The sequence below is a fragment of the Wolbachia endosymbiont (group A) of Udea olivalis genome (assembly GCF_964028365.1).
In the GTDB taxonomy this organism is placed as follows: Bacteria; Pseudomonadota; Alphaproteobacteria; order Rickettsiales; family Anaplasmataceae; genus Wolbachia; species Wolbachia pipientis.
This window is the reverse complement of record NZ_OZ034773.1, coordinates 461371-576713: the sequence shown is the minus strand read 5'-3', so window position 1 is coordinate 576713 and position 115343 is coordinate 461371. Positions and strand designations below refer to the sequence as shown.

Sequence of the window (115343 nt, the reverse complement as noted above, 5' to 3'; positions counted from 1 at the left end):
TTAATGCTGGCGCGGATGATTTTCTGACTAAACCAATAAACAAAACTGCTTTATCTGCACGAATTAAGTCTCTCACACGCTTAAAGATGATTATCGATGAATTGCGTTTGAGAGGAGAAACTAACGCTGAGATTGGTGGAGTCGCAGGAAACAGTATTATGGATTATTCCAATCAGATTTTTGATGCTAACATACTTGTTATAGATGAGGATGTTCATCAAGCAGAGCAGATATATAATATATTAAAGCAACGCTTTAGGTCAATTAAAATACTGAGTGATCCAATAGAAGCATTGAAGGTTGGTATTGAGAATGGTTACGACCTGATCATTTCTGATATGCAATTTTCAAAAACTGACGGCTTGCGTTTGTGTTCTGAGTTTCGTAGTAAGGTGGAAACACGTTATACACCAATTCTGATTCTTTCTGAGGATTATGATAAAAACAATTTAGTAAAAGCACTTGATGTAGGTGCTAATGATTATTTAACAGTACCTTTGGATGAGGGTGAGTTAATAGCAAGGGTTAATTCGCAAGTGAAACGCAAAAGATATCAAGATGCCTTGAGAATGAATTTATTTAATAATGCGGAAATGTCTATAAAGGACCCATTAACTAACTGTTATAATAGAAGATATTTTGATGCACACTTAAGAAACATTGTTAAGGACTCTGTGGAAAAGGATAGAAGGTTGTCTCTTATGATACTTGATATAGACTATTTTAAGATGGTGAATGACAGTTTTGGGCATAGTGCTGGAGATGAACTTTTAAAGCAAATACAGAGAAGAATTTCTGAAAATATTAGAGTGACAGATTTGTTAGCTAGATTTGGTGGTGAGGAATTTGTTGTTGTAATGCCAGATACCGATACATCAGATGCGTATACTATTGCGGAAAGAATACGCAAAATTATTGCTAAAAAACCTTTTATACTTGCGGATAAAAATACAACCCACGATGTAACTGTGAGCATTGGAATTGCAGAAATGCAAGAATCTGACCTTGACAATATTAAAGAATTTATAGTACGTGCCGACAAATATTTATATAAAGCAAAAAACAGTGGTAGAAATAGAGTGGTTACTGGCTATAGCTAAAGTGGCTTAAGTTTGCCGACAACCGTCATTCCGCTACTAGTTAGCGGAATCTATGCTGAGATACCGCGAATGAATCGCGGTATGACGGTTCGCGGCAGCATGACGATAAGGTTTATACCTTGTCATTCCAGTGCTTGACACTGGAATCCAGTTTTCCATATAATCTCATCGAAAACGTTGTAACCACTTTCCATGCTAGTTTGCTTGTTCACAAGCAAATTTTTCTGGATCCCAGTGGGCTTTGTTGCATCGCTAGCTATGATGGATAAAGATAAAAAAGGTAGAGAATATCAGTAGCTTATTATTCTGGTATTTATAACAAGAACGGTCAGTGAATACCTAAATTTGAGTAAAAGAAATTTCACTACCACTCACTAATCCGGCTAAAATTCAAGAATTTCAATGCTTTAGCTATTTTCAATAGAATTAAATTTATTAATATAAATAATAAATTACTATTCTTAAATTTGATCAGATTGATTGCAAAAAAACAAGATTTTCAATAGGTTGCTTATAATCCTAACTATAGTTAGCCTTTCATAAGTAGCGATGCAACAAAGCCATCCCAGTGTCTGGGCACTGGGATGACATCATAGGGGCGCTGGGATGACATCATAGGGGCGCTGGGATGACACCCTGACAACCGTCGTCCCGCTGCTTGTTAGCTGGATCTATGCTAAGAGATACCGTGAATAAATCACGGTATGACGGTTCGCGGTGGCATGACGATAAGTTCGTCATCCCGCTACTTGTTAGCTGGATCTATGCTAAGAGATACCGCGAATGAATCGCGGTATGACGTAGGACTGCTAAGATTAAAGCGACAACATGAGGTTTCTCAGCTCTGGAAATTTCACGTTTAACTGCAAAAATAGATACTTATTTAAAAAATATCCTGTGACTTTCAGTCCTAACTGAAATTCTTGGAATGAGTAGCTGTTTTGTAGGGTATTATTGTATACATCATGCAACATTTGTGGAAAAGGTAGGAGTTTATCTGCATAATAATCTCCTACTTTTTTTGACACTGCTCTACCAGTTTTTGGAGAAATAAATTGTAAATTTTCCTTAACACCTGTTACAGCGCATTTGGATAAGTCTAATTTGAATCCCAATTGCGTAAGAAGCAGAAGCTCTAAGTTAAGATAATGGCTTTGCCAAGACTGATTGTTGTGTTTAATTACATCGATGAAATATCGAAAATTGTCATACAGCACGGCACAGGGTTCACTTTCTGGAAGCACTTTTTCTAAAATAGAGGAGAAAGAAACAATAGTAATGCTTTTTAACCTATCTTGAAAGAAATGATGGAATGGAGATTCGATTAATTCGCACTTAAAAAAACCTAGATTTTCAGGTAACTTAGCACTCCATTCTGCATGTAATAGATTACTTATCTGAAACTTATAATTGCTATTGTTTGTTAGCTTAGTTAATCCCCTGCGCTTTCCATGATTTTTTGTAAACAGAGAAAGAATTAAGTTTTTATCGCCGTATTTTTTAGCAGCTATAATGATGCCTTCATCTTTCCATCTCATTTAGAGTGTATTGACCGTATGATATATAGGATAGTGCACCTAGAGCGTGTAATCCATAAAAATCACTTACTCCGTTACTGTTTGCTTCCAAAGTTTCAAGGCTATGAGAGAGTAAGTTATTGGCTGCCACTCTTCTTCCTGAGCCTGATGCATTTCATACTGAGCTTTTGGTTTGCTAAATAATTGTTTGAATGATTTTAGTAACATTACTTTTCCTCGTCTGAAATTTTGGATAATTCAGCTTCTAATTCTTCTATCGTCGGTAAAGCTGTTTTTATGTTCTCTGGTAGATTTTCAGTTATTCGATATTCTGCTAGCCCTATTGGCTTGTTCATGTCTCGGAGTGTATATTTAGCAAGTACATCGTCTTTAGATTTACATAAGATTAACCCTATAGAAGGTTGATCTGTCGAGTGCTTCAGTAAATCATCAACTGCAGAAAGATAAAAATTCATTTTACCAGCATATTCCGGCTTAAAATCCTTATCTTTTAGTTCAATCACTACGAAGCAACGTAACTTTAAATGATAGAATAATAAATCAATATAAAAGTCTTTATTACCAACATCTAAATGAAATTGTCTACCAACAAATGCAAATCCTTCACCGAGTTCTAACAGAAATTTTTCCATATGCCCTACGAGTCCTTTTTCTACTTCTCTTTCATGAGAATCCTTACCTATACTTAAAAAATCAAAAATATACGGATCTTTTAATGTGTAATGTGCTAGATCGGATTGTGGAGATGGTAATTTTTCTTTAAAATTAGTTATTGCTTTTCCTTGACGTTTATGTAGTCCAAGTTCTATCTGCATCACCATAATGTTACGTATGTTCAATAGCTTTTTTTACATAAAATAATCTTATTTCATGACTTTCTATTTTTTCCAAAAGAGTGATATTGTGATACCAAGTTAATTGTGCAAGAGGCTCCTGCACAAATTCAACATCAGGATATTCTTCGGCAAACTTACGCATATACTTCAGATTTCTCGTGCTAAAGCCTTTCATTTCTGGAAATGTACTTCTCAAATCCTTACTTAATTGATCAATTACCTTAACTCCCCAGCCGTGTTCTCTTTGCCGTTTTAAGATTTCTGTTCCAATATAATGGTAGAGCAAGATAAGCTTACTATTTACTGCAAGCGCTGCCTTATAACGGCTTGTTGCAATACGATCTTTCAACTGCTCTAAAAATTCTGTATATTCTTTTCCTATAATTTTTGTCATACGGTTCCTTTTAATCCATTATACAATTCTTTGTCTGTCGAGAAGGCAATCTTTCGCTTGCCTGCAACTTTGAAGGGATTCCTTATTTACTTCAAACTTGTCCATCAACTAAAATATATTGACTTTACATGCAATATTAGCTTTAAACCAGTAAAACAAGCTGCTTAACATATGCGTTTTTTCTATTCTAATTACATTCTTTTTTTATCTTCATGTGGTTTTCTGCTTTTTTCGTTACCTTCAACAAAAGCCCAAACGAATGATACGTCAGTTGTTTCTATACCACAAAGGAAAAAAGAAACAGTTGGGCACACTGTTGTAGCACAACCGAGGCAAATTATCGAAATGCAAGAAGAAGTCATTATTAACGAGGGTAAAGAATTTATTCCTGTTCCAAAAAGAAAAAAAAGTGTAGAGAAGAAACTAAGAAGGGATGTTAAAGAGGCAAAGAATGAAATAGGAAACGAAAAAAGCGTTGAGAGCAAAAAGGATGAATTAGTTGTAACAGAAATTATTAACTCTATAAGAGACAAACTTACAAAATGCTGGAGCATTCCTGAAAGCATAGCTTACAAAGAAAATTTTAGTATAAAAATCAACTTATTATTATCCAGTCAAGGTGAGATAATTATGGCCGATATAGCAGACAGTAGTTCCTATCGAGATAATCCACTTTTCAGGTCGATAGCAGATAACGCAATGCGTGCAGTATATAAATGTAGCCCATTAACCGGCTTGCCTATTCAGCACCACCACATTTGGCGTGAAGTAACACTAGACTTTATTCTATAGCTAAAGTAATTGCAGCTGCATGAATGTTGTGAACGTCACATTTCACACGAAAATGTAATTCAATGATGGAATTGCGTACAAAATAGATTCCAGATACAAGTGTCATGCTACTTGGGTAACATCCTTCCTAGTGGACTAAAATCACAATATTCGTACAGTTATGGAATGAACCGCGGTATGACGTAGGAAGATCTGAGCAAACTTTCAATCAGAAACAGCCAAAGATCTCTCTAAGATGTCAGTTTCTTTTGTATCTTCAACTTTACCGTCCTGGTCGAATGAAATTTGCAGAGACTTACTACTATACTTCCTTTTTCCTAAAAAATTGGCTTGTTTAATTTTATATGAGACATAGTACCAAACATTGTCATCGAACTTTGATACTAATGTTGGTGATCCTAAAGTGTGAACCACTTTTTCTTTATCGTCACCTACTTTTATCTTGCTCCACAATTCAACACTAATGCCAGGAGCTCCGTGATTGTGAATAGTGTGAGTGCAGCTCACTGTAAATAATAAAATAAAAGATATTAATACTCGCATTTCTGTTGATAAATTACTTGAAGCTATAATACACTAATAAATTATCTGCCGTCAAATTTCAAAAAAGTTAAATTGACTGATTCTCAATATCACTTAATATAATATTTACTTTAGAAAATAATAGGTGTCTTATGTCATTGTTAGAAGCAGATCCAATATACAAACCTTTTAATTACCCTTGGGCGTATGATGCGTGGCTGCAGCAACAAAGAATCCATTGGATACCTGAAGAAGTTCCGCTCGCTGATGACGTGAAGGATTGGAAAACTAAACTTTCAAGTGTAGAAAAAAATCTACTAACCCAGATCTTTAGATTTTTTACTCAGGCAGACATTGAAGTAAATAACTGCTACATGAGGCATTATTCAAATATATTTAAGCCAACAGAAATATGCATGATGCTTGCAAGCTTTTCCAATATGGAAACCATACACATTGCAGCTTATTCTTATCTTTTAGACACAATTGGCATGCCAGAAAGTGAGTATCAAGCATTTTTAAAGTATGATGCTATGAGAAAGAAATATGAATATATGTTGGAATTCGAGGAAAGCAAAAAACACGATAAAAAACATGTAGCTAAAACTCTAGCAGTGTTTGGTGCATTCACTGAAGGGTTGCAGTTATTTACATCATTTGCAATTTTGCTCAATTTCCAACGTTTTGGAAAAATGAAAGGAATGGGGCAGATAATCGCCTGGTCAGCCCGTGATGAAACTTTGCACACCAATTCAATTATCATGTTATTTAATACATTTATTAAAGAGAATAATGAAATTTGGGACAACGAGTTTAAAGAGGAATTATATTCTGCATGTCGCACCATCGTTGAACTTGAGGACGAATTCATAAAGCTTGCCTTTGATTTAGGAGATGTTGAAGGACTATCCGCAGAAGAAGTGCGCAATTACATACGCTACGTAGCAAACAGACGGTTAATGCAATTAGGTCTTGAGTCCATATATGATGTCAATGATAATCCTATTCCGTGGCTTGATGAAATACTAAATGGCGTGGAACATACGAATTTCTTTGAAAATAGAGTAACAGAGTATAGCCGTGCAGCAACTCAAGGCACATGGGAGGAGGCTTTTACTGAAAACGACACGAATAATAAGTGAGTGCTAATTTCACTCTTCTTTGTCATTCCAGTGTCAGCTACTTTCATTACACCATTTGCTGTGCAGTTTAGGCAGTTTTGCTTTACTTAACAACTAACTTACCATATATATGTCCATAGAACATTGGTATATAAGAACGTGCTACAACTACTAATCTTACTCACGGTCATCACTTCAGCTGCATTCTTTGGTCATTTAGTTCCAATGGAAATAAAAACCTTCTTGTACTCAGTGAGCCTTAGTATAAAAGAGGTTTTGCTATTTATAATGCCTTTTGTTATTTTTGCGTTAATCTTTAGCAGTGTTAACAATCTTAAGCAGTCAGCTATAAAGTTTATATTATTACTTATTATAATGATCTTCTTATCGAATCTGGCTTCAAGTTTAATAGCTTATTCTGTTGGGCATTTTATCATACAAAACACTTATTCAATACAAGATATAACGTATGAAGAAACAATTGTTCCTTTATGGTCGTTTAGGCTGCCGCTACTCCTTTCTAATTTTTATGCCCTTGCTTGTGGATTTGTATCCAGCATAGTAGTGTCCACATTGCTACCCAAGAAAAGCAAAGAGCTTTCGAACAAAATGTTAGATTTAACTCTCTTTATTTTGAAAACGTTTTTGACGCCGATTATTCCAATATTTGTACTTGGGCTTGCTTTAAAAATGCAGCATGATCAAGTTTTATCTATAATATTTAAGGATTACTCAATAATTTTCATTATTATAGCATCTGCAACCTACCTTTATGTTTTCCTCTTATATGGAGCAGCAAATTCATTCAAGGTTACAAGCTGGATAGCTAGTATAGGCAATATGATACCGGCATTTATTACTGCAATGAGCACAATGTCTAGTAATGCAACTATGCCGCTTACTCTTGAAGGAAGCAAAAAAAATGTAAAGCAACCTGACATAGCATCGTCTGTTGTACCAATAACTGCTAGCTTTCATTTAGTAGGTGATTGCTTTTTTATTATAATATTATCAATGATAATTGCCTCCGGTTATTCATTATTCACAATAGATTATGTAACTTTTCTTCTCTATTTTTTGTTATTTAAGTTTGCTATCGTGGCAGTGCCGGCAGGAGGAATTATGGTAATGCTACCTATTCTTGAGAAACATCTCAAATTCTCTCCAGAAATGCTTTCGTTAATTACAGCATTGTATATAGTGTTTGATCCAATAATCACTTCAGCAAATGTTATGGGTAATGGTGCCTTTACTATGATGTTTGCAAAACTCTATGATAAGCTTAAGTAATGTCTATTTTAGCGATTGATACTGTAGGTATTGGTAGTTCAATAGCAATAGTTGATTATGATGGTAATTGTTTTGTAGAGCGCAATTCCGCCAGCAATAGTCATGCAGAATCATTTTTTAAAACTTTAAATACTTTATTTAATAAGCACAATTATAACTACGATAAAATAGACCATTTAGCGGTAGTAGTTGGACCAGGAAGTTTCACTGGAATTAGAGTTGGTATATCAGCAGCACAAGGTATAAATCTTGCTACAAATAAGCCGTTATATGGAGTTAGTGCGCTGGAAGTTCAAGCCTATGCAATATCTTTGCTTTGTAAAAATAGCAAAAAAAATATCAGAGCTATAATCAAAAATGCTCAAGGGTTTTATACGCAGTTATTTGATTTCAATTTATTGCCGCTGTCTGGTCCAACTGCAGCATGTGACCCTGGTCACGCTACAAGCATTACACATATGGATTGCAATTTAAATGCTAGCCATGCAGGACTATTAGTTCATTATAGACTGAAGAACAAGCAAAAATTAAACGAAGTTGAAGCTTTATATTTAAATGAGCCTCAGTATATGAAATTGCTATAGATTATTCTTTTGCATACACGCAATTTGGCTAAGCTTGTGCATCTGGTTTACTATCTCTTGAGCTACTTCTTTTATACTCATATTTGAATTTTCTATCTCTATGGCACTCGGTGGTATAAATGAATCGTTAGTCCTCAATTTCTCTATAACGTTATTTACATTAATCACCCTCCTATTTTTTCTTTGCCTTTTTAATGCAATACGCTTTTGTAATGTCAGTAGATCGCACCTGAGTACTACAGGAAGGATTTCTGTGCCCATTTTTTTACTAAGCCTTACTATTGAATCATACATCCTCATGTTCTGGTCATTATTTTCCATCAACTCATCAATAAATATGTAATTTTTTGAGTGAATCGGATAATTTTCTATTACCTGAAGCATAATTTGCATAATGCCATATATTCTATCTTGAACTTCTTTAGGTATTGGATCACGTTCAAAGACACCATCGTATATAGAGCAAGCTTGAACATTGTTATAGAACTTGCTATTTACAATTAATGCGTCTATCATATTAGATAATTCTATTGCTGTGGAAAGTTTACCACTTCCCGAAAGACCAGAGAGATATATGAAAAATCCTGCTGGCTGTTTTTTTGTGTTAATATTTACCATATTATTTTCAATCTTGAAACTTACATTTATAATAACATAAAAATGAAGCTTTAAAACATATGAAATATTATATAGAAAATTATTTTTGTAGTTAAGATATTGTGTAATTTAAAAACATAAATTCTGTATATAAACTCTATAATAACGATAACTATTTTTAAGCAAGCTACAACACAAAAGTGTTTGGTATTCAGAAAGCAAGACAGAGTGGCATAGACTTATTAGTTTACTACAAGTCTCTTTTCGCGTATAAACCTTCAGAAGATTCTAACAGAGGATTGTGTTGTTAACAAAGAGCAGAGTAAAAAGGGATCTAGTCTATGCCTATCAGATTTTGTCCTACCTTAAGTTCGATGATCATACATATACTCACCTTTCAGTGCGTTCTGAAGATCAAAAGTCGTTTTATATTTATCCGTTTGGTATGCGTTTTGATGAAGTAGATGAACGTTCGTTAATGAAAGTATCATTTGATGGAGATGTAGTTGAAGGCAAAGAATATCAATATAATAGAACTGGCTATATAATTCATGGTTTTGTTTATCAAGCAAGGAAAGATATTCAAGCAATTTTTCACTTGCATACACCTTCTATTGTAGCGGTTTCTTCTCTCAAAGATGGGCTGCTTCCTATAAGTCAATGGGCACTGCACTTTTACAATAAAATCTCTTACCATAATTATAATTCCCTAGCACTTAGCGATACAGAAGGAAAGAGGTTAATAGCTGATCTGAAAGAAAATTTTGTCATGTTAATGCGTAATCATGGATCTATAACGTGTGGTCGGAGTATACAAGAAGCAATGTTTTACACGTATCATTTAGAACAAGCGTGCAAAACTCAATGTTTAACGTTAGCAATGAATAAGGAGTTATCAATTCCAAGTGAAGAAATTTGCTCAAAAGCTGTAAAGGATCTCCTATCTTTTGAAAGCAATCTTGGTGAGAGGGATTGGCACGCATGGGTTAGACTAATTAAAAGTAAGTTGTAAGTGACCTTACCCAGAAAAAGTAGAGAGAAAGTTAAGACGTTTTTGGAGTAAAATAAAACGTTTTTTCAAAATATGACAAATAGAAGAGAATATACAGCAGAATTCAAATTAGAAGCTGTTAAGCTGGTTAAAGAAACAGGTCAAGCAAGTACAAAAATAGCAAAAGATCTAGGTATAGATGGCAGTATGTTAAGTAAGAAAATATGATGGAAAAATGTCTGGAGCATACGCATTTCCAGGCAAAGGCTCCTTATGACAAAGAAAGATTTGATCTAAAAAAAGAGCTAATAAGAGAAAGAGACATCTTAAAAAAAGCCCTGGGCAAAGAAAAAGAGTAAAGTATTCTTTTATATAGAAATTGCTATAAAACACAGGAACTATGTAGGGTTTTGTACTGGTGGTATTGGTTGCTAAGGAAAAAAGCAGTAAAGAATTAGCAAAAGAAGGGCTTCTAGCAGATATTCAAAAAATACATCAAGCATTCTAAATGCAGATATGGAGCCCCTAAAATTCACGCTGAATTAAAAGCTTTAGGCAAAAATTAAAACAGTACAAAGTGTTATGCAAGAAAATGGCATTAAAACCAAGCTTAGACGAAGGTTCAAAAATAAAAAACAGCAAATAAGCAACCGAGTTGTGGCTCCGAACACATTGGATCAAAATTTTACTACTGATCAGCCAAATAAAGTTTGGGATTACCTACATAAAAACTAAAGAAGGTTGTTGGCGGCAATAATTGACCTATATTCACGCATGGTGGTTAATGAGTAACATGATAATTAGTTATAGATTCTTTATTGATGGCCGTTGATAAACGCAAACCCGATAAAAATCTGCTGTTACATAGCGATCAAGGGTCACAGTATACCTCTCAAAATTACCAATTTCTATTGAATACAAAAAACATCATTTCCAGCATGAGCCATAAGGGCTGTTGTTACGATAACTCTGTTGCAGAAAAGTTCACTTAAAAGGGAGCTGCTTATTGATACTTCTCGCTCAACAAACCAGAACTGCCATATTTGAATACATAGAAATCTTTTGTAACAAATAACGTAGACATTCTACTATTAACTATTGCATTCCTGCACAATTTATTCTCATGATAAAAACGTCTTAACTTTCTCTCTACTTTTTCTGGGTAAGGTCAATTTGGGTCTGCACCATTTTTGAGTAATAGTTTTACTTCTTGTGCATTACCATCTTCTACAGCTAGGAATAATTGTTCTTCCTGTGTTTTTACGCGTGTTTCCACATTAGATATAAAAAATAACAATACTAAACATGCAATACCAATAATGCTAATATATTTTATAACTTTTCTCATAAGATATTTTACAATGCTTCTAATAATATTAGATATCATCTATAAAATTAAAAAATCCATGAAAGGGGATGAAAATATGTAAAAAAGTATTATTGATTAATTAAAAACAGATTTTGATTTGATAATACTAATAAAATCGATTTATCTTAAATTTACGTTGATTTTTACCTGTTATTTTTTGTAGTTTATCCAACGTAAATTCCAGGTAAAACAAAGTCGTTATCTCCAACCGTTACAACCAACTCTCCTTCTTTAATTTTTATTTGATTAGGTGTATGGTCCCATACCATCACACTCTGGGATCATACACCTAAAGTACTCCGACACTGGGATGACACCCCGGGGTTTCTGGGATGACAAAAAAGAGCCCCCTGAGCAAAAATCTTATAGCCACTTGAATGATAATTGACTTTTTGCCTAAAATAACTAAGAAAGAAACTTCTCATCAAGATAACTTAAATATATACTAATTCTCTTATTTTTAAACGATTTCTCATCATGAATTGCACGATCAAAAACCTGAATTTGACTTGTTATAATGCTACAACTATTATTTGCAACTTCTAATACGCCACTATCAATTACAACCTTCTTTTCTATTTGGTTACTCATTTTAACAGTAATCATACCAGGCAATAAATAAATTAAGTAAGGAGCATGGTGAGCTAAAATCATAAGCTCCCCTTCGAGCCCAGTTACTGAAAGAGAAACCACTCCACTGAATGAAATTTGATCATCAGGAGAGAAAAATTGCACTTTAAAAGTATTCATAATCTTTAACTTTTATTTAGCTTCAGCTTGTATTAATTCAGCCTTTTTTATTGCTTCATCTATATTCCCCACCATATAAAAAGCAGCCTCTGGTAAGTGATCATATTTGCCTTCAACAATCCCTTTAAAACTGGAAACAGTATCAGAAAGTGAAACAAATTTACCAGGCATGCCAGTAAATATTTCTGCAACGTGAAAAGGTTGAGAAAGAAATTTCTGAATCTTACGAGCCCTATCAACAATAATTTTATCTTCATCAGATAGCTCATCCATACCAAGTATTGCGATAATATCTTGCAGTGATTTATAAGTTTGCAATATACGTTTCACCTCAGAAGCTACATTATAATGTTCTTCACCAATGATTTCAGCAGATAAAGACTGAGAAGTTGAATCAAGTGGATCAACAGCAGGGTATATTCCCATTTCAGCTATTTGCCTTGACAACACTGTGGTTGCATCAAGGTGAGAGAATGTAGTTGCTGGGGCTGGATCAGTTAAATCGTCCGCAGGAACATATATAGCTTGCACAGAAGTAATAGAGCCAGAAGTTGTTGAAGCTATTCTTTCTTGCATTGCACCCATATCAGTTGCAAGGGTTGGCTGATAACCAACAGCTGACGGTATTCTTCCAAGTAAAGCAGAAATTTCAGAACCAGCTTGTGTAAATCTAAAGATATTATCCACAAAAAATAGAACATCTTGGTTTTCACGGTCACGAAAATACTCTGCCATAGTAAGTGCTGTTAAAGCAATTCTAGCCCTTGCTCCAGGAGGCTCATTCATCTGACCATAAACCAAAACAGCTTGAGATTTTTCATGCTCATTTATATTTATTACATTTGAAGTGATCATCTCGTGATAAAGATCGTTACCTTCACGCGTTCTCTCCCCTACCCCGGCAAACACAGAAAATCCTTTATGAGCTTTTGCTATATTATTAATTAATTCCATTATTAGGACTGTTTTACCAACACCGGCTCCACCAAATAAGCCAATTTTTCCTCCTTTAAGATAAGGTGCAAGAAGATCTATAACTTTTATTCCCGTAACTAAAACTTCTTCCTGTATTCTCTGTTCAGTAAAACTTGGAGGTGCTCTGTGTATAGGCTCTAAGTTATACTTTCCCTTCAGTGGACCACACTCATCTATAAGCTCTCCAACAACATTAAAAATCCTTCCTAAAGTTGAACGCCCAATTGGCACCGATATTGGTGCACCTGTATCAACAAATTCATCCCCCCTTGACATGCCATCTGTGCTATCCATAGCAATACAACGAACTATATTGTCACCTATATGCTGCGAAACTTCTAAAACCAGCTCCTTATCCTTATATTTTAGTTTGCTTTTTAAAGCATTAAATATTTTAGGCAATTCACCTTCAAATTTTATATCAACAACTGCTTGAGTTACCTTAATCGCTCTACCTATATTCATCTCTTTATTTTTATCACCTAACACTATAATTCCATAAAAGAACTTCTAAAGAAAATAAATTTTATATTATTAATAGAAATTTTGCAACATTAAAACGCTTACTAGTTACGCTTCATTACAAACAATGCAAATGCATTTAATAGCCAAGTAATAATAAACAATACTAAACTAAGCGCATAAGCAGCAAGAGTTTGTACACTATTGAAATCCTGATCTCCGGTAAGTAATGTAGCGATCTGCACGGTAATGGTAGTAACTGAATTAAGAGGGTTAAAAGTCAAATTTGCGTTGATTCCCACAGCCATTAGCACAATCATTGTTTCACCTATCACTCTTGAAATTGACAATAAAATTGCACTTAAAATTGTAGGCATTGCATAAGGTATTGTTATATGCCATATAGTTTCCGCTGGAGTTGCACCAAGTGCCATGAAGCCATAACGCAAGCTTTTTGGAACAGATCTTATGGCATCTTCGAGTAAAGAAATAATAAAAGGAAGAATCATTATCCCAATCGATAAACCGGCAACTAAGGCACTTTCTGAGTGTATACTTAAACCAAAAAAATTTGCTACCTGCTTTATAAAGAAAGACAAAAACACAACCGCGAAATATCCATATACAACCGTAGGAATAGCAGACAAAACTTGCAAAGTTGTATTAACAATATAACGCACTTTCTCACTCGCATATTCACTAATATATATTGCAGAAAATAAACCAAGCGGAACGACAACTAACATTGCTATAATAGTTATAAGTAATGTACCAACTAAAAGCGGCGCTATACCAAAACATCCTATCTTCTCTTCATTGATAGTGACTACATTGTGGCCCCATTTCAAGCAAAACAAGAATTCTGAAATAGCTACTTTATTAAAAAAACTAATGGATTGAATAAAAATAGACAGCATTATAAATAAAGTGATAAAAAATGATATGGCCAAAGCCACAAATAACGAAAGTTTTATTATCTTATTTCTTTTATTTTTAAAGATAAAAGCAAGCATGAAAAAAAGTAACGCTATAGAAATAAAAGTTACAAAACAATTATTATAGAATACTAACAACCAAGTTAGCATCCATACACAACTAAGATATAGATAAGATTTAACCTTATTTACTTCTTGAAACCTACTAAAACAAAATAAAAGGATTAGTAAGACAGGTATGACTATCACCGAATTCATTCTTCCATGCATCAAATTTTATTCTACGAAAATGTCATACAAGTTCACCATTATTTGACAATAAAGTAAAACAATTTAAAATAAATAATTATATTAATATAAAAACAATGAAGAGAACATTTCAACCAAAAAATTTGATAAGAAAGCGCAGACACGGATTTCGTTCACGTATGGCAACAAGAGCTGGAAGAAAAATCCTTAATAGGCGCCGTTCATTAGGGTGTAACAAATTATGCGCATAGTAAGTATAAAAAAAAAGATTTTTCTTCTGCTTTCAAAAATAAGTTAGCACTCAACAGTCTTTTTTATCGTGGGCTTTATATATCACTGTACGCTATAAAAGAAAGAGAACCTGAAAAGTACATTCATACTATTAGAGTAGGTCTGGCTATCAGTAAAAAAACCGGAAAAGCAGCAAAAAGAAATAAAATAAAAAGGCAACTACGAATGCTTGCTAAAATTAGCATTTTAAATATAAGTAATATAGGGCACTACTACATAATACTAACTCATAGAAACATTATGCAAGCAAGTTATAAAAATTTACAAAAAGATCTAACTATTTGCTTAAAAAAGATAAAATAAAAAAAATCTCAATTAAGGTATTTACAACTATATTTTTTATGATAATATAGGTAAAATTTTTAAAAATAGTTAATGGGTGTGATGAATGGTAGAGCATATAAAAGAGGTAAATAACACAGGCTTTGGTCAGATGTATCAATTCTTATTTCTTCCTAAAGGAACAGGAACAGATTGGAGGTCAGCATTTCGCCAACAAGAAGAATTATTTAAAAAAGTGGGAGGTAATGTAATATTACCAGAAATCAGTAATTCTCCTTCAAAAGGGAATCAATTAGGCGAAGTAGGAACAATGCTAAATAATGTAGAAAATGACCAAGAACATATAAGAAAAAAAAGATATCATAGTTAAAGTAAAAACTTAAAGAATAGTAACAAAACAAGAAAGTTAAAATATAAGTATACCTACTGTCTAATTAACAAAGAAATTTTTATAAACTTGGCGGCGACCTACTCTCCCTTTTCAAGTACCATCAGCGCTAAAAAGTTTCACTTCCGAGTTCGAGATGAGATCGGGTGGTTCATTTTTGCTATAGCCACCAAGTCAATAAAAATTTCTAACTTAACAATTTTAACTTAATATTTAACACTGCATACACACATATAGAAAGCAAATAAATCAATCAGGCTATTAGTACTAGTTAGCTTCACATGTTACCATGCTTCCACACCTAGCCTATCAACGTGGTAGTCTTCCACGGCCTTAATTGGGAAATCTTTTTGAAGAGGGTTTCTTGCTTATATGCTTTCAGCAATTATCCCATCTATACATAGCCACCCAGCGATGCTATTGGCATAACAGCTGGTACACCAGAGGTATATCCATCTCGGTCCTCTCGTACTAGAGTCAGACCTTCTCAAATTTCCTTCACCCACGGCAGATAGAAACCGAACTGTCTCACGACGTTCTAAACCCAACTCACGTATCACTTTAATCGGCGAACAGCCGAACCCTTGGGACCTTCTTCAGCCCCAGGATGTGATGAGTCGACATCGAGGTGCCAAACGGTGTCGTCGCTATGAACGCTCGAACACCATCAGCCTGTTATCCCCGGCGTACCTTTTATCCGTTGAGCGATGACCCTTCCATACAGAATCACCGGATCACTATGACCGACTTTCGTCTCTGCTTGGCTTGTCAGCCTCGCAGTCAGGCAAGCTTATGCCATTATACTATCAAGCTGATTTCCGACCAGCTCTAGCTTACCTTCGCACGCCTCCGTTACTTTTTAGGAGGCGACCGCCCCAGTCAAACTACCCACCATACAATGTCCTAGTTCCAGATAATGAAACATAGTTAGATATCAAAAGTGTAAAGGGTGGTATCTCAAGGTTGACTCCATTATAGCTAGCGCCATAACTTCAAAGTCTCCCACCTATCCTGCACATCACACTTTTAATAGCAATGTAAAGCTATAGTAAAGGTGCACGGGGTCTCTTCGTCTAACCGCGGGTACCCCGCATCTGCACGGGGAATTCAATTTCGCTGAAGTGATGTTGGAGACAGTGGAGAAATCGTTACGCCATTCGTGCGGGTCGGAACTTACCCGACAAGGAATTTCGCTACCTTAGGACCGTCAGTGTTACGGCCGCCGTTTACTGGGGCTTCAATTCGGAGCTTGCACCCTTCCTATTAACCTTCCAGCACCGGGCAGGCGTCAGACCCTATACTTCCACTTACGTGTTTGCAGAGTCCTGTGTTTTTAGTAAACAGTCGCTACTCCCTATTTTGTGCCACCTACTCATAGTTGCCTAAAAGCAGGTTACCCTTCTTCCGAAGTTACAGGTATAATTTGCCGAGTTCCTTCAACATCATTCTTTCAACACCTTAGTATACTCTACTCATCCACCAGTGTCGGTTTGCGGTACGGCCTCATAAATATAAGTGCTATTTCCTGGAGCTTCTTTTAAGCATAGATCAATCCAATAAGATCTATACAAATACGAAACCCGTCACACTTAAGAGGTTTAGGAATATTAACCTAATTGCCATCGACTACTCCTTTACGGACTCGCCTTAGGAACCGACTAACCCTACGCAGATTAACTTAACGTAGGAACCCTTAGATTTTTGGTGAGAGTGTTTTTCACACTCTTTTACGCTACTTATGTCAGCATTCTCACTTCCGATATCTCCAGCAGTTTTCACAAACCACCTTCACAGACTTACGGAACGCTCCGCTACCGCGCCTATTGATCGAAATCAATAAGCACTCACATCTTCGGTATACAGCTTTAGCCCCGGTACATTTTCGGCGCAGAAAAACTTATTTAGACAAGTGAGCTGTTACGCTTTCTTTAAAGGATGGCTGCTTCCAAGCCAACCTCCTAGCTGTAATGGTTTTTCTACTTCCTTCCCCACTTAGCTGTAATTTTGGGACCTTAGATAGTGATCTGGGTTGTTTCCCTCTTCACCACGGACTTAGCACCCGTAGTGTGCCTGCTATATAATTAATTGTTGGTATTCGGAGTTTAGTTAGATTTGGTAAGACGGTGAATCCCCCTAGTCTATCCAGTGCTCTACCCCCAACAACATACATACAACGCTCTACCTAAATAGATTTCGCGGAGAACCAGCTATTTCCAAGTTTGATTGGCCTTTCACCCCTAATCACAACTCATCCAATAATGTTGCAACATTAACTGGTTCGATCCTCCAGTGTGTTTTACCACACCTTCAATCTGGTCATGACTAGATCACTTGGTTTCGGGTCTAATCCATAAAACTAAAACGCCCTATTCAGACTTGCTTTCGCTACGCCTACACCTAACGGCTTAAGCTTGCTTCATAGATTAACTCGCTGACCCATTATGCAAAAGGTACGCTGTCACTCTAAATATCAATAAATTGATATAGAGCTCCAACTGTTTGTAAGCACTTGATTTCAGATTCTATTTCACTCCCCTCCCGGGGTTCTTTTCACCTTTCCCTCACGGTACTTGTTCACTATCGGTCGTTAAGGAGTATTTAGGCTTGGAGGATGGTCCCCCCATATTCAAACAGGATTTCACGTGCCCCGCTCTACTCAAGGATTTAAAAACTTTCTACTTATACAGGACTATCACCTTCTATGGTTACTATTTCCAGAGTATTCTAATTCTTATTCTTAAATCACTAGCCTTTTCCGCTTTCGCTCGTCACTACTAACAGAATCTCGGTTGATTTCTTTTCCTTTGGCTACTTAGATATTTCAGTTCACCAAGTTTGCTTTACATACTTAGTACGTAATAACTAGCTAAACTAGTTGGGTTTCCCCATTCGGAAATCTGCGGATCAAAATTTGTTGACAATTCCCCACAGCTTATCGCAGCCTGCCACGTCCTTCATCGCCTCTTAACGCCAAGGCATCCATCAAGTGCTCTTAATAATTTATTTATCCGACTATATGCAGAATATGCAGAGTTAAATATTATTAAAATTGAATTGAGATTAAATTAATCTCTACCATAAAACTTGTCAAACATCTAAAAACTAAATTAATCTTTTATATGTTATAACCTAATAAATAATATGTCAACGCCTTTTTGCACAAAACATTTACTTATATTATCAACAACAATATACTAGCAATCCTAAACAGTATAATCTGAGAAATATGTGGTAAACTTATATATACAGTAAAAATTAATAAAAAAGATATTTTGTAAGATAAAATGTGTTAAAATCAATTGCCTAAAAATGATAACAAACATTCGGAGTATTTCTAACGTATGAAAAGTAATCTCTCTTTTATAAAAAACGTTGCTTTAAATTGTATGTCTAAGCTCATTGGCGTATTAAATATTAAGAAAGTAAAACACTTCATTGTGAATAAATATAATACTCTTCATAAAGAAATGACAGTGCTTCTTAAAAAATCTAAGAACCTGTTAAACACCAACATTGAAATCGGTTTATATCACTTTTATAAAGGTAGCATATCAGATGCAAAGTTACGATTTTGGTTAATTAGCATATTTTACCCCTATTTACCTATAGTCTGGTATAACATCGGAAGGTGTCATTTTGCGGTAGGGAATACTAACAAAGCTTATAATTATTTAACAAGGGCACTAAAATTAGATAATGACCACGAGGAGGCGTCTTACTATATAAAAAAAATGACAAACTCAGCGCCTATTACAGAATTGCCAAAAAACCTCATAAGACAATATTTTGATTACACAGGTGAATATTTTGTTGAGCATTGGTTGATTGCCAAACAATATAGAGGGCATGAACTTGTACACATGATAATTACAAAAATCTTCAACAACTCCACTTCTGAGCTCAATATACTCGACCTTGGTTGTGGAACTGGAATATGTGGTCATTTCTTGAAAATAAATAGTATTGGAAACCATATAATAGGAATTGACATTTCAAGTAGAATGCTAAATATCGCAAGAGGATGCTTTATAAAAGGTAAGCCTGTTTACAATGAATTAATACATATGGAAATGAAAGAGTTTCTTAAACAAGAGAAAAACCAGCAGTATGATGTAATTATCTTTGCTGAAGTGCTACATTATCTACATGACTTTCAAGAAGAATTGGAATTAGCAAAAAGATCTACGAGCAAAAAAGGGGTTATTGTATGTTTAATAAGAAGAAAGGAAGGTGAAGGTATTGACTTTGTAAATAAAGGAGACTATTTTCGTCACTCAGAAAGTTATGTTCAACATGTTGCAAAAGAAATAAATATGCAAATAAGTTATATGAGTTACTGTAAAATATATGGCAGTCAGGTTGACGGTATCTTGTTTGCATTACAGCATCAACAAGAAAATCCGAAAAACCTAACTTAAAAATCGCTCAAAATGACTTTTAAGTATCTATATATAATAAAAGAATAAAAGGAACTTTATGAATAACATTACCATTAATTACGCAAAGGACAGCAAATTAACCAACTTTGGAAAAGCAGTTCTATCAGACAGGTATTTAATAGAAAATGAAAGTTATCAAGACCTCTTTGCACGTATTGCTAATTACTATTCTGATAATAAAGAACATGCGCAGCGTCTTTATGACTACATGAGCAACTTGTGGTTCATGCCTTCAACACCAATACTCAGCAATGGTGGCACTAAGAGAGGGTTACCTATCTCTTGCTTTCTTAATGAAACCGAAGACAGCTTGCAGGGAATAGTTGATCTATGGAATGAAAATGTTTGGCTTGCTGCACGTGGAGGAGGCATAGGTAGTTATTGGGGAAATTTACGCTCAATAGGCGAAAGCGTAAAGGGTAGCGGCAAAACATCAGGAATTGTTCCATTTATTGTAGTGCAAAATGCTCTAACGCTTGCAATTAGTCAGGGATCCCTAAGGCGAGGAAGTTCAGCAGTCTACCTTCCTGTATCTCATCCGGAGATAGAAGAGTTTCTAGATTTACGCAAGCCAACAGGCGGTGACCCAAATCGCAAAGCGTTAAATATACATCATGCTGTAATAGTAACAGATAAATTTATGCAGGCTGTTGAGAATGATCAAGAATGGAATTTAATAAGCCCTCACAACAATAAGGTTATTTCAACTGTAAAAGCGCGGGATATATGGATCAAAATATTAACAGCAAGAGTTGAAACTGGAGAACCTTACATTATTTTCCTTGATGCAACAAATAACAATAAGCCAGAATCTTACAAAAAGCTCAACTTAGACATCAAGATGTCAAATCTATGCAGTGAAATAACTTTAACCACAGGTTATGATCACCTGAATAAGTCACGCACTGCTGTGTGTTGTCTATCATCCGTAAACCTTGAGTACTACGAAGAATGGAAAGACAATAAACTCTTCATAGAAGATATAATGCGCTTTCTTGATAATGTATTGGAAGATTTCATAAATAAAGCACCGAATGAAATGCAGCGAGCAAAATATTCTGCAGCCAGAGAACGCAGTATTGGTCTTGGTGTGATGGGCTTTCACTCATTTTTACAAAGCAAAATGGTTCCTTTTGAATCAGTAACAGCACAACAATGGAATAAAAAAATATTTAAGTATTTACGCGAGCAAGCAGATATAGTTTCTAAAAAATTAGCAGAAGAAAAGGGAGCATGTTCTGATGCCAAAGAAGTTGATCTAATGGAAAGGTTTACACACAAACTCGCTATTGCTCCTACTGCTTCGATCTCCATTATTGCAGGTAATACCTCTCCTGGAATAGAACCATATGCAGCAAACGTATTCATACAAAAGACACTTACAGGCTCATTTGTAGTGCGAAATAAATTCTTGCAAAAACTATTAGCAGAAAAAAATCAAGACAATGATAAAATATGGTCTTCAATTTCAACAAACGAGGGTTCCGTTCAGCATTTAGATTTTCTTAGTGAGCATGAAAAATTGACATTTAAAACAGCGTACGAGCTTGACCAAAGATGGATTATAGAACATGCAAGTGATAGAACTTCGTATATTTGTCAATCTCAATCAGTAAATCTGTTCTTACCTGCCAACGTACATAAACGTTACTTGCACAAAATACACATGCTTGCTTGGAAAAAAGGATTGAAGAGCTTATATTACTGCAGATCACAATCAATGCAGAGAGCCGATAAGGTCTCGCATGACATATTCAAAAAAAGTGAAATATTGCAACAAAAAACAGATATTGACTACGATGAATGTCTGTCATGCCAATAGCGGCCTTACTCAAAAAAGTAGAGAGAAAGTTAAGCAAATGGGTAAATAGACTTCTTGCATAACCATATAACGCACTTTTATTGGGAATAGAAACGAAAAAACTTTCTTGACAAACTCCGCCAGCCCTCTTATCATAAAATTGAAGCTATTTATTTATCTTCTCTGTACAGATTAAATGACAAAAAAACTCACGTATCTGGCGTCTCATGTTTAATTTTTTGCACTATGTGCACCTTATGTCTTTATCAAACTTCTACCTACATAAGCTGAAACGCGCTTATAAAGCGTTTAAAACATAAAAAAACGCCAACTTAAAAAATGGATAGTGAATAACTAGCTACCCTAGGGTTTCTTTTGCCTTTTTTTCTGTTTAGTAAATTTCTTAAACATTTATAGCTAAGGTTAGTTGCATTTAAAAGCAGCTGAGTCGCGGTTATTAAGCGTTTAGAATAAAAAAACGCCATACTTGAAAGTATAATGTAAGTAATTAGCCAACTACGGGGCTTCTTTTGCCTTTTTTTTCATTTGGTAAATTTCTTAAACATTTATGGCTAAACGACAATCGTCATCCCGCTACTTGTTAGCGGGATCTATTGCCGAGATACCGCGAATGAATCGCGGTATGACGGTTCGTGGCAGCATGAAGATAATCCCGCTACTTGTTAGCGGCTGAGATACTGCGGCGGTATGACGTAGATTGCTGTCATTCCGCTACTAGTTAGCGCCGCAGCGGTATGGTGTAGGAAAATTAGCTATATAGCTAACTTGTACCACGCGTTAAAGCTTTTAAACAGGTCTTGGTTTACTTACTCCATTATTTTCTTTATTATCAGATATCATTTTAAATAATATGGAGGAGCAAATTGTCAGCAATTGCCATTATTGATTTTGGTTCACAGTTTACACAGCTTATCGCAAGACAAGTAAGAGGAATGGGCGTTTATTGTGAGATATTTCCAAGCAACATCAGTTTTGAAACAATATCAAAATTCAATGGGTTTATTCTCTCTGGAGGACCACAATCTGTAAATGATGATTGTTCTGAAACAAGTAGAGTAGTACATGAAATTATAAAACTTAATGAGGCAACAAGCGTTCCTATACTTGGAATATGCTATGGACAGCAACTCATTTGTCATTATTTTGGAGCAAAAGTAAAAGAGAGTTTCAAACAGGAGTTTGGTAGAACTAAAATCAAGATACTAAAAGAATCCCCCATTGTAAAGGATACCTGGGATGTTAATTCTGAAGTGGATGTATTAATGAACCATGCGGACAGTGTTGATACTATACCACAGGGATTTACTGTTATCGCATCAGGTGTGATAAATCAAACAATTGCAATGATTGTTAACGAACAGCGAAAGATTTACTGTACTCAATTCCATCCTGAAGTGAGGCCCACAACAAATGGCAGTAAATTGCTCTCTAACTTCTTGGATATTGCAAATTGCGAAAGAGACTGGACAATGAAGTCGTTTATTGAGGAGCAAAAGGAAAAAATCAAAAATGTAGTAGGAGAGAAAAAAGTAATCGCTGCAGTAAGTGGTGGGGTTGATTCAAGTGTTGCAGCGGCTCTCACATATAAAGCTATAGGAAAACAATTAAACTGTATTTTTATCGATACTGGGTTGTTACGCAAGAACCAGACCATTGCTATGTTGAAAGAGATTCCGATAAACTACGTTGATAAATCAAATTTATTTTTGAGTAGATTGAAGGGAATAACTGATCCAGAAGAAAAACGAAAAATTATCGGTAACACTTTTATTGAAGTGTTTGAAGAAGAAGCAAAAAAAATAGGTGATGTGGATTTTTTGATGCAAGGTACCATCTACTCTGATGTAGTTGAGTCAGGGCATGCCTCAGACAACACTAGTACAATTAAGTCTCACCATAATGTTGGTGGGTTGCCAGAAAAGATGAATCTGAAGTTAGTGGAGCCTTTACGTTACCTCTTTAAAGATGAGGTAAGGCTACTTGGAAAGGAAATTGGGCTTTCAGACAAGATAATATTTCAACATCCATTTCCTGGACCCGGACTTGCAGTGAGGATTATAAGTGAAGTCGATAAAGAAAAGGTGCAAATATTGCAAGAAGTAGATGAAATATATATTAATACGATGAAAAATTACGATCTATATGATAAGATATGGCAAGCTTTTGCTGTATTATTACCAATAAAAACTGTAGGCGTTATGGGAGATGGTCGTACGTATGGATATGTTTGTGCTTTAAGGGCTGTAACATCATCTGATGGTATGACAGCTGATGCATTTCCATTTGAAAATAAGGATCAACACTTGCTAGTATTTTGGGATTTTTTACAGAATGTTGGCAGTATAATTGTTAATAATGTTCCCGGAGTAAATAGAGTTGTTTATGATATCACTTCTAAACCACCCGCAACTATTGAGTGGGAGTAAATCAAAAAGATCCCGCTGCTTGTTAGCTGGATCTAGAGATACCGCGAATGAATCGCGGTATGACGGTTAATTTTCTTTATTTTGCTTATAATTTCCACAAGCAGTGCAAACATAAATGAAGAATACAAATATCCTTTTGGTAATTCTATATGAAATCCATGAAGTATGAGGTACACACCGACAAGTAAAATAAATAAAATGGCGATTATTTTTAACCCTGGGTTAGATTTGATTAACTGGGCGGTATAACTTGATAAAAACAGCATTGCTAGCATGGAAAATGTAAATGCTGTAGCAATTATTACCATGTTATAAGTTAGTGCTATAGCAGTTAATATCGAATCAACCGAAAAAACTAAATCTATTAATATAATTTGTAGCACAACTAAAAAAAATTTTGATTTAACGTTTGCTTTCTTTTTATTTTTCTTACATACAAAGATGTCATCCCGTAACTCCATAGAGCTCTTAACAATAAGGAATAATCCCCCTGCGATCATAAGTAAATCCCTTGCTGATGCAGTGTGAAATATAGGTTTTTGCATTGACAATATAGATGATGTAAAAAATAGTATTACAAAACGCATTAATAGTGCTAATCCAAGGCCCATAAGGCGCACTCTTTCTCTCAGCGCATTTGGTACCTTATCTATTGCTAGAGAAATAAAGATTAAATTGTCTACACTAAGTATAGTTTCAAGTAGTGTAAGTGTCAGTAAAGTCCAAGCATCAGTTAGCATTTTTGTTTCAAATTCGGTTCTTCTTACTCTACAATAGATGTGTAAAAATTAAGTGACTTCACTCAGAAGTTTTATAGCAGTTCTCCAGAAAAACAGGATATATAAAGTTCAGCAGCTTCTTCTATTTTCGTTTTTGAGCAAAATCAATAATAAGAGAGTTTCTTATTTTCATGCACGCAAATAAGATAAAGCCTTATTTTCATTTTTGACTTTATTTGAAAATAATATATACTATAAAAATAGTGTGCTAGGTTGAATGAATGTATATTAAAGGATCACCATCAGGCAAAGTATTCGCTGGTTATCAGGCATTTATACCAAGCCCCTTGCCACCAAAATTTGAATGGGACAATGATTTAGTTAATAGTCTTTAAACCCTTACTTTACTATAAGGAAAGTGGTTGAAAACTTAGGTGTCGTATTTACAACAGCCCAAAGAGCAATCGTAAAGCTTGAAGATTTAGGCATCGTTTCACAAACTTCTCAAGGAAAGAGAGATCGGGTTTATTGTGCAACTGATATTTTGAATATTCTAGAAGAACCAACTAAGATTACAGAGAACTTCGATAGCACATTGTAGCTATTGTGATGAATAAATTCAGCAAACAGCAAGCTTAAAGAGTCTGATCCAATGGACATGCTGAACAAAAAGTAAGGAGCTCCTTTTGGAGGATTATATTAACTTATTAATTAATTGCTTGACTTTTAGCAGGATTTATTATATTATTTATTAATGAGCAATGCAATCAAACCAAGGAGGATAGCATGATAAATAATTTGGATTCAATAATTCTTGGAATAAAAGATGGTGAAAAGGCGATTGAAGATTTAAGGGTTGTTCTTAAAAAAAGAAAAGAAGAAGTTATTACTACACAGACATTTAATTACGCTTTACGATGCCCAAAAACTACAAAGGAAGCGATAGTACACGAAATTCTGCTTCATTTTATACAAAATCCTGGCGAGCAATCACTAGAACAAGTGATACAATGCTTAGATAGAGCAATACAATCTGGGATATATGCAAAAAACAACCCAATAAGAAATCTAGATGAAGAATTTCGTACTCATATAAACTTTAAAGATGAAGAGGGAAATACATTACTACATCATGCAGTTATAGGTAATAAAACTGAAGAAATAATCACCCTTCTTGTTACATATAGTGCAAATCCTTTGATACAAAACGCGGATAATAAAATTCCTTTAGATTTAGCTCAAGGAGAAACAAAAGAAGTGCTTATTAAAAGTATGAAAAAACAAGCTAATACGAAAAAAGAAAGCGCTATGGTAGGCAGTTTGGTGCCTGGCGTAATAATTGGTGGTTTTCTTGGTGTTGTACTTGGAGCTGGTGTGTGTGTTGCAGTAAGTCTTTCTGGTGGTATGATACTAGGTGTAATGATAGCATCTTCTCTTGTTGCTAGTATAGCTATTGGACTGGCCATGTATTTTTTGAGTCAAGACTATGAACAGGCTAAAGCGATAGAAAAAACTATTAGCACTGTTAGCTCTGAAATATCTGTTGATGATACAACTGCCGCTAATAAAAATAATAAAGAAGGGCCACAACTTACATATAGCTGACCCAAGCAACACGTCATACCGCGATTCATTCGCGGTATAGATTCCGCTAACTAGTAGCGGAATGACGAATGTGTCGTTTTTCAAATTGTCGTAAGTCACTTTAGCTATAATACACACAAGGAGGGTGTCATCCCAGCGCCCCTATGATGTCATCCCAGTGCTTGACACTGGGATCCAGAAAAGTTTGCTTGTAAACTAGCATGGAAAGTAGCTGATCTTACACTAAATGAATGTTTTTGATGAGGTTGCATAGAAGCTGGATTCCAGCGTCACGCGCTGGAATGACAACTGCGTTTTTTGTTTTTTTGTCATCAAATACTCCTACTCTTTATGTCATCCAAGTGTCCTGACTACTTGGATCCAAGAAATTTAATTGTTTTAAATTTTTCCCTCTATACACCTATTTAAAATTTATGTTATCCACATGTGCAATATAATCTATAATAACGTTTATCAATACAATATATTAAAAAATATTATGAGCTTCGTAAAAGAAAAAAACACCCCTGTGATGGAGCAGTATTTGAACCTGAAAGCTCAATACAAAGATCATCTGCTATTTTATAGGCTAGGAGATTTTTATGAATTGTTTTTCGATGATGCTATTAAAGCTGCGAAATTGCTGAATATAGTGCTCACTAAGAGAGGTAATTCGTGTGGGCAAGAAATACCAATGTGTGGAGTGCCAGCACACAGTAATGAATCTTACCTACACAAGCTAATAGATTTAGGATTCAAAGTAGCAATCTGTGACCAATTAGAAACTGCTGATGAAGCAAAAAAGAGGGGCTATAAATCCATAGTAAAACGTGATGTAGTGCGAGTTGTAACTCCAGGTACAATTATAGAAGATTCACTACTGGAGGATAAAAGCAATAATTATCTCGCGTCCATAGTTGAACAAAATGACGAATATGCTATTAGTTGGCTTGAATTATCGACGGGAAAATTTTTTCACACTTTAACGAGTTTGAAAGCTCTAGATAGTGATTTATTGCGTATATCACCAAGAGAATTATTAATTTCTGAAAAATTCACTGAGGATGAAAAAATTAGATCGATTTTAAAAAATTATAAAATATCAATTACGCAACACGCACAGAGTTTTTTTGAGTATAGTAAATCTCACAGAACGTTATGCGAGTTTTATAAAATCAGGGAACTTGGGAGTATAGGAAATTTCAGCAAAGTAGAAATCATGGCGTGTGGTGCACTGCTTGAATATGTCAGAGTAACGCAAAGGGGCTCCATTCCAAGGCTTGAATTCCCAAAAACCTATAAGCAACAAAATTTCATGCTTATTGATGCTTCAGCAAGGAGAAATCTTGAGTTGTTTTCAACTCAATTTGGTGAAAAGAAAGGTTCACTAATTTCAGTTATTGATCATACAGTTACAGCTTCTGGTGGACGCCTGCTCAAACAAATGCTCGCTTCACCCCTTGCTTGCTCCAAGGCAATCAATTTGAGGCTCAGCACCGCTCAATTTTTTGTAAATAATCATGAGCCACGCAGAAAAATACGAGAGATATTATCTAACATTCCAGATATTGAGAGGTCTTTATCGCGCTTAATACTAGGGCGTGGTTCACCAAAGGATATGAACCTATTGAAAATAGGCCTAGGAAAGACTTTAGAGTTGTCTGAGTTTCTGTCTACCTTGCATAATTATTGTTTAAGTGAAAAATCAGAAATTAACTCTCAGATGTCATTCCAGTGCTTGACCGGAGAAAAGGAACCAGTGTCTACTACTCAGGTGATAAGTAGTGACGAGAGTGAACTCAGCACAATACATAAGAGCCTTGGTAATCATAAAGACCTATTTGAACTGCTAAATAGTGCTATACTTGATAATAATCTCAGTTCCGTGAAAGAGGGAGGGTTTATCTACCCAAAATACAACTCAGAATTATCTGAGTTATCTTATATATTGAACAACAGTAACAAGTTGGTAACTAAGCTCCGTGAATCTTATCGCGACCTAACTGGCATTGCCGCACTCAAAATATTGCACAACAATATACTCGGTTATTACGTTGAAGTATCAGCAAATCACAAAATAACTTCGGATATATTTATTCATAGGCAAAGCTTAGCAAATAGCATGCGCTACACTACTAATGAATTGAAAGAACTAGAAAATAAAATTCTTACGGCACGTGATGCTGCAATCGGCTTAGAAATGAAAATTTTTAGTGAACTGTGTAGTGAAGTTGCTAAAGAGTCTGAAAAAATTGCTCTTGCTGCAAATGCTTTGGCAAAACTTGATATTAGAACCGCGTTTGCAGAGCTTGCAGTGCAAAATAATTACGTAAAACCCATTATTGATGACAGCAAAGAGTTCAATATCTGTAGCGGAAGACATCCAGTGGTTGAAGTTAACGATAAATTCATTGCAAATAGCATCAATTTAGCTGGTATACATCTAATTACTGGTCCTAATATGGCTGGAAAAAGCACTTTCTTGAGGCAAAACGCTCTCATTGCAATTTTAGCTCACATGGGGTCATTTGTGCCAGCAGAGAGTGTACATATTGGAGTGATTGACAAGATATTCAGCAGGGTTGGCGCAACGGATAATATAACAGCTGGTTATTCTACCTTCATGGTAGAGATGATCGAAACAGCAACGATAGTAAATCAGGCAACGGACCGTTCCTTGGTGATACTTGATGAAATTGGTAGGGGCACAGGGGTGTATGATGGATTATCTATTGCACAGGCGGTGATTGAACATATTCACAATGTAAATAAGTGCCGCGCCATTTTTGCAACTCATTATCATGAATTAACTAAAGTAAGCAAATACTTGAAGAACGTGAAATGTTTTTGTGTAAAAATAAGAGAGTGGAACGGAGAGGTTATCTTTCTACATGAAGTAATTGAAGGCATTGCAGATGAGTCATATGGAATACATGTAGCAAAACTTGCTGGTTTTCCTGATTCTGTTTTAAATAGAGCAAGTGAGGTATTTGAGGAGCTGAAGGCTTGAATCATTATTATAAGTGAAGAATTACCTATACAATCGTGGTAGTAGCTATAGAAACGAAAAACTTACTTGACACCCTTCGCCAGCGCCCTTATCATGATAGTGAAGCTATTGTATTTGCTTTCGCCAATCTGCAGATTAAAAGGTAAGGATTACTTAATGTATCGGCGTCTTATGTTCAATTTTTTGCAGTATATAGATACTGTATGTCTTTACAAAACTTCATCTACATCTAGATTTTTATCTAAATAAGCTGAACGCGCTTATAAAGCGTTACAAGACATCAAAAAATGCCAATACTCGACAGAGATAGTAAAAGACTAGCTAACTCGGGGATTCTTTGTCTTTTTTTCTGCTTGGTAAATTTCTTAAACATTTGCAGCGTAAGTTAGTTGCAATTAAAAGCGGCTGAATCTCGCTTGTCAAGCGTTTAAAACATAAAAAACGCCAATATTTTAAAGCGGATAATAACCCCAGGGCTTCTTTTGCCTTTTTTTTCATTTGGTAAATTTCTTAATGTTTGTGGCTAACATGAACAAACATTTGAGAGTAACTTCCGCTAGTAGGGTGTCATCCCAGTGTCTGGGCACTGGGATGACAAAAAAAGGAGGCTACTCGGATGACAGCTAGCCTGACAACCGTCATCCCGCTGCTTGTTAGCGGGATCTCTTGTTAGCGCCGCGGCGGTATGAAGTAGAATTTTACACTCACCAATTCAGTGTCCAATCTGGATTCCAGACTGGAATGACACCCTTTTGGATGGAAACCAGTGTCAGGACACTGGGATGACAAGAAAGAGGCTACTTGGATGATACCTATAGCCCTGTCATTCCAGCGCGTGACGCTGGAATCTAGTTCTTATTATATATCCAGAGATTTACTATATTAGTAATATCAAACTAGATCAATTCTTGCTACTTCAATTTTTCTTTCAGTTAATTCCTGCCTGGCACGTTAAGTCTAGCCTTTTATAAATGAACCAGAATTATAATTTATCTTTTAAAAATCTCAAATGTAATAAATTTATGTTTTAAAGGATTTGATATATCAAATTTTATTGTATTTACTTTCTCATCAAAAACTATAGTATTCTCATCTATGTGATATCTGTCTATTTGATATGCTAGTGAAAATGCGTCAAGCTTATCAGAAGTTGGAGGAGATTTATATACCACTACATTTAAAGTTTCTAAGTCTAAGTTCACTCTAACAGTCACAACACCTTGTTCAAACGAACTTTCAAACAAACCTTGAATAGATTCACCATGCATACATGGCGGGTCCATTCTTACAGCAGATATACATCGATTATATATTGCATCCCCTGAACCGTTGTGCATGCACATCGTAAAATCTTTACTTCCTTGAAAAAGGTCTATAAAATCTACCATAACACTTCACCACTACATAACAAACACTTTATAATATTATAAGTAACTAGCAAGCTCCATTACTAATTTCGTAGTGACTCTAATTGCAAAATTTAATATAAGTAGTAAAGTAGAACCACTGAATAAAAAACATATGTTAATTAATACAACGTCGGAGCTGGAGGACATATGTGAGGGGTTGATAGCAAAAAAGCCAAAATTTATAGCAGTTGACACGGAGTTCATTAGAAATAATTTAATCTACTACCCAAAATTATCGTTAATTCAAATTTCTTACGGAGAGAAGAGTTTTATTGTAGACGCATTAGTGCCAGAAATTGATTTATCATTCATTAAGAAAATAATGCTAAATCAGGGGATAACCAAAGTGTTTCATAGCTGCCGGCAGGATATAGAATCCTTACTCACTGTATTTAAATGTATTCCCACTCCCATTTTTGATACCCAAGTTGCTGCTATGTTTTGTCATTATTATCATGACTTTATTGGTTACTCAAAAGTAGTGGAGCAATATCAAGGAATAGCACTGGATAAAATTAAAGCTAAAAATTCAGATTGGTTAAGGCGTCCGTTGTCCGAAGATCAGTTAGATTATGCAGTAAACGACGTGGTACACCTATATGACCTATACCAAATATTGTGCAATAAACTTGAAGAAAATAATAGGATGGGTTGGTTTCAAGAAGAGATGGAATCAATAGTTGATATAAATAAGTATTTACATAGCCCAAAAGATGCATGGAAGAGGATTAAATTTAATTATGAAGTAAATCCAAGATTGATACTAACTGTTAAAGCAGTTAGTGAGTGGCAAGAAACCTTAGCACAGCGCTATAATATGAACCGTAATAAAATAATCAATAATGCTGTAATAGCTGATTTTATTGAAAAAAATGTAGAGCATGTTGATGAGATTTTAGATGATCTCAAGAGGAATACAAAAAATATAAAAGATGCGGATTTACTAGAGTTTGTGAATATTTTTAATGAAAATGAGAGAAATTGGATGCAGCAAAACAACACCTTATCGAGTAATTATGATAAATCTGTACTTGATATACTCTCAATTATTTTAGATAGTAAATGTAAAGAAAGTAACATATCAAGGAAATTAGTTTCTTCAAAAGATGAGTTAACCGGGTCAATATCTAGACAGACAGATAAATTATTCAAGGGATGGAGATATGATTTTTTTGGCAGGTCAGTTGAATCATTTTTGAACACAAGCTCAAAATTTGAGATTTCAGCAGTGAAATCCGCAAATAATATAACCAAAATTCAGAGTAATTTAGTGGAGAATAACTGTTGCTAAAGTAACTTAGATTTATCGACAATCGTCATCCCGCTACGTGTTAGTGGCTAAGAGATACCGCGGCGGTATGACGGTTAAGTAGGGTGTCATCCCAGTGCCTTGACTACTTCGATCCAGGAAAATTGATTGTAAACGAGCAAACATTTTCGATAAAATTACCAAAAAGCTAGATCCCAGACTGGGATGACACCACCTACAAATTGCAATGTTCGTATAGTTATGTGCTTGACACTGGGATCTAGAAAATCTAGTTAATATATATAGAGAAACCTTAGCTATAGTTTCAAAAGAAGTCGAATGTATTTTGTTATATGATTATAAGTCTAACAGGCGGAATTGGGGTAGGAAAGAGCTTTGTAGCTAATTGCTTTCAAGAGTTTGGTGCTGTTGTATTTGATGCTGATTCTGTTGTACACCAACTTTATAAAGTGGATAAAAGCATAATAAGTTATGCAGAGAAAAATTTTCCTGGAGTGGTAGTAAATGGTGAAATAGATAGAACAGTACTGTCTAAATATTTCTTAGCCTACGATGAAAATTGGAAACAATTTCAATCTTTGGTTCACTCTGCTGTGCTGCGTGAATTAGAATTTTTTATTGCCAAGGAAAAAAAGATCGATAGAAAACTTTTAGTTTTAGATGTGCCACTTCTATTAGAAACAAAATTTTATTTATATTGCGACCTTATTGTTTTTGTTCATGCAGATAGCGTTGTGCAAGCTCAAAGACTTAACGAACGCAACATAGATAAAGAAAAGCTTAATCTAATCTCCGATGTTCAGTTATCTATTGAGGAGAAAAGGAAGATGAGTGACTTTATTATCGATACCAGTGTAAGCAAAGAGTATGTTTTTTCTCAAGTAAAAGATATAGTGGATTCATTAAACCTAAACACGTAGCTCTACGTCATACCGCCGCGGTATCTCTAGATCCCGCTAACAAGCAGCGGGATGACGGTTGTCAGGATCCCAGCAGCCTCCCTCCCCTGTCATCCAAGTAGCCCCCTATGGTGTCATCCCAGTGCCCAGACACTGGGATCCAGGAAAATTGATTGTGCACTATAGCAACATTTTTGATCAAAAACTGGATTCCAGTGGGCTTTGTTGCATCGCTACTTATGAAAGGCTAACTATAGTTAGGATTATAAGCAACCTATTGAAAATCTTGTTTTTTTGCAATCAATCTGATCAAATTTAAGAATAGTAATTTGTTATTTATATTAATAAATTTAATTCTATTGAAAATAGCTAAAGCATTGAAATTCTTGAATTTTAGCCGGATTGGTAAATGGTAGTGAAATTTCTTTTACTCAAATTTAGGTATTCATTGACCGTTCTTGTTATAAATACCAGAATAATAAGCTACTGATATTCCCTATCTTTTTTATCTTTAATCCATCATAGCTAGCGATGCAACAAAGCCATTCCAGTGTCAAGCACTGGAATGACACCCTTCCGATGGGAACTGCTCTCAAACTACAACAGCATGAGTAGCTATAGAAGCTTTAATGATACAAGAAAAAATAAACAGCTATCATTTTTTTAGTAATTAAGTAAAATAGAGTGAAAGATTGCGAGGAAGTTTTGAAAAATAAGATAAAAAAGATAGTAATTTCAGGAAAGGAAGTGTGGCCAATCATCGAGGGCGGCAAAGGCATTGCAGTTAGTGATGGAAGATCAAGCGGAGCATTTGCTGCAGCAGATGCTGTGGGTACATTTTCTGGTGCAAATGCTAAGCTTATTGATGATAATGGCAAGTTAGTGCCACTAATTTATAAAGGCAAAACAAGAAATGAAAAGCATAGTGAATTGATTGAGTATAGTATTGAAGCTGGAATTAGTCAGGCAAGAATAGCAAATGAAATATCAAAAGGTCATGGAAGAATACACATGAATGTACTTTGGGAGATGGGAGCAGCAGAACGCGTGCTTCATGGCATATTAGAAGGAGCGAAAGGTTTGATTCATGGTATTACCTGCGGTGCTGGTATGCCTTATAGGCTTGGAGAAATTGCAGCTAAATATCAGGTTTATTATTACCCTATTATCTCATCGGTGCGTGCTTTTAAAGCATTATGGAAGCGTGCTTACCAAAGAATATCTTCCTATTTGCTTGGTGGAGTAGTGTATGAAGATCCATGGCTTGCTGGAGGGCACAATGGACTCAGTAACAGTGAAGATCCAGAGCTACCACAGGCTCCATTTGAAAGAGTTGCAGAGCTTAGATCTTTCATGAACGAGATCGGTCTTTCAGAAACACCAATTGTTATGGCAGGAGGAGTGTGGCATTTGAAAGATTGGGAACATTGGTTTAACAATCTGCAAATTGGACCAATAGCTTTTCAGTTTGGCACTCGTCCACTTTTGACGAAAGAAAGCCCAATTTCTGCAGAGTGGAAAAAGAAGCTACTCACTTTAGAAGAAGGTGATGTATTTTTAAATAAATTCAGTCCAACAGGGTTTTACTCATCTGCAGTAAAAAATAACTTCATACGTGAGTTGCAGGAACGGAATTCACGTCAAATAAAGTTTTCAGAAAATGCTAGCGAAGAATTTAATAATGAATTTGCAATGGGTAGCAGAGGTAGAAAGATCTACCTTACTGCAAAAGACAAAGAACTGGCAAATACATGGACTAAAGCAGGGTACACAGAAGCAATGAAAACCCCAGATTCAACTGTTATTTTTGTGACGCCAGATAAATTTAAACAAATAAGAGAAGATCAAATCAATTGTATGGGATGTTTGAGCCATTGTTTGTTTAGCAATTGGAAAGATCATGGTGACCATTCAACAGGACGAAAGCCAGATCCGCGTAGTTTTTGCATACAAAAAACACTGCAAAACGTTATACACGATGGTGATATTGAGAACGAACTCATGTTTTCCGGGCACAATGTGTACAAATTTAAGCAAGATCCATTTTATGAGAATGGCTACGTACCGGCAGTAAAAGAACTGGTGGAAAGGATATTGACTGGGTATTGAGTCAGTGACCTTACCCAGAAAAAGTGGAGAGAAAGTGTGGAATGTTTTTTACAAAAAGAATGATGCATCAAATTGTTCTGGAATGCAATAGTTAATAGTGACGTTGTTTGTTATAAAAAATTTCTATGTATTCAAATATTGCAGTTCTAGTTTGTTGAGCAGAGTGTTGTGAAGTATCAATAAGTATTTCTCTTTTCAATGAGCTAAAGAAGCTTTCTGCAACAGAATTGTCGTAACAACAGCCTTTATTACTCATCTATATTCTTTACAGCTAAGAGATATTGATACCCTTGCGCAGTATATTGTGAACCTTGGTCACTGTGCAGCAGTAGATTTTTAACAGGTTTACGCCTATTAATGGCCATTAATAAAGAGTTCATAACCAATTGTTTATTTATTGCACTACTCATTAACTACCATACGTGAGAATTATTGCTGCCAAATATAGCCATCCCTCCTTGGTTTTGATGTAAGTAATCCCATACTTTATTTGGTTGATCAACAATAAAGTTTTGATCTAGTATATTGGGAGCTACAGCTCTATTATCTGTTTGTTGTTTTTTAATTTTAAACTTTCTTCTCAGTATAGCCCTGATGTCATTTTTCTGCATAATACTTTGCACCGTTTTCAAATTGCAACTTTTACCCAAAGCCTTCAATTCAGCATAAATTTTAGGAGCTCCATATCTACATTTAGAAACTTGATATATTTTTTGAATAGCTTCTAGTAGCTCTTTATTTGCTGATTCTCTACTGCTTATTTTTCTTGTAGTCCACTTATAGTAGCCACTAGCAGAAAATCCTACATAATTCCTGTACTTTATAGCAGTTACTATATAAAAAAATATTTTACTCTTTTTGACTGGCCAGGGCTTTTTTTTAAATGTCTCTTTCCCTTGTTACTCTTGCTTTGTAAATCAAACCTCTCTTTGTCGTAAGGAGCCATGTTACCTCTACCTGGAAATGCATCTGCTGCCGACTTTTTTTCGTTGTGTTTCTTTATCCATTTTCCTAATAAACCACCCTTTATTCCTAAATCTCTTGCTATTTTTGTAATTGTTTGACCTGCCTTTCTTTGTTCATTTGCCAGTTTAACAGCTTCCAATTTGAATTCTGCTGTATATTCTCTTACCATTTCTAATCCTCCAAAATTTTATTTTACCCAAAAAAACTCTTTTCTTTCTCTCCACTTTTTCTGGGTAAGGTCAGTCTTTAGGCACCCAAACAAAGGGAAATGCTGGATAAAAAGAAAGTACTTTAAGAAGTATAATAACGAAAACTGGCGCTTTATGACAAGTAACAAGGTACGTCTTACTATACACAGCGATCATGTTATTAAACAAAGTGCAAAAAACCAGATCCCCATATGATGGTGATTGGGTATATTGGGGTAAACGTCTGAGAAAAATACCAGATAAGCCACTAGGAGTAATAAAATTATTGAGGTTGCACCAAAGTAAATGCGATAATTGTAGACTATGGTTTAAAAGTGATGATACAATAAAAATACATCACAAAGACCAGAATAGACGAAACAATATGATCACAAACTTATCTTTGTTACATGGACATTGTCACGATGAATTACACAGGAGGTGTGCATGAAAAGCACCAAATTAGAGAGAAGCCGTATGAGGCTCAAAGTCTCACGTACGGTTTTGAAGTCGAGTGAGGAGGGGCGACCTTCTTCACTTAGACAACAATATGCAGATGAAACTACGGAAGAAGACTTAAGGAAAATAGCAGAAAAAGCACCAATAATAAAGTTAGCCTACGATGAATTAGACAGGTTTAGCTGGAATGAAAAAGATTTAGTAGCATATGAAGAAAGAATAATGGATCTGCTGAAAGAAGAAGGCATCCTCGCTAAAAAACTTGATGAGGGAAAGATTGAAGGAAAGATTGAAGTAGCAAAAAACCTACTTAAGGCTGACATCTCTATTGATATTATCTCTCAGACAACCGGCCTTCCTCAAGCTGAGATTAAACGACTTCAGGAAGAAATCACCTAAAAGGCTAATGATCAACGAAAAAATTGTAAGAGAGAACTTAAAAAAAGTCATAGAGCAAAAAAGCGGTAAAGATGTGATCGCTCTTGGCATAATATCCTCAATTATTATTAAAGGTCAAGATGTTGGTTTTGTGCTTGAAGTTGCCGGTAACACGCAAGCAAATGAAGAATTAAGAAGAAATTGTGAGCAAGCTGTTAAAGCTATACCGGGGGTGACAAAAGTGACCGTGGTTGCTACTTGTCAAAAACAAACTGGGCAACAAAAAGCTAAATTACATATCGAAGGAGTGAAAAATATAATCGTTGTGGCCTCTGGTAAAGGCGGTGTGGGCAAGTCCACAGTTGCGCTAAATCTTGCTCTCTCATTAGCAAAGTTAAAACACAAAGTTGCGCTGGTTGATGCAGATATATATGGTCCTTCAATTCCTAAAATGCTTGGCGCTGAAAAATTAAAGCCAGAAATACAGGATAGTAAAGCAATGCCTATAGAAAAGTATGGACTGCATACTATTTCAATTGGCTATTTTATCGATAAAGATCGTGCAGCAATATGGCGCGGACCTATGATTACAAAAGCACTTTATAGTCTGCTAATGGGAACAAAATGGTCCGATATAGAGTATTTGATAATTGATACACCACCTGGAACTGGCGATGTGCATTTAAGTCTTATGGAAAATTTTAACTTAACTGGGGCGATAATAGTTTCAACTCCACAGGAGCTCTCTTTAATCGATGCTCGCAAAATTTATGATATGTTTACAAAGCTCAGCGTACCGGTTATTGGCATTGTAGAAAATATGAGTTATTTCATTCAAAGCGGCTCAAAAATATACATATTTGGAAAAGACGGTGCAAAAAAAATGTCTGAGGAGCTGGGCATCAAACTTCTAGGCAGAGTTCCTCTAGATCCACAAATATGCCATGCTTCTGATTGTGGAAATCCTTTAATGTTAAGTGAAGATTTAGCAGGGATTTATGAAGGTATTGCTAAAGATGTTATAGCTAAAGTGGCTCTACAATTTGAAAAACCGTCATTCCGCTACTAGTTAGCGCCGCGGCGGTATGACGTAGGGGTAACCGTTCACACTTAATTCTTCAATCTCACTAATAGAAAGGCCAGTAAACTTGACAATAGTGTTAACATCAACATTATTAGCCAGCATTGCTTTTGCGACTTCGATTTTCCCTTCAATTTTGCCTTCCTCTTTACCAATTTTTTTGCCTTTTTCAGTAGCAAGATCAAGTCTGTATTCAAGAATGGCTTCTTCTTTCCGTAGATCCATTATTCTTTCTTCGTAAGCTACTAAATCTTTTTCATTCCAGCTAAACCTGTCTAATTCATCGTAGGCTAACTTTATTATTGGTGCTTTTTCTGCTATTTTCCTTAAGTCTTCTTCCGTAGTTTCATCTGCATATTTGAAGAAAAATAACCAACGATCCACTATGCTTTCTAGCTGTTCTTCCTTATTCTTAGGAAATTTAGGTAGTTCAATAAATACAAATTGAAAATCTTTTAAGTCATGCTCATTGGTTTTCTCATCTCTTATAGTGTGGCTGGATATATAATCAAGCTTATCAGGAAATAAATTACAATTAGAAATAGCAATAAAGAAAACCTTCTTTAAATCAATGTACTTACCAGATTTATCAGCTTGCCTTGAGTAAGCCTTAGCAGCATATAGTTGAGCTCGTTTTTCGAAGCCTTTATCGCGAGTGAGCTGCATTTCAATCACATACCTAGCCCCACTAGAGTCCCTGCAAAGAACATCAACTATACTTTGCTTATCAGAGGCAATTTCAGGATCCATTATAGTACTGAGGAATTCCACTTCTTGTATAGTATTTATCTCGGTAAACCCTAAAATATCATTCAAAAAATGTATGAGAATATTCTTATTTTTTTCAGTGCCAAAGATTCTTTTAAAGGTTAAATCCAGCTTAGGGTCGAGAAACTTAGATAAAGCCATAGCCAAAGTGCTTAAAAATATTAATAATTATACACTATTATTAACAATTATTCAACCATATTTTTGAAGATAGCTATGCCGCCGCGAACCGTCATACCGCCGCGGTATCTCTTAGCCGCTAACAAGTAGCGGGATGACGGTTGTCGGTAAATCTAAGTCAGTTTAGCTATAGGCAGCAATTTTCTGTATTTACTTTAAATTGAAGAAAGATCAAATGAAAGATCGTGTTTTGCTAAAAATCACAGAATGCAGTCTGGTTACAACCTTTCTTGGGTTAGCTATAGGTCTTTGTCTATAAAGTTTGTTTAAACTATTTTCAAAATAGATAAAATATAATTTTACAATTAGCGTAAATAAAATGAATTATGATGTAATCATTTCAGGTGGTGGGTTACTTGGTCTTATTACTGCAATTGGCCTCAGTTGTAACTCTGTGTCTGTAGCTGTAATTGAAAAAAATAGTTTGCCACGTGTAGTAGATGACAACCGAGCATTTGCTATTTCTCAAGGCTCGAAAAAAATATTGGAAAAATTAGGGATTTGGCAGTTTATAGAAAGCGAAGCTGAGCCAATACTTGATATATGCATATTAGATGCGGTTATTGTGCATTACAATCATAAAATGGTTGGTGAAGAACCAATGGGTTATGTTATTAACAATGCTGCTATATGGAATGCAATCAACAATAATTTTCTGAATAAACTAAATATATACTCTCCACATTCCTATAAAACAATTGCTTATGATTCAGGATATGTGGAAGTTATTCTTGATAATAACCAGGAATTAATATCATCGCTACTTATCTGCGCTGAAGGCAAACACTCTAAATTACCAGAGTTATTTTCTATACCGACAGTGAAATTTGACTATAAACAAAGTAGCATAGTATTTAATGTAAAGCATGAACTGCATCACCAAAACTTAGCTGTAGAGAGTTTTTTTCCTGGCGGTCCATTTGCAATTCTACCGATGAAGGGTGGCTATACTTCTTCGATAGTTTGGACAGAAAAATCTGAAATTTCAAAAATGCTAATGGATCTGTCTGAAGAAGAATTTATTATAGAGCTTAAAAAAAGATTTGGTTCTTATTTAGGAGAGATAAAATTAGAGGGTGAAAGAAAACTTTATCCTTTAAGTTTTGCTTTTGCAAAAAAGTTATATAAGGGTAGAGTTTTGCTTATCGGCGATGCAGCACATTCAATTCATCCAGTTGCAGGTCAAGGGCTTAATCTTGGAATTAGAGATGTAGAAAGTATTATAAAGCACGTAGTTGCCGCAAAAGCATCTGGTATTGATGTTGGCAGTAGTTATTTATTAAAGAAAATTTCACGTAACAGATACTTTGATAATTTTACAATGGCGCTTGCAACTGATGGATTAAATAGGATGTTTTCCAACAGAATATTCTGCGCTAAAGCACTAAGAAATCTTGGCTTGATTGCAGTTGAAAATTCAAATTTCCTCAAAAAACGCTTCATTCGGCATGCTATGGGATTTATATAAATCACTATTTTATAGCTAATGCAAGTCAGGTTTCCCACGGCATACCGCCGCGGTATCTTGGCCGCTAACACGTAGCGGGATGACGAATGTATCTGTTCAGCAGTTGTGTTAAAAGTCAATAGAAAAATTGATGTAGCTGTGGATAAGCACGTTTATACAGATAAAAGTACTTATCCACAGCTATGCTGGCTCTTAGATAGAAACAGACAGAGAGTTATATTCCTCAGTAAAAACCCTGTCATCTCTGACTAAAGAGTTAGCAAGAATAAGCAATTTCCTCATGGCAGCAGTGGAAGCAATTTTATATGGCTTTTTATATTGACTATATAATCTAGTAAAGAAAGGTTTGATATAGGAATTAGGGGGGGGGAGGGGGGGATGTATGGTCCCAGAGTGTGATGGTATGATAAAATATGAGAAAACAATACCATCAAAGGAGGAATTATGGGACAAATATTACATGGGTGCGCCAAAACAACAGAGACAATTCGTAGAGCAATACAAAATAGTAAAGAGAGCATAGCAAAACTCTCCAGGTACTATAACCTTAATCCAAAAACTATCATTAAATGGAGAAAACGGTCTTTTGCCAAAGACGCTGATATGGGTCCGAAGCATGCAAGATCAACTGTTTTAACTTTAGAAGAGGAGGCTGTAATTGTTGCATTTCGTAAGCATACTCTATTGCCATTAGATGATTGTCTCTACGCTTTGCAAACCTCAATCCCACACTTGACTCGCTCTAGTCTACATCGTTGCTTACAGAGGCACAGCATTAGCAGACTACCAGATGTTGATGGCGAAGTTAAACCAAAAAAGAAATTCAAACAATATCCTATAGGCTATTTCCATATTGATATTGCAGAAGTCAGAACAGAAGAAGGAAAGTTATATTTGTTTGTTGCAATAGATAGAACATCCAAATTTACGTATGTTGAGTTGTATAAAAGTGCTACAAAACCTATAGCTGCTGAGTTTCTACGTAATTTGATTAAAATTTTACCATATAAAATCCACACTATTTTGACAGATAACAGTGTACAATTTACCAACCAAAAACGCCATAAATACGCTTTTCAACATATATTTGATAGAGCTTGTGAAGAAAATGACATTGAACACCGTCTAACAAAAGTTAGCCATCCTTGGACAAATGGGCAAGTTGAGCGTATGAACAAAACTTTAAAGAATGCCACTGTTAAGAAGTATTACTATCAGTCTCACCAGCAACTCAAAGAGCATCTTTATGACTTTGTTATGGCCTACAATTATGCTAAAAGACTCAAAACTCTTAAGGGTCTTACACCTTTTGAGTTTATATCTTTACAGTGGACAAAATCTCCTGAATTGTTCATACTAAATCCACACCATCACACTCTGGGACCATACACTCCCTGTGTTTCGTAATATTATACAATCAAATTGATAAAAGCTGTATTATCTCCTTGCAGCATTAAGTGTATATTTTTTGCTATTTTTTCCACTAAGGAAGTAACATTATCAAAATTTGAAAATTTTGATAACACATAATCTGCTAAGCTTCTTTGATCTTCAGGTCTACCCACTCCAAATCTCAAGCGCCAATAATCGTTGCCAATAAAACTATCTATGGATTTAAGTCCATTATGTCCAGCAGAGCTACCACCTTTCTTTATTTTTATTCTTCCAAGTTCCAAATCAGCGTCATCGTGTATGACAACAACATTATCTAGCGATAATTTGTAAAAATTTCGTATTTTTGCAACAGGGATGCCTGAATTATTCATAAATGAATAAGGCTTTATTAACATGATTTTATTATCATTAATTATGCCAGAGGTTATTAGATAATCGGCTTTTTTAGAGAACGACTGGAAATTCCAATATTTGCAAATTGTATCAACTACGATGAAGCCGATATTATGATGAGTTAACTCATATTGACTACCAGGGTTACCAAGCCCAACTATCAGGTGCACTATTCCTCTGTTTCTGCTTGAGGTTCTTCAACGTCACTATCGGCAGCAGAAATTGTAACAATGGTAAAATTTTCTTCTTCATGGGCTACAAACTTAACACCTTCTGGTAATTTTACATCATTAATATGTATAGACTGGCCAATCATTTTACCGGATAAATCAACTTCAATAACCTGAGGTATTTTATCAGGAGAGCATTTAACAGCAATAGAACGACACAAAACATTAAGCACTCCACCTAACTTGATCCCTGGGGCTTTACTTTCATTCACAAATGATAGAGGTATGTCTATTTTAATTTCACTGCCTTTATCAACAAATTGAAAATCAACATGTTGCACAGTATCCTTTACTACATGCAATTGGATATCGCGAACAAGAGCATATTCCTTTTTGCCCGAAATATTCAGCTCTATCAAATGTGCAGAAAGAGAACCTGATTTATATTGCTTCGTGAATTCCTTTGCAGACAATGTCAAATTTACATTATCATGGCCCTTTCCATATATTATTCCAGGGATGTTTCCTTTCTTCCTTAGAGAATGCATCGCTTTTGTTTTTGTTATATCACGTAACTCTGCATTAATTGTTACTATTTCCTGTTGCGTCATCGGTTACTCCTATTCAGCTAATCCTTTTAATATAATTTAATAATAATATAACATAAAAATATTTATTTCAAACTTCATTCTTTCATACTAATTGTTTGTGAAAGGATTTATTTAGATATATATTTAAGCTTATTTAACAAGAACTATGGGCATTGATGATAAAGTAGTTTTTAGGATTTATAAACCAACAAAAACTGCAACACAATCTGGTTTAGGTAATACAAATTTCTGGCACCTGAAAATTGAATCTGGCTCTTACTACATTGAACCTTTAATGGGGTGGGTTGGCTCAAAAGATCCAAAAAAACAGATTGTATTAAAGTTTGATTCTCTTGAAAAAGCAGTATTCTACGCAAAAAAACGCAACGTTAAATACATAATTGAAATGCCAAAAAATGTTAAGAGGCTGCCAAAATCTTACGCAAGCAATTTCATACTAAAGTAAGTTGCACAACAAATGGTGTTATGCAAGTAGCTGACACTGCTCTCCTTTGTCATCCCAGTGCCCAGACACTGGGATGGCTTTGTTGCATCGCTACTTATGAAAGGCTAACTATAGTTAGGATTATAAGCAACCTATTGAAAATCTTGTTTTTTTGCAATCAATCTGATCAAATTTAAGAATAGTAATTTGTTATTTATATTAATAAATTTAATTCTATTGAAAATAGCTAAAGCATTGAAATTCTTGAATTTTAGCCAGATTAGTGAGTGGTAGTGAAATTTCTTTTACTCAAATTTAGGTATTCACTGACCGTTCTTGTTATAAATACCAGAATAATAAGCTACTGATATTCACTATCTTTTTTATCTTTAATCCATCATAGCTAGCGATGCAACAAAGCCCACTGGGATCCAGGAATTTTATTAAGTTGGTAAGCATAAAAATAGCTGTTTTACGTTAAAATACAATGTTTTTGATGATTATGGAAAGGCTGGATCCCAGTGTCAAGCACTGGGATGACACCATTTGTTGTAAACTCACTTTTACTCTATGGTTATACTACCTTGCCGCTATCCTGAACGGATACAAAGTAAGTTTTATTGTGATGTGCTCATCTGTAAAAAATAAGACTTAATCTCACTGTTGATCATGGATTTTAAGTTGTGCTAGCACACTGCGGCCATTTAAAGAGTCAAGATTTTTAACCTGGCTAGCCAGTATTAAAGAGTTATTTTTCAGGTATTTCTTTACAAGACTTGCAAGCCTTTTTGGATTATTCAAATAGCTCCATTCTGCTTGTAAAACTTTCATATCACTTTGCACTAAATTAATTTCACTTTTTATTTTTATTAGCTCTCTATTTAATGACTGAACATGTAATTTTACCTTAAATAGTCCTACAATGCTAAGAAAAAACATAACTATTGAGATGATGCAGAAAGTTCTCATGACAACCTCTGTATAGCTCTTAGTTTTGCTGAGCGTGAACGCGGATTTGCACTTACTTCTTCTATACTTGCTTCGATCACTTTTTTATTTAGAAGAGAGAATGTCTTGCAATCAGTAGCACATAAATCTTTAAAAAAAGTTTTGACTATACGATCTTCTAAGGAATGAAAGGTGACGACAATTAATTTGCCATTCTCACTTAAAATCTCAGATGCAGCTTTAATGCCCTTTTCAAGTTCTCCCAGCTCATCGTTTACCCATATTCTGATTGCCTGAAATGTTCTGGTTGCAGGATCAATTTTGCTTTTTCCACGAAACACCACAGAACGTACAATATCCGCAAGCTCAAATGTAGTTTTGATAGTTTTCTTCTTCCGTGCATTTACTATTGCTCTTGCGATTTTGCGAGAATGACGTTCGCCTCCGTAGTTATATATAGTATTTGCGATTTCTTCTTCGCGTAAAGCGTTAACAAACGTTGAAGCGTTTATATAAGAAGAGTTATCCATACTCATATCGAGTGGACCATCATGTAAAAATGAGAACCCTCTATCTCCGTTATCAAGCTGCATAGATGAAACTCCGATGTCAAAAACTATTCCATCGATACCTTCAATATTGTTGCTATCTAATAAATTTTTAACATTACTAAACTTCTCAATAAATAGTTTTATTCTATCGGGATATCTAATGCTTAAATCATCATAAAACTTAGTTACCGTTTCATCTCTATCAATTGCATATACTTTGCAATCAGCTGACTCCAATATTGCTTTGCTATACCCTCCAGCTCCAAATGTGGCGTCCACATATATACCATCATCCTGCGGTGATAGTAGTGATAGCATCTCTTTTAACAAAACTGGAGTGTGTGTCATAGTGCTCCATCAAGAGACTCTGTGCATACAAATAAAAATAACTTCCCACTAAAACATATGGAAGTATATAGGCAATAATATAAAAACACTTGAATATAGTCAATGATATAAAAATATTAAGATTTAATAAGATGCTATTATTAATATGATGTTCAAATTTTTCTATTATATAAAAAAAAGTAATGTATATTACTAAATACTAAACAAACTATAGAAAATTATGCAGCAAATAACAAAAGTAATATTTTCAAGTTTGATTTGTAACACTTTATTGTGGTATGACCACATGCTTTTTGGCCACTTAATAAACATAATAGGTAGTGTGTTTTTTCCATCGGATGATCAACTAACCAGCGTATTGAAAGCTTTTGGAGTGTTTGCAGTGGGTTTCTTAATGAGACCAGTCGGTGCTGCTATATTTGGTCACATTGGTGATAAGCATGGCAGAAGAGTTGCCTTATTGCTCTCGATTATATTAATGACTCTATCAACCGTATTAATTGCTTTTGTTCCAGGTTATCAAAGCATTGGAATACTAGCATCAATGCTGGTAGTTTGTTTAAGGTTATTGCAGGGTATATCTCTTGGAGGAGAAGCAGGAAATGCACCATTTTTAATAGAACATGCTCCTAAAAACAAAAAAGGATTTTTTGGCAGCATTGAAGTATTAAGCGCAATTTTTGGTTCAGTATTAAGCTTGATAGCGGTACTCATATGCAAAAAAGTATCTGATTTTGAATCTTGGGGGTGGAGATTACCTTTCATTTTCAGTTTAGCAATGGGATTAATTAGCATATATATGAGATATATACTTGATGAAAGCCCAGAGTATAAAAGACAGAAAAATCCATCTAAATTGCCATTAAAAGAGTTATTAAATAGCTATAAAAAACCTTTTCTGATATCAGTTGGGGTTGATATAGTTGAAAACTCATCTCTTTACATATATCTGGTATTTTTCAATGCGCTTACGAATAAAATATTAACAGTAAATACTCATTTTAATCATATAGTGGAAATACTGAGTCAAATTGCGCTCGGAGGATTGACAGTATTGTTTGCAATACTTTCTGATAAGGTAGGAAGAGAAAAAGTTATGAAGTTTGCATTTATAGCTTTTATAATAGTGAGTTATCCAGTTTTTTCAATGTTATGTAGTAGCAATTACTTGCTGGCACACATTCTTTTTATAATTCCAATAGCTGCATCGCTTGGTCCTGTCAGTGCACTTATGTGCGAATTATTTCCAACAAAGGTTCGGTACAGTGGATTTGGTTTATCAAGAAATATAGCTGCTGGATTTTTTGGCGGCCTTGCACCATTTATATGCACAACAATTATCAAGGTTACAGGACAAGAGACTTCAGCTAGTTTTTACATGATTTTCTGTGCATTAATTGGGCTAGTTGCTATATCGCAAATTAAGGGTGAGCTTTCTTCAAAATCACCCAAAGTAAACCAAGTATAGTTGCAGTATAGCAGAATTTAAAAAAATCTAATTATAAGGTGGGAAATGCCAATTCTTAGGTGATAATGTGAATATTTCAGCACCATCTTTTGTCACTCCAAGTGTATGCTCAAATTGAGCAGAAAGTGAAAGATCGCGTGTTGTTACTGTCCAGTCATCGAGTTTACTGAGCAGAGTCTCATGTTTTCCAGCATTAATCATTGGCTCTATTGTAAAAAACATACCTTCCTTTAAGACAAGATCTTCATCTTGATCATAGAAATGCACTACATTTGGTGGAGCATGAAAGACTTTTCCTATACCATGTCCGCAGTAGCTGCGTACGATAGAATATCCAAAATCTCTAATATATTTCTCTATAGCAAGCCCTATTTCATTTAACTTATTGCCGGGCTTAACTTGTTTGATTGCTTCCATCAACGCATTATAAGTAGCATCACATAAACGTTTTGCTTTGATTGATGGTTTGCCAACCCAAAACATGCGACTTGTATCACCATGCCAACCATTTAAAATCACCGTGACATCAATATTTAAAATATCTCCATCTTTAAGCGGTTTATCATCGGGAACACCATGGCACACAACTGCATTTTTTGAAGTGCAAATTGATTTTGGATACCCCCTATAGTTTAGTGGTGCTGGAATTGCACCTGCATTAATTATAAAGTCATGGCATAGATCATTTAATTCATTAGTTGTCACCCCTACCTTTACGTACGGTGCAATGAAATCAAGAGTTTCAGCAACAAGCCTGCCAGCCTTGCGCATAAATTCAAAATCTTCTTGTGAGTGTATAGTTATGTTCATATTTTCCATGTCTTATTATAATTGGTACGCTTACTTGCAGTACATAAATGTAATAACTTTGCGTATTATGAAAATAAGCCCTATGGATCCTAGCGTCAAGTCATTTGTATGAAAGGTGGTCAAGCAAGAAGTCTATTTAATAATCTGAACTATACAACTATTATCTCAGGATAATCTGAAGGTTTTTTGTGATAGTAATCGATGCTCTTAGAATTCACCTCAATGTAAGTATTATAGATACGATTCTCAAAACCACCTCTCTCTTGTTTTTTAGAGATACGCTTTTCTTCAATTTGTTCTATTGATAGTCCACTTTCTTTGCCTAATGCATGTATGACCTCAAGTAAATCGGCTAACTCTTCAAGATTTTCATCTGGAGTTTTAGAGGCAATAACTTCCCTTGCTTCTTCTAAAAGTTTATCTTTGAGACGTTCAATGTATTCATCTTTTTCCATCACCCTCTCATAAACAATAATTCCATGGGAACGTATAATTTCAGTTGTATGATCACGAACCAATTTATTAATTTTGAAACAATGTTTTTTATTCATAATGTTTCCTTTGATAGATATAAGAATTTCATTCAGTAAAATTAAACTGTAACTTTTGATTTAACCCAATTATACAATTTACTCATTTTACCATCTTGTCCTAACATACCAGAGTTATTTTTATAAAAAGTGTCAACTATTAGCTTTATAGAACCTATAGCAGCAGAAAATACAGGATTTTTATCATATTCGCCATCAAGGCCACTGAGAGATTCAGGGGACCCAATTCGAACTTGTTTATTGAATATATAGCCTGCAATTTCCTTCATGCTTGTAAGTTGACTAGTTCCACCTGTGATCACTACTTTATTAATTGGATCTTTCTGCTCTTGAAATTGCTCTCTTACCATTTCAAGTATTTCTTCAACTCTTGGTCTTATGATGTTAATAAGCTCAGATTTGAATACTTGAGTAGGTTCATCATTTTCACTATTTTGGACTGTAATATATTCGTTCTCATCTATTGAAGTTACGATAGTGCTACCATACAGTATTTTTATATACTCTGCACGTTCTATGCTTGTGCATAGCCCGTAAGCAATATCTCGAGTGATATGAACGCCACCAATTGGAACGCTGCTTGCATACACAAGTTTCCCTCTTTTGAAAATTCCAATTGCAGTGCACCCACCGCCTATATCAACAATAGCAGTCCCGAGCTCTTTTTCATCTTCACTGAGACACGCAAGACCTGCAGAATATGCAGAAGCAATACAACCTGCCATATTTAATCCACCATTATTGGTAATACAGTTTTCAATATTGGTAAGCGCTGGACGCGAAGCAGTGACAACATTAACATCAGCAGATAGTCTTTTTCCGTACAATCCACCAACTTCTTTTATGTCAGTCATGTCATCTAAGTGATATTTTAGTGGTATATTGTGAATGATAACATTGTCTTCAATATATTTCTCAAATGTTTGAAAAACTAAACGTCTTATATCACGCTCAGAAATCTCATGGTTAGCTGCAATAATTTCATTATGTACATTGAAAGATGAGATGCCACATCCAGCAATGTTCACATATATCTGATCTATGGTTTCTTCTGATACTTGTTCAGCTAAACCTATAGTTGATGAGATGGAGTAATTTGCGTGTTTTACATTAGTTATTGATCCACCGTTTACACCTTCTGCAATCTTATAACCCGTTCCTGTTACTTTATAGCTGAAGTTGCCATTTATCTTAACGATTAGACAGATAATTTTTGTTGTACCTATGTCTAAAACAGCAAAAACATTTCTCTTTGGTTTTGCTATTACTGCAGAGTACATTAGTTAACCTTATTACGCAATTTCATTTAAATTGTAGCTTTCTTTAATAATTTATATTTCTATTATAGATATAGCAACATTTTAATATACACTAAATTCTGGACAAAAGGAAAAGTAAAACATAGAATGATAATTTTTATGTCCATATTACCAATTGTAATTGCCCCTGATGAAAGACTAATCACACGTGCCAGTGAAGTAACAGATATAAACGATAAAATTAAAGAATTAGTAAACGACATGTTCGAAACTATGTATGATGCAGAAGGTCTTGGCCTTGCTGCAGTGCAAGTTGGAGTGTTAAAGAGAATTTTTGTTATGGATATTCAGCTAGAAACAATTGAAAATGAGCCAGCAGGATATGGCTCAACTGGCAAATTTTACATGATTAATCCTGAGATTACAGAATTATCCGATGAACAAGTAATTCTCAAGGAAGGATGCCTTTCAATTCCAGAGCAAAGTCATGAAATTAAGCGTCCAAAGTATCTAACTGTGAAATATAAAGACTTAGATAATGAAGAACAAACACTAAAAGCTAGTGGTTGGCTTGCAAGGTGTATTCAGCATGAATTAGATCACTTAAACGGCATATTATATATTAGACATTTATCTAAATTAAAGTATGATATGGCGATGACAAAAGCACAAAAGATTAAAAAGCAATATGAGCAATAAAGACCTAGAATTATTAAAATTTTACCATGAAGTGGGCGTTGATTGCACACTAATGGAGGGTGAAGAGGAAAAAAAATTGGAGAGCAAAGAGAGTGTGCAACCCTCTGTTATCCAAACTGGGACCCAGAAGAAAGATGCAGATACGCGCTGGGGTGACACTAAAGATGGAAAAGACATGTTTCCAAGTGATTGGATAATTGAAGCAAGGAAACTTGCAGGTAAATGTGGTAGTGTGGATGAATTAAGAAGTGCAGTAAAGTCATTTGAAGGTTGTGAGATAAAAAAAACTGCAACTAATACTGTCTTTTCCGATGGTAATCCAAATGCAAAAATTATGCTCGTTGGTGAAGCTCCAGGAGCAAATGAAGACCTTCAAGGCATACCATTTTGTGGTGCAAGTGGAATGTTGCTCGATAAAATGTTAAATGCAATCAATCTTGATCGCACCAAAGTTTATATAAGCAATACCGTATTTTGGCGCCCACCTGGCAATAGAAAGCCAACCGACCTAGAGCTTGATATGTGCAGACCATTTGTCGAAAAACACGTTGCACTAGTTTCACCACAAATTTTAATTTTGGTCGGGGGAATCGCATGTTATAGCCTTCTTGACAGCACAAAAACTATATCGAATTTGCGTGGCAGATTTCATACGTACACTAACCAATATTTGTCCAATTCAATCACCACAGCCGCTATATTTCATCCAGCTTACCTACTTCGCCAACCGGCACAAAAACGTTTAGCCTGGGAGGACTTGAAGAAGATTAGGGAGTATCTTGATAACACCAATAACTGCACAAATACCTAATAAAGTGGTAGACCTCTTGCATAGTTTTTTGCAGCATGTTAACAATCGTTAGAAACGAAAAAACTTCCTTGACAAACTCCGCCAGCCCCCTTATCATGAAACTGAAGCTATTGTATTTGCTTTCGCCAATCTGCAGATTAAAAGGTAAGGATTACTTAATGTATCGGCGTCTTATGTTCAATTTTTTGCAGTATATAGATACTGTATGTCTTTACAAAACTTCATCTACATCTAGATTTTTATCTAAATAAGCTGAACGCGCTTATAAAGCGTTACAAGACATCAAAAAATGCCAATACTCGACAGAGATAGTAAAAGACTAGCTAACTCGGGGATTCTTTGTCTTTTTTTCTGCTTAGTAAATTTCTTAAACATTTGCAGCGTAAGTTAGTTGCAATTAAAAGCAGCTTAATCTTGCTTGTCAAGCGTTTAAAACATAAAAAACGCCAATATTTTAAAGCGGATAATAACCCCAGGGCTTCTTTTGCCTTTTTTTTCGTTTGGTAAATTTCTTAATGTTTATAGCTAAACGACAATCGTCATCCCGCTACGTGTTAGCGGGATCTATGCTTTGAGATACCGCGAATAAATCGCGGTATGACGTAGAGCTCGCGTTAGCTACACTTTTATGCTTACCAACTCAGTATCCAATCAAAACCTGGATTTCAGTGTCAAGCACTGAAATAACACCGAAAGGGCTACTGCTGTCTTGGATGGGAACCAGTGTCAGCTACTTGAATCTGCCACGCAAATTGCCTGCAAATTGCAATGTTCGTACAGCTGTGCGTCATGCGCTGGAATGGCATCAAGGGGTAACTTTTTATTTAAACAATGATTGTAAAATGATTATAATAAGAGATCTATTGAAATTTTAAAGTTATTAAATATTGACGCTATATACTTAAGTGTTAAAATAGAATGAAAAGTTTTTAGGAGTTTATATGGCAGCAGGTGGGAAAGCAAAGACAGCTAGTAAAAATAACCCTACTCAGCGTAAGAAAGCTGAGCAAAAAATGTATAAAGATAAACCGGTAAAACCTGTTAGATATATAGATCGTGATTCGCGCATGAATTATATGTCTGCTCAATATGACAACGGCAATCTGGTTGAAGATGAGGTAAGCGGCAATCCTATAAAGTGGGAAGCTGTATAATAGTTGTGGTTAAAGTTACTATTAATTCTAAGGAATGTGAAGTAGAGCATGGGCTCACTATAATTCAAGCTTGTGAAGTCGTGGGCGTTGAAATTCCACGTTTTTGTTATCATGAGCGTTTAGCAATTGCTGGTAACTGCAGAATGTGTTTGGTTGAAGTGGAGGGTGGACCTCCAAAACCAGTAGCCTCTTGTGCAATGCCAGTTGCAGAAGGGATGGTTATTCACACTGATACCCCTAAGGTTAAAAAAGCACGTGAAGGTGTGCTTGAGTTTTTGCTAATTAACCACCCGCTTGATTGCCCAATTTGCGATCAGGGTGGTGAATGCGATTTGCAAGATATCACGATGGCTTATGGGAAAGGAACCAGCAGACTTGATGAGCATAAGAGGGCTGTGCCAAAAAAACACTTCGGACCACTGATTGAGACTGCGATGAATCGATGCATTCATTGCACTCGGTGTGTTAGATTTTTGTCTGATGTTGCAGGTACAAATGAACTTGGAGGAATCGGAAGGGGAGAAAATGTAGAGATTAGCACTTACATAAAAAGGCATATTAGTTCTGAATTATCTGGAAATATCATAGATCTCTGCCCGGTAGGAGCTTTAACTTCAAAGCCTTACTCCTTTACAGCGCGTCCATGGGAGCTATCACATTGTGAGACTATAGATGTGCTAGATGCTGTGGGTAGCGCAATTAGAGTTGGTTATCGTGGCCCGGAGGTTATGAGGATATTACCAAGGCTGAGCGAAGAGGTAAATGAAGAATGGATATCAGATAAAACCCGCTTTGCCTATGATGGACTAAAAGTTCAGCGTCTTGATCGACCTTATATAAAAAAAGATGGTAAATTAGCCCCAGTTGATTGGAATGAGGCATTAACTGTTGCTGCAAAGAAATTAAAGAATACAAAATCAAATAAAATAGCTGCAATTGCAGGTGATTTAGCAGATTGTGAGTCTATGCTTCTACTTAAAGAAATGATGCAGAAGCTCGGCTCGGGAAATATAGATTGCAGGCAGGATGGTGCAAAACTTATACCAAATAATCGTGGATCGTATGTGTTCAATACCACTATTGAAGGTATAGAGAATGCGGATTTGTGTCTGCTTATAAATACAAACCCAAGGATAGAAGCACCGATCATTAACGTAAGATTGAGAAAGAGATATTTACAGGGCAACTTTCCTGTTGCAAGTGTTGGTCCTAACATTGAATATTTGTATCATGTTGAGAAATTGGGCGATAATCCTGATATTTTGAGTGAAATAGCAAATGGAAATCATAAGTTCTGTAAGCTGCTGAGTGCTGCTCAGAGCCCTATGCTGATTATCGGTCAAGATGCATTAGTAAGAGACGATTCTGAATCAGTTCTAGTTCTAGCTGGCAAAATTGCAGAAAAATTTAACATGGTCAGAGATGACTGGAATGGCTTTAATATGCTGCATAAAGCTGCAGCAAGAGTTGGTGGGCTAGATATTGGGTTTGTTCCTAAAAAAGGCGAAAGGGATATTAATCAAATATTGGAACATGCAGAAAGTGGTGAAATAGAAGTTGTTTATCTTCTTGGTGCAGATGAAATTGACACATCAAAGTTAGAAAACACATTTGTAATTTATCAAGGTCATCACGGTGATAAGGGTGCACATGTGGCAGATGTTATCTTGCCTGGTGCTGCATATACAGAAAAATATGCAACTTATGTAAACACTGAAGGTCGAGTGCAAAGAACAAATTTAGCTGTATTTCCTCCAGGTGAAGCAAAGGAGGACTGGTTAATTATTAAAAATCTCTCGCAATATTTGGATCTCTCCTTACCATATGATAGTTTATTTGACGTGAGAAAAAAATTAGATACTATCGGTCCACAGTTTAGAAATGCTGATCAAGTGATAAAAAACACATGGGTACCAATCAGCAATGGTAAAATAAATTTAAGTAATACACCTTTTACTTTAAAGGAGTGTAATTTTTATATGACGGATTCAATAAGTCGCGCTTCAAAAATAATGGCAGATTGTACTAAAGCTTTTTATGAACACGCTAGTTAATATTTTATTTATTTTAGTACCGCTACTACTTTCAGTTGCATATTTGACATACTTTGAGCGTAAGGTCCTTGCTGCAATTCAACTGAGGCACGGCCCGAGTGTAGTTGGACCTTTTGGGCTATTGCAGCCATTTGCAGATGCTATTAAGCTACTGATTAAAGAGCCGATAATACCATTTAGAGCGAGCACCATACTGTTCATTATGGCTCCAATGCTTACCTTTATCTTGGCATTAATTGCCTGGGCAGTTATACCGTTTGGTGCTGAAGTAATTGTAGAAAATGGCCAGCAAGTAGTTATTCCTAAGGTTATAGCAAATATTAATGTTGGAGTGCTTTACGTGCTAGCTATATCGTCGCTGGGAGTATACGGCGTAATTATTGCAGGCTGGTCAAGCAATTCTAATTATGCATTTCTTGGTGCTATACGGTCGGCTGCTCAGATGATTTCATATGAAGTTTCAATAGGCTTAATAGTTGCTGCAGTCGTTATTACCACTGGAACATTAAATCTTGGAGAGATGGTGGTAGCGAAACACAATATGCCATTTTGGGTTGATTTACTACTAATGCCTATAGGAATAATATTTTTTATTTCTTTGCTTGCAGAAACTAATCGTCACCCATTTGATTTACCAGAAGCTGAAGCAGAGCTAGTCTCTGGATATAACGTTGAATATTCATCCATGCCTTTTGCCCTCTTTTTTCTTGGAGAATATGCAAATATGATTCTAGCAAGTGCTATGATGACGATATTCTTTCTAGGAGGATGGTATCCTCCGTTAGAACTTGGTTTGCTTTATAAAATTCCAGGTTTAATTTGGTTCGTTTTGAAGATAATTATACTTTTATTCGTATTTATTTGGATTAGAGCAACAATACCTCGTTATCGATATGATCAGCTAATGCGCCTTGGTTGGAAAGTATTTCTACCAATATCGGTGCTTTGGGTAATACTCATTTCAGGGGTGTTGCTCTTTACTGGGAATTTGCCTGGATCCAATGTTTAATTTCCCAAATACAAGATTAAGACGCAGGCGCTCGAGCAAATGGGTTCGCAATTTAACAAGTGAAAATAGTTTATCAGTAAACGATCTGGTTCTTCCTCTGTTTGTTCATGACAGAGAAGAAACAACTGAACCAATTTCTGGCTTACCAGATGTAAAGTGTTATTCAATAGATGGATTAGTGTCTATAGTTAAGGAAGCTAAAGATTTAGGAATTAATGCTGTTGCAATTTTTCCTGTAGTTGATAGTAAACTAAAATCTGAAAACGCTGAGGAAGCATATAATTCTGACAACTTAATCTGCAGAGCAATTTGTGCTGTAAAATTAAAGGTACCTGAAATTGGTATTATTGCAGACATTGCATTGGATCCATACACTATTCACGGCCATGACGGCATTTTAAAAGATAATCAGATGGATGTAGAAAACGATGAAACCGTGTCGATATTATGTAAGCAAGCACTTGCTTTAGCAGCATCAGGATGTGATGTAGTTGCTCCTTCTGATATGATGGATGGTAGAATAGGAAGAATCAGAAAATCATTAGATGATAACAATTTTCAAGACGTATTAATATTATCTTATGCAGTAAAATACTGCTCTAGCTTCTATGCTCCATTCAGGCAAGTCGTTGGTTCATGTGGGCTATCACATTCTATAGACAAAAGTGGTTATCAAATGGATTATAAAAATGCGCGCGAAGCAATGTGCGAAATTGAAATGGATATAAATGAAGGTGCAGATTTTATTATGATTAAACCAGGTATGCCATATTTGGATATTATCAAAACAGCAAGTGATAAGTTTAATTTTCCGATTTTTGCTTACCAAGTAAGCGGTGAGTACGCAATGATAAAAGCTGCTGCAAATAATGGCTGGCTAGATTATGACAAGGTGATTTATGAATCTTTGATTGGTTTCAAACGTGCGGGTGCAAGTGCAATATTCACTTACGCTGCACTTGATATTGCAAAAAATTTAAGTGCATAAGCCCTATAAAATTATTAAATTTTTGGCGCACGTTCTTCTACTGTTGCTGCATATTACCTAAAATCTTCCAATACATGTTTTAAGCTATTGATAAGTCTATTACAATACAGTATTATAAATAATATAAACCAAGTGTTACTTAGAACATGGGGATTTTTTTTAAATTTTTGGGGAAGATGCTAGGCAAGGTTTTTCCTGCTAAAACAGTAAGCTCTCTTTTAGGAATAGGATATTTACCAAGTTGGCAGAACTATTGGTCTTCTTTTTTAATATTATTTATTGTCGATGTTATATTAATTCTTACATATGGAGGCGAATACTTACTATATAAAATGCCAGACTCAGGAATAGTCGTAGCTGCTGTTTTTACAAAATTGGCAATAGTTATGTTAGTAATGCAATTAATTGGAATATTTATTTTTCATGCTCAAGACCCTTCAGCAAACAGTGGTGAAGAAATAGTAATACAAATAGCGTCAGGGCAAGTACTGACTGTAGCACTTTCAATGCCGGCAATGATGTCGATTTATTATGCTGTAAGTAAACTCTATGGGAATATATGTAAGCAGATGTTTCAATGCCCATTTTGGTTTAATGATTTTATGCACTTTTTCTTTTTTCTTATGATACCTTACGTATTTTTTAATGTCGTAGAAGTGATAAAACCATGGCCAATAAGTTCAATACAGCTCAGCTATAATAATGCAATGTCAATTACATTTGAGGGGATTTTTCACACATTTTATGCGGTGATTTTACTGTATTTAACAGCATTTATATTCTGCGATTTAACTATGCATGATGCAATTGTCCTAAATAAAAGCATAATTCAGTATGTGAGGGAAAGTTCAGCAGTTTTAGGTGATTATTTACATGATACTGTTAAAAAAATAGGTATTGAATAGTACTTATTTATTTATATATTTAGTATAAAAAGTGTGAAATTTGTGTGAACTTACAAAGTATAATAAAAGAGTTACAAGATTTTTGGGCTAGTGAAGGATGTGTTATACTTCACTCATACACATCTGAAGTTGGTGCTGGCACATTACATCCTGCAACAATTATGTCTGCAATTGATACAAAACCGGCAAAAATTGCATATCTACAACCAGTAATTAGGCCAGCAGATGGGCGCTATAGTGATAATCCTAATCGTTTGTATCAACATTACCAATATCAAGTTATAATAAAGCCATCTGGTAATAATTTACAAGACGTCTATTTAGATAGCTTAAAAGTTCTTGGCATATCTACAGAAAAATATGATATTAAGTTTGTTGAAGATGATTGGGAAAACCCAAGTGTTGGTGCATCAGGACTTGGATGGGAAGTTACATGCAATGGAATGGAAGTAACACAGCTTACTTATATACAGCAAGTTGGAGGGATTGACTGCAAGATGATTCCTGGTGAGGTGGCATATGGGTTGGAACGTTTAGCAATGTGCATACAAGGTGTAGATAATGTTTACGATATAATTTGGAACGATAACGGTGTAACTTACGGAAATATTTTTAAACAAAGAGAATATGAATTTTCTTATCTAGCATTAGATTATTATGATACTAAAGTGGTACAGCAGCAATTCGAAGATACGGAAAAATTGTGCAAGTTCCTTATTGAAAAGGAGCTACCAATGGCAGCTTATGACCAATGTATTAAAACTAGTCACCTACTTAATCTGCTTGATGCAAGAGGTGTGCTTGGTGTGAATGAACGTACAGCTTATATTGGTAGAGTTAGAGAGCTGACAAAAAAATGTTGTGAATTGTACATGAGTAAATAGCGTATGTCGTTGCAGTTGTTATTTGAGTGCCTTTCAGAAGAAATACCACCGAGAATGCAGAATGTAGCTGTAACTCAAGTTAAGAGCTGTATTGCCAATGTTTTTAACAAAAATAATGTAAAATTTACATCAATGGAGGTTTTTGTAACAGCACGTCGCATTACCCTATTTGTCGACAACATAAATGCTTTGGAGCTAAAGGATTCCAATAACGAAGTTAAGGGACCAAACATTAACGCACCAAAAAGTGCTATCGAAGGTTTTTTAAGAAAATATCAGAAAAATGAAGAAGATTTGCTCGTTCGAAAAGTAAATAATGAGGATTTTTACTTCATTAAAAGAGAAAGCTGCTCATTTAACATTCAAGAGTTTCTTAAAAATCAACTAGGAGAAATATTAAAAAATTTCTCTTGGCCAAAAAGTATGAGATGGGGCAAAGGAAAAGAAAGGTGGGTTAGGCCAATTAAAAACATTTTATGCATTTTAAATGACGAAATAATACCTGTGTCTTTTGCAGGGATCACAGCATCTAACACAACATATGGCCATCGATTTCTCTCAAGTGGTACAGCGTTAACTGTTAAAGCACCTAAAGACTATTTTGAATTGCTAGAAAAAAACAGTGTAATTCTCCAAATGGACAAAAGAAAGCAATTTATACTAGATCAGATTAATAAATTCACAAAAGAGCAGAATTTACAACTTGAGAAAAATGATTATTTACTAAATGAATTGACAGGGCTTATAGAGTGGCCAATCGTGCTGTTTGGTGAAGTAAATCAAGAAAAGTCATTTGGATTACCGAAGGAAGTAATACTTAGTATAGTTAATACACAACAAAAATACCTTGCTTTAAGTAATGGAAAGAGAATTTCACACTTTGTCACTGTTGTCAACGTCAACAATGGTGAAGTTGTTAAAGGGCACGAAAGAATATTAGAAGCACGTCTTGCTGATGCCCAATTTTTAATATCTCAAGATAAAAAGGAAAATCTAGATTATTATGTCAAAAAATTAGGTTCGATATTATTTCATGCTTCTCTTGGCAGCGTTGGAGAAAAGGTAAAGCGTATTACGGCTCTGTCAAAGTATATAGCTATATTTATTCCACATGCTTCGCTGATAAAAGTTGAACGCGCTGCATATTTGGCAAAAGCTGATTTGGCAACATCGATAGTAAGAGAGTTTCCAGAATTACAAGGAGTAATGGGTGGATATTATGCTTCTTATTTTCAAGAAGATAAAGAAATAGTGGAAGCTATAACTGAACACTATAAGCCAATCAGATCGGAGCAAGAATGCCCTAAATCCCCTTCAGCAATTGCTGTGTCAATTGCAGACAAAGTGGATAGCTTAGTTGGTTTAATTGCAGCAGGTGAAAAAATCTCTGGTTCGTATGATCAATTTAGTTTGCGGAGAATGACAATTGGTATAATTAGGACAATACTTGAAAATAATTTGCATGTTCCAATTAGGCTATTGATAGACAAGTCAGTATCTTTATATTCAAAACTTCTATTTAATAAAAATACAACGTCAGCTGATAAGCCAAATAGAAAACAAATTTCAGAATTAGTATTTAAATTCTGCTTAGAAAGATTCAAGGTTATTTTAAAAAATAGAGATATAAGACAAGATGTCGTAGATTCAATACTATATAAAATCGATATTAATGATCTGCTGACAGCAGAAAAGCAAACTGTTATATTGGATCGTTATCTTAGTACGCCAGAAGGTGAACAGATTCTAAGCACTTACAAAAGAGTCAGTAACATGATGAGCAAAGTAAGAAAAAGTGATGGCACTACTTATAGTGCATCTTACGGTAAGAGGTTTTTGATTGAAAGTGAAGAAATTGCGCTATCAAATTGTGCTATAACTGCTTGTAAAAACATAAAACAAGCGATAAAAAATAACCACTTTAATGTAGCACTTGATGAACTTGCTGGTTTTGCTCCGTTTATCAATCAGTTTATGGACAGTGTAAAGATTAACTGTGATTCTGATAAACTGAGGAGAAACAGATTATCTTTGCTTGAAAATGTAGTTTCCATCTTTCATTTAGTAGCAGATTTTAACCTCATACAGGTTAAGCAATGGATAAATGCTCAGGCAATATAAAGAACAAATCAAATCATCTCCACAGTCCTGTGGCGTGTATAAGATGGTTGGAGATAAGAATAAAGTTTTATATGTTGGAAAAGCAAAAAACTTAAAGTCGAGATTATCCGACTACCTTCAATTCGAAAACCTTTCTGAACGAATTAGAGTTATGCTCTTACAGGTTATTAAGGTTGAAATATTCATCACTGAGAATGAAATCGAAGCACTGCTTCTTGAAGCACAGCTAATAAAATCATTGAAACCACTTTATAATATTGTGCTCAAGGATGGAAAATTTTATCCTTATATAACAATTTCCAAGCACGATTATCCAAGAATAGCAAAATATAGAGGCAAATTTAAGAAAAATGAGTTTCATTATTATGGTCCCTTTACATCTGCCGCTGCTGTTAAGCAAACTATATTGTCATTGCAAAAAGCTTTTCTCCTAAGAGTATGTTCAGATCAATACTTTTCCTCAACAAAAAGACCATGTATTGAATATCAAATTAAGCGCTGCTCAGCACCATGCATAAACAAAATCACAAAAGACGACTACTGCCAATCAGTAAAACAGGCACGAAATACATTGCTTGGAAGAAATAAGGAAGTGAAAGAACAGTTACTTTTCACAATGAGAAAGTGCAGCAGTGAAGAAAACTATGAGCTTGCTGCTATATATAGAGATCGGGTAAAGTTTCTTGAGCAAATTCAAATACAGCACACGGATTTTTCTTTTGAAAAAGATGCAGATTTCTTCAGTATTGTACGTGAAGAGGATCTAGCATGTATTAGTGTGTTATCGTTCAGAAATAAAGACAACTACGGCAGCACTCCTTACTTTGCCGAGAACTGTGGTGATCACTCAAATGATGAAATTTTATCCACCTTTTTGGTCAATTTTTATAATTCAGCTAACATACCTCCAATACAAATTTACGTTCCAGATTCTATTGTGGATAAGGAAATTATAGAACAAGCACTATATAAGGTTGCTCAAAAGCCAGTAAAAGTTCTGCATGCAAAGAATAAAAAAGAGCGTGATTTATTGAAATTTGTTTATGATAACTCTCAGCATAGCTTAGAGCAGAAGCTTATCGATTATAGAAATAACCTAGAAAAGCTTGAGGAGCTTAGCAAAATCTTCTTGTTACCAAATATTCCAAAGCGTATTGAGGTTTATGACAATAGCCATATATTTGGAAACCAACAAATTGGTGTAATGGTTGTTGCAGGGCAGGAGGGTTTTTTAAAAAGTGAGTACAGAAAATTTACTATAAAGGAAAAATTTTCAGGCGATGACTATAAAATGATGAGGGAAGTGCTAACCAGACGTTTCTCCGGCAATATAAAAGGCATAATACCTGATTTTTTACTGATTGATGGTGGACCAGGACATGTTTCCATAGTACAGAATGTACTGGAAGTATTGAATATAAACGTTCCTTTTGCTTGTATGGCAAAAGGTCCTGATCGTAACGCAGGAAATGAAAGATTTTATATGCTGGGCAGGGAAGAATTCAGTCTGGCAAATGACAGCAAAGTCATGCTTTACTTACAATCGCTGCGTAATGAAGCCCACCGTTTTGCGATAACTTCACATAGAAAAAAACGCGATAAACAGTTTATAGTTTCACAATTAAGCAAAATACCCGGCATTGGCAACAAAAGAAAAAAAGCGTTGATGTCTTATTTTGGTTCAGTGAAAAATATAAGCAAAGCTTCTCTGGCTGAAATTCAAAACGTACCTGGAATTAGTAAAGGTTTAGCAGAAGTCATTCTTAAACACGTAAATTATAAGAGAGGAGTACTGGAATGACACAAAACCCGTTTTATTATTAGGGAATTTATATCTTAAAACCGCAAAAAAAGGTGTGCGTATTTGTGAAAAAAAATCTCCATGAAATTTAATGTGGTGGGACTAGTGCGATTCGAACGCACGACCTTCAGATTAGGAGTCCAACGCTCTATCCTGCTGAGCTATAGTCCCGTGTTTCCTACCATTCATGTAAAGTTATAGCAAAAAATCCTTTCTTTTCTAGATTTCTTGCATAACCAATTTATGACGACAAAAAACATTTCTGTACTTCTTGAGTATAATGCTATTATATTTAATAACATGGTTTAAGTAAGATTAATGCTAGTTAACAATATTGGTTATTTCTATAACAATCAAAACGACTTTGCTTTAAGCAATATAAACATTAAAGTAAAGAAAGGAAATGTTGCATGTTTATTGGGGCATTCTGGCTGTGGCAAGTCAACAATTTTGAAATTAATTGCGGGGATAGAAAATCCAAAATCTGGAACTATTTTTATAAATGATAGGTTAGTTGCAAGTAATAAGGCATCAGTCGCTATAGAGCATAGAAATATCGGATTGATTTTTCAGCATTCTGCATTATTTCCTCACAAAACAGTAGTAGAAAATATAACCTTTGCTATCCGCAGCTCTTCCAAGAGAGAAAAGCACCTAATTGCATTGGAAATTTTGAAGTTACTCAATATAGAAAAATACGAAAATATGTACCCTAACGCCTTATCTGGAGGACAGCAACAATTAGTTGCAATAGCAAGAGTGATGGCACAAAACCCTGATGTTGTGTTGTTAGATGAACCATTTTCTAATTTAGATATACTGCTCAAGTGCCGAATAAGACAACATATATTGTCCCTTTTTAGAAGTAAAAATATCCCTGTGCTAATGGTAACTCATGACCCGCAAGAAGCATTGAAAGTTGCAGATTTTATCTACGTAATGAAAAATGGTAAAATTATTCAATCAGGAGTTTCTAGCGATATATACCATAGGCCTCAAGATGATACGCTAGCAAAGTTTTTTAGTGAGCTCTCTTCTACTCTACAGTTAAGCGAAAAGTTTCCACTTATTCGCTGCAAGAAAATAATCTAGTCTGGAATTGTTATAAAATAATTAAAAAACCTTGATTTATAATTAAATAAAGGTGATATAATCTATGTGTTACTTGACTTCAGTCAAGTTTTAATATTTAAAGGTCAATATTTTAAATGGAGGTGAAAATGAGTTTAGGACCATGGCAATTGTTTCTAGTCTTAATAATAATTTTAGTTCTGTTTGGTGCAGGCAGATTACCGCAAGTTATGGGTGATTTAGGAAAAGGCATCAAAAACCTTAAACAGGAGCTTAAGGACTCAGAAAAATTATCGTCTAACGAACCAGATCGTTAGCGTCCTCATACTTCGTGACATGCACCTTAGTGCATGTCATCTGTTTAAAAACTTAGTCAGGTTAAAGAATGAAAGAGATGAAGTATTGGTATGAAATAAATAACAAATATTGAAATACAGCAACAACTATGTTAGCTTAGGAGGAATATTTTATTAAAAGATAATTGTGCAAAAAAGTGAGAAACTAACTAAAGATAAAAAACTAGCTTCTGATATTCTAAAAGAGGTTGCAGATACCAATAACAATGATAGCAATAAAGTAACTTTGTTTGACATTAAAACAGCTTTGCATGAGCGCGGTTTTGGTATTTTAATAATCATCTTCTCCTTGCCGCTATCGGTGCCTATACCGGTTCCACCTGGTTATACAACTATTCTTTCTATACCTTTAATCTTATTCTCACTGCAGCTTCTATTTGGATTTGATTCTCCTTGGATGCCCAGTTGGCTAGAAAGAAGATCTTTTCAGCGTTCAACACTAGCTCTTGTGGTAGAGAAAACTTCCCCTGTATTAGAAAAAATAGAAAAATTCATGAAGCCAAGACTGTCTTTCATTTTCTATGGGCCTGGTGAGAAGATTCTGGCTTTTATGATGTTGCTTTGTGCAATAATAATAGCTCTTCCATTACCTTTTACTCACTTCCTTCCTGCAATTGGCACAACTCTTATTTCACTTAGCATTATGAGTAAAGACGGGTTTCTATCCATATTGGGAGTTTTAGTATCGTTGTGCGCGTTGTTGCTTACTCTTGTTGTAATAGTCAAAGGACCACAACTTATAACCGGAGCACTTTCTCTTCTTAAAAGCTTTACAACACTTTAACAAAAGAACGAATTACTAGCGCAAAATGAATAATGCATATTGAAATAAAACAATAATTGTGTTAAGAATTATTTTTATCAAAGGTTTTTCATGTCAAAAAATGATAAGTTGACTAAAAGTGATAAATTAGCTTCTGATATTCTAAAAGAAGTTGCAGATACCAATAACAATGATAGCGATAAAGTAACTTTGTTTGACATTAAAACAGCTTTGCATGAGCGCGGTTTTGGTATTTTAATAATCATCTTCTCCTTGCCGCTATCGGTGCCTATACCGGTTCCACCTGGTTATACAACTATTCTTTCTATACCTTTAATCTTATTCTCACTGCAGCTTCTATTTGGATTTGATTCTCCTTGGATGCCCAGTTGGCTAGAAAGAAGATCTTTTCAGCGTTCAACACTAGCTCTTGTGGTAGAGAAAACTTCCCCTGTATTAGAAAAAATAGAAAAATTCATGAAGCCAAGACTGTCTTTCATTTTCTATGGGCCTGGTGAGAAGATTCTGGCTTTTATGATGTTGCTTTGTGCAATAATAATAGCTCTTCCATTACCTTTTACTCACTTCCTTCCTGCAATTGGCACAACTCTTATTTCACTTAGCATTATGAGTAAAGACGGGTTTCTATCCATATTGGGAGTTTTAGTATCGTTGTGCGCGTTGTTGCTTACTCTTGTTGTAATAGTCAAAGGACCACAACTTATAACCGGAGCACTTTCTCTTCTTAAAAGCTTTACAACACTTTAACAAAAGAACGAATTACTAGCGCAAAATGAATAATGCATATTGAAATAAAACAATAATTGTGTTAAGAATTATTTTTATCAAAGGTTTTTCGTGTCAAAAAATGATAAGTTGACTAAAAGTGATAAATTAGCTTCTGATATTCTAAAAGAAGTTGCAGATACCAATAACAATGATAGCGATAAAGTAACTTTGTTTGACATTAAAACAGCTTTGCATGAGCGTGGTTTTGGTATTTTAATAATCATCTTCTCCTTGCCGCTATCGGTGCCTATACCGGTTCCACCTGGTTATACAACTATTCTTTCTATACCTTTAATCTTATTCTCACTGCAGCTTCTATTTGGATTTGATTCTCCTTGGATGCCGCATTGGTTGGAAAGAAGGTCTTTTCAGCGTTCAACACTAGCTTTTGTGGTAGAGAAAACTTCTCCAGCATTAAAAAAAATAGAAAAGTTCATGAGACCAAGAATGTCTTTTATTTTCTATGGGCCCGGTGAAAAAATTTTAGCTTTTATAATGCTGCTTTGTGCGTTATCAATAGCTCTTCCACTACCTCTTACTAACTTCATTCCTGCAATTGGTACGACTCTTATTTCGCTTGGTATCATGAGTAAAGATGGGTTTCTATCCATATTGGGAGTTCTAATATCATTGTGTGGGTTATTGCTTACTCTTGTTGTAGTAGTCAAAGGGCCACAACTTATCATTGGGGCATTTTCTTTTCTCAAAAGCTTCGTATATGGTTAGGCTTTACAACACCTTAACAAAAAAAAAGGAGCTTTTTACACCTATCGATAAAGATCATGTGAAAATGTATGTTTGCGGACCAACAGTATATGACACAGCACATATAGGCAATGCACGGTCTGTTGTTGTGTATGATGTGTTATTTCAGCTACTTAAGTTTTGTTATGGCAAAGTTACCTATGTGCGTAACATAACCGACATTGATGATAAGATAATTAATGCAGCAAGTGAAAAAAATAGCAACATAGAAAGTATAACCACATATTACATTAAAGCTTTTCATGATGATATGGAAAGCATAAATTGTAAAAAACCAACATACGAACCAAAAGCAACGGAAAACGTAGATTACATTATAAAATTAATTGAACATTTGCTGCAATCAGGCCACGCTTATGAATCTGACAAACACGTGTATTTTAATATAGAATCTTACCATGAATATGGTGCTTTATCAGGAAAAAAAACTGATGAATTGGTTCCAGGTAGCAGAGTTGAAGTTAATGAAAATAAAAAGCACCCTGGAGATTTTGTGCTGTGGAAGCCTGCAAATGATATTGACTACAAACTTTCAAGTTATTGGAATAGCCCATGGGGAGAGGGCAGACCTGGATGGCATATAGAATGCTCAGCAATGTCATATGCTTACCTTGGCAAAGATTTTGATATTCATGGTGGCGGCATAGATTTACAATTTCCTCACCATGAAAATGAAATTGCACAGAGTAAGTCTGCATTTGCTGGATCAATGTTTGCAAAATACTGGATACATAACGGCTTTCTTACAGTAAATGAAGAGAAAATGAGCAAGTCCTTATTTAATATAGTCAAAGTAAGAGATTTGCTAGATAGTGGAATAAAGGGTGAAGTAATACGCTATGCACTGCTCAAAACTCACTACAGAAAACCACTTGATTGGACAGAAAACGTTATTTCTGATGCACAGGAAACCTTAAATAAATTTAATCGGTTATTACGTGGTTTAGATACAATAAGTATTGATGAAAGTAACGCAGAGATTTCTAAAGATTTTATAGACGCTTTAAAAAACGACTTAAACATTCCTGAAGCTCTAGCTATATTACATGAAATGGCTGCAAAAATTAACAAAATGAGTAATGAAAGTGAAAAGCTTAAATTAACTGAGAGTTTTGTTAAGAGCGCCAGATTTATTGGTCTTCTTGAGTCAAGTTATCAAGAGTGGTTTACTGCTGGTGTGAGTCATCAAGAAATAGAAAGATTGATAGATTTAAGAAGAGCAGCAAAACAAAATAAAGATTATAATACTGCAGACAAAATAAGGGACCAGTTGAAACAAATGGGGATTACAATTTCTGACAATGAAGATGGTACAACAACCTGGTAAACTCATATGGAAAACTACTTCCTGTTATTCACAGATAGTCTAGTATCGTCGTTAGTTTTACCCATACATCAAGGTTTTGTGTTCAATACCATGCTTTATTTCAGGTCGTATTACACTCCACTACTTATGTTATTTTTTGGAGTACTAGGATCAAGCCTTGGTGGAATAGTTAACTGGTATTTAGGTAGAATAACAATCTCTATACGAAAATCATACCGCAAACTAGAGAACGAGCATAAAACACCAAAAATCGTAAAAAATCTACTGATTTGTGCAGTTACATTACTTTCATGGGTGCCGGCACTTGGAAGTGTGATTCAAATTTTATCAGGTTATTTTAAGTTAAACCTTTATATCCTTGCCCCTTTAATCATTCTATCTAATTTCCTCTATTTGTTATATCTAATACTTACTTTTGGCGTATAACAGCTATAGTACTACAGCCATTAAAGCCCAAGTCATAGGATGGATGCACCATGAGCTAAAAGTAACTCCACAAGGTCCCTATGATTGAAATCAGTGGCATAATGTAATGCTGTTCTTCCTTCATTATTTTTAGCGTTAACATCGGCGTTGTGTTTTAGTAGTACTTTTGCTACATCAATCTTTCCATTCATAGCAGCGAGGTGTAGTGGTGTGTTGCCGTCTTTATCCTTAGCGTTAACATCAGCACCTTTTTGAATGAAGTATTCTGTTGTTCCCAACATTTCATTCAAATCATCCCCCCATAATAGACGGTTATTCTTGGCAATCAAGTGCAATGGTGTCCAGCCACGTTTGTCTTTAGCATCAACATCACTACCATCTTCAACAAGACATCTTACTACCTTCAAGTTCGCGTATAAAACTGCCCAGTGTAACGACGTTAGATCATCATTATCTTTAGCATTAACGTCAGCACCTTGCTCTATAAAATATCTTACCATATCAATCTTTCCTCTGATAGCAGCCCAATGCAATGGAGTACCGCCATATCCGTCTTTGATATCAATATCAATTCCTTTACCAATTAGGTACCTCACCGCATCCAGTTTCGCAAACCTAATAGCCTCATGTCACATAGTTTTGCCATTGCTGTACCTAGCACTAACATCAATACCTTTTTCTTTTATAAGGTATTCTGCTATATAAAAATTTTCATTCTCAACAGCCCAGTATAACGCAGTCCAGCCATAACTATCTTCAATATCAACACTAGCGCCTTTATTTACAAGATATTTTACCATGTCTAACTCTCCACTCTTAGCAGCCCAGTATAATGGCGTTTGGTAAAAACAGTCCCTAACATCAATACTAGCACCTTTATTGATCAGGTATTTTACTATGTCCAATTTCCCATTTCCAGCAGCTAAATGCAATGGAGCAATATCACACCCATCTTTAGCATTAACAATCTCACTAAGCTTATCTTGATGTTTTTTCTTTATATATGCTAATAAGTTTTTAATCGCTTTATAATCATCATTTTCAACAAGCAAATGTAAATTAGTATCTTTGTAAAAGTCATCAATCAACCTACCGTGTTTACTTGCATATCCCCAAATAGATGCAACATGAATTTTACTATCTTTCGCTAAATCACCACTGTTTATCAATTCTAGAGCCTTTCTGAGGGTTTTCTCTTCTTGTCGGTTCTCTTGTAATTTTAATCTTGTTACTTCCTGTACTAACCTATGGACATTTAATACACTTTGGTTTTGTTCACCGCCCACCATGGAATATCTCACAAGTAAACGGATGGCTAGCTTTAACTGCTTTTTCTTATAATCACTTACCGAATTTAAGAATATTTCTCTAGCGATTTTATCAGGTGCAAAATAAGCCAAAACATCTAAAATCTCTGAAGCTAATGGTCCATATTGTTCATCACTTCTTACTTTATCCATCGTAACTTCCCAAGCTGTAAAAGTTGTTTTAGTATAGTTATTATCAATTCCTTGAAATATTTTAGACTTAAGCAACTTCTTAGCTTTCTTTTCATACTCTTTTAGGTAATCACTAATTTTAAACTTCTCTATTATTCTCTGATCTTCGATATATGATATTGCTTGTTGTATAGCTAAAGGAAAGCATTGCAACCTTCTTACCAAATTTTCTATCTCCCGATCTTGCGATTTATCTTTTTTTAGTATATTAAATCCTTTTTTAACAAACTCTATAGCGTCTCTTTGTTCCAATTCTCCTAGCTTTATAACGTCTATTCCCTTTTCCAGTTCCTGATCATGCGAGGTAATCAAAATATGAGGCTTGTTAAGATCAGGAGATAAAGAAAATGGCAAAAATTTACTTATCTTTTTGTACTCTTGAACGTTATCGAAAATGAACAGGCTCCTCCTTCTTGCGAAGAAAGCATATACTTCTCTAACAATAGTTTCTATCGTTTTGTCGTTTCCATACTTATCTTTGGGAGAAATACCTAATCTATTTCTAGCTAACCTTAAGAAAGAATCTTTCATAGCTTCAAAGTTTTCAGCGTCTATCCATATAACATTGTCGTCATAATATCTTCTATATTTACAAGCATATTTTCTAGCTAACTGGCTTTTTCCCATCCCCCCAGGACCACTAATAGACGTTATGTATGAAATTACAGCACCTTTGGGATTGCGTTGTAGCGAATCATGTAGCATTCCCAAATCCTCATCTCTTCCTGTAAATAGTCTGACTGGACCTCTTACATCAAACCAAACCGCTCCTAAAATTTCCTCTCTTATTTCTTCAAGAAGAGCTTTTGCTTTCTCATATGATAGAAACTCCTCTTCTTCTTTCTCCAGCAAAATCAGCACTTCTTCCTGGTAACGGCTGTAAAAGTGCTTTGCATCAGTATTGCTGAATTCCTTGCCCAATTCACTCTTAATAATTTCACTAAGTTCAGTTCCGCTTGGCAAATTGACTGCAAATACTAATTTATTTAAAAAGTCTTCTATTTCTTTATTGCTGACTTCTCTACCTACCTCACGCTTTACAAAATCCTTATTTTCCTGCAAATATGAGATAATACTATTATCAAATTTATATCTTACACCATCACCTACATCCAGAAACTCATCTTGTGTGTCTATTCTTATGACTGAAATTTCCTTTCCTTTATTCTTCCCACTCGGCATCATTCTCAGCTTTCTTACTGGATGCGATGTCGAATCCGCGGAATCAAAATCATCATTTGTAATAATGACAAAATCCTCTATTTCACCCTCAAACTCTCCACTACTTTTGATCTTTAAATAAGCAATGAGATATTTTATTAAGCCAAACGCACCATCCTTTCCCGGTGTTAATAAGTCACCTATGCTGATCTTTTTGTGCCTACCCTGCCTGTGCTTGACTTGTATGAATCTATGTACTATTTTCCCATCTTGTTCATACCGAAGAACAATATCATCAAAATCCTTAGCTGATTTTTTCTCTGTGAATAGGCGGAAAGAATACTCTCTATCTACTGCATGTTTAGGAAACAGCATTAGCCATCTCGCTTGATACATAATACCATGAAAGGTGCGCTTAACCGCCAAGCAGGATAATCTTACAGGCACCTCACTCTAATCTCTCACTCAAAATTGAATTCACAACATCAGGGCTGGCTTTTCCCTTGGTGAATTTCATGACTTCACCAACAAAGAAACCATATAATTTTGTTTTACCGCTTTTGTATTCTTGAACTTTATCTTGGTTGCTATTGATGATTGTGTCGATAACTTCTGATATTTGACCTCTATCGGTTATTTGCTTTAGGTCCTGCTCTTCTATGATGAGAGATGCAGGTTTGCCAGTTTCAAACATAATATCAAAAACTTGTTTACCAAGTTTAGCAGAGATTGTTCCATCAACGATAAAATCTAAGAGTTCGGACAAAGCATTTGCTTTGATTGGGGAGCTCACAATATCAATATTTGCTTTATTTAAACGACCGAAAAGCTCTACAGTTAACCAGGTGACCGCGAGCTTTGAATCATGTTTTTTTATCAATTCCTCAAAGTAATCAGCAATCGCCTTATCGGAAGTAATGACGTTTGCATCGTATTCGTTGATACCTAATTTTTCAATGTATCGCTGCTTTTTCTGCTCTGGCAACTCAGGTAAAGATGATTTAATAGAATCGATTTTATCCTGGCTTACCTCAACAGGTAATAAATCAGGCTCAGGGAAGTATCTATAGTCGCTTGCATCTTCTTTGTTTCGCATCACTTTTGTTTTTCCCAAAGCGACATCAAACAATAAGGTATCTTGACTTATTTCTTCTCCACTTTCTAAAATTTCAATTTGTCTTTGTATTTCATAGTCTATAGCTTGCACAATATAACGTATCGAGTTCAGATTTTTTATTTCACAACGAGTGCCAAATGTACTACTGCCTTTTAGGCGAACAGAAACATTTGCATCACAACGAAGTGATCCCTTTTCCATATCACCATCACACGAACCAATGTAACGCAAAATCTGCCTCAATCTTTTCATGCATTCTGCAGCTTCTGCAGATGAACGGAGATCTGGTTCTGAAACAATTTCCATTAAAGCAACCCCTGCACGATTTAAATCTACATAAGTTCTGCTTTCCTCATGAACGCTCTTTCCTGCATCTTGCTCTAAATGAATTCTCGCAATTCTTATTTCTTTTTCATTGTCGTTGATAAATACTCTACCGTTTTTAACTATTGGCTCAAAAAACTGAGTTATCTGGTAACCTTGTGGTAAATCAGGATAAAAATAATTTTTCCGATCAAAGTAAGAATACTTATTAATTTCTGCAGAAAGTGCAAGACCAGTGCGTATTGCTTGCTCTATGCAGTAATAATTTAGTATTGGCAGCGTACCTGGCATTGCCGCATCAACTAGAGAAACTTGAGTGTTATGCTCAGCACCAAATTCCGTTGATGAGCTAGAAAATAGCTTCGTATTAGAAGAAACTTGAGCGTGTACCTCAAGCCCAATTACCGCTTCCCAATCCTCTTTCGTCATGTATTTTATTTAAATGATAATCTTAATATTCTGCAAAATTAGCACAAAAAGTCAAAACAAAACTCATGTTAGCTAAGTGGTATGCAGATTGTTTTACCCATAGAAACGGGTTAAATGCAAAAGATTACTTGACAAGCTTCGCCAGCCCTCTTATCATAAAATTGAAGCTATTTATTTATCTTCTCTGTACAGATTAAATGACAAAAAAACTCACGTATCTGGCGTCTCATGTTTAATTTTTTGCACTATGTGCACCTTATGTCTTTATAAAACTTCTACCTACATAAGCTGAAACGCGCTTATAAAGCGTTTAAAACATAAAAAAACGCCAACTTAAAAAATGGATAGTGAATAACTAGCTACCCTAGGGTTTCTTTTGCCTTTTTTTCTGTTTAGTAAATTTCTTAACGTTTATAATTTAGATTAGTTGGGGTTTAAAAGCAACTGAATCGCGGTTATTAAGTGTTTAGAATAAAAAAACGCCATACTTGAAAGTATAATGTAAGTAATTAGCCAACCACGGGGCTTCTTTTGCCTTTTTTTTCGTTTGGTAAATTTCTTAATGTTTGTAGCTAAACGATAACCGTCATCCCGCTACTTGTTAGCGGCCGAGATACCGCGAATGAATTGCGGTATGACGTAGGATTGCTGTCATTCCAGTGCCAAGCACTGGGATCCAGCCTTTATTATTTGGTTGAAATTAAGTCTTCTGGATCCCAGTGGGCTTTGTTGCATCGCTAGCTATGATGGATTAAAGATAAAAAAGGTGGAGAATATCAGTAGCTTATTATTCTGGTATTTATAACAAGAACGGTCAGTGAATACCTAAATTTGAGTAAAAGAAATTTCACTACCACTCACTAATCCGGCTAAAATTCAAGAATTTCAATGCTTTAGCTATTTTCAATAGAATTAAATTTATTAATATAAATAATAAATTACTATTCTTAAATTTGATCAGATTGATTGCAAAAAAACAAGATTTTCAATAGGTTGCTTATAATCCTAATTATAGTTAGCCTTTCATAAGTAGCGATGCAACAAAGCCATCCCAGTGTCAGCTACTTGGATGACACCATTCTTTTTCCTGGATTCCAGTGTCTGGGCGCTGGAATGACATCCTCCCTTGTGGAGATTGCTCTCAAATCACAATGTTCGTACAGCTATGCAAACACAAAGGTGTCATTCCAGCGCGTGACGCTGGAATCCAGTTGAGCTATTTCAACAAAAATACTGCATTTTGAGATGAACGTCTATTCTCACCAGACTTATTTACAAGTATAACAATTAAAGTCTGGATTCCAGTGTCAAGCACTGGAATGACATCATAGGGGCACTGCCCTTTTGGATGGAAACCAGTGTCAGCTACTTAGATGATACCTTTTTTCTACTTAGTTTGGGTTATGCAAGAAGTCTATTGCATTCCTGAGCAATTTGATTCATTATTCTTTTTGTAAAAAATTTTCTTAACTTTCTCTCCACTTTTTTGGTAAGGTCACTTTAAAGGAAGTCTAATAGATGCTACATAGAAATCCAGATGAGTTTCTAAAGTCTATTCCAAAAGATAAGCGCATAATGTGCCTTGACATGGGAGAAAAGCAAATAGGCATAGCATTTAGCGATAAAACACAGCTCATAGCCACAGCTCATAGCATATATCACAGAAAAAATATGAGCAAAGATTTAGGTTATCTGCATAGAATATTCAAAGAAAATGAATCTGGATCAATGGTAATAGGACTACCATTAAAAATGGACGAGCAAGAAACTAAATGGTGTAAAACTATAATCCAATTCGCAAATAAAATAATAAAAAAATATAAAGTAAATATATACTTACAAGACGAAAGCTTCTCAACATCTATCGCAACTCATACACTAAAAATTACTGGAATATCAATCACAAAATCGAAAAAAATAGATGATAAAATCTCCGCATGTATTATTTTGCAACGAACGTTAGACAAGATAAATACAATCAAATAGTTTTTCCAGATCTGGAAATCTTCAAACTGAATCCCATATAAAAGTTACTCAACAAAACAAGAACCTTTCGTATAAGCATGACAAATTGCTACAGCAAGAGCGTCAGCAGCATGGTGGCATTTTATACTCAAATTTTTAACTATTTGCTTCACCATAAATATCATCTGATCCTTATCAGCATGGCCATTTCCGGTAATGCTTTTTTTTACATAGTTTGCATCATATTCATTCATAGTTAGCTTTGTTATTTTTAACGCTAAAATTACAACCCCTCTTGCATATCCTAAAGTTAGTGAAGATTTAGGATTTTTATTAACAAAAATTTTCTCCACCGCAGCTTCATTCGGAGAGTATAGGGAAATTACTTTCTTTAATTGTTCAAAAATTGTATGTAGGCGTTCACCTGTACCCAATTTACCATCAGTTGATATGGTACCGCCGCCCAAAAATTCAATATTATTTTTTTCGTTCAGGCTGATAATGGCCCACCCAGTCTTGCTTATTCCTGGATCTAGACCTATTATTTTAACCACTTAATAAACGCTTAACCAATAGACAAACAAAAATAAAAATATCCAGACTACATCTACAAAGTGCCAATACCAGGAGGCAAACTCAAAGCACAAATGGTCCTGAAGTGTAAATTGGCCTTTCCGTGCTCTAAATAAACACACTGATAAAAATATTATTCCTATTATAACGTGTGCGCAGTGAAAACCGGTAATCATGTAAAAATTGGATGTATAAATAAGCTTTTCTCCTGTTTCTTGTAGAGAAAAACTCGCTTCATGATACTCTATTGCTTGCACTATTATAAAAAAAACTCCAAGCAATATAGTTATGGACAGCATTTTAATCATGCTCTTTTTATCATTTTTAAGTAAAGAGTGATTTGCCCAAGTAATTGTTGTACCAGAAAGCAATAATATTAATGTATTCATGAATGGTAGTGACCACGGATCAGGTGGCAAAATTCCCTCAGGGGGCCATTCAACTTTTTTTGCAGGAGAAAACGCCTCAAATAAAAAAACTGGATCAAGCCAGGCTTTAAAGAATGAACAAAAGAACACTATAAAAAATACGACCTCCGAGAGAATAAACAAGTACATTGCAAATTTGAGTCCATGTTTTACAATGGCAGTGTGACATTTGTCATAAATGGCCTCCCTTATTACATCTCTCCACCAATAAAACAGCACCCCTGATACTGCGGAGATTCCCAAAACTAAACAAAACATTCCGACAATTTGTTTATGAAGCGCGCCAACTAATCCAAGTGCAAGAATAAGAATTGCTGCTGATACAGCAATTGGCCAAGGGCTTGGATCCACTAAATGAAAATCATGTTCTTTATTTTTCATAGCATTTTAAAAAATACTTATTAAGGATACAAATTAGCTTAAAATTGTCAATGTTCCTTAGGAAATTGATTGAATCTTGAAAAATTATATGCACCGTTCAAAAAATCTAACACAAATTGTGCAGTTATTCTAAACAACTCAAGCATTCTGCTCTTTTCGTTTTCTCTTGCTCTGCTGAAATATCCATCAACAATATTTTCCAAAATAATGCATCCAGACTTTACTGAATCACTGTAACAAAAATTAAACCAATCCCTATATCTATTATTTTTCTTGAATCTATTTTTCATGCTATCAACGACAGTCTCGTATATAAACATGCAAGAATACAAAACCGTCATAGCCTCATAGGTATTACTATGCGAGATGGATAAAAGAAAATTAGTGAAATTAAAACACTCAAGAGATTTCTTTTCGCAACTTATACCGTACATAGTAAAGTAGTAGTCATATAACATTCTATTAACAGTCACTACTCTTTGGGCTACTTCAGCAAGCGAGATAATACTACTATAATCTTCCATTTTGGATGCAGTAATTAAGGTGGTACGAATATAATCACCTAAGAACAACGTCTTTTGTTGAGCATAGAATTTGAAGTTCTCTATATTTAGGGTGTTATTCGCTAACTCAACATTAAAAGGATGCTCAATTATATCCTTTAAAAGATTTGACCCGTAACAGCTCCTAATTATGCCACTGAACACTGTAGTTATCGATAAAAGATCAAGTTAACGTAAATAATCCGCTGCTAATATTCTTTGCTAGATATATTAGAGTAATATGCCTCATCCCAAAACATTATTTCTAATTCCAGCCCTTTCTTAAAAAACTCATACATCCTCTTTTTTTCACAGTCACTAGCTTTTTTATATAGCTTATTTGTAATATCAGTAACCTCATCAATTACAGCATTTACTGTTTCGCTACTATAAATGTTGATCCACTCTTTGTATTTGTTATTTTTAACCCCTTTAGTTGTTATCTCATTTACCATATGGCGTATAACGATTTGGTATATGTTAAAGCAAGAATAAGATGCTACTAAAGCTTCATTAACAGAATTGTGATATGCGGCACTCATGAAAAAGTCAGTAAAGGCAGAACAAGCTCTTGACTTTTTGTGATCATCAGATAGATCACAATCTTCAAAATATTTTTTATACTGTTCTCGAACATAAAATGCTCCTTGTGCCAAATTGATTAAACTACTCATCATTTCAATATCATCAACTCTAGCTGCAACAATTAAAAAAGCACGAGCGCAATCTATACAATACAGAAAATCCTGCTGAAGGTAGAATTTGAATTTTTCATAATCTAATGTATTATTTATCAATTCAACATTAAAAGGGTGTTCTTTTATTTTATCAATAAGATCAGAAAACTCTTTTACAATTACGTTGTACAGTTCTCCTTCTATTTCGTTATACACTTTATAAGCCTCACAATAAAAATTGAATATAAAAATTATTACTAATATGGTATAATTATTATGAAAAAGCGTGCTATGCTTTAACAATAAGCTAGTATATAAATATGAGGCTGTAAATCAAAAATTTTAGCAATCTAAAGAAATTTTACTATTACCTTCTATATTGAATTCTCTACAAAGATCAGCAGATAAGTCCATGTTTTCCCAAGAAAATCCACCGTCCCTTTCCGACTGTTTACCAAAATGTCCATAACAGGCTGTACGTTTATATATAGGGCAATTAAGCGATAAATGCTTGATTATGCCTTTTGTTGATAAATCTATATTATTCTCGATAAACTTTTTAATTACTCTTTCCTCTACCTTATTCGCACCAAATGTATCAATATAGAATGAAGTAGGTTTTGATACACCAATTGCATAAGAAAGCTGCACAAGACAACGTTCAGCCAAACCTGCAAAGACAATATTTTTAGCAAGGTATCTTGCCATATAAGCTGCAGATCTATCAACTTTAGTTGCATCTTTTCCGGAAAATGCCCCTCCACCGTGTGGAATATAACCCCCATAAGTATCAACCATAATTTTTCGTCCGGTTAATCCACAATCACCAACTGGCCCACCAATAACAAATCTACCAGTTGGATTGACTAAGAGATTTTCCTCAGGACACATCCATCCTTCAGGTAAAGATGAAACTATGTAAGGGTAAATTATTTCTTTTACTTTTGATTGATCCAAATTCTCAGGGTGCTGTATCGAGACAATAATACTTTCAGCACGTACCGGGAGGTTATTCTCATATGCCAAAGTGATTTGTGACTTTGCATCTGGACCAAGTTTTGCTTCTTTAACTGCGCTCATGATATTTTTCAGAATCGAGTGTGCATAAAAAATGGGTGCCGGCATAAGGTTTTCTGTCTCTGTTGTTGCATAGCCATACATTATGCCCTGATCTCCAGCACCTTGATCCACCCCTATTGCAATGTCATTTGATTGCTCATGCAGCAATATATTTACTTTCACTTTTCTCCAGTGGAACCCATCGTGCTTGTAACCAATATCTTTTATTGTATTCCGTACAATACTTTCAATCCTGCTATTTTTGATGTTAGGCCCAAACACTTCCCCAGCTATAATAACGTTATCTTTGGTGACTAAAGTCTCTATTGCAGCTCGCGCAAAAGGATCAGTAAAAAGGTACTCATCAAGTATTGCATCTGAAATTTGATCTGCTACTTTATCTGGATGACCAGCCGCCACTGATTCACTGGTTACTAAATTTTTATATAAACTCATGTTTTTGCTTATACAATATCAAAACCGCTATAGAAAACACAGTTAGTAACTACTAAATGGTGGGTCTGGGAAGAGTTGAACCTCCGACCTCACGCTTATCAGGCGTGCGCTCTAACCACCTGAGCTACAGACCCATGATTTATTCAAGCTGAAGCTTTCATATTATCTGTAGGCACGATATCAATAAAAGTCTTTTTATTTGCTGACCTTCTAAAGCTGACCCAGCCTTCTATTTTAGCAAAAATCGTATGATCTTTACCTATACCAACATTCTTCCCAGGATGGAATTTTGTGCCTCTTTGGCGCACAATTATGTTACCAGGAATAACCTTCCCATTCTTCTTTATTCCTAACCTACGACCCGCTGAATCTCTACCATTACAGGAACTACCACCTGATTTTTTAGTTGCCATATCTTACCTCTTACTTTTGAAGACTAATTTCATTTATACGAAGAACAGTTATATACTGCCTATGACCAGTTTTCCTACGGTAATTTTTTCTTCTTTTCTTCTTAAAGATTATAATTTTTTCCCCCCTGCACTGCTGCAACACTTCAGCTTTAACAGTAGCATTAGATGAATAAGATAAGCCATTATTTGAAATACAAATCACCTTATTGATTTCCACCTCTTTTTTTTCTTCAGCTTCTAACTTCTCTACCTTTATTATACTACCTTCTTTTACTAAATATTGCTTTCCACCAGTCTCAATTACTGCAAACATGATAAATATAAATTATTGTTATTAACTTTAATCGTAAACGATGTCATATACGCTGTCAATATAAATAAAAAGCATGACTTAACGTTCTTTTTAAGCTATCTAAACACTTCTATCTTTCTTCACCCTTTATCTACTTTTTCTCAGACAGTAGACTTCTTGCATAACCTAAGCAGAAAAAAGGCAAATAGTTATTATAGCTCTAAGTTTACCGACACCGTCATTCAAGTAGCCCCTTCTCCTGTCATCCGAGTAGCTGACACTGGTTTACCTTATGATGATGTCATGAAAGTAGCTGACACTGGAATCCAGCCTTTTCATCCAAGACGGCAGCGCCTCCTTCTTCTGTCATCCCAGTGCTTGACACTGGGATCCAGGAAAGTTTGCTTGTGAGCAAGCAAACTAGCATAGAAAGTGGTTACAACATTTTCGATGAGATTATATGGAAAACTGGATCCCAGTGTCAAGCACTGGAATGACATCATAGAGGCACTGGAATGACATCATAGGGGCTCGGGTGACAAAAAAAGGAGCACTGGAATGACACCTTCCTGCCCAATTCATGTTGCTATAAATATTAAGAAATTTACCAAGCGAAAAAAAAGGCAAAAGAAGCCCCGTGGTTATTGTCCGCTTTAAAATATTGGCGTTTTTTATGTTTTAAACGCTTGACAAGCGAAATTCAGCTGCTTTTAATTGCAACTAACCTACGCTGCAAATGTTTAAGAAATTTACCAAGCAGAAAAAAAGACAAAGAATCCCCGAGTTAGCTAGTCTTTTACTATCTCTGTCGAGTATTGGCATTTTTTGATGTCTTGTAACGCTTTATAAGCGCGTTCAGCTTATTTAGATAAAAATCTAGATGTAGATGAAGTTTTGTAAAGACATACAGTATCTATATACTGCAAAAAATTGAATATAAGACGCCGATACATTAAGTAATCCTTACCTTTTAATCTGCAGATTGGCGAAAGCAAATACAATAGCTTCACTGTTATGATAAGGGGGCTGGCGGAGTTTGTCAAGGAAGTTTTTTCGTTTCTGTGGGCTACCTGGATTAATATTATATAGAAAGTCTGCTGCCAATAAAGCCTAAACTTACCAAATACATTTCTGTAGATTCAGATCTACTTGACTTTGGTTTAAAGTATTTTACTGTTTTAAACATTTTTTTTAGCTCGTTACAAAAATCTTTATCAGATTCTCCTTGGAAAATTTTTACTACAAACGTGCCACCATGGCTCAAGAAATGCTTTGCAAAATTGAGCGCTGCCTCACATAAAAGCATAATTCTGATATGATCCAACGATTTTAAACCACAAGATTCGGGCGCCATGTCAGATAAAATTACATCAAATTTTTGATCCTTGAATTTTTCTCTTAAAATTTCAAACTCATTGATAATATCACATTGTATAAACTCTACTCCATTAATTGCGTTCATTGGTTTTATGTCAAGAGCAACCACATTTGCACCTTTCTGAGATGCAACTTGTGACCATCCACCAGGAGAAGCACCAAGATCAATAATTTTTTGCCCTTCTTGGAATAATTTAAATTTGTTATCCATTTCTACCAGCTTATATGCTGAGCGTGACCTATAACCATCCTTGCTAGTTTTTTGCACATACTGATCATTCAAATGACGATGTAGCCACCTTGTTGAAGATAGTTTTCTGCCTCTAGCCGTCTTTACTCTAGTTTTTATTGCTAATACCCTACTTATTATTGATTATATCTTTAAGCTCTTTTTCAACTACTTCTTTTACCAGTGCATGTAGATATTTATTCAGCCATTCTGAGAGCTGAGGTTTTAAAAGAGATGTAACTAATTCTTCAACAGTAAGGTTCGCTTTTTTTTGTTGTTTATGCTGTAATTCGTTTTGCATTTTTCCAAGCAACGCTTTGATCTCTTCCATATTCTCTTTTAAAATTAGATGATCGTTATTTTGCGCTTGTAAGCCGCTATTACTCGCTTTGTTATTACTCATTTGGATATTATCGTACAAATAAATATCTTTTTTTTCTTCTGAATTGTAGCTATGGCCATTAAATTGGTTATTGTTGCAAGCCATTTCCTCACTTTGGTCATCATTATCAATGTCCTCTTTTTCATTATTTTCTTTTTTGCCATCTTCTTCTATTTCTTCTGGATACTCTTCCTCAAGGTATAGCACATCATCATTTTCATCCTTTATTTCTGCTTTATCGTTACTCGCGTTTTTACCCGATATAGCTTTTTTTATATCTTCTAGGATATCTTTTACAGATTGATTGCCTTGTTCATCATGCATAGTGCTAATACCATTAAATTTAGAGGTCTATACTATTTATCATAAAAAGCAAGTTGTAAACACTAATCACATAATTGCTTTTTGCTTCAACTAAGTCTGAACGTGCTTTAAATAATGCATCTTCAGTGTCCAAAAGGTCAGATGTACTCTTTAAATTTAAGTTTACTTCTTGCTCAACTCCTTCCAATGCTAGAGCTGCTGCTTTTTCCGCTTCTTGACTTGCTTTGATAATGGCCTTTGCTGTCAACACATTATTCCAAGCATTTACAACTGCTTGTTCTATATTTTTTACCGTTTCATAATAATCGTAGGTAGATTTTTTTGCATCCATTTTAGCTTTACTGACACCAAAAGCATTAACTCCTCTCTTAAAGATTGGAACATCAAGAGTAAAAACTACATGAACATTTTCTAATAGTTTGTCTACCTTCATACCATCCTCCCCAAAATTTTTGCTTGCACTTAGATTTAAAGAAGGAAGCCACTTGGAGCTTTCAGCAATCACTTCCATTCCGGCTGCTCTTTTTTGATAAACTGCTGCTTTTAGAGATAAATTATTGGTTTTTGCTAACTGTAAACATTCATTTAGCTCTGGAACAGAAGGTAGTTTATCATTAGCTTCAGAAAGGTCATCAGCATCTTCGCCAATCAAATGATAATAAGCAATATTTACCAACTTTAATTTACCTTCAGCATCAACTCTTTCGGATATAGAAGACGAAAATTTTGCTTTTGCTAACAAAACTTCAGCATTGGTTACCTCTCCAAGGGAAAAGCGTTTTTTCATAGCTGACAAATGTTCCAAAGAAACGCGTTCTTTATGTTCTCTGAGCTTTAATATTTCTGTCTTTTGTAAAACATTAACATATGCTTTCACAGCATTAAGTGCAAGCTCTTGTTTTAATTGCTGAAATCGCATCTTTTCTGCTTTGAGAAGATGGCTTGATCGACTGAATGTGGCAAAGGTACCACCGCCATCGATTAATTTCTGGCGCAATGTAAGTTTTTTTTCAGATGTATCAAGATTAAAGTTACTATCGAAATTGTATTGCAAATTAATGTCAGGTAAAAATCCAGCTAACCCAGAAGATTTATAGTGTTTTTCTGCGCTTTTATATTGGTAAAATTGAGACTTTATTTTTGAGCTATTTTTGATGGCTTTGCTTATCACTTCTCCCACATCGGTTGCATAGCAACTTATAGTATTAAAAATGATCGCAAGTGTGATAATCAATCGAAACATTCTAATTCCTATGCATATTGGTTGCGCAGCTCAATTACTAACATAAATTACTTTAATAATCAATAACTAATATTGTTGACACTATTGAGAAATTAAGTATATCATAGCTTACTATTGTTGGATCAAATAATGAAGACTTTTTTCTTAAAGGAGAAACAAATCAATAAAAAGTGGTTTGTCATAGATGCAGAAGGATTAGTGGTAGGGAGGCTTGCAGCATTTGTAGCGACACTATTACGTGGAAAGCATAAACCTGAGTATACACCTCATATGGATTGTGGCGATAATGTAATTATTATCAACGCAGAAAAGGTGCATTTCACCGGAAAGAAGCTTAAAGATAAAATTTACTATAAGCATACAGGTTATTCTGGTGGTTTGAAGAAAACTACTCCAGATAATATTTTAAATGGCAAATTTCCTGAGCGTGTAATAGAAATGGCAGTGAAAAGGATGCTTGATGATGGGCCTATGGCACGTAGACGCTTTGAAAATTTGTATGTTTATTCTGGTTCAGAGCATAAGCATCAAGGACAGCAACCTGAAAAGATAGATTTTGCCTCTTTGAATCGTAAAAATAAAAAGTAATGGAGTAAAAATGAAGAGTTCTACAATAAATAACAATGATTGGTCAGAAAAGACAATTAAATCAGCAGTTGATTCGCTTGGTCGTTTATATGCTACAGGCCGAAGAAAAGAATCTGTAGCAAGAGTATGGATAAAGCCGGGGAGTGGAAAATTTAGTGTTAACAAAAAAGGCGATCTAATTTCTTATTTTAAAAGAGAGTCAGTGTGCCAAACAGTAAAAATGCCATTTGTTGCAACCTCTATGTTAGATAAATATGATGTATTTGCAACTGTAAAAGGTGGAGGGCTATCTGGTCAAGCAGGTGCTCTAGCTCATGGAATAAGCAGAGCTTTAAGTAGCGTAAGCCAAGATTTGCATTCTATATTACGTAATGGTGAGTTCTTAACTAGAGATTCACGTGTTGTTGAACGTAAGAAATATGGTCAACATAAAGCTCGGAAAAAGTGTCAATTTTCTAAGAGATAGTTATTTTATAGTGGTGTTTTTTTGTAAGTATTATACAAATATTTGCAAAAATGTATGATATCCTCTATTTTTGTGATGAATTTAGTTGACTATCGGTGTCAACATAATATGCTATTTATGTGATTTTTTCAATATTAAGGTAATTTATGAGTAAAGAAGATATAATAAAACAATTAAAGGAAGATTGTTCTAGTCAGAATATAGATATAACAAAATCTGATTTGAGCAAGATTCATGATGCGTTTATTAAAATAATAAAGAATGAGCTGCATGGGAAAGGTGAAATACGTTTGCATGGAATAGGAACATTTTCTACTGCTATCAGTCAGGAAAAACAATGTCGTAACCCCCAAAGTGGTGAGATCATGACTGTTCCTAAAAAGACAAGGGTAAAATTTAAAGCAAGCCAAACTCTTTTAAGTATTTTAAATGAGAAGGAAAAAGCAGCAGTTAGTTAGACATTGTCATTTTCATTGTTTTTACTACGCTGTGTAAGCCGTAAAATACAGCTTCGCTAATTAAATAGTGGCCTATGTTAAGAGCTGAGATGTGAGGTATTCTTGTCATCTTCTTAGCGTGTTTATAAGTTATGCCATGTCCTGCGTGGCATTCTATTCCTAATTTATTGACGTACTCTGCAGCATTAGTAATTAACTGTAACTTTTTTTCTGATGGATTATCACAGTAATCCCCTGTGTGAATTTCTATTATGTCAGGTTTTGTCCCTAGCTTTTCAAGATATGTTAGTTGATCAATATTTGGATCGATAAACAGTGAGACTTTTATGCTAGAGCTATGCATTTCCTCTATTATACTAGAAAGTTTACTGTGCATATTCACGATATCCAGGCCACCTTCGGTTGTTAATTCTTCTCTTTTTTCTGGTACTATACTAATCGAATAGGGTTTTACCTTTTTTGCTATTTCAAGCATTTCTTCCGTGGCTGCAATTTCAAGATTTAACTCAGTGCTAATGCTTTTTTTTAGGTTAAATACGTCTTCATCTCTAATATGCCTTCTATCTTCTCGTAAGTGTACAGTAATAAAGTCTGCTCCAGCGTCAATTGCTATTTCTGCTGCTTTCAATGGATCTGGATAAGAAGTTCCGCGTGCGTTGCGGAGGGTTGCAACGTGATCGATATTAACACCTAGTTTCACAATCTACCTCAGAAATTATTTATAGATTATACATGTTATTAGTTTTTTTGCATAGTCATTGTTTGACCTTACCCAGAAAAAGTGGAGAGAAAGAAAGGAGTTTTTTCGGGTAAAATAAAATTTTGGAGGATTAGAAATGGTAAGAGAATATACAGCAGAATTCAAATTGGAAGCTGTTAAACTGGCAAATGAACAAAGAAAGGCAGGTCAAACAATTACAAAAATAGCAAGAGATTTAGGAATAAAGGGTGGTTTATTAGGAAAATGGATAAAGAAACACAACGAAAAAAAGTCGGCAGCAGATGCATTTCCAGGTAGAGGTAACATGGCTCCTTACGACAAAGAGAGGTTTGATTTACAAAGCAAGAGTAACAAGGGAAAGAGACATTTAAAAAAAAGCCCTGGCCAGTCAAAAAGAGTAAAATATTTTTTTATATAGTAACTGCTATAAAGTACAGGAATTATGTAGGATTTTCTGCTAGTGGCTACTATAAGTGGACTACAAGAAAAATAAGCAGTAGAGAATCAGCAAATAAAGAGCTACTAGAAGCTATTCAAAAAATATATCAAGTTTCTAAATGTAGATATGGAGCTCCTAAAATTTATGCTGAATTGAAGGCTTTGGGTAAAAGTTGCAATTTGAAAACGGTGCAAAGTATTATGCAGAAAAATGACATCAGGGCTATACTGAGAAGAAAGTTTAAAATTAAAAAACAACAAACAGATAATAGAGCTGTAGCTCCCAATATACTAGATCAAAACTTTATTGTTGATCAACCAAATAAAGTATGGGATTACTTACATCAAAACCAAGGAGGGATGGCTATATTTGGCAGCAATAATTCTCACGTATGGTAGTTAATGAGTAGTGCAATAAATAAACAATTGGTTATGAACTCTTTATTAATGGCCATTAATAGGCGTAAACCTGTTAAAAATCTACTGCTGCACAGTGACCAAGGTTCACAATATACTGCGCAAGGGTATCAATATCTCTTAGCTGTAAAGAATATAGATGAGTAATAAAGGCTGTTGTTACGACAATTCTGTTGCAGAAAGCTTCTTTAGCTCATTGAAAAGAGAAATACTTATTGATACTTCACAACACTCTGCTCAACAAACTAGAACTGCAATATTTGAATACATAGAAATTTTTTATAACAAACAACGTCACTATTAACTATTGCATTCCAGAACAATTTGATGCATCATTCTTTTTGTAAAAAACATTCCACACTTTCTCTCCACTTTTTCTGGGTAAGGTCAATTGACAACTGTCCACTTTCTATTCCCATGGATTCATATTTTTTGCCTTGACCAAGAAAAAATTCAGCTATTGCCTTACTTTCTCTTGCAACAACTTCTTCCTTAACAATTTTTCCTTTCTCATCAACGATACTTATAAAAGTTTCTTTTAGTGAGATCGCTATAATATTCCATGAGACTGCTCCTACTAATAAAAGTTTAAATTATTTTTGAAGAACTTATTCTACTGAATTCGTTACTTCGTGCTAAAATAATGGACTCCATCATTCAACAGCAATTACAGTATGTTTACCCTTTTTCTTGTTATTTTTCTAATCTATAGTCAGCGTTCAAAACCATATTCGAAAAGTATCTCATATATTTCCAGATTTTTTTAATGCTGTTTATTTCATCCTCAACATTGCCTCTACCTTTATGAACTAAGTAGCAGCATTAAAAATTATAACGTATTCCTACTTCTAGAATCGCGTCCGGTATTTGTACTGGTGGTTTAAAGCCACTTAGTTGCCCGCCTGCGGTAATACCAACTGTACCAACTATCTGTGGAGCAATTTCATAATCAACACCGACCTTTAGTTTATAGGAAATAGAACCCAGTATTTTATCTACTACAGATGCCTTCTCTCCAGCAGCTTCAATATCTTTGCTTGCAGGTTCACTTGTACCACTGTTACCAAAGCCAAAAGGTATTACTTGTAGGTATCCTCCTAAACCTCCGCTGACATATAGCTTAACGGGATCAATATCAAGGTTAGGGTAATAACGGTAATTTGCTAATAAGCTAGCCCCCATTTTCTTTTCTTCTTTACCAAACATATCACTTATGTCAGTGAGAACCTCAAGTTCAAACTTAGAGTTTTTGTCATGATGATAACCAAAAACAACGCTAGGTTTTATTTTTAAGCCACCACCCCATCCAGCACCAAAGTTTAAACCTGCATAATACTGATCTTCTGACTTACTTGCACTATTATTAGCTGTACCTGCTAGAGATGAAGTGAGCAACACAGCTAAAGCACATAATCTTTTCATTTTCATATAACTCCTCATACAAAAAAATATATAATGCATAAGTATATATCCTTTATATTAAAAAAGATATAATTGCATGTTAAAAAGAGTATAACCATGAAGTCAAAGATGCGCTACGGATTTTTTATATAACTATATTTACTATCTTATTTGGTACAGCATATACAGTGCGAACTTTGTTTTGATCGATCTTACTGGACACAGAGTCTATCGCTATTTTCTTCAATTCTTCTTGAGGTAAGTTAATTGCCACTTCGATTGTCGCACGCAACTTTCCATTGATCTGCACTGCTATAGTTACCGTATCGTCAACTAATAATGATTCATCAGCTTTTGGCCAAGGTTGACCTCCTATTTCTTGCCATAGGCTTTCAGCTAAATGCGGCATAAATGGTTCGATTACTCTGATTAGTATGCATATACCTTCATTAATAAGAGATTTTCCAGCTGCTACGTCTATTTCAGCTATTAAATTCGTCATTTCACGAAATTTTGCCACTACACAGTTTAATCTGCAGTTTTCCAAGTCATCTGTAAGTCCATGTAAGAGTTTATGAATTTTTTTTCTGTACTCTAGAAGTCCACCCGTAACACTTTTGTTATCATAGTGCATATTCACAGGCTTAAGCTGCATGACCATACGCCACAATTTATTTACATAACGAGAACAACCTTCCACACCATCATCGGACCATTCCATATCTTTCTCTGGAGGAGTGTCAGACAACACAAACAAGCGGGCAGTATCAGCACCATACTTTTCTATGATAAAATTTGGATCAACTGTGTTCTTTTTCGATTTGCTCATTTTCTCGACTTTTCCAACTTGAACCTTAGCTCCTTGTGCAATCAACTCTTTTGCTTCTGCGGGAAATAGCCACTTACCATTTTCGTCTTTATAAGTTGCATGGCAGACCATTCCTTGAGTGATTAAAGTAGAGAAAGGCTCTTTAATATCAAAATAGCCACATTTGGTTAAAGCACGGCAGAAAAATCGTGAGTAAAGCAAATGCAGAATTGCATGCTCTATCCCACCTATATAATAATCAACAGGCATAAAACGATTACATGCATCTTTGTCTATTGATTTATCTTCACTACAGAATGCAGCAAAATACCAGGAAGACTCAAAAAAGGTGTCGAATGTATCAGTTTCACGCTCTGCTTGCTTTCCACATTTTGGGCAATCAACGAACTTCCAAGTTGGGTGTTTATCAAGCGGATTACCACCACTTGTAAATTCCACATCTGTTGGTAGAACTACAGGAAGGTCTTTTTCTGGTACTGGAACAGTTCCGCAGTCTCTGCAATATATGATAGGTATAGGGCATCCCCAATAACGTTGTCTCGAAATTCCCCAATCATGTAAACGATAGTTTGTTGTTTTCTCACCTATCCCTTTTTCTTTGAGCTTTTTAATGATTACTTCCTTTGCTTCACTAACCGTCAATCCATTTAAGAATTCAGAGTTGCACATTATTTCGCCGCCAGTGTAGGCTTCTTCTAGAGTCACTATGGCTTGTGCACCCTTTTCACAAATAACAGGAATAACCGGCAAATCGTATTTCTGTGCAAATTCAAAATCACGCTGATCATGTGCAGGGCACCCAAAAATCGCGCCTTCCCCATATTCCATCAACACAAAATTCGCTATGTAAAGCGGCAATTCCTTATCAAGAAATGGATGCTTGACGTTTAATCCGGTGTAAACTCCTATTTTTTCGTCATTTTCCTCCTTTGCTTTCATGCCATCGATAAAGTCTCGTATTTCTTTGTCCTTAAGATCCTGCACAATAGGGTGTTCTGCTGCTACCGCAAAAAAAGAAGCTCCAAACCAAGTATGAGGAGAAGTTGTAAAAATCTTTAATTTCTTATTTAAGCCAACTATTTCAAAATCTATAGTTACCCCTTCAGATTTTCCTATCCAACGCTCCTGCATTGTTTTGACTTTTTCTGGCCAATTTTTCAAACTTTGCAGACACTTGAGTAAATCTTTAGCGAAATCAGTAATCTTTAAAAACCACTGGGATAACTTACGTTTTTCAACAACGGCGCCTGACCGCCATCCTTTTCCATCAACCACCTGTTCATTTGCAAGCACTGTTTGGTCCACTGGATCCCAGTTAACCCATGATTCTTTTCGATAGGCAAGCCCATGCTTTAAAAAATCCAGGAAAAATTTTTGTTCGTGTTTGTAATAATCAGGCTCACATGTGGAGAGTTCACGCTCCCAATTATAAGAAAGACCTATAGATTTCAACTGTGTACGCATATTATCTATATTCTCTTTTGTCCATGTTTCGGGGCTAATATTGTTATCCCTTGCTGCATTCTCAGCTGGTAATCCAAACGCATCCCAGCCAATTGGATGCAAAACCTCAAATCCATTAGCTCTCTTGTAACGCGCTATCACATCCCCTATTGCATAGTTACGTAAGTGTCCCATATGAATTTTACCAGATGGATATGGAAACATTTCCAACACGTAACACTTTTCTTGTTTACCACTCTTGCTTACAGAAAAATCCCATTTATCTTGATAAAATTTTTCAACACTTTTAAAATCATATTTCATATAAATCCAAATTCAATTACAGTTCATATGCATCAAAGGATCAACCGCTTGGCCATTATGTCGTATTGTGAAACACATCTGTGGATCTTTATCTTGTGTGCTTGATTTACCTGCAGATCCAATTACTTGACCTTGCTTTACTTTATCGCCAATTTCAACATGTATGTTTTTTAAATAGGAGTACACAGTCATGTAATTATCTTTGTGTTCCACTATAATTAAATTCCCATACCATCTCAGCCCTTTGCCTACATATATCACTTTGCCTGGTGCAGAGGAAACTACGTTCGTTCCATTTTGAGCAGCAATTTTTATGCCATCCTTACACATTTCATCAGAAGAGGTAGCTGAACCTTTAACTGGCATTACAAATTTACAATTTACCCCCACATTTTGTGTATTATTGTTATCTTTGTATATCCTATTTATGATGGCTTTTCTACTTTCTTTTTGCACTGAAGGCTCCCTAATTAAATGGTACTCTCTTGTATATTCCAGATCTCTTTTTCCGTAAAATTCTTCGCCTTTAAGCAGCACAGGTGCAGGTTTTTGCAGGCCACAGCCTATTAATATTGCTAATAACATAAGAAATGAGGCTATATGCCACATTTTAAACTCTCACAAAACTCCAAAATTTTAGCGAGACGTAGTGTTTCACGCCTGCTTGTTACTTTCCTCGTTATTTATTTTACTAGTTAAATAGTCCCTCAAATCGGTGAGTTCTTGCAACAAATTCTTTGTGACTTTTATATCATTACCAAATTCTTTTTGCACTCCTTTTATTGTATATCCTTTATCATATAGCATGTATTTTACTTTCTTTATGGCCTCTATACACTTGCGATCATATAGCCTTCTTCCTTTACGCTTTGTAGGCTTAATTTGATGAAATTGACCTTCCCAAAATCTCAAAACATGCTGTTCCAAATGTAGCTCTTCAGCTACTTCCCCAATCGTATAAAATAATTTTTCCTTGTTCATTAATTATTGATTGATTTTTTTATAATTTTTGAAGGCCTAAAAGAAACTGAATTTCTTGCCTGAATCATCACTTTCTCCGATGTATTTGGTATATTTCCTGGTCTTTCCTTCTTTTTCTTAACCAAGAATGTTCCAAATGACGATATTTTTACTATTCCATCCTTTACCAAGCTTGTCTTTATTTCGTCCAATATATCATCTATTATCGAAACAGAGTCTTCCTTTGATAATCCTATTTCTTGGTTTATATCTCCAGCTATCGTTGCCTTAGTTACTGTTGTGTCTTTTGTTGTAACGTGATCCATTATTGATAAATATTACAATACGTAAATATAATATAGCAATCGACTCGAGATTCAGCTACTTTATTTTTTAGAGTATGTCTCTTTTGTTGCATAATTTAAAATACCGGCAACTATCAATATCGCAAATATTGCAAAAAGTGCCATTTTATGATCTGTAAAAAGTGCTAACATTGACACTATAACTCCACTGCCAATAAACATAAATCCATTGATAATGGATGATGATGTGCTGATGTATTTTCGTTTCACAATCTCGCTGCCGACAGTAAAATTAAGCATATGTCCTCCCGCAAAAAACCCGAACATTAACATACAAAAGTACACAACGTGGACTGTTAAATGGCTGTATAGTAAAATAATAATTGAGACGCCTTGCAATAAAGCAAAAGCAGAAATTACATGTTTCCTATTTTTAAATAAGTTTGAGATTCGATCTGCAATTGGAGCACCAACTGCAAGACCAAGCCATAGTATTGCAGTTGCTATACCTGACTCCATTGCATTGAGTTCTGAGTTGCCCAGTAACCTTGGAGCCCACAAGGTATTAAGTGCTAAAAATGTTCCAAAAGTAATAGCACCCACCACTGAAGTTATCCAGATATCTCTTAATTTTAGCACTGTTAATATAGAGCACATTACTGTCTTCATAGAGCTTTTTATTGTGCGCTTTTCTGAGCTGCTTTCTGGAAGTGTGTTTGGACAAAAAAGCGTAAGTACAAATATCAACACACCAAATAGTATTATGCATACAATCAGATTTTTCCAATATGCATCTTCGGCAAGCAAGTTAGAGAACAGTATTTGAATTACCAAAGCAGAAAGGCTTGAAATTGTCTGCACTAGTGAAAACATTAGTCCAAATTGGGCAGCGGAAAAACATATGCTACTTGTGTGAGCAGCACCAATAAAACCAAATGATGCTCCAGTTGCAATCAACACTTGAGACAAAATCAAATGGGAGAAATTGTCACTATTAATAAGGACAAAAAACCCCAAGATCATAGTTGATAACGAGAAAAAATAAATTTTTTTACTGGAAAAAACATTAAACGTTGCTCCACTAAAAAATTGTAAGATGGCGAAAGTCCAAGTATATGCTGAATTAGCCAGTGCAACTTGCGCGATTGTAAGTCCAAGTTCCTTTTCGAGATTTACACTTATAAAGGTATAAATTATCTGCATGTTGCTGAATATAACAACCAAGTTACTAATCAGCCAAATGAACCAAGCCTTAGCTCTGCTTTCCATAAGATTTATTTTTATAAGTAATCTATTAGAAATTTAACACTAAGTCTCTTTTTAAGCTATTGTTTCCTGACTACTGTTATAGCTAACCCAAAAAACGGTTTCCCTACGTCATGCCGCCGCGGTATCTCTAGATCCCGCTAACAAGCAGCGGGATGACGAGCTTATCGTCACACCGCCACGAACCGTCATACCGCGATTCATTCGCGGTATCTCAGCCGCTAACAAGTAGCGGGATGACGGTTGTCAGGGTGTCATGAAAGTAGCTGACACTGGAATCCAGAAAAAAAGAAATATGTATCAGCTACTTTCATTTGCTGCGCCTCGAAAATAAACGTTCATGTAGCTAAGCCATAAATCCAGTATAAAGACCTTTAATCATTGGCTTCGTAGTACTTCTCAACCAACTTATTAAGTAACCTTACACCAAAACCTACTGCTCCTCTTGGACAAATGTCAGTACCTTTCTCGTGCCAAGCAGTGCCTGCGATATCTAAATGTGCCCAGCAAGTTTCATTCACAAAACGCTGTAAAAACTGTGCAGCCATTATGCTATCTCCACCAGAGCCTGCAGGAGCGATGTTTTGAACATCAGCAATCGGTGAATCAATAATTTTGTCATAAGTTTCATTCATAGGAAAACGCCATAACTTCTCATTTACTTCATTTCCTGCATCAATCAGACGGTTTGCTAATTCATCATTATTTGAAAAAAGACCAGCATATTCGTTATTTCCAAGTGCAACCACTATAGCACCAGTTAAAGTTGCAAGATCAATCATAAATTTTGGTGAGAATCTATCTTGCGTATACCATAAAGCATCTGCAAGTATGAGCCTTCCTTCTGCATCGGTGTTCAACACTTCTATTGTTTGTCCAGACATTGAAGTTACTACATCACTTGGTCTTTGAGCATTACCACCCACTGCATTTTCTGCAAGTGCGACCACGCCAATTGCATTTACTTTTGCTTTTCGTCCTGCTAAAGCATGCATCACCCCAACCACAGTAGCAGAGCCTGCCATGTCATATTTCATCGACTCCATACCACGTGAAGGTTTGAGTGATACTCCACCAGTGTCAAACGTTATACCTTTACCAACAAAAGCTATAGGCTTTTGTTCTTTAGAAGCTCCATTCCATTTTATCACTACTAATTTTGGTTCTTTACTACTTCCTTGTGCAACTCCAAGCAAGGCTCCCATTTTTTTCTCTTCCATCTGCTTTTTATCAAGCACCTCGATTTCAAGGCCAAGCTTAGTAAGTTCTTTTTTTATATGATCAGCATAGGATTCTGGATATAGAATGTTAGGAGGCTCTGTTATAAAAGAGCGCGCAAGAAATATACTCTCACCTTCTTGCCTTAAGTGCTCAAATGATCTTTCAGCATTACTTAATTGTTCATCTTTTACTAATACGGTAATCTCCTCTACCTCTGTAATTTTCTCATCCTTTTTAGTTTTATACTTATCAAACTTAAAACTACGCAGAAACGCACCATATGCAACATTTGCTGCACTACCTTCGATTAAAACCGCTGCTTTTTTAATTTTTAATCTGCTTAGCTCACAATATATTTTACCACCAATATTTAATTCTTTATTTTCATTCCATTCATCCTTCTTACCCAGTCCAACAACTATAACATTTTTTTCTTCTGGCAAAGCAGTAGAGAAAAATTCACCAAAACTTCCATTGAAATCGCTAAATTGCTTTATATTATCTATGACCTGTTTTCCTTGCAAAACTCCGCCATCATTTACGGTTTCGTTGTCTTCAAATAAACCCATTACTATTGTTTTAAAATCGGGCGAAATTTTAGAAATTGTTATTTTCATTGCTGGTATCTCCGTTGCAAATAATTGTAAACTGTACATAAAACATAGCAAAAACATCAGTAAGATATTTTTCATATACATCCTAAGTACAATAACACTTAAGTTTACTATGGACTCCCTTACATGCAAGGTTTTTTATCTTTTATTAGAGAACTTATTATATCCGCCCAAGGTAATGTTAAACGTATAGGTTTTTATGACCTGATCACTGTAAGTAAATGGTGTTATGAGAAGGCTTGCAAGCCCATTACTAACAAAATCTTCAAGAACAGGATCAGCGCAATTATCGCAATTATGGTCAGCAAAAAACATTTGCGTTGTGAATTCTGGAAAATCCGGATGTTGAACTAGAAAGTTGATATGTGGAGCTCTATCACCAATTTTACCAGGTGCTATCGTAATAAAATTATAATAGCCAAGATTATTCACTACAAACCTTCCTGATCCAGCAAAATTCAGATCATCCTCTATATTCTTATCGTAATGGTTCACGCCGCGTGAATTCGCGTGCCATATAGAAACTACAGCATTTTGTATTGGTAAGCAGTTTATATCAGTAATTCTACCCACTATGTGTATTAATTCCCCTATTGCACTATTTGGAGAACCAGGTTTTCTTCTTAAATTGTTTGAAGAGTTAAAATTTTTTGGCCTTGCATCAAGGTCATATATTTCTGGAGTTTCAATGCAGTTGAGCAAAACAGGATCAGCTGCAAATAGCGGCAAACTGAATACCATTTGTACTAAAAACGCTAATAAGATATTTTTCACATTCATTTCATTTATAATAGACTTCTTGCATAACCATATAACAAACTTTTATTGGGAATAGAAACGAAAAAATTACTTTACAAACTCCGCCAGCCCTCTTATCATAAAACTGAAGGTATTCAGTTATCTTCATCTGTGCAGATTAAACAGCAAGAAAACAACGTAGTTGGCGTCTTATTTTTAATTTTTTGCACTATGTGCACCTTATGTCTTCACAATATTTCTAGGTTTTTACCTACACAAGCTGAAACGCGCTTATAAGTCGTTCAAGACAGTATAGTACGCCAATTTGCAGGATTAGAGAGTGACAACTAGCTAACACGGGGTTTCTTTTGCCTTTTTTTCTGTTTAGTAAATTGTATCCGTTCAGCGGAGTGGTAGAATAAGGTAGACAAAGTGATCTAAAAAGATAATCATAGAGCAAAAGTGAGGTAATGTGGTAAACCTTTTAGAACTTTGCAAAAATTTACAGCAAAAAATAGAAAAACTGGAAGCAGAGATAGAAAACTTAAAAGCAGAAAATAAAGCTTTAAAGATAGAGAACGCTGAATTAAAGGAAAGGCTTGGTTTAAACTCGAAAAATTCATCTCTACCGAGCTCTAAAGAATTGTACAAAACAAAAAAGGACAAGCCAAAAAGCGAAAGGAATGTTGGCGATCAGGTTGGGTATAAAGGAAATTTTCATGCCACAATGGAAGCGGATAAAGTAGTAAAAATAGAGTTGCCTAATATTTGCGAATGCGGAGGAGAGCTTGTAATATGCGAAAAACCTTATGTTCACCAAAAAGTTGATCTTCCGGAAATTAGGCCTTATGTAGTAATTGGAACATGGTCGTTGTTGGAGATGCAGAAAAAGAAAAAGTAGCAAGTTACCAGAAGGTGTTACGCCAGATACATTTGGTCCAAGGGTTAAGTCTATAATTGCAGCACTCAGCGGATTTTACAAAAACTCAAAGCGTGAAGTGGCTAGTATCATAAATGACATTTTTAATTTGAACATAAGTGTTGGCAGCATATCAAATCTTACTATTACCCACAAATATGAGGTTCGTGAGCAAGTCGCCATCCTTCTGCTAGATCAAAGAGACGTCTCCACCCTTTCCAAAGAGTAATTGGTCCTGGTTTTGGGTCGCTTTTTCTTGCTAAATGACCTCCAAGTTCACGAAACGGCTTCTTTTATAGTAGGGGCTATATTTGGACATGGTTTCCTGTGTATTTTAACATATAAAACTTTCCATTCTTCCTCAGCTAATAAGGCAGTACATGGTAATGTTGGGTTAGTTCTTGCAATTGATGTAATAAAGAAAATTCTCCAAGCAATAATGCTCATGACTGTTAAATACCTCATTAATCTTTCTGCTGTTCCAAGTCTACATTCCTCAACTTTGAGACCGGATTTAAAATTTTATGTAATATCTCTATTTTCCATCTAAGGAAATTGTAAGTTAAAAACGTGATATAAAAGAGATAAGAGAGAAAGATAACCCTGCTCACTAGGAATAGCGGGCGTGCGCGACCGAAAGGAAATTGGTATTACAACCGTTGGTATCAAGGTACGCTAGCCCTATCTCTCGATACGTTTGAATAGTTGCTTGGGACATATATATGCACCCGTTTACAATCTTAAATTAACTAAAACTATCGAGGTTTATTATGGTTACATCTTATCAAAATTTTATTGGCATTGACATCGGAAAATTTAAAAATGTCGTTGCAATTCACAAACAGAAGAATGCTGTCGAATTTGATAATAATGCTTCTGGTTGGCAACAATTATTTCAAGAGTTTTCAGATATTCTACCTAATGCTTTAGTGACTTTAGAAAATACAGGGAAATATGAGCTTGGCTTATCACATTTTCTTACCGACAAAAATATTGCCGTGCATCGAGCTAATACTCGTAAAGTAAAAAGCTTTATTTTATCTCACGGAGCTTTAGCAAAGTCTGATAGATCAGATGCAAGAGCTCTTGCTCAATATGGATTTGAACGCCATAGAACTATCTCTCTATTTGTACCTACCTCTACAGAACAATCAACTTTGGCTGCACTTTGTCAACGTCGTGATGATATTACGCAAATGAGAACTCAAGAAAAATGCAGACTTGAAGCACCGGAAAATGATCATATAAAAGAAAGCTGTCAAAAGACCATTGAGTTTTTCGATAGTCAAATAAACGAACTCAATGATACTATACAAAAGATTATTGATGAAAGCCGCGAATTACAACAACGCCAAAAAATTCTTAAAACAGTTCCTGGAATAGGTAAAAAGTTATCACAAGATTTTTTGTGTTTAATGCCAGAGCTTGGTTACTTAAACAGAAAAGAAGTAGCAAGTCTTGCCGGAGTTGCACCGCATCCAAAAGAAAGTGGTAAAGCTGTTGGTTACCGAAGGATTACAGGTGGTAGAAGTAACGTTCGTTCAAAGCTCTTTACAGCCGCTATGGCTGCTACAAGGTCAAAATCTATACTTGGCGCCTTTTATTCTAAGCTTGTTGAAAGTGGTAAGAAGAAGATGGTGGCTATAACAGCCCTAATGCGTAAAATTATAGTAATTGCTAATACAAGACTTAAAGAAGCAATTAATTTGCATACTTAAAAATCTTCACAACGGTAACTAAAATTGGCTAATGAATATGTGCGTCCACACAGACTTAAAGCACATATTCATTAGCTTAAGCAGAAATTGCTGTGGTAGCTGTTTGATATAAAATTCTATTTCTATGACAAACGGGTTTTTATTGCCCATATAATTTGCAAAATTACACAAATAAAAAAATTTTTAAAAAACATAGTTGATAGCAGAAAAAGCACCAATAATAAAGTTAGCCTACGATGAGTTAGACAAGTTTTGCTGGAATGAGAAAGATTTAGTAGCATATGAAGAAAGAATAATGGATCTGCGGAAAGAAGAAGCCATTCTTGAATACAAACTTGAGGAAGGTATAGAGAAAGGAAAAATCGAAGTTGCAAAAAATTTACTTAAAGCTGGTGTATCTGTTAATTTAATAGCTGAATCCACTGGCCTTTCTCAAGCTGAAATTGTACAGCTTAAGCAAGAAGTAGCCTAAGTATCACGTTTTTCAGGGCTTTTTTAGCTCGGCAGTGGTCTGAAAAGTCCATTTTTCACTTTATAAAATGTTTATATTTTACCACCTACTTTATTTGAATAAGTTCTTCTGCCACACTCTGAACGGATACTTGAATCAGGCTCAAGTTGACAAGTAGATGTTATCTTGTCATAATAAATATTTATTAATTTAATCTTAACTTAAGAGGGTATTTATGGTAGCAAGTGATAGTGTTTTAAAAAGGTATGCGTTAGCCTATATAAAGAAATTAGGTAATAATAATAATATTGAAGGGTTTCTACAGTATTGTAATAATACACCGAATTTAACTTGGAGCAAGGAGAATTTTAAAAATGTGTATGAAGAATTTACACATCCAAATTCAAGCAATAGGCACGATACAGGAAGCAGAAATGATCAATATAACGCAGGGAATAACGCACAACCTACAGGCTCTCAGACTACACATATACATGTATACAATGATAGAGGTTTAGATTTTTGGGATTATTTACTACTTCGCAGCCTGTTTGGTGGTCATACTACAGTTATAAATAACCCTGGTTTCAGTAGTGGTAGCCATCAAAGCAGAGAAGATAAGAAAAAAGACTCAGAAGACAATAGAAAGTTATTAGCTTTAGGTATGGTAGCTGCAGTTGTGTGTGTTGCTTTCCATGCTGGTATGTGTTTTTGGTATAACAGCAGCAGAAAAGTGGCTAGAAAAGAAGAAAAAATAGATTACCTGGATAGTAAATTTAAAACGTTCAGAAATATAGAATTTGCGGTTGGCGCTGTTTCTTTGGCAGCTTTGGTAGCTTGTGCTGTTTACCCAGTCTTACCAGTGTGGGGTTTAGTTATCCTTGGCGTTAATTCTCTTGTGTGTTTTACTGGTGGTTTAGCTTTTCATATGAAGCATGAGGAAGAATCAGAAAATATCGAGAAAGCTGAAAGAGCGGTAGATAGCTATCTTAAACAAGGGCATGGTTATGGAGATTCTTCTCGTTATGATGCACCACCTCCTTACTTTTCTCAAGATCCTAATACTACTCCAACTGCTCCTCCTCAAAATGCATTTGATAATCCTTATTTGCAACAGAAGTTTGGGAATTGTAAGGGGTTCACGCGTGATAAAAATTAACAGTTTTATTTTTAGCCAAATTAATTGAATCAAGCTACAAAACCTGCTAAAGTTAACTTTGTGAAAGCACCCTTAGCTCAGTTGGATTAGAGCATTTGACTACGGATCAAAAGGTCGGGCGTTCAAGTCGCTCAGGGTGCACCACATTTTATAGGAAACAGAAGTCACACTTGAAATTAATATATGTAATACCTATCTTTAAAGGTTAAACACTAAACTATTATATATGAGCAAAAAAGACTACTATGATCTGCTGGAAGTAGGCAGAAATGCCAATATTGATGAGATAAAAAAAGCATATAAAAAATTAGCGTTAAAATATCATCCTGATAGAAATCCTGGCAATAAAGAAGCAGAGGAAAAATTTAAAGAAGTAACAGCTGCATATGAAGTTCTGTCTGACTCTGAGAAAAGGGCAGGCTATGACCGTTATGGCCACGAAGGTGCTTCTGGTGGATTTCAAGGCTTTAGCTCTGCAGGAGATTTTAGCGACATATTCAATGACTTCTTTGGTGGAGGATTCGGTGGTGGTGCAAGTAGATCGAGAGCAAAAAGAAGTACAACAGGAGTATCTGGAGCAGACCTACGTTATGATCTTGAAATTACCTTAGAAGATGCATTTAAAGGAATACAAGCGCCTATACATTATGTGACAAATGTAAAATGTGATACATGCCAAGGCACAGGTGGCGAAGGAGCAATTAAACCAGTTCAGTGCCACACATGCCAGGGAAGCGGTAGGATTAGAACTCAACAAGGCTTTTTTACCATCGAAAGAACATGTACTACATGCTATGGGAAAGGAGAAATAATACAAAACAAATGTAAGAAATGTGGTGGAAGTGGACGTAGAAGAGATGAAGTAAATATATCCGTTTCAATTCCAAAAGGCATAGAAGAAGGAGCTAAGGTAAGGATAAGTGGTAAAGGAGAAGCTGGAACAAAAGGTGGAAAAAGTGGAGATTTATACGTATACGTGAAAATAATTTTCCATAAAATCTTTGCTAGAAATAAAGCAGATTTACACTGTAAAGTGCCTATAAGAATGACACTAGCAGTGCTTGGTGGTGAAATCGATATTCAATCAATTGATGGAGCTAAAATAAAAGTAAAGGTCCCTGAAGGCACTCAAACTGGTACCAAACTACGTTGTAGGGAAAAGGGTATGCCATATATGAACTCACATGCTCGTGGTGATTTATACGTACAGGTAATAGTTGAGACTTTAAATCCAAAAAATTTAACTAAAAAGCAAATTGAACTATTAAAAGCGCTTGAAGAAGAGGAAAATGCAAGTGTACAAAAGCAATCTGAAGGGTTTTTTAGTAAAGTAAAAAAAAAATAAGAAATCTGCTAAATGACATAAAGGGGTAACTGTTTACGGGTTTTCATTTAATCCTGCAATTTTTTGATCTCACTCATGGAAAACTTAACAATAATTAGCCAATAGAAACTTCTTAGCTCCTTATAGCCAAAGTGGCTTAGGTTTACCTACAATTTGAAAAACAACAAATTCGTCATTCCGCTACTCGTTAGCGGAATCTATACCGCGAATAAATCGCGGTATGACGTTGGGAAACCTTTCTTGGGTTAGCTATAAAACTATGTAAAAGCAATAAATTTCTTTATTTAAGGTCGAAGTTTTGCTATTCTCAGGTTTTAATAATTTAAATTTAATGAATATAAACAAAAATGAGTTTTTATTTCTTCCGCTTGGGGGAGTAGGAAGAATCGGGATGAATGTTAGCCTATATCATTACCAAGGTAAGTGGATTATGATCGACCTTGGTGTTGGTTTTGCAGATGAAACTATGCCAGGTGTTGAGCTGCTCATTGCTGATATAGATTTTATTGCTCAAAGAAAAAAAGATTTACTTGGAATAATAATTACACATGCACATGAGGACCACTGCGGTGCAGTGCCCCACTTGTGGGAAGAGTTGCAGTGCTCCATATATACAACAAAGTTTACGGTTAATTTTCTTAAAGAAAAACTAAAAGAATTTCGATTGGAAGGTATAGTGCCTGTAAAAGAGGTAGACATAAATGGCAGCATAAATTTGGGTCCTTTTACCGTCGAGTTTATAAATGTAACTCATTCAATTCCTGAGGCAAATTCAATATTAATTAGCACTGAAATGGGTAGTGCACTCCATACCGGAGACTGGAAATTTGATCCAAAACCTGTTGTTGGATTAACTTCTAATATGGAGCGTCTAAAAGAAATTGGCGATAAAGGTGACCTGCTTGCAGCAATTTGCGATTCAACCAATATATTAAGCAAGCATCACCCTGAGTCAGAAGGTGAAATTTATAATAATATTTATAACATAATAAAGCGGTCTAAAAAATTAGTTGCTGTTTCGCTATTCGCTTCAAATGTGGCACGAATTGAAACGATAAGCCAAGCTGCAAAAGCACTAAATAGAAAAGTAGTTTTACTTGGTAGATCTTTATGGAGAATAGTGAAAGTTGCGCAAGATAGTGGTTATTTAACTGATTCTCCTCAGTTTCTTGAAGCAAAGGAAGCAGTAAATTTTCCAAGGGAAGAACTGGTGCTACTTTGCACAGGTTGTCAAGGTGAGCCACTGGCAGCTACCGCAAGACTTGCTGCTAAGAGTCATCAAGCATTTAAAATGCAGCAAGGTGATACCATGATCTTTTCGTCAAAAATCATTCCTGGAAATGAAACTCGTGCGCACAACATGCTCAATGCCTTTATTGAGATGGGGGTAGAAGTTATTACTGAAAAAACAGAGCATGTTCATGCTTCTGGGCATCCAACAAGAGAAGAGCTAAAGGAAATGTATTCTTTAATAAAACCGAAGATGTCTATTCCAGTTCACGGCGAATATATTCACACGCATGCACATGTAAAATTTGCTAAAGAGTGCGGTGTGGCAAAAGCAATAATGATTGCACCAGGTGATATTGTTAATTTGGAGAACGGAGAAAAAGTTGATTCAATTGATGTTGACTACTTTGGTATTGATGGTATGCTGCTACGTCATCCGGAGAGCAGTGTTATAAAAATGCGTAAAAGGATGAGAGATGCCGGAGTTATTGTGGTAACAGCAGTTGTAAACAAGAAAAATAAATTGCTTGCTAAACCAAAAGTATTTGTACCTGGTGTTTTTGAAGTGCTAGAAGATGCAGCTACCATACAGAAAATTGTCAAGAAAGTTGAGTCGTTGTTTAGTTTGCAGCCAACAAAAAAAATTAAAAATAAGATTGAAAGTTCAATATTGAGTATCTTAAAGGAATATTTACTAAAAAGGCCTATAATTGAGGTTCAGATAGAACAGGTATGAAATGAATGAAGCTATTCGTTCATCTGGTGTTATTTATTTCGTTATTTATTCCTTATTTTACAAAAGCTGCTTTATATGTTGATATAAAAAAAAGCAGTGTTGGTAACATTGGTCTTGTTGTATCTAAATGTACATGTAAAACAGCGTTGGAAAGCGAATTAAGCGAAAATATTGCAAAGGTAATAGGAACAAATTTATCTAATTGTGGCTTATTTAATGTAAAACGTGGCGCGGAAGCTGAATCTAAATCTTGGAAAAGCGATACTGTAGTCACAGTAAGTTTAAGCGAAATATCTGGTAGTGCATTAGAGCTATCATTTCGTTTATTTGACACTTTTACAAAAAGAGAATTACTTACTCAGTCAGTTGTTTTTCCAGCAAAAGACTGGAGAAAAATTGGTCACCTCGTTTCGGATGTGATACATGATAGATTAATTGGTGAGAAAGGGCACTTCAACACAAAAATCACGTATATCGCTGAAGAAAAAGATAGCAACTACAAATCTGTGCGTAAAATTGCTGTGATGAATCAAGATGGAAGTAATATAAAATACTTAACAAATGGCGATAGATTTGTGTCAACACCGAGATTCTCACCAAATGGAAAGGGTATTGTTTATATCTCGTACGCAAATGGTAAAAGTTATATAATATTAAAAAATTTAAAAGATAACACTGAATCAATAATCAGCGCATTTGAAGGAGTTGTTTCTGCACCAAGATTTTCTCCCGATGGTAAATCTCTTTTAATTTCCCACTCATTGGGTGGTGAAACGAATATATTATCTTTGGATTTAAGTAGTAAACGAACAAAAAAAATTACTAAAGGTTCAGCTATAAGCACTTCTCCCTCTTTTTCTCCAGATCAAAAGTATATGGCTTTTAGTTCTGATATAAGTGGGAGTCAGCAACTGTACGTTATCGATTTTACTAACAAAAGTAAAAAACCTAAAAGAATTAGTTTTGGAAGTGGAAGATATGCTACGCCTGTTTGGTCGCCAAAAGGAGATCTGATAGCTTTTACAAAGATTCAGTCAGGAAAATTTTACATAGGAGTTATGAAGCCAGATGGCAAAGAAGAACGTCTGCTTTCAGAGGGGCATAAAATTGAATCCCCGGCATGGCTACCAAATGGTAGAGAAATCATTTTTACAAGAACAGAATCACCAAGCAACTCTAAACTATATTTAGTAGACTTAGTAAAGAAAAATCAAAAAATGGTTTCCACTCCCACAAATGCTTCTTTACCGGATTGGTCTTATTTTTGAAAGTAGATCTATTATAGGTTTGATATGAGCCTTATTTTACTTTAATCGCTTATAACCTTTGGCACTACAAAATACCCATGCTCAGGTTTTGTATTGGACAATATCTCTTTTTTAATGTTTTGAGAATTTATAACATCATCGCGTACATGAATGTCCTTGTCTATGCTGCCATAACGCATAGGAGAAACACCTTCAGTATTAACTTGCAATAAAGTATCGTGTATCCAATCCAGCATTGTCAGTTCTTTGGAGTAGTGATCAATCTCGTCATTTGATAACTTAATCCTTACAAGCTGTGCAATTTTAAGCATTTCTTCCTTGGTAATTGTTATTTTTCTCTTATTTGCAAATTCTATTAGTGAAGTAATAACGTCTTCTGTTGACTTAGCTGGCATTTCTACCTCCTTGGATGAAGTGAGTTAAAATATTTACAACCGAAACAACTTCTATTTTACCAGTTTTTTCAAGTTTGTGAAGTATGGTATCCGTAATCACTAATTTATCTAAAGAAGAGGAAGAGATTTTCTCAACTGCACTTCCTGAAAGCACACCGTGTGTGATGCATGAAGTTACGGACTTTGCTCCGTAACTTTTTAAAGCAAGAGCTGCATTACACAACGTTCCACCAGAGTCAACTATATCATCAACAATGACACAATTTTTGTTTGCAACTTCTCCTATTATGTTCATTACTTGAGATGTGCCTGCTTTCTCCCTATATTTATCTACTACAATAATCTTATCACTTAACCCTATCTTGTACTTTTCCTCTAAAGCCCTCGCAAAAGCACGTGCTCTGCCAATTGCCCCAACATCAGGTGCAACAATTGCCAAATTTTCCGTGTTTATAGAGTCAACAAATGCTTCAAAGCAGTTCAAATTAGTTACCGGTACATCAAAGAATCCTTCAATTTGACTTGAGTGCAAATCAATAACTGCAACACTACTTGCACCTGCAGTTTGAATAAGATTTGCAACTAATTTAGCACTTAAAGCAGATTGCATATTATTGTTTTTGATAATTCTATCTTGTCTGCTATATCCATAATAAGGAATAATTACTACTATCCTTTTGGCTCCTAATCTATTTACTGCATCAATTATAAGCAGAAGCTCCATAAGGTTATCATTCACAGGGGGAGAAAGAGATTGTACTATGTATACTTCTTGATTATACAGATCATTTGCTACTTCTACATTTACCTCGCCATCGGTAAACTTTGATATCCAAGCAGATGATGGTTGAACATCTAGCCGGTTAACTACTGATTCCCCTAATTCCTTACTAGCATTACCTATTATTATCTTCATAACGCACTAATTGAGTTTTTAAGATTATACAGAAATTGTAAAATAATTGAAATGTAAGTTTCTTTATCTAGTATTCTTGTCGGCGAATTAGGTATCTCTTGTACAATGACCTGTCATTTTCACGCATTGTTTCAATATACAGACCCAAATTGAAACAACTATACAAAATCCTGCTTATGTTTCAAGATAAATGACTTTAATGAAATATAATTTATCTAGTCATTTGTATCTGCTAACATACTACACTTCCCATTGTAGAGCCTCTGCAACTTACTGAAATTTATAATCGCTTTATAAAAAGTTTTATACTCTTTGCTTAATTGGAGGTGCTACCTCTGCACTTTCTGCTCTGTCTAGGGTACTACTTGGTTTTTCTGCAGTAATTTTTTGAATGCTACCATCTACCTTATTCTTGATATCTGCTCCATATGATCTTAATACTTCAATAGCTTTTTCGTTTCCACTATTCAGCGCAATATCCAAAGCATCCATTCCATCATTATTTTTGTGGTTGATAAAATTCTCTAACTCAAAGATTTTTATATATTGCTCAATGATGAATTCTACCACTTTTCCAGGGCAATTATTAGCGGCAGGAAAGAGTACTGCATTGTTATTATTGTCTTTCTTTGTTACATCTGCTTTGAGCTTGTCTATCAAATACTTGATAATTTCTATTCTGCTATCATCTTCTGCTTCAGTGCACTGCCTAGCAGCTAAAAACAGAGCTGTTCGCCCATTATTGTCCACATCTTCAATATCTTGTCCCTTATCAATTAAGGCTTGTATTATATTTTTGTTCCCATACAAAGCAGCAAAGTGAAGAGGAGTATACCCTTCGGTGCTTTCTCTTTCATTAATCAATGCACCATGGCTAGCTAGTAATTCTATAAATTCTGGCGTATTTGCAAAAACTGCAAAGTGCATTGGTGTTAGATCATCTTTACCATGATTTTGAGTTTTTGCATTAACGTTTGCTCCATTTTTTATTAGCAATTTTGCTATTTCTAATTGTTTGCGTCCGATGGCAATATGCAGTGGCGTACGATTGCGTTCATAATGATCATTGACGTTTGTGCCACACTTTATTAGTAGTTCTGCAGCTTCAATATTACCTTCCTGAATTGCAACATATAAGGAAGCATATCCATCTTTTGTTTCCTCTGTCATACGAAATTGCGAACATGTTAGTTCATATATTATTAAGGATTATTATTAAGTTTTTATTAATACAATATTAATGTAGCGGGATGACGAGCTTATCGTCATCCCGCCGCGAACCGTCATACCACTGCGAACCGTCATACCGCCGCGGTATCTCTAGATCCCGCTAACAAGCAGCGGGATGACGGTTTTTCAAATTATCGTAAGTCAGTTTAGCTATAGCTACAAGTTTCATTCTTCCCTTACAAATAACTTTACTGCGTCCTTTTTTCGGATTCAGAATTAGCAAGAAACGTTCTTGTAAGGTGGTCTACTAAAATTTTGCTTTATAAAACAATGTCTGAACTATGCAATTAATACATTATCAACACAACTGATTCATAAAAGCAAATATTATAACCACGAAGAGAGGAAATGTTATACTTAGTTTAATAAGAAAGACCTTGAGAAAAAAAATGACTCATCAGGTAAACGATTCGAAATTGAAAGAGAAAGATGAAAAAAATATTTTAAAATTAGCATCAAAAATAAAAGGCAAAAAAAGTAGCATTGCTGAAGAACTAGAAAAAATATCTAAAAAGGAAAAACAAAGGATTCTTACTACGGAAGTAAGCAAACATCGGGGTAAAGAACCAACTATTATATCACTTGCTTATGCTATACTACGTAAAGATAGTATAGCTGTTGAGAAAATGTTAAGAGTAGCTAAAGAAAACGGTATTCTGAAAGACATTCTTGACGCAACAACAACTATAAAATATCCAGGTGGTCAGGAAGAAACTTGCACACCACTTACTTATGCCATATTATGTAAAAATAGCAAAACTATTGAAGAAACTTTAAAAGTCTCTAAAGAAAACGGTATTCTGAAAGATATTCTTAACGCAACAACAACTATAAAATATCCAGATGGTCGGAGAGCAACTGTTACACCACTTGCTTATGCTATACTATGTGAAGATAGTATAGCTATTGAAGAAATTTTAAAAGTCTCTAAGGAGAACGGTATTCTGAAAGATATTCTTAACACAACAGCAACTATAAGATATCCAGATAACAAGGAAGTGACTTACGCGCCACTTGCTTATGCTATGTTCTGGAAGGATAGCAAAGCTATTAAAGAAATTCTAGTAGCAGCTGAAGAGAACAGTATTCTGAAAGATATTCTTAACACAACAACAACCATGAAATATCTAGACCGGGAAGTGACTTACACACTACTTGCTTATGTTATACTACGTAGAGATAGTATAGCTGTTGAAAAAGTGTTAAGAGTAGCTAAAGAAAACGGTATTCTGAGAGATATTCTTGACACAACAATAACTATAAAACATTTAGATAGCCGGGAAGTGACTTACACACCACTTGCTCATGCTATGTTCTGGGAGGATGGCAAAATTATTAAAGAAATTCTAGTAGCAGCTGAAGAGAACAGTATTCTGAAAGATATTCTTGACGCAACAACTACTATAAAATATCTAGATGGTCAAGAAGAAATTTACACACCGCTTACTTACGCTATATCATGTAAAAATAGCAAAACTATTGAAGAAATTTTAAAAATCTCTAAAGAAAACGGTATTCTGAAAGATATTCTTGATGCAACAACAACTATAAAATGTCCAGATGGTCATGAAGAAACTTGCGCACCGCTTACTTATGCTATACTACGTAAAGATAGTATAGCTGTTGAGAAAATGTTAAGAGTAGCTAAAGAAAACGGTATTCTGAAAGATATTCTTGACGCAACAACAACTATAAAACATTCAGATAGCCGGGAAGTAACTTACACACTACTTGCTTATGCTATACTGCGTGAAAATAGTATAGCTATTGAAGAAATTTTAAAAATCTCTAAGGAGAACAGTATTCTGAAAGATATTCTTAACGCAACAATAACTATAAAATGTCTAGATGGTCGGAGAGTAACTGTTACACTACTTGCTTATGCTATACTACGTAAAGATAGTATAGCTGTTGAGAAAATGTTAAGAGTAGCTAAAGAAAACGATATTCTGAAAGACATTCTTGACGCAACAACAACTATAAAATATCCAGATGGTCAGGAAGAAACTTGCACACCACTTGCTTATGCTATACTACGTAAAGATAGTATAGCTGTTGAGAAAATGTTAAGAGTAGCTAAAGAAAACGGTATTCTGAAAGACATTCTTAACACAACAATAACCATAAAACATAAAAATAATCAAAAAGTAACTGATAAGTTACTTGCCGCATTACATGATCGCAAAGTTATTCAAGAAATTTTAGACATAGCTAGAGAAAACGATATTCTGAAAGACATTCTTAATGCAACAATAACTATAAAATATCCAGATAGTGAAGAAAAAATCTACACACCACTTACTTATACAATATCATGTAAAAGCAACGAAGCTTTTAATACAACAAGAGCTATAAATCAAGATGGTCAGGAAAAAACTCACATCCCATTTCCTACCGTTTCCGTACTTGATGAAAGAGAAACTGAATTAAAATTAAAAGAAAAAAGACAAAGTAGAAGAGATGAGGGATTAAATTTTAACAATGGTAGTAGTGACAAAAATGTTGAAATAAAAGTTAATGGGGATATCTTGTTGCAGCATAGTAGTGGAACTAAAAATGAAATAAATCATACTGCTGTACGTAATGATGTAGGGGGGGTAAAGCCTCTAATAGAAAGTAGAGTAAATGTTAAAGTACAGAATATAAATGCAGTGATTGCAACTTCTGTGACACTTGAGTTGGTAGCTAGTAAAATAACATGTGTACTGTCAAAACCCACCACTAAATTGGAAGAAGTAGCTATAACATATTTTCAAGGTTTAGCACTATATTTGTGAAACTTAATTTATATGTGCTAAACAAGATGCTGATTAGTTTTATAGCTAACCCAAGAAAGGTTTCCCTACGTCATACCGCCGCGGTATCTCTAGATCCCGCTAACAAGTAGCGGGATGACGATTGTCGTTTAGCCATAAATATTTAAGAAATTTACCAAATGAAAAAAAAGGCAAAAGAAGCCCTGGGGTTATTATCCGCTTTAAAATATTGGCGTTTTTTATGTTTTAAACGCTTGACAAGCGAGATTCAGCCGCTTTTAATTGCAACTAACTTACGCTGCAAATGTTTAAGAAGTTTACTAAGCAGAAAAAAAGACAAAGAATCCCCGAGTTAGCTAGTCTTTTACTATCTCTGTCGAGTATTGGCATTTTTTGATGTCTTGTAACGCTTTATAAGCGCGTTCAGCTTATTTAGATAAAAATCTAGATGTAGATGAAGTTTTGTAAAGACATACAGTATCTATATACTGCAAAAAATTGAACATAAGACGCCGATACATTAAGTAATCCTTACCTTTTAATCTGCAGATTGGCGAAAGCAAATACAATAGCTTCAGTTTCATGATAAGGGGGCTGGCGGAGTTTGTCAAGGAAGTTTTTCGTTTCTGTGAACCACCTGCTAACCGACAGCTAACATTAACTACCGATATCGTATCTGAAGAAGCCCCCTGGCCATTCTAAAAAATTTAATGCTGAGTACAGCTTACTTTTGGCTTCCTCTATAGTGCTCCCTTCTGCTACTATATTTAGCACTCTTCCGCCATCGGAAACTAAGTTACCACTTTCATCGAATTTAGTACCAGCATGAAACACCAACACACCAGGAATGCTTTCAATCTTATCTAATCCTTTAATTACTTCTCCCTTTTGATAATCACCCGGATAGCCTTTACTTGCAACAACTACACAAACTGTAGATTTGTTGTTAAGTTCCACCATTTTGACATTTAACTTTCCTTCTGCAACTGACAACATCAATTTTAACAAATCGCAATTTGAATCAAATCTAGGTAATATAGATTGCGTTTCTGGATCACCGAATCTAACGTTATACTCGAGAAGTTTTGGGCTATCTTTGCAAATCATTAAACCAGCAAAGAGTACTCCTTTATAAGACGTACCCATGTTAACCAATGCTTGAGCTGTAGGGTATATTATTTTTTGGATAATTTTTTGCTCCATGTCCTTACTTATAATTGAAGGTGATGAGTACGACCCCATACCTCCAGTATTTTGGCTTTCATTACTTTCATCAACTCTCTTATAATCTTTTGCACACCCAAGAGTTACTACTTTCAACCCATCAATAAGAGCAAAAAAACTTACTTCTTCTCCAACTAAAAACTCTTCTATGATTATTTCTTCACCTGATTCACCAAATTTTTTCTCCACTAGCATTGAATTTATTGCTGAAAAAGCTTCGCTTTCTGTATTACATATAACCACCCCTTTTCCTGCTGCAATTCCATTTGCTTTCACTACAAGTGGAAACTTTATTTTATTGCTACGTACAAAATCTTTAGCTAACCCTTCATCAACAAAACACTCGTACTTGGCAGTTGGTATACCATATCGTTTACATAGTTCCTTGGTGAAAGACTTCGATCCCTCAAGTTTTGCAGTTGCTTGACTTGGAGCAAAAACATTTATTCCCTCTGCAACTAAATCATCAGCAAGCCCATCAATTATTGGTTGTTCTGGACCAATAACAACCAACTCTATATTTTCTCTCTTGCAAAATTGTGTAACATCTACTGAATTTTGAATATTTACATCCACAAGAGCCCCAAGATCTTTCATAGCTTGGCGACCAGGAGTTACATATAACTCAGTCAAGATAGGAGATTTTTTTAGAGCCCAAAGTAGAGCGTGCTCACGCCCACCAGAACCTATAACCAGAACCTTCATCTTTATTTCCTCGCTTTTCTATATGTCAAAATTATTATTTGCTTATAACAGTATCATTACTCATGTATTTTTGCAACACGTTTGGTATTGCAATCGACCCGTCAGAATTTTGATAATTCTCCATTATGGCAATAATCGTTCTTCCTATAGCTAAAGCTGAGCCGTTTAAAGTGTGAATATATTTTTTCATCTTTTTATCAGTTTCTGAAGAGTATTTAGCGTTCATCCTTCTTGCTTGAAATGCACCACAATTTGAGCAGCTTGATATTTCTCTATATTTATTTTGCCCAGGTAACCATACCTCTATGTCATAAGTCCTTTGTGCAGCAAAACCCATATCGCCACTGCAAAGCAGCATTACTCTGTATGGCAATTCTAATTTTTTTAATATCTCTTCAGCAACACTCGTCATACGCTCAAGCTCATCATTTGATTGGTCTTCAGTTGTGATGCTTACCAACTCCACTTTACCAAATTGGTGTTGCCTTATCATGCCCCTGGTATCGCGACCTGCACTACCTGCTTCTTTACGAAAGCACTCCGAATATGCAGTAAAGCGAATAGGCAGTTCTTTTTCTTCCATTATTTTGTCAGCAACTAAATTTGTTAAAAACACTTCACTTGTTGGAATCAACCTCAATTCGTCGGTAGTTAAATACGAATCGTCAGAAAATTTCGGTAGCTGACCAACATTATACATAGCTTCGTTTTTCACCAAAGCCGGGTGGTACACCTCAGTATAGCCAAATTCATTAACATGCATTTCAAGCATACAATTTATTAGCGCTCGTCCAAGCTTAGCTAACTGTCCTTTTAATATCGTAAATCTTGATCCGGAAATTCTCGCCGCTTGTTCGAAGTCCATTAAACCTAACTTTTCCCCGAGCTCATAATGAGATTTTGCTGTAAAATCAAACTGTCTTTTTCCTCCATATCTTCTCACCTCTAAATTAGAGTTCTCATCTGCGCCTATTGGCACATCTTGCGCAGGAATATTCGGCAAGTTAGATAAAACATTCACTAACTTATCCTTTTCTGCTTGTTCTTTTAAGCTGATTGCCTCTATCTCATTTGTGATGCTTTTTGACAACTCTATTTGCTCTTCACAGGGGCTCTTGCTCATTTTAAGCTTTTTTATTTCCTCTGTGATTTCATTGCGCTGCCTATTCAAATCCTGCAGTTTAGTGGTTAATGATCTTTTCTCGTGATCGATTTCTAATATCTCTTCCGCAGTAGATTCTCTAATTCCCCTGCTTTTCATTGCCTTTTCAAATCCTTCAGGGTTTTTGCGTATATATTCTATATCGTGCATATATTGTGCTATTACTAACATTGTTACTGTACTCCAAAAGCTCTTAATATTCAATATATTCTCATACTACTAAAATTATTATGGTTGATTTTTTTGTTAGAATTTGTTAAAATTTAATTAACTTAGCGTTCATAGGGTGTAGTATGTTGGGTATTACAAAAAATAATCAGAAAGAGAGCACTGACTTTGCTGGTGAGGAATTCGTTATCTACGCTACTTGTGTATGCCTAGCAGCCACATTCGCTGCTGGCTGTTTAGGGGCGGTAATAGGATCCCCTCTATTGACCTTTCCACTTGCTATGCTCATCTCTAACCCCGTAGTTTGGGTTTTAATGGGAATAATTCTTACAGTAGCATACAAAATGGTTGTTGAACCTTTATTTTACTTAGCGAAGAACTATATTAATGGAAAAAGAGCTTCAAAGGGGGAAAAGAGTGAAGAAAAAGATACAGAACTACAAGATTTGCAAGGCAAGACTCCAGAAAAGCAAGCAAGACCGAAAACTCCTGATAGGGATAGTGGTATTTTTGACTGCAAAGAAAATAAGGATTCTTTTGTATATAAGACAAATAAAAAAGAAGATTATAAATTTTGGTTAAGTAATTTTGATATTGCAGAGATTGCAAAAAGTTACTATGGATGGATGCCATATCGTAAAAAAGGTCACAGGGAATTTTCCAAAGGAGTGTTCTTTTCTTGCCTCGATAATCTTACATCTTTTCTGGGGAACCGATTGCAAGAATATAAAGATAAAGTAAAAGGGGATAACAATTTAGTATTATCTTCAATTCTTAACTTAAATAACAATCATTGGGTAACATTGGTTATTTCTCATGATGAAAAGAGTAAAAAGTTTAGAGCATATTATTGCGATTCATTTGGTGAACCATTACCAGAAGAGGTATCAAGTGCGCTACAGAAAACTCTAGGAATAAACAATAGTAGTATTAGAAACTCAAAAGCTAAACAACAAGATGATAAGTATAATTGTGGAATATTTGCCTTAGAGAATGCTAAGAAAATTACAGATATGCTGAAAGCAGGCAAATCGTTTGATGAAATTGATGATCAGCTAAAATATGAACTTAGTTCAGAGCAATTAATAGAGAAGAGAAAAGAATTTGCAAAAGCGTTGAAAAAGGATGAACAAAGCAGGGCTGGCACGCCAAGCCCTGTATTAGGTGGTCCAGGAAATATAAGTCGTAAAGATAGCGGAGTAAGTTTAGATTCAGTAGAAAGTAAGCAAACAAAAATTGTTCAATATAATACTACAGGTGATGGCAACTGCTTTTTCCATGCGGTATTTGGTGATAATAGCTCTGGTCAATATAAAACTGAAAAAGCACAAGATATGAGAATGGAATGGCACAAATTTTTAAGTCAATTTAACTCTTTGAATGATCCAAGGATGCCTGAGTTATTGAAGGGACAGATGCAGAAAGTTTTTGGTGCATTCTTAGAAAATCCAAATCATTTGATTGGTATGTCGGACTCAATAAAAGATTTGGTTCAGCATACAAACAGACGGGTAGAGAAGATCAAAAAAAAGACTAATAAATTAATAAAAAAGTTATGTTGTCTTACAACATTAAAAGAAAATGAAGTTATAGGTGATTTAAGAAGCATTAGTGCTAGTAATCTCAATATTAGTGAAAGAAAATATGATAGAAATTATAATAGTGATACTGCAGCAAATTCTTTTCTCAATGGCAAATCCATTTATAGATCTTATCTAGAGGCAATCAGCAGCCAAAGTTACCATGTTTTCATAGAAGAAATTTCTATCTTAGCTTCGCTGGCTAATATTGAAATTGACGTCTACTATAAAAATAATGGTAATGATGTAAATACATTGTTTCTGCCAAATGCGGGAATGATAAATGAAGGTTATCAGCAGAACAACGAGCTATGGGGAAATAAAGAACAAGAAACGGTATACTTGGCACCTGGTCATTATGAGAGAGCTGAGATAGTAGAGGTAGAGCCTTCTCTTATGGAAAAAGTAAGTTCGGCTATACAAAGTGTTGTAACAGTATGTGTAAATGCGCTAGGTTTGAACACATAGAATATATGTCCCTACAAGTAGGAAATTTGACAATTGATTCTCCAGTTATTTTAGCTCCAATGTCTGGAGTGACTGATTATCCGTTTAGAAGTATTGTGAAGAAACTTGGTGCAAGTTTGTTAGTTTCAGAGATGATCGCAAGCAGAGCTATGATTATGCAAACTCGCCAGAGTTTGCAAAAAGCAAAAGTCGATGCATTAACTGCTGTGCAGCTTGCTGGGTGTGAGCCAGATGTTATGGCGGAGGCTGCAAAATTAAACGAGGACATGGGAGCAAAAATTATAGACATAAACTTTGGTTGCCCTGTTAAAAAAGTTGTAAACGGTTATGCAGGATCAGCGCTAATGCGTGATGAGAAAAAAGCCGCTGAGATAATTGAAGCTGTGGTCAAAGCAGTGAATATGCCAGTTACGGTGAAAATGCGCACTGGATGGAACGATGAAAATCGCAATGCCCCGAGACTTGCGAAAATTGCCGAAGACTTAGGAGCAAAAATGATCACTGTGCATGGAAGAACAAGAGCGCAGCTTTATAATGGTCAAGCAGATTGGAAATTCGTTAGAAATGTTAAAGAGCAAGTGAAAATTCCAGTTATAGTAAATGGCGATATTAAAAATTTAAATGATATTCAGAATGCTCTCAAAGAATCTGGAGCAGACGGAGTGATGATAGGTCGTGGTGCCTACGGTAAACCTTGGCTGATTAATCAAGCAATGAACTTTCTCAGTGGAAGTGAAACTTCTGAGCCAACAGCTTCAGAGAGATTAAGCATCATACTCGAGCATTACGACAATATTCTTGAGTACTATGGAAATGACACAGGAATAAAGATGGCCCGCAAACACATAGGTTGGTACAGTAGCGGGCTTCAAGGCTCATCTGAATTTCGTGTGAGAGTAAATAACATGACAGATAGCACAGAAGTGAAAGAAAATATTATTGGCTTTTTTGGTCAAGAGACACACTAGCTGTACTCAATTCGACTGATCGTATGCCACTACGCTCTCTTCCTCACCAGAGTGTAAATGACAACCATTATCCATCAACCATTCCTCGTCATAAGTTTCAATATCAAAATATTTTTCATATTTATCCACATTATCACAAAGTGAAAGTGCTCTGATCTTATTCATAATCAAACCTGTACCAGCAGGAATTAATCTTCCTACTATAACATTTTCTTTTAATCCACTTAAAGGATCACTCTTCCCGCAGAATGCTGCTTCTGTAAGTACTTTTGTTGTCTCTTGGAAAGAGGCAGCAGAAATAAAGGAGCTAGTTTCAAGACTTGCCCTAGTAATCCCCTGCAGAATAGGAAGATAATGAGTAGACCGTTTGCCAGAGTTACTCATAGCATCATT

The 115343-nt window shown here is 35.2% G+C and carries 109 protein-coding genes, 3 tRNA genes, 2 rRNA genes and 5 pseudogenes (2 of these 119 only partly in view); 64 read left to right on the top strand and 55 right to left on the bottom strand.

The genetic code is table 11. The features are described from left to right. On the top strand, positions 1-1100 hold the 3' portion of the coding sequence (locus tag ABWU32_RS02710; RefSeq protein WP_015588886.1) for a PleD family two-component system response regulator. It extends 283 nt beyond the left edge of the window; the window shows 1100 of its 1383 coding nt (coding positions 284-1383); its start codon lies beyond the left edge, outside the window; its stop codon occupies positions 1098-1100. Between the two features lie 815 nt (positions 1101-1915). Here the strand turns inward: ABWU32_RS02710 and recO are convergent. Next, complete coding sequence (recO, locus tag ABWU32_RS02705) at positions 1916-2638, bottom strand: DNA repair protein RecO (protein WP_141456877.1); 723 nt, start codon at positions 2636-2638, stop codon at positions 1916-1918. Between the two features lie 206 nt (positions 2639-2844). Further along, positions 2845-3868 (bottom strand): annotated as a pseudogene (locus tag ABWU32_RS07935) (PDDEXK nuclease domain-containing protein). Between the two features lie 171 nt (positions 3869-4039). Between ABWU32_RS07935 and ABWU32_RS02690 the strand changes: the two are divergent. After that, on the top strand, positions 4040-4660 hold the full coding sequence (locus ABWU32_RS02690) for a hypothetical protein (protein WP_015588888.1): 621 nt from the start codon (positions 4040-4042) through the stop codon (positions 4658-4660). 204 nt (positions 4661-4864) lie between these two features. Here ABWU32_RS02690 and ABWU32_RS02685 read toward each other — a convergent pair whose 3' ends face one another. Next, on the bottom strand, positions 4865-5203 hold the full coding sequence (locus tag ABWU32_RS02685; protein ID WP_006279908.1) for an outer membrane protein assembly factor BamE: 339 nt from the start codon (positions 5201-5203) through the stop codon (positions 4865-4867). Positions 5204-5334: 131 nt separating this feature from the next. On the opposite strand from ABWU32_RS02685, the gene ABWU32_RS02680 reads away from it, so the two are divergent. The 3 genes from ABWU32_RS02680 (at position 5335) to tsaB (ending at position 8177) form a co-directional block, all read left to right on the top strand. Then, a complete protein-coding gene (locus ABWU32_RS02680; RefSeq protein ID WP_265028046.1) occupies positions 5335-6324 on the top strand; it encodes a ribonucleotide-diphosphate reductase subunit beta in 990 nt (329 codons plus the stop codon). 138 nt (positions 6325-6462) lie between these two features. Next, positions 6463-7593 carry a cation:dicarboxylate symporter family transporter gene (locus tag ABWU32_RS02675; RefSeq protein ID WP_015588889.1) on the top strand — a complete coding sequence of 377 codons (1131 nt, stop codon included), beginning with the start codon at positions 6463-6465 and terminating at the stop codon, positions 7591-7593. Further along, positions 7593-8177, top strand: coding sequence for a tRNA (adenosine(37)-N6)-threonylcarbamoyltransferase complex dimerization subunit type 1 TsaB (gene tsaB / locus ABWU32_RS02670; RefSeq protein WP_353278762.1), 585 nt, complete (start codon positions 7593-7595; stop codon positions 8175-8177). The genes ABWU32_RS02675 and tsaB overlap by 1 nt, the downstream gene beginning before the upstream one ends. Here the strand turns inward: tsaB and ABWU32_RS02665 are convergent. Continuing rightward, positions 8172-8795 carry a hypothetical protein gene (locus ABWU32_RS02665; protein WP_015588891.1) on the bottom strand — a complete coding sequence of 208 codons (624 nt, stop codon included), beginning with the start codon at positions 8793-8795 and terminating at the stop codon, positions 8172-8174. The genes tsaB and ABWU32_RS02665 overlap by 6 nt on opposite strands. Positions 8796-9075: 280 nt before the next feature. Between ABWU32_RS02665 and ABWU32_RS02660 the strand changes: the two genes are divergently transcribed. The 4 genes from ABWU32_RS02660 to ABWU32_RS02645 all read left to right on the top strand — a co-directional run bounded on the left by ABWU32_RS02660 (position 9076) and on the right by ABWU32_RS02645 (position 10757). Further along, positions 9076-9786 carry a class II aldolase/adducin family protein gene (locus ABWU32_RS02660; protein ID WP_041573502.1) on the top strand — a complete coding sequence of 237 codons (711 nt, stop codon included), beginning with the start codon at positions 9076-9078 and terminating at the stop codon, positions 9784-9786. A 72-nt stretch (positions 9787-9858) separates the two neighbouring features. Continuing rightward, entirely contained in the window at positions 9859-9993 is a 135-nt protein-coding gene (locus tag ABWU32_RS02655; RefSeq protein ID WP_007548354.1) for an IS3 family transposase, read from the top strand. After that, the gene (locus ABWU32_RS02650) at positions 9990-10124 is read left to right on the top strand and encodes a hypothetical protein (protein ID WP_007548509.1); all 135 of its coding nucleotides are present in this window, start codon (positions 9990-9992) and stop codon (positions 10122-10124) included. Before ABWU32_RS02655 ends, ABWU32_RS02650 begins: the two co-directional genes overlap by 4 nt. 447 nt (positions 10125-10571) lie before the next feature. Further along, positions 10572-10757 (top strand): DDE-type integrase/transposase/recombinase, encoded by a 186-nt coding sequence (locus tag ABWU32_RS02645; protein WP_338062968.1) that lies wholly within the window; start codon positions 10572-10574, stop codon positions 10755-10757. Positions 10758-10933: 176 nt separating this feature from the next. Here the strand turns inward: ABWU32_RS02645 and ABWU32_RS02640 are convergent, their stop codons facing one another. From ABWU32_RS02640 to pstC, 4 genes are all read right to left on the bottom strand, one after another. Next, positions 10934-11152 carry an ankyrin repeat domain-containing protein gene (locus tag ABWU32_RS02640; RefSeq protein WP_010962434.1) on the bottom strand — a complete coding sequence of 73 codons (219 nt, stop codon included), beginning with the start codon at positions 11150-11152 and terminating at the stop codon, positions 10934-10936. Positions 11153-11539: 387 nt separating this feature from the next. Beyond that, complete coding sequence (locus ABWU32_RS02635) at positions 11540-11884, bottom strand: F0F1 ATP synthase subunit epsilon (RefSeq protein WP_265027940.1); 345 nt, start codon at positions 11882-11884, stop codon at positions 11540-11542. Positions 11885-11896: 12 nt separating this feature from the next. Then, positions 11897-13324 carry a F0F1 ATP synthase subunit beta gene (gene atpD, locus ABWU32_RS02630; protein ID WP_015588864.1) on the bottom strand — a complete coding sequence of 476 codons (1428 nt, stop codon included), beginning with the start codon at positions 13322-13324 and terminating at the stop codon, positions 11897-11899. Positions 13325-13425: 101 nt separating this feature from the next. After that, positions 13426-14514: a phosphate ABC transporter permease subunit PstC gene (pstC, locus tag ABWU32_RS02625; protein ID WP_038199744.1), complete on the bottom strand. Its 1089-nt coding sequence runs from the start codon at positions 14512-14514 to the stop codon at positions 13426-13428. A gap of 107 nt (positions 14515-14621) precedes the next feature. Between pstC and rpmH the strand changes: the two genes are divergently transcribed. From rpmH to ABWU32_RS02610, 3 genes and pseudogenes are all read left to right on the top strand, one after another. Continuing rightward, positions 14622-14756, top strand: a complete 135-nt coding sequence (gene rpmH / locus ABWU32_RS02620) for a 50S ribosomal protein L34 (protein ID WP_006279898.1) — start codon at positions 14622-14624, stop codon at positions 14754-14756. A 19-nt stretch (positions 14757-14775) separates the two neighbouring features. Then, positions 14776-15099, top strand: a pseudogene (gene rnpA, locus ABWU32_RS02615) (ribonuclease P protein component); the annotation flags it as partial. Positions 15100-15184: 85 nt separating this feature from the next. Next, on the top strand, positions 15185-15448 hold the full coding sequence (locus ABWU32_RS02610; RefSeq protein ID WP_141456820.1) for a hypothetical protein: 264 nt from the start codon (positions 15185-15187) through the stop codon (positions 15446-15448). 85 nt (positions 15449-15533) lie between these two features. On the opposite strand, the gene rrf is transcribed toward ABWU32_RS02610, so the two are convergent. Both rrf and ABWU32_RS02600 read right to left on the bottom strand, forming a co-directional pair. Then, positions 15534-15640: ribosomal RNA gene (gene rrf / locus ABWU32_RS02605) — 5S ribosomal RNA — on the bottom strand. Between the two features lie 66 nt (positions 15641-15706). Then, a 23S ribosomal RNA gene (locus ABWU32_RS02600) occupies positions 15707-18472 on the bottom strand. 335 nt (positions 18473-18807) lie between these two features. Between ABWU32_RS02600 and ABWU32_RS02595 the strand changes: the two genes are divergently transcribed. From ABWU32_RS02595 to guaA, 3 genes are all read left to right on the top strand, one after another. Beyond that, the gene (locus ABWU32_RS02595) at positions 18808-19884 is read left to right on the top strand and encodes a methyltransferase domain-containing protein (RefSeq protein ID WP_265027939.1); all 1077 of its coding nucleotides are present in this window, start codon (positions 18808-18810) and stop codon (positions 19882-19884) included. A 58-nt stretch (positions 19885-19942) separates the two neighbouring features. After that, positions 19943-21727, top strand: a complete 1785-nt coding sequence (locus ABWU32_RS02590) for a ribonucleoside-diphosphate reductase subunit alpha (RefSeq protein ID WP_353278760.1) — start codon at positions 19943-19945, stop codon at positions 21725-21727. Positions 21728-22590: 863 nt separating this feature from the next. Then, positions 22591-24153 carry a glutamine-hydrolyzing GMP synthase gene (guaA, locus tag ABWU32_RS02585; RefSeq protein ID WP_265027937.1) on the top strand — a complete coding sequence of 521 codons (1563 nt, stop codon included), beginning with the start codon at positions 22591-22593 and terminating at the stop codon, positions 24151-24153. Positions 24154-24185: 32 nt separating this feature from the next. Here the strand turns inward: guaA and ABWU32_RS02580 are convergent, their stop codons facing one another. Beyond that, on the bottom strand, positions 24186-24893 hold the full coding sequence (locus ABWU32_RS02580) for a TerC family protein (protein WP_038199715.1): 708 nt from the start codon (positions 24891-24893) through the stop codon (positions 24186-24188). A gap of 397 nt (positions 24894-25290) precedes the next feature. Between ABWU32_RS02580 and ABWU32_RS02575 the strand changes: the two genes are divergently transcribed. From ABWU32_RS02575 to mutS, 3 genes are all read left to right on the top strand, one after another. Next, positions 25291-25473 (top strand): hypothetical protein, encoded by a 183-nt coding sequence (locus ABWU32_RS02575; RefSeq protein ID WP_006279522.1) that lies wholly within the window; start codon positions 25291-25293, stop codon positions 25471-25473. A gap of 185 nt (positions 25474-25658) precedes the next feature. Next, the gene (locus tag ABWU32_RS02570; RefSeq protein WP_141456816.1) at positions 25659-26477 is read left to right on the top strand and encodes an ankyrin repeat domain-containing protein; all 819 of its coding nucleotides are present in this window, start codon (positions 25659-25661) and stop codon (positions 26475-26477) included. 478 nt (positions 26478-26955) lie between these two features. Beyond that, complete coding sequence (mutS, locus tag ABWU32_RS02565) at positions 26956-29466, top strand: DNA mismatch repair protein MutS (protein ID WP_353278944.1); 2511 nt, start codon at positions 26956-26958, stop codon at positions 29464-29466. A gap of 989 nt (positions 29467-30455) precedes the next feature. On the opposite strand, the gene ABWU32_RS02560 is transcribed toward mutS, so the two are convergent. Next, the gene (locus tag ABWU32_RS02560) at positions 30456-30854 is read right to left on the bottom strand and encodes a hypothetical protein (protein WP_007548550.1); all 399 of its coding nucleotides are present in this window, start codon (positions 30852-30854) and stop codon (positions 30456-30458) included. 133 nt (positions 30855-30987) lie between these two features. Between ABWU32_RS02560 and ABWU32_RS02555 the strand changes: the two genes are divergently transcribed. The 3 genes from ABWU32_RS02555 to ABWU32_RS02545 all read left to right on the top strand — a co-directional run bounded on the left by ABWU32_RS02555 (position 30988) and on the right by ABWU32_RS02545 (position 35153). Then, positions 30988-32166: a ribonuclease D gene (locus ABWU32_RS02555; protein ID WP_141457325.1), complete on the top strand. Its 1179-nt coding sequence runs from the start codon at positions 30988-30990 to the stop codon at positions 32164-32166. Positions 32167-32477: 311 nt separating this feature from the next. Beyond that, a complete protein-coding gene (gene coaE, locus ABWU32_RS02550; RefSeq protein ID WP_006280338.1) occupies positions 32478-33065 on the top strand; it encodes a dephospho-CoA kinase in 588 nt (195 codons plus the stop codon). Between the two features lie 684 nt (positions 33066-33749). Next, positions 33750-35153: an NAD(P)H-dependent flavin oxidoreductase gene (locus ABWU32_RS02545; RefSeq protein WP_015588855.1), complete on the top strand. Its 1404-nt coding sequence runs from the start codon at positions 33750-33752 to the stop codon at positions 35151-35153. A gap of 91 nt (positions 35154-35244) precedes the next feature. Here the strand turns inward: ABWU32_RS02545 and ABWU32_RS02540 are convergent, their stop codons facing one another. The 4 genes from ABWU32_RS02540 to ABWU32_RS02530 all read right to left on the bottom strand — a co-directional run bounded on the left by ABWU32_RS02540 (position 35245) and on the right by ABWU32_RS02530 (position 36288). Next, a complete protein-coding gene (locus tag ABWU32_RS02540) occupies positions 35245-35409 on the bottom strand; it encodes an IS3 family transposase (RefSeq protein WP_010082072.1) in 165 nt (54 codons plus the stop codon). Then, a complete protein-coding gene (locus ABWU32_RS07930; RefSeq protein ID WP_010082071.1) occupies positions 35402-35563 on the bottom strand; it encodes a DDE-type integrase/transposase/recombinase in 162 nt (53 codons plus the stop codon). Before ABWU32_RS07930 ends, ABWU32_RS02540 begins: the two co-directional genes overlap by 8 nt. A 3-nt stretch (positions 35564-35566) precedes the next feature. After that, a complete protein-coding gene (locus tag ABWU32_RS02535) occupies positions 35567-35914 on the bottom strand; it encodes an IS3 family transposase (protein ID WP_081600752.1) in 348 nt (115 codons plus the stop codon). Positions 35915-35985: 71 nt separating this feature from the next. Next, entirely contained in the window at positions 35986-36288 is a 303-nt protein-coding gene (locus tag ABWU32_RS02530) for a transposase (RefSeq protein WP_081600753.1), read from the bottom strand. A gap of 194 nt (positions 36289-36482) precedes the next feature. Here ABWU32_RS02530 and ABWU32_RS02525 point away from each other — a divergent pair, with 194 nt between their 5' ends. From ABWU32_RS02525 to ABWU32_RS02515, 3 genes are read left to right on the top strand one after another with little or no spacing between them, the layout of a single operon-like run. Further along, the gene (locus tag ABWU32_RS02525; RefSeq protein ID WP_039963646.1) at positions 36483-36758 is read left to right on the top strand and encodes an HNH endonuclease signature motif containing protein; all 276 of its coding nucleotides are present in this window, start codon (positions 36483-36485) and stop codon (positions 36756-36758) included. Next, on the top strand, positions 36755-37165 hold the full coding sequence (locus ABWU32_RS02520; RefSeq protein WP_174517022.1) for a hypothetical protein: 411 nt from the start codon (positions 36755-36757) through the stop codon (positions 37163-37165). The genes ABWU32_RS02525 and ABWU32_RS02520 overlap by 4 nt, the downstream gene beginning before the upstream one ends. A 7-nt stretch (positions 37166-37172) precedes the next feature. Next, positions 37173-38213, top strand: a complete 1041-nt coding sequence (locus ABWU32_RS02515; protein ID WP_015588818.1) for an Mrp/NBP35 family ATP-binding protein — start codon at positions 37173-37175, stop codon at positions 38211-38213. Here ABWU32_RS02515 and ABWU32_RS02510 read toward each other — a convergent pair whose 3' ends face one another. Then, positions 38214-39134 carry an Rpn family recombination-promoting nuclease/putative transposase gene (locus tag ABWU32_RS02510; RefSeq protein ID WP_341812942.1) on the bottom strand — a complete coding sequence of 307 codons (921 nt, stop codon included), beginning with the start codon at positions 39132-39134 and terminating at the stop codon, positions 38214-38216. Between the two features lie 358 nt (positions 39135-39492). Between ABWU32_RS02510 and ubiH the strand changes: the two genes are divergently transcribed. Both ubiH and ABWU32_RS02500 read left to right on the top strand, forming a co-directional pair. Continuing rightward, complete coding sequence (gene ubiH, locus ABWU32_RS02505) at positions 39493-40641, top strand: 2-octaprenyl-6-methoxyphenyl hydroxylase (RefSeq protein WP_353278756.1); 1149 nt, start codon at positions 39493-39495, stop codon at positions 40639-40641. Positions 40642-41085: 444 nt separating this feature from the next. Next, entirely contained in the window at positions 41086-42048 is a 963-nt protein-coding gene (locus ABWU32_RS02500; protein WP_015588815.1) for an IS481-like element ISWpi4 family transposase, read from the top strand. Between the two features lie 2 nt (positions 42049-42050). Here the strand turns inward: ABWU32_RS02500 and pth are convergent, their stop codons facing one another. Then, complete coding sequence (gene pth, locus ABWU32_RS02495) at positions 42051-42599, bottom strand: aminoacyl-tRNA hydrolase (RefSeq protein ID WP_265027934.1); 549 nt, start codon at positions 42597-42599, stop codon at positions 42051-42053. After that, entirely contained in the window at positions 42599-43210 is a 612-nt protein-coding gene (locus ABWU32_RS02490) for a 50S ribosomal protein L25/general stress protein Ctc (RefSeq protein ID WP_010962412.1), read from the bottom strand. The genes pth and ABWU32_RS02490 overlap by 1 nt, the downstream gene beginning before the upstream one ends. Positions 43211-43355: 145 nt before the next feature. Here ABWU32_RS02490 and ABWU32_RS02485 point away from each other — a divergent pair, with 145 nt between their 5' ends. Next, positions 43356-43655, top strand: coding sequence for an NADH dehydrogenase ubiquinone Fe-S protein 4 (locus tag ABWU32_RS02485; protein WP_015588813.1), 300 nt, complete (start codon positions 43356-43358; stop codon positions 43653-43655). A gap of 636 nt (positions 43656-44291) precedes the next feature. Here ABWU32_RS02485 and ABWU32_RS02480 read toward each other — a convergent pair. Further along, positions 44292-44603 (bottom strand): hypothetical protein, encoded by a 312-nt coding sequence (locus ABWU32_RS02480; RefSeq protein WP_010962410.1) that lies wholly within the window; start codon positions 44601-44603, stop codon positions 44292-44294. Beyond that, positions 44600-45481: a 16S rRNA (cytosine(1402)-N(4))-methyltransferase RsmH gene (gene rsmH, locus ABWU32_RS02475; RefSeq protein ID WP_015588811.1), complete on the bottom strand. Its 882-nt coding sequence runs from the start codon at positions 45479-45481 to the stop codon at positions 44600-44602. The genes ABWU32_RS02480 and rsmH overlap by 4 nt, the downstream gene beginning before the upstream one ends. A 220-nt stretch (positions 45482-45701) precedes the next feature. On the opposite strand from rsmH, the gene ABWU32_RS02470 reads away from it, so the two are divergent. Then, positions 45702-46949 carry an MFS transporter gene (locus ABWU32_RS02470; protein WP_353278753.1) on the top strand — a complete coding sequence of 416 codons (1248 nt, stop codon included), beginning with the start codon at positions 45702-45704 and terminating at the stop codon, positions 46947-46949. A gap of 27 nt (positions 46950-46976) precedes the next feature. Here the strand turns inward: ABWU32_RS02470 and map are convergent, their stop codons facing one another. The 3 genes from map to ftsA all read right to left on the bottom strand — a co-directional run bounded on the left by map (position 46977) and on the right by ftsA (position 49590). Further along, positions 46977-47759: a type I methionyl aminopeptidase gene (gene map / locus ABWU32_RS02465; RefSeq protein WP_265027932.1), complete on the bottom strand. Its 783-nt coding sequence runs from the start codon at positions 47757-47759 to the stop codon at positions 46977-46979. Between the two features lie 149 nt (positions 47760-47908). Then, complete coding sequence (locus ABWU32_RS02460) at positions 47909-48310, bottom strand: nucleoside triphosphate pyrophosphohydrolase (RefSeq protein WP_353278751.1); 402 nt, start codon at positions 48308-48310, stop codon at positions 47909-47911. A 41-nt stretch (positions 48311-48351) separates the two neighbouring features. Next, a complete protein-coding gene (gene ftsA / locus ABWU32_RS02455) occupies positions 48352-49590 on the bottom strand; it encodes a cell division protein FtsA (RefSeq protein WP_015588807.1) in 1239 nt (412 codons plus the stop codon). A gap of 138 nt (positions 49591-49728) precedes the next feature. Here ftsA and def point away from each other — a divergent pair, with 138 nt between their 5' ends. The 10 genes from def to uvrC all read left to right on the top strand — a co-directional run bounded on the left by def (position 49729) and on the right by uvrC (position 61995). Further along, a complete protein-coding gene (gene def, locus ABWU32_RS02450) occupies positions 49729-50268 on the top strand; it encodes a peptide deformylase (RefSeq protein ID WP_015588806.1) in 540 nt (179 codons plus the stop codon). Then, on the top strand, positions 50258-51079 hold the full coding sequence (locus tag ABWU32_RS02445; protein WP_015588805.1) for a uracil-DNA glycosylase family protein: 822 nt from the start codon (positions 50258-50260) through the stop codon (positions 51077-51079). The genes def and ABWU32_RS02445 overlap by 11 nt, the downstream gene beginning before the upstream one ends. Before the next feature lie 941 nt (positions 51080-52020). Beyond that, positions 52021-52233 (top strand): hypothetical protein, encoded by a 213-nt coding sequence (locus ABWU32_RS02440; RefSeq protein ID WP_006279675.1) that lies wholly within the window; start codon positions 52021-52023, stop codon positions 52231-52233. A gap of 5 nt (positions 52234-52238) precedes the next feature. Beyond that, complete coding sequence (nuoG, locus tag ABWU32_RS02435; RefSeq protein WP_141456792.1) at positions 52239-54287, top strand: NADH-quinone oxidoreductase subunit NuoG; 2049 nt, start codon at positions 52239-52241, stop codon at positions 54285-54287. Beyond that, positions 54271-55296: an NADH-quinone oxidoreductase subunit NuoH gene (gene nuoH / locus ABWU32_RS02430; protein WP_015588803.1), complete on the top strand. Its 1026-nt coding sequence runs from the start codon at positions 54271-54273 to the stop codon at positions 55294-55296. The genes nuoG and nuoH overlap by 17 nt, the downstream gene beginning before the upstream one ends. Then, positions 55289-56284 (top strand): porphobilinogen synthase, encoded by a 996-nt coding sequence (hemB, locus tag ABWU32_RS02425; protein WP_015588802.1) that lies wholly within the window; start codon positions 55289-55291, stop codon positions 56282-56284. Before nuoH ends, hemB begins: the two co-directional genes overlap by 8 nt. 146 nt (positions 56285-56430) lie before the next feature. Continuing rightward, on the top strand, positions 56431-57189 hold the full coding sequence (locus ABWU32_RS02420; RefSeq protein WP_138265045.1) for a phosphatidylglycerophosphatase: 759 nt from the start codon (positions 56431-56433) through the stop codon (positions 57187-57189). 44 nt (positions 57190-57233) lie between these two features. Then, the gene (locus tag ABWU32_RS02415) at positions 57234-58073 is read left to right on the top strand and encodes a glycine--tRNA ligase subunit alpha (RefSeq protein ID WP_015588800.1); all 840 of its coding nucleotides are present in this window, start codon (positions 57234-57236) and stop codon (positions 58071-58073) included. 3 nt (positions 58074-58076) lie between these two features. Further along, entirely contained in the window at positions 58077-60194 is a 2118-nt protein-coding gene (gene glyS, locus ABWU32_RS02410; protein WP_015588799.1) for a glycine--tRNA ligase subunit beta, read from the top strand. Further along, positions 60178-61995 carry an excinuclease ABC subunit UvrC gene (uvrC, locus tag ABWU32_RS02405; RefSeq protein WP_174516859.1) on the top strand — a complete coding sequence of 606 codons (1818 nt, stop codon included), beginning with the start codon at positions 60178-60180 and terminating at the stop codon, positions 61993-61995. Before glyS ends, uvrC begins: the two co-directional genes overlap by 17 nt. A 94-nt stretch (positions 61996-62089) precedes the next feature. Here the strand turns inward: uvrC and ABWU32_RS02400 are convergent. Further along, positions 62090-62166 (bottom strand) — tRNA-Arg (locus ABWU32_RS02400). Between the two features lie 147 nt (positions 62167-62313). Here ABWU32_RS02400 and ABWU32_RS02395 point away from each other — a divergent pair. The 7 genes from ABWU32_RS02395 (at position 62314) to ABWU32_RS02365 (ending at position 67492) form a co-directional block, all read left to right on the top strand. After that, entirely contained in the window at positions 62314-63087 is a 774-nt protein-coding gene (locus tag ABWU32_RS02395) for an ABC transporter ATP-binding protein (protein ID WP_141456795.1), read from the top strand. A gap of 128 nt (positions 63088-63215) precedes the next feature. Then, positions 63216-63383, top strand: a complete 168-nt coding sequence (locus tag ABWU32_RS02390; RefSeq protein ID WP_006013840.1) for a twin-arginine translocase TatA/TatE family subunit — start codon at positions 63216-63218, stop codon at positions 63381-63383. A 166-nt stretch (positions 63384-63549) separates the two neighbouring features. Next, positions 63550-64206: an exopolysaccharide biosynthesis protein gene (locus ABWU32_RS02385; protein WP_010962397.1), complete on the top strand. Its 657-nt coding sequence runs from the start codon at positions 63550-63552 to the stop codon at positions 64204-64206. Positions 64207-64296: 90 nt separating this feature from the next. After that, positions 64297-64953: an exopolysaccharide biosynthesis protein gene (locus ABWU32_RS02380; protein WP_264711493.1), complete on the top strand. Its 657-nt coding sequence runs from the start codon at positions 64297-64299 to the stop codon at positions 64951-64953. Positions 64954-65043: 90 nt separating this feature from the next. Next, positions 65044-65700 carry an exopolysaccharide biosynthesis protein gene (locus ABWU32_RS02375; RefSeq protein ID WP_015588796.1) on the top strand — a complete coding sequence of 219 codons (657 nt, stop codon included), beginning with the start codon at positions 65044-65046 and terminating at the stop codon, positions 65698-65700. Then, entirely contained in the window at positions 65693-67066 is a 1374-nt protein-coding gene (cysS, locus tag ABWU32_RS02370; protein ID WP_265027930.1) for a cysteine--tRNA ligase, read from the top strand. The genes ABWU32_RS02375 and cysS overlap by 8 nt, the downstream gene beginning before the upstream one ends. Positions 67067-67072: 6 nt before the next feature. Continuing rightward, positions 67073-67492, top strand: coding sequence for a DedA family protein (locus ABWU32_RS02365; protein ID WP_015588794.1), 420 nt, complete (start codon positions 67073-67075; stop codon positions 67490-67492). Positions 67493-67524: 32 nt separating this feature from the next. On the opposite strand, the gene ABWU32_RS02360 is transcribed toward ABWU32_RS02365, so the two are convergent. The 3 genes from ABWU32_RS02360 to gatB all read right to left on the bottom strand — a co-directional run bounded on the left by ABWU32_RS02360 (position 67525) and on the right by gatB (position 72022). Then, positions 67525-68112: an ankyrin repeat domain-containing protein gene (locus ABWU32_RS02360; RefSeq protein ID WP_265028055.1), complete on the bottom strand. Its 588-nt coding sequence runs from the start codon at positions 68110-68112 to the stop codon at positions 67525-67527. 9 nt (positions 68113-68121) lie between these two features. Beyond that, the gene (locus tag ABWU32_RS02355; protein ID WP_353278747.1) at positions 68122-70527 is read right to left on the bottom strand and encodes an ankyrin repeat domain-containing protein; all 2406 of its coding nucleotides are present in this window, start codon (positions 70525-70527) and stop codon (positions 68122-68124) included. Positions 70528-70600: 73 nt separating this feature from the next. Next, entirely contained in the window at positions 70601-72022 is a 1422-nt protein-coding gene (gatB, locus tag ABWU32_RS02350; protein ID WP_015588792.1) for an Asp-tRNA(Asn)/Glu-tRNA(Gln) amidotransferase subunit GatB, read from the bottom strand. Between the two features lie 1518 nt (positions 72023-73540). Here gatB and ruvX point away from each other — a divergent pair. Next, positions 73541-74008, top strand: coding sequence for a Holliday junction resolvase RuvX (gene ruvX / locus ABWU32_RS02345; RefSeq protein ID WP_010082183.1), 468 nt, complete (start codon positions 73541-73543; stop codon positions 74006-74008). A gap of 44 nt (positions 74009-74052) precedes the next feature. On the opposite strand, the gene ruvC is transcribed toward ruvX, so the two are convergent. The 11 genes from ruvC to ABWU32_RS02285 all read right to left on the bottom strand — a co-directional run bounded on the left by ruvC (position 74053) and on the right by ABWU32_RS02285 (position 82363). Beyond that, positions 74053-74541, bottom strand: a complete 489-nt coding sequence (ruvC, locus tag ABWU32_RS02340; protein WP_015588791.1) for a crossover junction endodeoxyribonuclease RuvC — start codon at positions 74539-74541, stop codon at positions 74053-74055. Then, positions 74542-75369: a cytochrome c oxidase subunit 3 gene (locus ABWU32_RS02335; RefSeq protein WP_353278744.1), complete on the bottom strand. Its 828-nt coding sequence runs from the start codon at positions 75367-75369 to the stop codon at positions 74542-74544. It abuts the gene before it with no gap. Positions 75370-75416: 47 nt separating this feature from the next. Beyond that, positions 75417-76076: a TenA family protein gene (locus tag ABWU32_RS02330; RefSeq protein WP_353278743.1), complete on the bottom strand. Its 660-nt coding sequence runs from the start codon at positions 76074-76076 to the stop codon at positions 75417-75419. 44 nt (positions 76077-76120) lie between these two features. Beyond that, positions 76121-76804 carry a TenA family protein gene (locus ABWU32_RS02325; RefSeq protein WP_038249063.1) on the bottom strand — a complete coding sequence of 228 codons (684 nt, stop codon included), beginning with the start codon at positions 76802-76804 and terminating at the stop codon, positions 76121-76123. Positions 76805-76930: 126 nt separating this feature from the next. After that, positions 76931-78103 (bottom strand): methionine adenosyltransferase, encoded by a 1173-nt coding sequence (gene metK, locus ABWU32_RS02320; RefSeq protein ID WP_174516991.1) that lies wholly within the window; start codon positions 78101-78103, stop codon positions 76931-76933. A 57-nt stretch (positions 78104-78160) separates the two neighbouring features. After that, positions 78161-78237: transfer RNA gene (locus tag ABWU32_RS02315), tRNA-Ile, on the bottom strand. A gap of 9 nt (positions 78238-78246) precedes the next feature. Beyond that, positions 78247-78516: a 50S ribosomal protein L27 gene (gene rpmA, locus ABWU32_RS02310; protein WP_006279564.1), complete on the bottom strand. Its 270-nt coding sequence runs from the start codon at positions 78514-78516 to the stop codon at positions 78247-78249. Positions 78517-78526: 10 nt separating this feature from the next. Continuing rightward, entirely contained in the window at positions 78527-78829 is a 303-nt protein-coding gene (gene rplU, locus ABWU32_RS02305) for a 50S ribosomal protein L21 (RefSeq protein WP_015588788.1), read from the bottom strand. 1060 nt (positions 78830-79889) lie between these two features. Next, a complete protein-coding gene (locus ABWU32_RS02295; protein ID WP_015588787.1) occupies positions 79890-80468 on the bottom strand; it encodes an RlmE family RNA methyltransferase in 579 nt (192 codons plus the stop codon). Positions 80469-80544: 76 nt separating this feature from the next. Further along, positions 80545-81120: a PopZ family protein gene (locus ABWU32_RS02290; RefSeq protein ID WP_010082598.1), complete on the bottom strand. Its 576-nt coding sequence runs from the start codon at positions 81118-81120 to the stop codon at positions 80545-80547. Between the two features lie 19 nt (positions 81121-81139). Then, positions 81140-82363, bottom strand: a complete 1224-nt coding sequence (locus tag ABWU32_RS02285) for a TolC family protein (protein WP_006279873.1) — start codon at positions 82361-82363, stop codon at positions 81140-81142. 129 nt (positions 82364-82492) lie between these two features. Between ABWU32_RS02285 and rplM the strand changes: the two genes are divergently transcribed. The 3 genes from rplM to ABWU32_RS02270 all read left to right on the top strand — a co-directional run bounded on the left by rplM (position 82493) and on the right by ABWU32_RS02270 (position 83875). Continuing rightward, a complete protein-coding gene (rplM, locus tag ABWU32_RS02280; protein WP_010082596.1) occupies positions 82493-82951 on the top strand; it encodes a 50S ribosomal protein L13 in 459 nt (152 codons plus the stop codon). Between the two features lie 10 nt (positions 82952-82961). After that, positions 82962-83417 (top strand): 30S ribosomal protein S9, encoded by a 456-nt coding sequence (gene rpsI, locus ABWU32_RS02275; protein WP_007548415.1) that lies wholly within the window; start codon positions 82962-82964, stop codon positions 83415-83417. Positions 83418-83563: 146 nt separating this feature from the next. Further along, positions 83564-83875 (top strand): HU family DNA-binding protein, encoded by a 312-nt coding sequence (locus tag ABWU32_RS02270; protein ID WP_006279876.1) that lies wholly within the window; start codon positions 83564-83566, stop codon positions 83873-83875. On the opposite strand, the gene ABWU32_RS02265 is transcribed toward ABWU32_RS02270, so the two are convergent. Next, positions 83868-84575: a pyridoxine 5'-phosphate synthase gene (locus ABWU32_RS02265; RefSeq protein ID WP_141456804.1), complete on the bottom strand. Its 708-nt coding sequence runs from the start codon at positions 84573-84575 to the stop codon at positions 83868-83870. The two genes, ABWU32_RS02270 and ABWU32_RS02265, sit on opposite strands and share 8 nt — an antisense overlap. A gap of 136 nt (positions 84576-84711) precedes the next feature. Between ABWU32_RS02265 and ABWU32_RS02260 the strand changes: the two genes are divergently transcribed. From ABWU32_RS02260 to ABWU32_RS02250, 4 genes are read left to right on the top strand one after another with little or no spacing between them, the layout of a single operon-like run. Next, positions 84712-85014, top strand: a complete 303-nt coding sequence (locus ABWU32_RS02260) for a transposase (RefSeq protein ID WP_081600753.1) — start codon at positions 84712-84714, stop codon at positions 85012-85014. Further along, positions 84999-85433: an IS3 family transposase gene (locus tag ABWU32_RS02255; protein ID WP_141456787.1), complete on the top strand. Its 435-nt coding sequence runs from the start codon at positions 84999-85001 to the stop codon at positions 85431-85433. Before ABWU32_RS02260 ends, ABWU32_RS02255 begins: the two co-directional genes overlap by 16 nt. A 3-nt stretch (positions 85434-85436) precedes the next feature. Then, positions 85437-85598, top strand: a complete 162-nt coding sequence (locus tag ABWU32_RS07925) for a DDE-type integrase/transposase/recombinase (protein WP_010082071.1) — start codon at positions 85437-85439, stop codon at positions 85596-85598. Next, a complete protein-coding gene (locus ABWU32_RS02250; RefSeq protein ID WP_010082072.1) occupies positions 85591-85755 on the top strand; it encodes an IS3 family transposase in 165 nt (54 codons plus the stop codon). Before ABWU32_RS07925 ends, ABWU32_RS02250 begins: the two co-directional genes overlap by 8 nt. A gap of 518 nt (positions 85756-86273) precedes the next feature. Here the strand turns inward: ABWU32_RS02250 and ABWU32_RS02245 are convergent. The 8 genes from ABWU32_RS02245 to ABWU32_RS02210 all read right to left on the bottom strand — a co-directional run bounded on the left by ABWU32_RS02245 (position 86274) and on the right by ABWU32_RS02210 (position 94594). After that, positions 86274-86879, bottom strand: a complete 606-nt coding sequence (locus tag ABWU32_RS02245) for an OmpA-like protein (protein WP_015588785.1) — start codon at positions 86877-86879, stop codon at positions 86274-86276. Between the two features lie 118 nt (positions 86880-86997). Continuing rightward, a complete protein-coding gene (gene leuS, locus ABWU32_RS02240) occupies positions 86998-89448 on the bottom strand; it encodes a leucine--tRNA ligase (RefSeq protein ID WP_265027926.1) in 2451 nt (816 codons plus the stop codon). 12 nt (positions 89449-89460) lie between these two features. Further along, positions 89461-90057 carry a murein hydrolase activator EnvC family protein gene (locus ABWU32_RS02235; protein WP_006279879.1) on the bottom strand — a complete coding sequence of 199 codons (597 nt, stop codon included), beginning with the start codon at positions 90055-90057 and terminating at the stop codon, positions 89461-89463. A 45-nt stretch (positions 90058-90102) separates the two neighbouring features. Next, on the bottom strand, positions 90103-90429 hold the full coding sequence (locus ABWU32_RS02230) for a MerR family transcriptional regulator (protein WP_006279880.1): 327 nt from the start codon (positions 90427-90429) through the stop codon (positions 90103-90105). Next, positions 90429-90734, bottom strand: coding sequence for an integration host factor subunit alpha (locus ABWU32_RS02225; protein WP_006279881.1), 306 nt, complete (start codon positions 90732-90734; stop codon positions 90429-90431). Before ABWU32_RS02225 ends, ABWU32_RS02230 begins: the two co-directional genes overlap by 1 nt. Positions 90735-90794: 60 nt before the next feature. After that, the gene (locus tag ABWU32_RS02220; RefSeq protein WP_141456806.1) at positions 90795-91982 is read right to left on the bottom strand and encodes an MFS transporter; all 1188 of its coding nucleotides are present in this window, start codon (positions 91980-91982) and stop codon (positions 90795-90797) included. 371 nt (positions 91983-92353) lie between these two features. Continuing rightward, positions 92354-93856, bottom strand: a complete 1503-nt coding sequence (locus tag ABWU32_RS02215) for a leucyl aminopeptidase (protein WP_010962337.1) — start codon at positions 93854-93856, stop codon at positions 92354-92356. A 96-nt stretch (positions 93857-93952) separates the two neighbouring features. After that, a complete protein-coding gene (locus tag ABWU32_RS02210) occupies positions 93953-94594 on the bottom strand; it encodes a protocatechuate 3,4-dioxygenase (RefSeq protein WP_015588781.1) in 642 nt (213 codons plus the stop codon). Between the two features lie 430 nt (positions 94595-95024). On the opposite strand from ABWU32_RS02210, the pseudogene ABWU32_RS02205 reads away from it, so the two are divergent. Further along, positions 95025-95610 (top strand): annotated as a pseudogene (locus ABWU32_RS02205) (DUF6444 domain-containing protein); the annotation flags it as partial. A 7-nt stretch (positions 95611-95617) separates the two neighbouring features. Here ABWU32_RS02205 and ABWU32_RS02200 read toward each other — a convergent pair. Then, positions 95618-96022: pseudogene (locus tag ABWU32_RS02200) on the bottom strand (IS4 family transposase); the annotation flags it as partial. Between the two features lie 219 nt (positions 96023-96241). Between ABWU32_RS02200 and ABWU32_RS02195 the strand changes: the two are divergent. The 7 genes and pseudogenes from ABWU32_RS02195 (at position 96242) to ABWU32_RS02165 (ending at position 103378) form a co-directional block, all read left to right on the top strand. Then, a complete protein-coding gene (locus ABWU32_RS02195) occupies positions 96242-97189 on the top strand; it encodes an IS110 family transposase (protein WP_015588780.1) in 948 nt (315 codons plus the stop codon). 199 nt (positions 97190-97388) lie between these two features. Continuing rightward, positions 97389-97661 (top strand): annotated as a pseudogene (locus tag ABWU32_RS02190) (hypothetical protein); the annotation flags it as partial. A gap of 214 nt (positions 97662-97875) precedes the next feature. Continuing rightward, positions 97876-98799, top strand: a complete 924-nt coding sequence (locus ABWU32_RS02185) for a hypothetical protein (RefSeq protein ID WP_015588779.1) — start codon at positions 97876-97878, stop codon at positions 98797-98799. Positions 98800-98865: 66 nt separating this feature from the next. Beyond that, positions 98866-98943 (top strand) — tRNA-Arg (locus ABWU32_RS02180). Between the two features lie 82 nt (positions 98944-99025). Next, positions 99026-100144 (top strand): molecular chaperone DnaJ, encoded by a 1119-nt coding sequence (gene dnaJ, locus ABWU32_RS02175; RefSeq protein WP_353278739.1) that lies wholly within the window; start codon positions 99026-99028, stop codon positions 100142-100144. A gap of 331 nt (positions 100145-100475) precedes the next feature. Next, entirely contained in the window at positions 100476-102110 is a 1635-nt protein-coding gene (locus ABWU32_RS02170; RefSeq protein WP_012673044.1) for a ribonuclease J, read from the top strand. 5 nt (positions 102111-102115) lie between these two features. Next, entirely contained in the window at positions 102116-103378 is a 1263-nt protein-coding gene (locus ABWU32_RS02165) for a Tol-Pal system protein TolB (RefSeq protein ID WP_015588777.1), read from the top strand. 41 nt (positions 103379-103419) lie between these two features. Here the strand turns inward: ABWU32_RS02165 and gatC are convergent, their stop codons facing one another. From gatC to ABWU32_RS02150, 3 genes are all read right to left on the bottom strand, one after another. Continuing rightward, positions 103420-103773 (bottom strand): Asp-tRNA(Asn)/Glu-tRNA(Gln) amidotransferase subunit GatC, encoded by a 354-nt coding sequence (gatC, locus tag ABWU32_RS02160; RefSeq protein WP_015588776.1) that lies wholly within the window; start codon positions 103771-103773, stop codon positions 103420-103422. Continuing rightward, the gene (locus tag ABWU32_RS02155; protein WP_015588775.1) at positions 103763-104689 is read right to left on the bottom strand and encodes a ribose-phosphate diphosphokinase; all 927 of its coding nucleotides are present in this window, start codon (positions 104687-104689) and stop codon (positions 103763-103765) included. Before ABWU32_RS02155 ends, gatC begins: the two co-directional genes overlap by 11 nt. Before the next feature lie 303 nt (positions 104690-104992). After that, a complete protein-coding gene (locus tag ABWU32_RS02150; RefSeq protein WP_006280296.1) occupies positions 104993-105859 on the bottom strand; it encodes an ankyrin repeat domain-containing protein in 867 nt (288 codons plus the stop codon). A 449-nt stretch (positions 105860-106308) separates the two neighbouring features. Between ABWU32_RS02150 and ABWU32_RS02145 the strand changes: the two genes are divergently transcribed. Further along, the gene (locus ABWU32_RS02145; RefSeq protein WP_353278737.1) at positions 106309-108696 is read left to right on the top strand and encodes a hypothetical protein; all 2388 of its coding nucleotides are present in this window, start codon (positions 106309-106311) and stop codon (positions 108694-108696) included. A gap of 636 nt (positions 108697-109332) precedes the next feature. Here the strand turns inward: ABWU32_RS02145 and purD are convergent. Then, the gene (gene purD, locus ABWU32_RS02140) at positions 109333-110604 is read right to left on the bottom strand and encodes a phosphoribosylamine--glycine ligase (protein WP_353278735.1); all 1272 of its coding nucleotides are present in this window, start codon (positions 110602-110604) and stop codon (positions 109333-109335) included. 34 nt (positions 110605-110638) lie between these two features. Next, positions 110639-111916, bottom strand: a complete 1278-nt coding sequence (gene serS / locus ABWU32_RS02135) for a serine--tRNA ligase (RefSeq protein ID WP_141457322.1) — start codon at positions 111914-111916, stop codon at positions 110639-110641. Positions 111917-112059: 143 nt separating this feature from the next. On the opposite strand from serS, the gene ABWU32_RS02130 reads away from it, so the two are divergent. Together ABWU32_RS02130 and dusB are read left to right on the top strand one after the other, a co-directional pair. Then, positions 112060-113982 carry a C48 family peptidase gene (locus ABWU32_RS02130; protein WP_265027923.1) on the top strand — a complete coding sequence of 641 codons (1923 nt, stop codon included), beginning with the start codon at positions 112060-112062 and terminating at the stop codon, positions 113980-113982. A 5-nt stretch (positions 113983-113987) separates the two neighbouring features. Continuing rightward, the gene (gene dusB / locus ABWU32_RS02125) at positions 113988-114950 is read left to right on the top strand and encodes a tRNA dihydrouridine synthase DusB (RefSeq protein WP_012673040.1); all 963 of its coding nucleotides are present in this window, start codon (positions 113988-113990) and stop codon (positions 114948-114950) included. 6 nt (positions 114951-114956) lie between these two features. On the opposite strand, the gene ABWU32_RS02120 is transcribed toward dusB, so the two are convergent. After that, positions 114957-115343, bottom strand: the final stretch of a protein-coding gene (locus ABWU32_RS02120) for a DNA-directed RNA polymerase subunit beta/beta' (protein ID WP_353278733.1). Its footprint extends 8127 nt past the window's final position; the window shows 387 of its 8514 coding nt (coding positions 8128-8514); its start codon lies beyond the right edge, outside the window; its stop codon occupies positions 114957-114959.

What these genes read in the sequence shown, in the direction of transcription:
- rplM (WP_010082596.1), top strand. Translation starts at nt 82,493, where the DNA reads ATGAAGACTTTTTTCTTAAAGGAGAAACAAATCAATAAAAAGTGGTTT.
- ABWU32_RS02225 (WP_006279881.1), bottom strand. Translation starts at nt 90,734, where the DNA reads ATGGATCACGTTACAACAAAAGACACAACAGTAACTAAGGCAACGATA.
- ABWU32_RS02610 (WP_141456820.1), top strand. Translation starts at nt 15,185, where the DNA reads ATGGTAGAGCATATAAAAGAGGTAAATAACACAGGCTTTGGTCAGATG.
- ABWU32_RS02245 (WP_015588785.1), bottom strand. Translation starts at nt 86,879, where the DNA reads ATGAAAATGAAAAGATTATGTGCTTTAGCTGTGTTGCTCACTTCATCT.
- dnaJ (WP_353278739.1), top strand. Translation starts at nt 99,026, where the DNA reads ATGAGCAAAAAAGACTACTATGATCTGCTGGAAGTAGGCAGAAATGCC.
- ABWU32_RS02595 (WP_265027939.1), top strand. Translation starts at nt 18,808, where the DNA reads ATGAAAAGTAATCTCTCTTTTATAAAAAACGTTGCTTTAAATTGTATG.
- rsmH (WP_015588811.1), bottom strand. Translation starts at nt 45,481, where the DNA reads ATGACACACACTCCAGTTTTGTTAAAAGAGATGCTATCACTACTATCA.
- ABWU32_RS02170 (WP_012673044.1), top strand. Translation starts at nt 100,476, where the DNA reads ATGAATATAAACAAAAATGAGTTTTTATTTCTTCCGCTTGGGGGAGTA.
- ABWU32_RS02530 (WP_081600753.1), bottom strand. Translation starts at nt 36,288, where the DNA reads ATGGTAAGAGAATATACAGCAGAATTCAAATTGGAAGCTGTTAAACTG.
- ABWU32_RS02420 (WP_138265045.1), top strand. Translation starts at nt 56,431, where the DNA reads ATGGGGATTTTTTTTAAATTTTTGGGGAAGATGCTAGGCAAGGTTTTT.
- ABWU32_RS02445 (WP_015588805.1), top strand. Translation starts at nt 50,258, where the DNA reads ATGAGCAATAAAGACCTAGAATTATTAAAATTTTACCATGAAGTGGGC.
- cysS (WP_265027930.1), top strand. Translation starts at nt 65,693, where the DNA reads ATGGTTAGGCTTTACAACACCTTAACAAAAAAAAAGGAGCTTTTTACA.
- map (WP_265027932.1), bottom strand. Translation starts at nt 47,759, where the DNA reads ATGAACATAACTATACACTCACAAGAAGATTTTGAATTTATGCGCAAG.
- ABWU32_RS02440 (WP_006279675.1), top strand. Translation starts at nt 52,021, where the DNA reads ATGGCAGCAGGTGGGAAAGCAAAGACAGCTAGTAAAAATAACCCTACT.
- pstC (WP_038199744.1), bottom strand. Translation starts at nt 14,514, where the DNA reads ATGAATTCGGTGATAGTCATACCTGTCTTACTAATCCTTTTATTTTGT.
- ABWU32_RS02290 (WP_010082598.1), bottom strand. Translation starts at nt 81,120, where the DNA reads ATGCATGATGAACAAGGCAATCAATCTGTAAAAGATATCCTAGAAGAT.
- ABWU32_RS07930 (WP_010082071.1), bottom strand. Translation starts at nt 35,563, where the DNA reads ATGAGTAGTGCAATAAATAAACAATTGGTTATGAACTCTTTATTAATG.
- ftsA (WP_015588807.1), bottom strand. Translation starts at nt 49,590, where the DNA reads ATGTACTCTGCAGTAATAGCAAAACCAAAGAGAAATGTTTTTGCTGTT.
- ABWU32_RS02590 (WP_353278760.1), top strand. Translation starts at nt 19,943, where the DNA reads ATGAATAACATTACCATTAATTACGCAAAGGACAGCAAATTAACCAAC.
- ABWU32_RS02665 (WP_015588891.1), bottom strand. Translation starts at nt 8,795, where the DNA reads ATGGTAAATATTAACACAAAAAAACAGCCAGCAGGATTTTTCATATAT.
- ABWU32_RS02525 (WP_039963646.1), top strand. Translation starts at nt 36,483, where the DNA reads ATGTTATTAAACAAAGTGCAAAAAACCAGATCCCCATATGATGGTGAT.
- def (WP_015588806.1), top strand. Translation starts at nt 49,729, where the DNA reads ATGTCCATATTACCAATTGTAATTGCCCCTGATGAAAGACTAATCACA.
- ABWU32_RS02555 (WP_141457325.1), top strand. Translation starts at nt 30,988, where the DNA reads ATGTTAATTAATACAACGTCGGAGCTGGAGGACATATGTGAGGGGTTG.
- ABWU32_RS02335 (WP_353278744.1), bottom strand. Translation starts at nt 75,369, where the DNA reads ATGAAAAATAAAGAACATGATTTTCATTTAGTGGATCCAAGCCCTTGG.
- ABWU32_RS02640 (WP_010962434.1), bottom strand. Translation starts at nt 11,152, where the DNA reads ATGATATCTAATATTATTAGAAGCATTGTAAAATATCTTATGAGAAAA.
- ABWU32_RS02560 (WP_007548550.1), bottom strand. Translation starts at nt 30,854, where the DNA reads ATGGTAGATTTTATAGACCTTTTTCAAGGAAGTAAAGATTTTACGATG.
- atpD (WP_015588864.1), bottom strand. Translation starts at nt 13,324, where the DNA reads ATGAATATAGGTAGAGCGATTAAGGTAACTCAAGCAGTTGTTGATATA.
- ABWU32_RS02650 (WP_007548509.1), top strand. Translation starts at nt 9,990, where the DNA reads ATGATGGAAAAATGTCTGGAGCATACGCATTTCCAGGCAAAGGCTCCT.
- ABWU32_RS02165 (WP_015588777.1), top strand. Translation starts at nt 102,116, where the DNA reads ATGAAGCTATTCGTTCATCTGGTGTTATTTATTTCGTTATTTATTCCT.
- ABWU32_RS02690 (WP_015588888.1), top strand. Translation starts at nt 4,040, where the DNA reads ATGCGTTTTTTCTATTCTAATTACATTCTTTTTTTATCTTCATGTGGT.
- ABWU32_RS02260 (WP_081600753.1), top strand. Translation starts at nt 84,712, where the DNA reads ATGGTAAGAGAATATACAGCAGAATTCAAATTGGAAGCTGTTAAACTG.
- ubiH (WP_353278756.1), top strand. Translation starts at nt 39,493, where the DNA reads ATGAATTATGATGTAATCATTTCAGGTGGTGGGTTACTTGGTCTTATT.
- ABWU32_RS02185 (WP_015588779.1), top strand. Translation starts at nt 97,876, where the DNA reads ATGGTAGCAAGTGATAGTGTTTTAAAAAGGTATGCGTTAGCCTATATA.
- hemB (WP_015588802.1), top strand. Translation starts at nt 55,289, where the DNA reads ATGTTTAATTTCCCAAATACAAGATTAAGACGCAGGCGCTCGAGCAAA.
- ABWU32_RS02685 (WP_006279908.1), bottom strand. Translation starts at nt 5,203, where the DNA reads ATGCGAGTATTAATATCTTTTATTTTATTATTTACAGTGAGCTGCACT.
- leuS (WP_265027926.1), bottom strand. Translation starts at nt 89,448, where the DNA reads ATGAAATATGATTTTAAAAGTGTTGAAAAATTTTATCAAGATAAATGG.
- ABWU32_RS02130 (WP_265027923.1), top strand. Translation starts at nt 112,060, where the DNA reads ATGTTGGGTATTACAAAAAATAATCAGAAAGAGAGCACTGACTTTGCT.
- ABWU32_RS02230 (WP_006279880.1), bottom strand. Translation starts at nt 90,429, where the DNA reads ATGAACAAGGAAAAATTATTTTATACGATTGGGGAAGTAGCTGAAGAG.
- rpmA (WP_006279564.1), bottom strand. Translation starts at nt 78,516, where the DNA reads ATGGCAACTAAAAAATCAGGTGGTAGTTCCTGTAATGGTAGAGATTCA.
- ABWU32_RS02150 (WP_006280296.1), bottom strand. Translation starts at nt 105,859, where the DNA reads ATGACAGAGGAAACAAAAGATGGATATGCTTCCTTATATGTTGCAATT.
- ABWU32_RS02580 (WP_038199715.1), bottom strand. Translation starts at nt 24,893, where the DNA reads ATGCTAACTGATGCTTGGACTTTACTGACACTTACACTACTTGAAACT.
- ABWU32_RS07925 (WP_010082071.1), top strand. Translation starts at nt 85,437, where the DNA reads ATGAGTAGTGCAATAAATAAACAATTGGTTATGAACTCTTTATTAATG.
- rpsI (WP_007548415.1), top strand. Translation starts at nt 82,962, where the DNA reads ATGAAGAGTTCTACAATAAATAACAATGATTGGTCAGAAAAGACAATT.
- ABWU32_RS02470 (WP_353278753.1), top strand. Translation starts at nt 45,702, where the DNA reads ATGCAGCAAATAACAAAAGTAATATTTTCAAGTTTGATTTGTAACACT.
- tsaB (WP_353278762.1), top strand. Translation starts at nt 7,593, where the DNA reads ATGTCTATTTTAGCGATTGATACTGTAGGTATTGGTAGTTCAATAGCA.
- ABWU32_RS02215 (WP_010962337.1), bottom strand. Translation starts at nt 93,856, where the DNA reads ATGTACAGTTTACAATTATTTGCAACGGAGATACCAGCAATGAAAATA.
- glyS (WP_015588799.1), top strand. Translation starts at nt 58,077, where the DNA reads ATGTCGTTGCAGTTGTTATTTGAGTGCCTTTCAGAAGAAATACCACCG.
- ABWU32_RS02395 (WP_141456795.1), top strand. Translation starts at nt 62,314, where the DNA reads ATGCTAGTTAACAATATTGGTTATTTCTATAACAATCAAAACGACTTT.
- ABWU32_RS02380 (WP_264711493.1), top strand. Translation starts at nt 64,297, where the DNA reads ATGTCAAAAAATGATAAGTTGACTAAAAGTGATAAATTAGCTTCTGAT.
- gatB (WP_015588792.1), bottom strand. Translation starts at nt 72,022, where the DNA reads ATGACGAAAGAGGATTGGGAAGCGGTAATTGGGCTTGAGGTACACGCT.
- mutS (WP_353278944.1), top strand. Translation starts at nt 26,956, where the DNA reads ATGAGCTTCGTAAAAGAAAAAAACACCCCTGTGATGGAGCAGTATTTG.
- ABWU32_RS02145 (WP_353278737.1), top strand. Translation starts at nt 106,309, where the DNA reads ATGACTCATCAGGTAAACGATTCGAAATTGAAAGAGAAAGATGAAAAA.
- nuoH (WP_015588803.1), top strand. Translation starts at nt 54,271, where the DNA reads ATGAACACGCTAGTTAATATTTTATTTATTTTAGTACCGCTACTACTT.
- ABWU32_RS02285 (WP_006279873.1), bottom strand. Translation starts at nt 82,363, where the DNA reads ATGTTTCGATTGATTATCACACTTGCGATCATTTTTAATACTATAAGT.
- ABWU32_RS02270 (WP_006279876.1), top strand. Translation starts at nt 83,564, where the DNA reads ATGAGTAAAGAAGATATAATAAAACAATTAAAGGAAGATTGTTCTAGT.
- ABWU32_RS02235 (WP_006279879.1), bottom strand. Translation starts at nt 90,057, where the DNA reads ATGTGGCATATAGCCTCATTTCTTATGTTATTAGCAATATTAATAGGC.
- ABWU32_RS02155 (WP_015588775.1), bottom strand. Translation starts at nt 104,689, where the DNA reads ATGAAGATAATAATAGGTAATGCTAGTAAGGAATTAGGGGAATCAGTA.
- ABWU32_RS02500 (WP_015588815.1), top strand. Translation starts at nt 41,086, where the DNA reads ATGGGACAAATATTACATGGGTGCGCCAAAACAACAGAGACAATTCGT.
- recO (WP_141456877.1), bottom strand. Translation starts at nt 2,638, where the DNA reads ATGAGATGGAAAGATGAAGGCATCATTATAGCTGCTAAAAAATACGGC.
- ABWU32_RS02655 (WP_007548354.1), top strand. Translation starts at nt 9,859, where the DNA reads ATGACAAATAGAAGAGAATATACAGCAGAATTCAAATTAGAAGCTGTT.
- ABWU32_RS02485 (WP_015588813.1), top strand. Translation starts at nt 43,356, where the DNA reads ATGGGCATTGATGATAAAGTAGTTTTTAGGATTTATAAACCAACAAAA.
- ABWU32_RS02210 (WP_015588781.1), bottom strand. Translation starts at nt 94,594, where the DNA reads ATGAATGTGAAAAATATCTTATTAGCGTTTTTAGTACAAATGGTATTC.
- ABWU32_RS02680 (WP_265028046.1), top strand. Translation starts at nt 5,335, where the DNA reads ATGTCATTGTTAGAAGCAGATCCAATATACAAACCTTTTAATTACCCT.
- ABWU32_RS02635 (WP_265027940.1), bottom strand. Translation starts at nt 11,884, where the DNA reads ATGAATACTTTTAAAGTGCAATTTTTCTCTCCTGATGATCAAATTTCA.
- ABWU32_RS02460 (WP_353278751.1), bottom strand. Translation starts at nt 48,310, where the DNA reads ATGAATAAAAAACATTGTTTCAAAATTAATAAATTGGTTCGTGATCAT.
- serS (WP_141457322.1), bottom strand. Translation starts at nt 111,916, where the DNA reads ATGCACGATATAGAATATATACGCAAAAACCCTGAAGGATTTGAAAAG.
- rplU (WP_015588788.1), bottom strand. Translation starts at nt 78,829, where the DNA reads ATGTTTGCAGTAATTGAGACTGGTGGAAAGCAATATTTAGTAAAAGAA.
- ABWU32_RS02365 (WP_015588794.1), top strand. Translation starts at nt 67,073, where the DNA reads ATGGAAAACTACTTCCTGTTATTCACAGATAGTCTAGTATCGTCGTTA.
- ABWU32_RS02515 (WP_015588818.1), top strand. Translation starts at nt 37,173, where the DNA reads ATGATCAACGAAAAAATTGTAAGAGAGAACTTAAAAAAAGTCATAGAG.
- coaE (WP_006280338.1), top strand. Translation starts at nt 32,478, where the DNA reads ATGATTATAAGTCTAACAGGCGGAATTGGGGTAGGAAAGAGCTTTGTA.
- ABWU32_RS02250 (WP_010082072.1), top strand. Translation starts at nt 85,591, where the DNA reads ATGAGTAATAAAGGCTGTTGTTACGACAATTCTGTTGCAGAAAGCTTC.
- dusB (WP_012673040.1), top strand. Translation starts at nt 113,988, where the DNA reads ATGTCCCTACAAGTAGGAAATTTGACAATTGATTCTCCAGTTATTTTA.
- ABWU32_RS02220 (WP_141456806.1), bottom strand. Translation starts at nt 91,982, where the DNA reads ATGGAAAGCAGAGCTAAGGCTTGGTTCATTTGGCTGATTAGTAACTTG.
- ABWU32_RS02540 (WP_010082072.1), bottom strand. Translation starts at nt 35,409, where the DNA reads ATGAGTAATAAAGGCTGTTGTTACGACAATTCTGTTGCAGAAAGCTTC.
- ABWU32_RS02520 (WP_174517022.1), top strand. Translation starts at nt 36,755, where the DNA reads ATGAAAAGCACCAAATTAGAGAGAAGCCGTATGAGGCTCAAAGTCTCA.
- metK (WP_174516991.1), bottom strand. Translation starts at nt 78,103, where the DNA reads ATGAGTTTATATAAAAATTTAGTAACCAGTGAATCAGTGGCGGCTGGT.
- ABWU32_RS02570 (WP_141456816.1), top strand. Translation starts at nt 25,659, where the DNA reads ATGATAAATAATTTGGATTCAATAATTCTTGGAATAAAAGATGGTGAA.
- purD (WP_353278735.1), bottom strand. Translation starts at nt 110,604, where the DNA reads ATGAAGGTTCTGGTTATAGGTTCTGGTGGGCGTGAGCACGCTCTACTT.
- ABWU32_RS02390 (WP_006013840.1), top strand. Translation starts at nt 63,216, where the DNA reads ATGAGTTTAGGACCATGGCAATTGTTTCTAGTCTTAATAATAATTTTA.
- ABWU32_RS02490 (WP_010962412.1), bottom strand. Translation starts at nt 43,210, where the DNA reads ATGACGCAACAGGAAATAGTAACAATTAATGCAGAGTTACGTGATATA.
- ABWU32_RS02510 (WP_341812942.1), bottom strand. Translation starts at nt 39,134, where the DNA reads ATGGCTTTATCTAAGTTTCTCGACCCTAAGCTGGATTTAACCTTTAAA.
- uvrC (WP_174516859.1), top strand. Translation starts at nt 60,178, where the DNA reads ATGCTCAGGCAATATAAAGAACAAATCAAATCATCTCCACAGTCCTGT.
- ABWU32_RS02195 (WP_015588780.1), top strand. Translation starts at nt 96,242, where the DNA reads ATGGTTACATCTTATCAAAATTTTATTGGCATTGACATCGGAAAATTT.
- ABWU32_RS02355 (WP_353278747.1), bottom strand. Translation starts at nt 70,527, where the DNA reads ATGCTGTTTCCTAAACATGCAGTAGATAGAGAGTATTCTTTCCGCCTA.
- rpmH (WP_006279898.1), top strand. Translation starts at nt 14,622, where the DNA reads ATGAAGAGAACATTTCAACCAAAAAATTTGATAAGAAAGCGCAGACAC.
- ruvX (WP_010082183.1), top strand. Translation starts at nt 73,541, where the DNA reads ATGCTACATAGAAATCCAGATGAGTTTCTAAAGTCTATTCCAAAAGAT.
- gatC (WP_015588776.1), bottom strand. Translation starts at nt 103,773, where the DNA reads ATGCCAGCTAAGTCAACAGAAGACGTTATTACTTCACTAATAGAATTT.
- ABWU32_RS02480 (WP_010962410.1), bottom strand. Translation starts at nt 44,603, where the DNA reads ATGAGAACTTTCTGCATCATCTCAATAGTTATGTTTTTTCTTAGCATT.